Raw genomic sequence first — 112,569 nt, 5'->3', positions numbered from 1 at the left:
GAGCATCCGACGCGGCCCCGATCGCCGCTTCAGGCGTCCGCTTCAAGGGTGGCGATACGATCATTCAGGGCAATGTGACTGAAGATGTATGGCCTAAGGTTCGTGCCGAGATTGCGGCTTCGAACCAAGCGACACGACAAGACATAATGAGAAATTTTGGATCGTATCAGGCTAAATTCGTTCACCAGAGGCGCATTAAGTGATGGGATATTTCGATAAATTCTTCCATCGCGAAGAACGTACATTGCGCATAGAAGATTTCATGCCGATGATATCTTCGACGATAAGTGCTATATCGGTAGACGGATCATCTGCACTGAAGTCGCCAACGACGCTTGCATGTGTGCGGGCTATATCGGAAACAGCGGGTGGCTTGCCGCTTCATGTGTTCCGGAGGCAGGCGGATGGATCGCGAGATCGAGACTCGTCGCATCGGGCATCTGCGCTTCTCTCGCATCATGCCAATCCGTGGACAAGTTCTGCCGATCTTCGCGTTCGTCTAGTTCATGATGCTCTAATATATGGGCGTGGTATTGCTATTGCGACACGCGTAAACGGCGTCATTCGCGAGCTTCATCGTGTTGATCCGCGATCCGTACGTGTAGATATAGACAACATCGAACCGGTCTATCGCGTATCGCAGAAGTCCGGTGGCGAAATTTCGTATCACTATAGCGATGTCGTCGATGTTCTGACTCCCGGCAGCACGATCGACAAACCGCTAATCATCACGCGAGAGGCTGCGGAAGCGATTTCGCTCGACATAGCCATGTCGCGGTACCAAAGCAATCTCATGTCGCGAGGCGGTAGACCGGCGAGTATACTGACCTCCGAGTCAGAAAAACCGATGTCGCCCGTGCAGCTGGATAACGTGCTCAAGCTAATACAGGCGCAGTCGAGTGGCGACAATTCAGGTAAGACGATTGTAATACCTGATAGATTCAAGTTCTCTCAGCAGACCTTCAGCAGCGTAGACATGCAGTTCGTGGAGCTGATGTCTCAGGCAAAATCCGAGATCATGCGTGCATTCCGGGTACCGCCGACGTTGGTCGGTGACTACTCTCGTGCAGTTTGGCGAAATCTAGAAGAAAGCGCGCAGAACTGGCTTTCGTTTGGTCTGTTGCCATGGCTAGAGGCTCTAGAATTTGCTTTCTCTAGGGTGCTGATCGACGAGTCGGAGGCTGGCGAAGTCTTTCTTGAACACCAAGTCGCCGATCTAGTCAGACCTAATCTTGCCGCTCTGTATTCGTCGCTTAAGACCGCGACAGGGACAAGTTTCCTGACGCCTAACGAAGCGAGACGAGCAATAAACCTGCCGCCCGTCGAAGGTGGTGATGCACTAATATTGCAAGCTGGCCAGTCTTCTAGTATAGAATAACAGAACATGAACGGTGGGACCGATGGCGAAGACTGAAGCACAATTCATTTCCGCAGGCGTTAGCCTTGATTTCCCTCTCTCGGTTCTGATCGAGATTGAGAAAGAGACCGGCGAGAACGTCGGCGCCTTCATGTCGAAGCTCGATACCCTTGCGCCGGAAGCGATCCGCCTGGCCTTGGCGAAGGGTCTGCGGAACCCAGACGGCTCGGTTTGGTCGGGCGATTTGGATAAGGCCGATTTTAGCCTGCGGCAGGCGGCAGATGCGGCTCTCGATGCACTCTTCCGCCGGGTCTATGGGCGAAGCTTCTCTGAGATTGCCGCCGATGCGGAGACTAAAGCCGATGCCGCGTGAAACTCGCACCTTAAGCCCTACTGAAATCCGTCTCGATGGTGATGAAGGTCGCATAGAGGGCTATGCGGCGGTCTTCAACGTTGTCGTCCCCTCTTTTAACGAAACCGTCGCACCCGGTGCTTTTCGTCGCTCCCTTGCCGAGCATCGCGCCTCCGGAACCCGGCCGGTGATGCTCTACCACCACGGACAAGATGTCGTCGGCGTGTGGGAGTCGATTGAGGAGGACTCGCGCGGCTTGAAGGTCCGTGGCCGCATCATTCGCGAGACGGTGAAAGGAGCCGAGACCTTTGCGCTTCTCCGGGAAGGTGCCCTGTCTGGCCTCTCGATAGGCTTTAGCACCCGCAAAGCCGAGCGAAATCCGGCCGGCGTTCGTGTCCTGAGAGACGTAGACCTCGCCGAAATCTCCATTGTGCCGCTGCCGGCGAGCCCTTCCGCCCGCATCACTTCCGTTCGCAGCATTGCGGATGCTAGCACGTATATTGTCGCCCTGAAATCAGTAACTAATTCATTGAAAGGATTAACGAAATGAAGCCTTACACACCACTAGAGACACGGTCGGAAGAGACCGAAACCCCGGCCGATCTAGACCTCGGCGCCGCTGTCGCGGCCGTTGATGAGCTCCGCGCTGCCGCCACTGCCGCTAGGGAACAAAACCAGAACGACCTTCGGGCAATGCAGGCGAGACTCGACGCTATCGAAACTAGAGCTGCACGGCCGGGCGCTACTGAGACCCGTGATGGCACGGTCGAGCGCAGGGCGTTTGCGAGCTACCTGAGACTCGGCAACCAGACGCCGGCGGACGAAATTCGGGCGCTCACTGTCAGTAATGACCCGCAGGCCGGCTACCTCGCACCAGCCGAGATGAGCACGGAATTTATCCGCGAGCTGACTGAGTTTAGCCCTATCCGGACCTACGCCAGCGTTCGGACCACGGGCGCACCTTCGGTCAAGTACCCGACCCGCACGTCGATCACGAACGCGAGTTGGGAGGGGGAACTAGAGGAAGCGGACGAATCCAACATCACCTTCGGTCAGACCGAAGTCGTCATCCATAAGATTCAGACGTTCGTCGACATCTCGAATGAACTTCTCGCCGATAGCGGCGGCGCTGCGGAAGCTGAAGTGCGGCTTGCCCTTGCCGAAGACTTCGGCCGCAAGGAAGCTATCGCTTTCATTAGCGGCACTGGTTCGAAAATGCCTGAGGGCATCATGACGAACACCGCGATTGACCACGTCGTCAATGGTCATGCGACGAACTTGTCGGCCGATAAACTTATCGACACGCTCTATTCGCTACCCGCTGCCTACCGGAACGCGCCCGGTGCCGCATGGGCCATGAACGGTTCAACCCTAGCAGCCGTGCGCAAGCTTAAGGATGGCCAGAACAATTACCTCTGGTCGCCTGCCTATGTCGCTGGCCAACCGGAGACCATCCTCGGCAAGCCGGTGGTCGAAATGGTCGATTTGCCAGATATCGCGGACGGCTCCTATCCCATCATATTCGGCGACTGGTCGGCATATCGCATCGTGGATCGCCTTGCGCTCTCGATCCTCTCCGATCCCTACACGCAAGCACGTCGCGGAGTCACAAGAATTCATGCGACCCGTCGTGTCGGTGGTCGCGTTATCCAGCTGGCTCGCTTCGTCAAGCTGAAGACCGCAACCTCTTAAGGAGAGAATCAATGCGCGATCTAGCGTCCAACATAAGCGCGGTTCAGGTGGTCGCCCCGGCTGTCCTAACCGCTACCAACACATCCGCTGCCGTCGATCTTCTCGGATTCAACAGCGCTGCCGTCGTCATTAACACCGGCGCAATCGTCTCTGCGGGCAACTTCACCCCGAAATTGCAAGAGTCCGACACCACGACGGGCGGCGACTTCACCGACGTGGCGGCGGCTCATCTGGTGGGTACGTTCCCGTCAGCTCTTGCAGCGGCTTCGGTGTACCGGGTCGGATATGTCGGAACCAAGAGGTACATCCGCACGGTGCTCACGCTCAATTCCGGAACCTCGATCGCGGCCGGTGCCGTGGTGATCAAGGGCAATCCGGCTGATGCGCCGGTGACGTGATGGAATTCGCTGGGTGTGCTTCCCCGGCGAAACTGGTGGTCTCGATCCTCTGTATAGCCGGCGGGTCGGGAAGATGGATCAGGCGGCGGGTCTGATCCATCCGGGTGGTGCAGGGTTTTCCTCCTTTTCGATGCATCACCCGCCATCATTTTAGTACAGGTGCAACGATGCCGAGCAAACCTAGGTCGATCTGCCATTGTGGAAAGGTCGCCGTTCAAAGCGGACAGCATTGCCCTTGCGCGATTGCCCGCCAGCGAGAAGCTAGAGCGGCTTACGATGCCACAAGACCTAGCGCTTCGGCACGCGGATATAATGCGGAATGGCGTGCTCTACGTTCGAAATACCTAAAGGCAAACCCGCTTTGCTCGCACGAATACTGTAAAGAACAAGCGACCGAAGTTGATCACATAGTATCAATCAAGAATGATACAAGTCTTCGTTTGAATTGGAGCAACCTGCGCGCGTATTGCCGCCATCATCACTCACAAAGAACAAGTCGTGAACAAGGCTTTGCGAAGTCTAGACTTTAGAGGGGGGGCATGATGACTCTGGCTATATTTGAAAGAGACCGACGCGTTGTCAGTCGCGCGAGTTTCAATAAATTAGAGAATTTAAGATGAGAATGATTCGCAAAAACTCTCCGGCATCGTTTCCCGTCGGTCTGCCGACCGTATATGAGCATTTGCGGGTCAATCTTGGCGAGGACGACCAGCCTATCGACCATGCTCTAATCAACGCATATGTTGATGCGGCGACGGATTATCTTGATGGATATGGCGGCATTCTCTGCCGTTGCCTTATCACTCAATCGTGGGAACTGTTGCTTGATGGCTTCCCAGCCTTCATTAAACTACCGTTGCCCCCCGTTCAATCGATCGCATCGATTACCTACGATCACCCCTCAGGAGCATCTATAATACTTCCGGACAGCGAATATTTACTAATCGGTGCCGGTTCCGATCATGCGTTTATATCGCCGGCGAGAGGCAAGACCTGGCCATCAGCAGCGCCCGGACCGGATGCGGTTCGGGTCGAATTCGTGACTGGGTACGGGGATGATCCCGAAGACGTGCCAGCCGGAATCAGGCAGGCGGTTATCGAGATGGTCGCCGATCGCTATGCCTTCCGCGAGTCCGCTGCGATCGGTGCGGCGTTCTCGTCGATGCCCTCTGCATCTGCCGATGCGCTTGGACGTTTCGTTTTTTATGGAGCCATCGGGCAATGAGCAAATCATCCGTCACCGGAGCAGCCGGAATTCGCAAGGAATTTAAGCGCCTAGGTCGTTCGGATGTGCTGACCGCGCCGATTAATTCGGCTTCGCGCTTCGCTCTTGGGCCGGTGCTCTCTGCAGCTCGCCGGAATGCGCCCCTCGCGACAGGGCTGCTGAAGAAATCGCTGGTGATCAGACAGGACAAACGCGCCCGCAAGGATGCACCGCGTTGGCTAGTCGGAGCGACCGGCATCGCCCGGAGATACGCCCATCTCGCCGAGTTTGGCCGGGTTGGTGAGACCGGATCGCGCTTCCTGACCAAGGCGTTCGAGGAAGCCAAAGAGCAAGCCGTCGCCCGCTTCGGAGATCGCTTCTGGCAGGCGCTGGCGAAAAAGATGGTGAAGAAATGAAGGCTGGCACCCTCGATCGTCGCATCGTAATTCAGCGCCTCGTCACTGACTCCGTGACTGAATACAATGAACCCATAACCTCATGGCAAGAGATCGCCACCGTATGGGCTAGCTACACGCAAGACTCCGCGACGGAACGTGATGACGGACGGCAGCGTTACACGGAAGTGACTTCGACATTTCGCATTAGATGGCTAGGCGGAATCACAGAAAGAGATCGCATCATCTATGACGGACAGACCTTCGGCATTGCTTCTCTGAAGGAAATCGGGCGCCGCGAGGGTTTAGAAATCGTCGGCAGGAGAGAATAAAATGGGCGCTCCGGGTAAAAGACCTAAGCTGCTATCCATCGAAGGTGGCTTGAAAACCGTTCCTCCGGTGCCGATTACGCTGCCGCCGGACATGGAAGGCGAGTGGAACATTGCTGCCGCCGACCTTCAGGGTCGCGGATTGCTTTCATCGTCGATGCTTCCGATTCTCGAAACCTACTTCATATCGCTGTGGACGGTCCGGGAAGCCAAGAAATCTATTGCTGAGCACGGCGTGCTGATCAAGGCGGGCAACGGTGCCCTGAAGCCAAATCCGAGCCTAGCGCTCTTCCGGTCCGGCTCGGAAATCGTCGCTCGCCTGTCTGCCGAGCTTGGCTTGTCCGCTCTATCTCGATCACGGACCGGGATTCGGAACCAAGAGCTAGCGGCCGACTCTGCCGCCGATCCATTCGATGCCTTCGACCTCTGACGTTCGCCCCGCCTGGGTTTTTGACGAATCCCCTATCGCCGATCCTGATGGGCGCGGTCAACGTGCTGTCGATTTCCTAAGGCTCTTGCGGCACCCGAAAAGCCGGCTTCCTCGGCAGCAATTCCAGCTCGATCCACCATTCGAGCGTATCGTCCGGCGCATTTACGGCCCGACCGATGATCGAGGGCAGCGCCAAGTTCGGACGGTCTATCTTCAGGTAGGTAGAGGTTCGCGGAAAACCTCCCTCGCCGCTGGTCTTGCGCTTCTCCATACCTTCGGCCCGGAGCGCATTCCGCGCGGAGAGAACTTGATCGCGGCGTCGGATCGGAAGCAAGCCCGCATCGGGTTCGAGGAAGCGACGTCGATTGTCGAAACGACTCCGCAGCTCGCCGCTGCCGCTAGGGTGATCGATAGCCGAAACCGCTTCCTTCATCCGAAATCAGGTTCACGTTTCGAGGCGATATCGTGCGATGCCCCATCGCAGCACGGTCGGACCCCGTCTCTTGTGATCGTCGATGAATTGCACGCCCATCGAAAGGCAGACCTCTGGCAAGCGCTCCGGACGGGTGCGGCGAAGACGTCGGGTTCCCTCATTATAATTGCCACGACGGCAGGGCGCGGTAACGAGTCGCCAGACTATCCGCTTCTCGAATATGCGAAACAGGTTCAAGCCGGCGAGATCGAGGACGAGACGTTCTTGCCGATCATTTTCGAAGCGCCTGCGGATGCCGACTGGCAAGATGAAGCGCTTTGGCATCGCCTCTTGCCGGGTCTCGAATATGGCTACCCGGACCTTCCGTCCCTTCGGCAGCTCGCCAGAGAGGCGCGCGAGCGCCCATCGGATCGAGCGGCGTTCTGTCAATATTATCTGGGGATACGGCAGCAAAATTCGCTATCGCCGTTCATCGATATGGCGATTTTCGATGCCGGCAAGCGGGATATCGACATCGATCAGCTAGCGCATTTGCCGTGCTGGATAGGGCTAGATTCATCCTCGACAACCGACCTCACTGCCGTCGTCGCAGTGTTCGCCGATGGCGCCGACCTGTATGTGAAGACCTGGGCTTTCATCCCGGCCGATGCCGTCGCGAAGCGCTCCGATCGCGATAAAGTGCCGTACATCGACTGGTCGCGAGATGAATGGGTCATCGCGACCGATGGAAACGTGATCGATTACGCTGCAGTTGCAGCCCATATCGAAGACCTTTGCCAGCGCTTCGACGTCCAAGAAATCGTTGCAGATGCCGCCTATGCGATGCCGATATTGCAGCCGTTGATGGAAGCCGGCCGGCCGGTGCTCACCATGCGACAAGGATGGTTCACACAGTCTCCGGCTCTGTCGACGCTAGAGCGAGCGATCATCTCAGGTCGGCTTTATTGGGATTCCCCGGCGCTTCGTTGGTGCGTTGAGAACGTCGCGATCCACACGGACTCGGCCGGAAATCGGGTCATGCACAAAGGACGTTCGCGAGACCGCATCGACCTTGCGGTCGCTCTGTGGATGGCAGTTAGCCGAGCATCGCAAGGTGCGGCGGTGTCGGTTCTAGACGATGCAGACTTCGACCCGGCGCGGTTCGTGGTCACGATATGAATTGGAACGCACCAAATTCACGGAATCATCGCATCTACGTCCGGCGTAGATTCAGCTGCAAAGCTATAAACTATCTTTGATGAACCGTCTGAATTCTTAACGACAATAGACCATCTCTCAGATATAATGTAATGCTCCAGATAATTGAAATTGGTGCTTTCAAAATTATCGATGTCATAAAACCTAGGATGACTCTCTCCACTAAACACAAAGTAAATGCGGCCACTTTGGATAATCAAAGATCCAACACTAAAATCTTTGGTTTTATGAGACAAAACCTTTGGCTCAAAATCAACGCTTGCCCCGATCCACCTTATCCGCTTGTTGCTCGAAAAACTTCCTTCCGAAACCGCAACAAACTCTTTCAGACCAGACGCCGTTACCAATGGTATATATTCTTTATACGACGAGAAAGTGGATACATTTCTTACAACAATACAAAGTACATATACATCATTTACCTGTATAGAGACAATATCACCGAAAGATTCCTGACTATCAGTTATCATTTCGATCTTCGGAAAAATATTCATTGCTTTCTCATCTTCTTCTTTTATAAAAATAATTCCGATCATTTCATCAAAAATTAAATACTATCGCCGACGAATATACTTTCGTGACGGGACATTGCTTCTTTATACTTTGTTCTAATCGTCTTTTCATCCGCGTCATTCGCATCCATATCGACTTTAATCATATTGAGATCATGTCTAAGCTGCCTGTTTGATATCCACTTCTTCTCGAAACCGCCAAATCCACCGATAAATGTGAGCATAGCGGCTAAGGCGGAAAGTACCGCAATAAATGTCTTACTCGACATCCCTAAAATGTCGCCGGTTATGCCAGCGCCTGAAACCAGACTAGCGATAATCCCAACAATTCCGGCCGCGCCTAAGATTGTGTGATACGCAGTGCTCCACGCCTTTGCGCCTGTATTTGCTTTTGTAAAGCTTTCTTCTACCTTTGCTCGAATCTGTTCCATGACATTAATCCTAGCAGAGATTTAGACGTGAACAGCCGCAATCCAAATATTCGAACAGAATAATCATTAGACTTTATGCGACCGGCCCTACACCGACGATACCACCATTGCGCGAATTTGAAATAGGCTTGTGTGCGTTGGCCGCCGCAATTGGCGGGTCTGCGATAGCACTGCTTCGGATCACTAGCTTGCTGAACGTCAGGTGAAGATAGAAAAGATAATCCCGATGAACGAAATGGCCAGTGCGATCCATGAGATCAGTGGCGCCCTCCTAACTTCCTTCGCGCGCATGATTTCCTCGTATAGCTTCTTTCGCCCGACTTGATCTAGTCGAATTACGGAAGGTTCATTAGTATGCTCCCATCCTTCCGGTAGCTCATAATAGTTGAATGCTTCGGGAATGAATGGAATTCCAAGCCGTTCTGCAGTCCTAGTTAAAAGGAAGTTCTCAATATCGGCTATATCGCTCTTTAGAGGCTCAACAGCATATCTATATTCCGAAAATATTTCAAAACTATTTTTTTGCACACCGTCGTTCTGAAATTCCGGCTTACTAAAATTCCTTGTAAATTTGTTTAGGGATGCTTTTGCTATCGCTAAATCTAATCTCTTACTCAGATATTGAATCCTATCCCGTATGGCCTCTTCGACGATCAGCCGCAGCTTTCCGAACAACGTCATGGCAGCCCCCCGTTGCGCAAAGCACAGGCCGACAATTTAGGCTGCAGAAACGTTACCCACAACCGAGCACCGCATGTGTCACCTGTCACCCCTATGTGTCACGCCTAGTCTATTGATTTTATTGTAAGGTGACGCAGTGACACATGGTGACGCTAACTTTGAAGACTTTGCCAGAATGCTTCGCGGGTAGGTCGGATGGGAATATCTGGTGCAGCTGCCTCAAACTCTTTGAAAATGCCGTCACCATGCGTCACTGCGTCATTATCAATTCATTTCAACAGGTTAGGCGTGACGGATGAACTGTCACCATCCGTCACGCTCCTCGTATGCGTCACTCCCGATTACGCGACCCGAACGAAAAACCGTTCAGTGTTCGTCCGCTTCGCGAGCCATCCCGACCGGCGCAGGATAGCCGCAATCCGGCGCTGCTCGGCGATTCCGATCCGGCCGATGGGGAGGGACAGCGCCTCCTGCGCTACATCCTGCACCCTGACCCGACTCTTGCCCGCGATATATGCCCGGACATTGTCATCCCAGGCATCGCCTTCGAAGCGTTCCGACTGCTGCTCCACGACGTGCCGCGCTTCGAAGTCCGCAGAGGGCCACCAGTTGGCGCCCGTATTGAAAAGGTGCAGCGCCTCGGCGAAGAGCTGATCGCGGTCCCGCGCAAGAGCGTCGGTGTCGATCCGCCCAACCTTCACCGGCCAGAAGCGGCGAGCGCCGGTCGCGTCGCGGAGATACGTCGCTTCGTTCGTCGTGCCCACGAAGACGCAATGCCTCGGCTGGACGACCTCCTTCCGACCGTACGGAGGCCGGAAGCGCTCTTCGGTTCTCGTGATGAAAGCTTTCAGCGCCGCGCTTTCCGCTTTCGACATGGCGGACATCTCTGCGATTTCGAGCAACCAACGTCCCTTCAGGTGGATAGAGACGTCCTTCCCCGCCGATGCGATATCGGGCAGCGAGTCAGAAAAGTACGCGCCGCCAAGGATCGCGCAGGCGGTGGACTTCCGAGCACCCTGCGGACCCTCCAAGACGACACAGTAGTCGCTCTTGCACCCCGGCCGCATGACGCGCGCGACCATCGACAACAAGAAAAGAGCACCGACCTGACAATGGTAGACGGAATCCTCGGCGCCGAGGTACGTGGGCACCCAGCGGCTAAGCCGAGGAATCCCATCCCATTCCAGCGCCTGCAAATAGTCGCGGACAGGGTGAAATCCCCTCTCAGCAGCACGCGCTTCGATCGCCTGATGCACCGTGTCGAGCGCGACGCTCGGCAGGTGGTGGCGCTGGATATAGACCTGAATCCCGGTCGCATCGACGTCCCGGATCGGCCGGGCCTTCATAGAAGGTGCCCCGCGCTGGCCCGGGATCGCCCCGCGCAAGATCGCCTCGCCGGCCATCTCGTCGAAGCTAAACAGGTCCGACAAATGCGGATCGGTCCGAAGGATTTCGAGGACATTCGCGACGATCGAAAGCGGCTGACCGCGCTCGCCGACGATCAAACCACTAGGAGCGGCAGGGCGCCGGGCACTGGCCAGCCGGAGCACCTTCCCCCCTTCCGGGCGGTCAATCGCGCTTGCATTTTCCGGGTGATTCGCGGTAGAATCAACGGTGTAGATGTTCGAAATATCGCCGCTCCGGATTGCCGTCCGGGCGGCTTTTTCGTTGTCGGGCGGGCCATTGCCGCCGGGGTCGTAGGGCATAACTCAGTCCTCGCCGGCATTAGTGCCGGAAATCGTCGGTCGATGGCGCCTCCCTTTGTGGTTCGTGGTGTTCGTGGTGCTGGTTCTCAGGCGGCGTGGTGGTTATTCGAAGCGATGTCCATGCGCGGCAAACGTTCCAAGAATTCCTGAAGCTCGCTCCGCAAGATGAGGGTACGCGCACCCATCTTCCGCGCGACCAGATCGCCGCGCGCGATGGTGTAATAAAGAGTGCGGCGAGAGATACCGGTCTGCTTCACGACTTCGTCGATCGACAGGGCGATGGTTTCTTTGTTCATGCTCGGCTCCATTGGCTAACCCTGAATCGTCATAGTGCAATCGCGTGCCGGGGCGCAAGTCTCGTCGCCAGTTGTCCAAGAAGCAGCCGTAGTTTTCCACGGTCGGCCGGTGTGGATAACTGCCGCCGGTCTGTTGAAAACTTGCGCGATGTTTGCAGGTATTAATGCAAAAAAAGCCGCCCTTCGAAGGCGGCTTCAGGTCGGTCGGTTCGAGGCTGGTGGTCGCGGGCTAGTCGACCATGACCGAATCGGATGGCTAGCTTGAGCCGGCCGGATCGGCGGGTGGCGGCAGGCCGGCAAGCTCGCGGAGTCGGGCATCCCACAAAGTCATGATGGTACGTTTTTCAGATAAATAGTCGTGACGGATGTATACTGAAGAGGTTATTGAAGACCTAGTGGTTGATATATGATTAAGTACTAGACCTACATCGAAGTCATTCTTTCCAGCTATTGCCAGATGTGTTGCCATCGTCCGGCGAAGATCGTGCGGCGTGAAGGGTTGTATTCCGAAAGGTAGTCCGATCTTGTTTCCGTTATTGGTTTGAAGGCGCTTGAGAGCTTTGGACGGTGCGCCATGGTCGATCGCCTCGATCCCGCCCGGAGCTGGAAAGGCAAAGACGAGCGGTGCGCCCGTGCTGCGGTCCTTCCTGCCGTAATGGGTGGCCAAGTACGCGCGTTGCTCGCCGAGGATTTCGAGCGCGATCGAGGGCAGCGGCAGAGCGAATCCCCGCTTGTTTTTCGAGCGGTCGGCGGGAATGTGCCATACCCCGTCCGCGTCTATCTCATCGAACCGAAGCCCGCAAACCTCGCCAATTCGGGCGCCTGTGGCGAGCGTAAACCGCAGCAGCCGAACCATGCTGCCTCTAAGCGGCGCTTCGATCCCAGACCAGAATGCGGCGACTTCCTCAGCCGAAAGTGCCCTCTCCCTCACCTGCGATCGAGCCGGCGGCTTCAAACCGAAGGTAAGATCGTCGGTGATTTCTCCCCGCCCGCGTGCCCATCTGACCAGCGATCTGATGTTCCGGAACAAGGAATTAGCTTCGGCAAGCGCGCCGCGATCGACCATGAGATCAAGAGCGCGCGCGATGTCGGCCCTAGACAATGAGGCGGCGGCGACCCGCCCGGCGATCGAGGGAGCGGCGAGATTGACCCGGAGGCGCCTCGCTACCGCATCCTTTGAGCGCAGGTCGCGCATACCGCGCTCAATATATGACTCCACCAGCTCCGCAACGGTGATCCCGGCCGGAGGCGGCGGCGGCAATGGAGTCGCCCCGTCCGCAACCTGCCCCCTACCCTCCCGCGCCCGTGCCCGTGCGGTCGCCAGCGACATTTCGGGGAAATTACCGAGCTTGCGCCGCGCCCGTTTACCGGTCTGCGGATCGGTGAAGGTCAGAAAAAACGCCCGCGCGCCACCAGCCGAGGCGATGACGCTCAAGCCCTTCGTGTTCGCATCGAAAACCTCGATCTGCCGCTTATCGGGCGGCACCCGGAGGTTTGAAAGAGCCGCTGCGGTCAACGTCGTCGCCATGATTTTCGCCCTGTGACCAATCAACCTGTGACTGATGATAGCATAGGAATCCGCGCACATACACGGAATATGTGCGGAAATATGTGCGGAAATCCGGCGATGCCCCGTGTTCCGACGTTTCCGTTTATGGCTGCAATAATCGCGTGTCAGCTCTATAAATTGACGCGATTCCAAATGTTTATAAGGATGTCGGCGCGCCGAATTTCCGTCTATGACTGAAAGGATCGAGGGCTCTATAATCGACTGTTAATCGATCGGTCGTAGGTTCGAATCCTACCCGGGGAGCCATTCCTTCTTTTCGCGCTCGGAACCGCCTCCGGGCGCGTTTTCGTTTCTGGACCCGATGATTGTTTCCGCAGGCAGCCCAGAGGGTTGGCGGAACTGGTCCACCACCCCTCTCCCAGTCTGTCTCTCGCGCGATCCGGCAATTCAAGCCGGGCCATGCGCGGCCGTGATTGTGGCGGTCCGGCAGGTCGGCGAATTCGGCCGCCGGGGGCGCGGCTCGGCGCCTACTCCGCAGCCTCGCGCTGCGGCCCGGCGCCGCCCGCCGGAAACGCCGGCCGCGGTGACAGGGCGAGCGCCTCATCGGCGAGGGCCGTGGCGGCGGACCAGTCGTAGGTGCGGTTGACGTTGGCGTGGTTCACGTAGGAGGCGCCGGCGTAGAACATCTCGTACTGGACATGGCGCGAGGCGAACTCCGAGCCGAGCGCGTCCCAGGCGAGCTTCATCACGCCGATCCGGCCGAGCGCATCGGTCACGGACGAGACCTGCGTACCTTCGATATGCCGGCGGATCTCCGGATCGTCGAGGTCGCGGATCGACGACGGCAGCATGATGACACCGCCGCCGGCGAGGTCGCGGATGGCGTTGACGAAGCGCGGATAGAGCTCCTGGGTATAGGTCTGCGCGGCATAGAGCAGGTGCGGCGAGGGCACGAAGAACGGGCCGACGCGGCGCCCGGCCGCCTCCATGCCGGCCACCATGCCCTCGACGATGGAGGCCTCGCAGGCGAGCCGCGCCAGCACCGCCTCGACCTGTGGCATCCCGGCCGAGCCGTTGACCTCGGCGATGCGCCGGGCGAGGCCGAGCAGGAAGCGCAGCTTCACCATCAGGCGGATCTGCGACTGGTAGTTCTGGTAGACGTGCGTCGGCGTCTCGTGCCACTGCGCCCGCGCCGCCGCGACGTCGCCGCAGACGAAGACCCGCTCCCACGGCACCTTGACCTCGTCGAACACGACGACGGCATCGTTCTCGTCGAAGCGGCTCGACAGCGGATAGTCCCAGCCGCTGGTGACCCCCGTCTCGTAGGACCGGCGCGACAGCAGCACGACGCCCGGCGTCGCCACCGGCACGGCAAAGCTCAGCGCATAGGCGCCCTCGCCCGGCTTCAGCGGCTGGATGTTGCCGACGAAGACCTCGTCCGACATCACCGTGGCGGTGCCCAGCATCTTGGCGCCCGAGACGGTAATGCCGCTCGCGTCCTGGTCGACGATGTGCAGCACGACGTCGCGCGCCTGCGCCGACGGCGACTTCGACTTGTCGGCCTGCGGGTTCTGGATCACGTAAGTGACGAAGAGATCGCGGTCGCGGGCATAGGTGAAGTAGTCGCGGAACGCGGCGGCGCGGGCGGGGTCGTGGCGCGCCATCACCTCGGAACCCATCATCAGGCCGGAGAGCGCGGTCGCGAGATGGTCGGGCGAGCGGCCGAGCCAGCCGAAGTTCGACGCCGACCAGGCCTCGATCGCCCGGCGCCGCTGCACGAGATCGCCCGGCGAGGTCGGCAACTGCCAGGCGCGGTTGACCCGGTGGCCGGTCTCGGTCTCGAAGGTCATCAGTTCGAGGTTTTCGGGCGCCGCCTGCAGGTCGTAGAGCCGGGCGAAGGAGGCGACCGTGCCGCGGTAGGCCGGATCGGTGGTGACGTCGGCGACGCCGCGACCGTCGAGGACGACGCGGCGACCGTCGCGGAGCGCTTGGATGTAGGCGTTTCCGTCGCGGACAGGCATGGCGGGGCAATCCGGTGAGAGGTGAGCCCGAGTCTAGGGCGAATTGCGCTCCATGCAAGTGACTTCCAGGCCGAATCGCGCCGCAATGTCACCCCGTTCGTCATCCGCCGGCCGAACCGAGGGCACTTTCGCTCCCCATCCAGCAAGAGACTTGCGTGCAGCGCAACAGTCTCTAGGCTCTTCTCCGGATGCCGTTCGGAGGAGTGCGAGGGATGATCGATGACCGCGACTATGTCGGCTATGCCGGGGCACCGCCGGATGCGCAGTGGCCGGGCGGCGCGCGCATCGCGCTGAACATCAACCTCAACTTCGAGGGCGGTGGCGAGCGCTCGATCCTCGACGGCGACGGCGTTTCCGAAGGCGCGCTCAACGACATCGGCCAGCCGTCGCTGGAGGGGCTGCGCAGCCCGCTGGTGGAATCGGTGTTCGCCTATGGCTCGCGCGTCGGCGGCTGGCGCCTGCTCGAATTGTTCCGGCGCTTCGAGGTCAAGGTCTGCCTGCTGGCGGTCGCCCGCGCCGCCGAGCGCGCCCCGGCGCTGACCCGCGCCTTCGTCGCCGACGGCCACGAACTCGTCAGCCACCACTACCGCTGGCTCGACTACCAGACGGTGCCGGAGGACGTGGAGCGCGAGCACATCCGCCTCGCCTTCGAGACGCTGGAGCGCGTCGCCGGCGTCGCGCCGGTCGGCTGGATGACCGGCCGTCCCGGCGGCAACACGCGCCGCCTGCTCGCCGAAACCGGGCGGCTGCTCTACGACCGCGACAGCCTCGCCGACGAATTGCCGTTCTGGGTCGAGGCCGCCGGCCGGCCGCACCTCGTCGTCCCCTATTCCTTCGAGACCAACGACAACCGCTTCGACCAGAACCTCGGCTTCTCCACCGGCGACGACTTCGCCCGGTACATGATCGACTGCTTCGAGACGCTCTATGCCGAGGGCGCCGACCGGCCGAAGATGATGTCGCTCGCTGTGCACGACCGCCTGATCGGCCGTCCCGGGCGGATCACCGGCCTCGTGCGCTTCCTCGACCATGTCCGCAGCCGCGACCGGGTCTGGGTCGCCACCGGGCGCGAGATCGCGGAACACTGGATGCGCGTGCATCCGGCCTGACGGGAGACGGCGATGCGGATCTTCCTCACCGGCGCCGCCGGCTTCGTCGGGCGCCACCTCACGGCCCGGCTCGTCGCCGACGGCCACGACGTCGTCGCGACCGACCTCGCAGCGGACCGGGCCGCGGACCGGGGCGCGGGCGTCATCGCGCTGGACCTGCGCGACCGGGCGGCGGTGATCGCCAGCGTCGCCGCCGTGCGGCCGGATGTCGTCGTCCATGCCGGCGCGATCTCCGGCCCGATGCTCGCGCGCGACGACCCGGCGCTGATGTTCGACGTCAATGTCGCCGGCACGCTGGCGGTCGTCGAGGCGATGCGGCGGGCGGGGGCGCCACGGCTTGTGCATTTCTCCTCGAACGCCGTCTACCGCGACCGCGCCGATCGCCAGCCGGTCGATGAGGACGGGGCGATCGGCAAGGCGGAGCCCTATGGGGCGAGCAAGGTCGCGGCCGAACAGGTCGTCGCCGCCTACGCCGCCGCCGGCGGCCTCGACGCCTGGATGCTGCGGATCTCGTCGATCTACGGGCCGGGGCGCACCTCGCCCTACCTGATCGCAGGCTTGATCGCGGCGGGGCGCGCCGGCGGCGCCGTGACGCTCGCCGACGAGCGCGGCGCGATGCGCCAGTTCGTGGCGGTCGAGGACGTCGTCGACGCGGTCGCGGCCGCGGTCGCGACGCCCGCCGGCGGCTGCGTCGCCGTGAACATCACCGGCGGCGACTACCGTTCCGAGGCGGAGATCGGTGAAATCGTGCGGACGTTGCTGCCTGCCCTGCGGCTCGACGTCGTGTCCGGCGGCGGCGAGGCGGGCGATGGTGTCATCGGCCCGCTCGCCCTCGGCCGGGCGGCGCAGCGCCTGGGCTATCGGCCGAAGATCGGGCTCGAGGACGGCATCGCCCGGCTCGTCGCGGCCGGCTAAAGCCGCGTCAGACCGCGCCGCTCCAGTTCTCGCGCCGGAAATCCGACACCGCATAGGGCACCTCGCCGGCAAGGCCCGCCGCCACCACGCCGCCGCCGCGGATGTCGCCATAGGGCATCTCCGCCACCGCGTGACCGAGCGCGCGCAGCACCTCGGCCGACGGATGACCGGCCTCGACGAGCAGCTTGCCGTTCTCCGAGCGCCAGCGCGGACGCTCGATCGCCGCCGGCAGGTTGAGGCCGAGCAGCACGGTCGAGCAGAGGATCTGCAGCAGGGTCTGCACCTGGCCGTCGGCGCCGGGGGTCGACAGGGCCAGCGCGCCGCCCTCCTCCTCCATCAGCATTGGCGCGAGGGTGTGCACGGGCAGCTTGCCGGGCGCCACCTCGTTCGGCGCCTGCGTGAAGCCGCCGGCGCGGTTGTTGAGCACGAAGCCGCCTTCGGGGACGTAGATCGCCGAGCCGAAATTGTCGAACACCGAGAACAGCGACGAGATCACCGTGCCGTCGCTGTCGGCGACGGCGACGCCGGCGGTGTGGAGATAGCCGCGCGGCCCGCCGCGGCCCGACGCACGGTCGAGGTCGACGGGGAGTTCTTCGGCGAGCAGCGCCGTGCCTTCGCCGCAGCGGTCGCGGAAGCCGAAGGCGGCCTCGGTGAGTTCGACCGCGGCGTGGTCGACCTTCTCCGGCGGCAGGCTGCCGAGCTTGCCGAGCCCCTGCAGCGCCATCGCGAGCAGGATGCCCTGCGACATCGGCGGCTGCACGTAGACGGTGCGCCCGGCCCAGGTCACGGAAATCGGCGGCACCACCACGGTTTCGTGGGCGGCGAGGTCCGCCGCCGTCATCAGCCCGCCGCGGCGCGCCACGGCGCTAGCGATCGCGGCGCCGAGCGGCCCGCCGTAGAACCAGTCGGCGCCGCCTGCGGCGATGCCTTCCAGCGCCGCCGCGAGTTCGGGCTGGCGGACGAGGTCGTGCGGCCGGGCCGTCAGGAACACCGAGGCCTCCGCCCCGCCCCGCAGCAGCCGCTCGCGCTGCTGTTCGACCGTCGTGACGAGGCGCGGCCGCACGCGCATGCCCTCGCGCGCGATGCGGATCGCCGGCGCGAGGCTCTCGCCGAGCGGCAAGCGGCCGAAGCGCTGCGAAAGTTCGGCCCAGCCGCCGACGAGGCCGGGGACGTTGACCGACGTGCCGTCGTCGCGGATCGCCGCCGGCAGGCCGGCGCGCGGCGCAGCGCCCGCGGCATTGATGGCGGTGACCTCGCCCGGCCCCGAGCGGACGAGGAAGAAGCCGTCGCCGCCGATGCCACCCGATTCGGGCACCAGCACGCCGACCACCGCCTGCGCCGCGATCGCCGCGTCGGCGGCGTTGCCGCCCTTCTCGATCACCGCCTGCGCCGCCGCGGTCGCGAGCGGATGCGCCGCCGAGATCGCGGCACGGATGCCGAAGACGGCGGGCCGGGGCTTCGACGAAAAGGGATCTGGCAGCAGCATGGAACGGGGTCCTCGGGGATTGGTCGCAGGTTCGGTGGACGGCTTCAGGCGGCTGGCGCCGGTGCGAGGACGGCGAGCGCCGCGACGGTATAGATTTTCGCGCAGTCGATCACGTCGCGGGCATACACCCAGTCGTCGACGCCGGAGACGAGGTCGGCCTGCGGTCCGTAGCAGACGGCCGGGATGCCGCGCTGGCGCCAGCGGCTGGCGTCGCTCGCCGGCAGGCGCACGACCGGCACCGCCGGCGCGCCGCGCACCGCATGGTGGGCGGCAGCGACGGCCTCGACGATCGGGCTGTCCGCCGCGGTCCAATTCGGTTCCCAGCCCTTGATCGGCCGCCGCGCCAGCCCGCCGATGCGGGCGATCACCGCGTCGACGCGGGATTCGATGGTCGTGATGTCGAGGCCGGGCGGAATCCGGAAATCGATCTCGGCCGTCGCCCGCGTCGCCGACTGGCTGACGAAACGGCCGCCGGCGAGCGTGCCGGTGTTGACCGAGAGCCGCAGGCCGTCGCGCTCGGGATGCGCGGCCACCGCGGCGATCTCGTCCGGCGCCGTGGCATGGACGTCGTTCCAGCCGTCGAGCTCGACGATCGCGGCGGCGAGCCGGGTCGTCGCCGAGGAGCGCGGCCGCGCCAGCATGCCCTGCGCCGAGGGGGCGACCGCGTCGAGCGCCAGCCAGAGCACGCCCTTTTCGGCGAGACCGAGACCCATCGCCCCCGGCCCCTCGCCGCAGATCACCGCGTCGCCGATAAGGTCCGGCTCGGTGTCGAGCAGGAAGGCGGCGCCGTCGGGGCCGAACACCGTCTCGTCGGCGACGGCGGTGAAGGTGACGCGGCCGCACCAGTCGGCCCGCCGCTCCACGAGCAGTTCGAAGGCGAGCGTCATCGCCGCCACCGCGCCCTTCATGTTGCCGACGCCGAGGCCGAGGATGCGGCCGTCGCGCTGCGTCGCCTCATAGAGCGGCACCGACCAGTCGGAAGCCTCGCCGGGGTGGATGGTGTCGAGATGGACGTTGAGGACGAGATGCGGCCCCGGCCGGCCGCTGTCGGCGACGGCGATCAGGTTCGGCTTCTCGGTCACTCTCGCGACGATCCGGTGCGCGATCCCGGCTCGCGCCAGCCGGTCGGCGACGAGGGCTGCGACGGCGCGGGTGTCGCCCGGCGGGTTCGGGCTCGGAGCGGCAACGAGGCGGCCGAGAAAGGCGAGGAGATCGCCCGATCGGGCGTCAACCGCCGCCGAGATGGCGTCGGCGATCGTCATGCCCCTGCCCTCGGCCCACTTATCGCGGCATGTAACTTGCTCCGGATGCAAGGCGGTTGCGCGCACGCGCGCCGGCTCTGCTGCGGGAGGATGCGATGGCGGGTCTGCTGGACGGCAAGGTGGCGCTGGTGACGGGCGCGGCGCAGGGGATCGGGCTCGCGGTGGCGCGGGCCTATGTCGCGGAAGGCGCCGCCGTCGCGCTCGCCGACGTGCAGGCCGGGGCGGTGGAGAGCGCGGCGGCGGAGATCGGCGGCAAGGTGCTGCCGCTCGTGCTCGACGTCACCGACGCAGGCGCCACCGCCGCGGCGGTGGAAACGGTCGAAGCCTATCTCGGCCCGCTCGACATCGTCGTGCCGAACGCCGGCATCCTGCTCCTGAAACACGCCGTGGAGATGGAGGCCGCGGAGTTCCGCCGCGTGCTCGACGTCAATCTCACCGGCGCCTTCATCACCGCGCGCGCCGGCGCCCAGCGGATGCTGGCGCACGGCCGCGGCGGGCGCATCGTCTTCACCTCGTCGCTGTTCGGCCTGCGCGGCGGGCGCGAAAACGCCGCCTATTCGGCCTCGAAATTCGGCATGATCGGGGTGATGCAGAGCATGGCCGCCGAACTCGCCGGCGCCGGCATTCTCGTCAACGCCGTCTGCCCGGGCCAGATGGACACCGCGATGATCCGCCAGCTGTTCCGCGACCGCGCCGCCCTGCGCGGCGTTGCCGAGGCGGAGGTGCGCGGCGCGCTGGAAAGCCGGATTCCCGTCGGCCATCTCGGCCCGCTCGAGCATCTCGCCGGCACCTACGTCTACCTCGCGTCGGGCCTTGCGCGCTACGTCACCGGACAGTCGATCACCGTCGACGGCGGCTGGCAGATCGGCTGAGGCCGGCCGGCTCACGGCGCCACGGCCTCGGCCGGGCGCCCCACCACGCGGGCATAGGTCGCGGGGTCCGTCGCCCCCTCGCTGCCGATCACCAGCACCCGCGATGCCGCGTCGAGCCCGAGCCGTGCTCCGGCCTCGCCATCGAGCGCCGCGGCGACCAGCCCCGCGAACGCGGCGGCGCCAGATTCACCCGCGACGATCGGCGGGTCGCCGTCGATGCCGTCGGCGAGCAGGCGCATCGCATCCATCGCCGCCTCGTCGGGCAGCGCCACGACGTCGTCGAGCCCGCCCTCGAGAATCTCCCAGGCGACGGGCGACACCTCGCCGGCGGCAAGGCACGCCATGAAGGTGTCGGTCGAGCCTTCCAGCGCCACCAGCCGGCCGGCCTCGACGGTCTGAAACACGCAGTCGGCAAGATTGGGCTCGACGACGACCAGCCGCGGCCGGGCGGCGCCGAAGCGCTCCCAGAAATGCCCGGCGAGCGCCGCCGCCAGCCCGCCGACGCCGGCCTGCACGAAGACGTGGGTGGCCGGCTCGGCGCCCGTTACAGCCAGCACCTCCTCGGCGATCAGCGTATAGCCCTGCATCACCGTCATCGGCACGTCGCGGCCGCCTTCGCTCGACGTGTCGGCGACCAGCGTCCAGCCGCGCTCGGCCGAATCGCGCGCGACGGCACGGACGCTGTCGTCGTAGCCGCCGGCAACGCGGTGCATCTCGGCGCCGTAGGCGGCGATCGCGGCCTCGCGCTCGGCGCTGACGTTCTCGTGGATGTAGACGACCGAGCGGCAGCCGAACAGGCCGGCGCCCCAGGCGACGGAGCGGCCGTGGTTGCCGTCGGTGGCGGTCGCCACCGTGATGTCGGCGACGCGGTCGCGGTGCGCGCCGGCGATCAACTCGGCGGCGCTCGCCGTGACCCCGGTGTCCGCGAGCCGCCGCTGCAGGATGCGCAGCACGGCATAGGCGCCGCCGAGCGCCTTGAAGCTCTTGAGATCGAAGCGCCGGCCCTCGTCCTTGTAGAGCACCTGACCGACACCGAGCCGCGCCGCGGCGCCGGGCAGCGATAGCAGCGGCGTCGGCGCGTAGCCGGGCCAGGCGGCGATCTCGGCGGCGGCCTCGGCGCCGGCGGCGTGGTTCAGCACGGCGCGCTGGCGTGTCCCGTAGTCGCCGCGGACGGCGAGCGGGTTGGCGACGTGGCGGACGGGGTGGGCGTGCATCGCGGTCCTTCGCTGATCGCCGGGTGCAGGCCCGGTCGCGGGAGTGGTCTGGCGCGGATCGCGCCAGCGCGGCGGCGACTCCAGCATGGCCATCGCCAGTTCCTCGGCGCCGAATCCGTCGCGCGGCAGCGACTGCGCCTGCTGGCCATCGTAGCCGATCACGCGGCGCACGGCGGGGCTGAGATAATAGGCGCCGAAGACGAGCTCGCGCAGCGCCTCGAAGCCATCGGCGTCTCGCGCCGCATGGGCCTCGAGATCGGCGGCGCCGAAATCCTCGGGCAAGGCGTCGAGAGCCCGGTCAACCACGCCGGCGAGCGGCGGGCGGATCGCGATCACCCGCGCGAGCAGCACGCCGTCCGGATCGACGGCGGTGAAGGCGGGATGGATGCCCGCGGCGGGGACGAGCAGGTCGAGCAGCCGCTCGCGGCGCGGATCGCTCATGCGGCGCTCCGGACATCACGGCGGTCCGCGATCAGCTTCTCGGCGGCGCGCAGCGCGATCGCCGCCGTGGTGAGGGCCGGGTTGACCGAGGAGCCGGTCACAAAACTGCTGCCGTCGGCCACCATCAGGTTCGGCACGTCGTGCGCCATGTTCCAGCGGTCGACCACGGACGTCTCGCGGTCATCGCCCATGCGGGCGGTGCCGAGGACGTGCCAGCCGAGGTCGGGCACGAGCCCGGTCGCCTCGACGCGGGCGGCACCGGCCTCGCGGAAGGATTGGGTCGCCCGTTCGGTGTTGAAGGCGAGCATGCGCCGGCAGTCGTCCGAGACGCGGTAGACCAGCTTCGGCGCCGGCAGGCCGTCGGCGTCGGTCAGCACCTCGCTGAGTTCGACGCGGTTGATTTCCTCCGGCAGATCCTCGCAGGAGAGGCCCCAGATCGCGGCATGGCCGAGCCAGGTCTCGACGTGCTCGTGCACCGCGGCCCCAAAGCGCTTCCCGTCGCTCCAGGGGAACAGGGCGGCGGCAAGCGGGCCGCCGGACGGGGTGAGGTTCCACTTCGCGCCGCGCACAAAGCCGCGTGAAAGGTCGGTCTCGGCGAATTCCATCGAATAGAGGCTCTGGCCCCACTGCCCCTGCCAGCTCTGCATCGGCTCGTCGAAGAAGCCGACCACACGGCCGAACGGGTGCATCATCAGCCGCTTGCCGACGAGCCCGGAGCGGTTGGCGAGCCCGCCGGGATGGCGCCCGCTCGCCGAGAGCAGCAACAGCCGCGCGGTGCCGAGCGCGTTGGCGGCGAGGATCACCACGTCGGCGCGAATGCGGTGGCGGACGCCGTCGCGGATGTAGACCGCGCCGTCGGCCCGCCCCGCGGCGTCGAGGGTGATCTCGGCGACGCGGGCGCGGTCGATGAGGCGGGCCCCGCCGCGCTCGGCGCGCGGCCAGTGCGTCAGGTCGACCGAGGCCTTGGCGCCCTCGTTGCAGCCGAAGCCGCAGGTAGAGCGCTGCACGCAGGGGCGGCGGCCGTCGTAGGGCCGCGAGGCGATGGCGTTGGTGCCCGGCCACCAGTGCCAGCCGAGCCGGTGGTGCGCGGCGGCGACCTTCTCGCCCCAGCGGCCGATCGGCAGCGGCGGCATCGGCAGGTCCGGCGTCGGCGGATAGGCCGGATCGCCCGCGAGACCCGAGGCGCCGAAATCGCGGTCGATGCGGTCATAGAACGGCGCGAGGTCGAAATAGTCGAGCGGCCAGTCATCGGCGACGCCGTCGAGCGAACGGACGCGGAAGTCCGACGGCAGGAAGCGCATCCAGTGGCCGCCGTAAAGGATCGTCGAGCCGCCGACGCCGTGGAAGAGCTGCGGCTTCATCTCCGCTTCGCTGTCGTCGACCGGCGTGTCCTCGCGCCGCCCGCGCCGGTTGGGATGGGCGTGCCACGGCCCGAGCCCGGCGACCTCGACGTCGTCGAAGCGGCCGCGATAGTCCTCCTTCTCGTGGCGCAGCCCCTGCTCGAGGCAAGTGACGCCGATGCCGGCCTCGGTGAGCCGGCGGGCGACGACCGCGCCCGAGAGGCCGGCGCCGACGATCAGCACGTCCGTGTGTTCGCTCGCCATCGCCTTCACCCGGCCGGCCGCTCGGGATGCCAGAGCCGGACGGCCGCGGTCCGCTCGTAGGCTTTGCCGGCAGGCGCGGAGCAGAGCTCCATCTGCAGGCCCCAGGGGCTGAGGAAGTAGACCCACGATGCCCCGGCCGAGTTGCCCTCGGTGATCGCCATCGGTTCGCCGAGCACGCGGATGCCGTGCGCGCGGAGATGGGCGACCGCGGCGGCGATGTCGTCGACGTAGAGCGCGATGTGATGGCCACCCCAGTCGCTGTTGCGCGGCCGGGAGCGGTCCTGGTCCGGCGCGGCGTATTCGAAGAGTTCGAGGTTCAGCCCGTTGCCGCAGCGCAGGAAGGCGTAGCGGCAGCGCGCCTTCGCGTGGACGTCGAGGGCGGCGACCATGAAGGCCTCGTCCTCGGGTCGCCCGCCGATCGAACCCCCGTCGTAGATGAAGTCGGCGCCGATCACGTCGACGAAGAACGCCACGGCCGCCTCAAGGTCCGGCACGGTCAGCCCGACGTGGTCGAGGCCGGCGAGGCCCGGCAGGCCGCGGGGGGACGGGTGCGGCGGCATCACCTGTCAGCCCCCGCCCGCGGCGATCGCCGCCTTGACGAGGCGCACCACCTCGGCCGGCCGCTCGAGCTGCGGCATGTGACCGACCCCGGCGAGGCGGCTGACCGCGACTGCCTCCGGCAGGCCGTCCGCATTGGCCGGATCGACGATGCCGTCCTGGTCGCCCCAGATGACGGCAACGGGCAAGGCGAGCGCCGCCAGCGCCGGACGCAGGTCGATCGCCTGCCGGCCGCCGGGAAAATTCGCCGCGGCGATCGCCGACAGTGCTTCGGGTACGCCGTCCTGTCGCTTCATGCGCAAGACGCCGTCGATCATCCGCCGTTCGACGGCGTCGGGGTCGGCGAACAGCCGGCCGAGCACGTCCTTCAGCTCCTTGCGCCGGTCCGCCGCGAGGAAGCCGGCGATGTAGCCGTCGTCGATGCCGGGGCCGAGGCCGGCGGGCGCGACGAGCGACAGCGAGAGCACACGCTCCGGTGCCGTCGCCGCGGCGGCCAGCGCGATGGCGCCGCCGAGCGAGTGCCCGGCGAGATGGACCTTCGGGATGCCGAGCGCGACGAGAAGATTGAGAAGGACTTGCGCGAGGGTCGCGATGCTGCCGTCGCCGCAGACGGTGCCGGAGCGGCCGTGCCCCGGCAGGTCGAGCGTGATCACCGGCCGGTCGTCAGCCAGCGCCGGCTCGACGAGCAGCCAGTTGTCGCCGTCGCCGCCGAAGCCGTGCACCAGCACGACCGGCGCGGCGTCGGCGCCGCTCGCGGCCGGCGTGCGGCGGATCGCGATCGTCGCGGCACCGAGATCGACGAGGCTTTCGACGGGACCGCCGGCCGCCTCACCGTTTTCAGCCACCGGCGCCGCGGCATGGGCGGCGACGAAGGCGTCGATCTCCGCCTCCGGAACCTCCGGGTCCGCGATCACGCCGACCAGCGCGCCGACGGGCACGACGCCGCCGCGCTCGACGACGCGGCGGCGCAGCGTGCCGGCGGCTGCGGCGGTCTCGACATTGGTGATCTTGGTGGTTTCGACCTCGAGCAGATCCTGCCCCACGGCGACGGCGTCACCGGGCTCGGCGAGCCAGCCGGAGACGGCGCCCTCGGTCATGGTCATGCCGTAGCGCGGCATGCGGATCGCGGTGATGCGGGCGCTCATCGCGACCACCCGACGACGCCACGCACCGCCGCCTCGATGCGCTCGACGCTCGGGATATAGGCAGCCTCGAGTTCCGGCGCATAGGGCACCGGCGCGTGCGGCGGCGTCACCTTGCGGATCGGCGCCTTCAGGAGCCCGAACGCCTCCTCGGCGATGATGCCGGCGATGTCGGCGGCCATGCCGCAGCGCGGATAGGCCTCGTCGACGATCACCAGCCGGCCGGTCTCTTCCAGCGTCTCGATGATAGTGTCGATGTCGAGCGGCGAGGTGGTGCGGGGGTCGACCACCGTCGCCTCGATGCCGTCGCGGGCGAGCCTGGCGGCCGCCTCCATCGCCCGGCCGACCATGCGCCCGAAGGCGACGATGGTGACGTCGCCGCCGTCGCGCAGCACGGCGGCCTCGCCGAACGGCACGACATAGGCGCCGTCCGGCACGTCGCCGACATCGTCGTACATCGCCTTGTGCTCGAGGAAGATCACCGGATCGTCGTCGCGGATCGCCTCGATCAGCAGGCCCTTGGCGTCGTAGGGCGTCGACGGCACCACGACCTTGAGGCCGGGAATGTGGGTGAACAGCGGATAGAGAGCCTGGCTGTGCTGGCTCGCCGAACCGGTGCCGGCGCCGAAGGTGGCGCGCAGCACCATCGGCGTCACCGCCTTGCCGCCGAACATGTAGCGGAACTTGGCGGCCTGGTTGAAGATCTGGTCGAAGCAGACGCCCATGAAGTCGACGAACATGATCTCGACGACCGGGCGCATGCCGGCCATCGCCGCGCCGGCCGCAGCCCCGACGAAGGCGCTCTCGGTGATCGGCGTGTCGCGCACCCGCTCGGGGCCGAACTCGGCGAGCAGCCCCTTGGTGACGCCGAAGGCGCCGCCCCAGGCGTCCTGCTCGCCGGACGCGCCCTTGCCGCCGGCGACGTCCTCGCCCATCACGAAGATACGCGGGTCGCGCCGCATCTCGAGGCGCAGGCCCTCGTTGAGCGCCTGTCGGAAGGATTTCCTCGGCATCGGCTGCCTCCGGGCGCGGGTGTCAGGGATAGGAGACGTAGACGTCGGTGGCGACCGTCGCGGGGTCGGGCCGCGGCGCGGCGCGGGCGGCGACGACGGACCCGTCGACCAGCGCCGCCACTTCCGCATCGATGGCGTCGAGCTGATCCATTTCAAGAAGACCGGCCGGCAACACCTTGTCGCGAAACACTTTCAGGCAGTCACGGTCGGTGCGCATCGCCCGCTTCTCGTCGGGCGTGCGATAGGTGTCCGAGTCGCCGCTGAAATGGCCGAGGTAGCGCGGCACCATGATGTGCAGCAGAGTCGGCCCATCGCCCGCCCGCCCCCGCGCCACCGCCCGGCCCGCCGCCTCGTGCACGGCGAAGACGTCGGTGCCGTCGACCCGCTCGGCGGGGATGCCGTAGGCCGCGCCGCGCGCGACGATGTCGCCGGCGACCGCCCAGCTCGACGCCGTCGCCTCGGCAAAGCCGTTGTCCTCGATCGCGAAGATCACCGGCAGGTCCCAGACGCGGGCGAGGTTGAGCGACTCCGCCATCGTGCCCTGGTTGAAGCCGCCGTCGCCGGAATAGGCGACCGCGACGGCGCCGGAGCCGGTCATCCGCGCCGCGAGCGCCGCGCCGCAAGCGATCGGCGCCGCACCGCCGACGATGCCGTTCGCGCCGAGCATGCCCTTGTCGAGGTCGGCGATGTGCATCGAGCCGCCCTTGCCGTGGCAGATGCCGGTCGAGCGCGCGAAGATCTCGGCCATCATACCGTCGACGTCGCAGCCCTTGGCGATCGAGTGGCCGTGGCCGCGATGGGTGGAGGCGACGCGGTCCATGTCGCCGAGGTGCATCGAGATGCCCACCGCCGAGGCCTCCTGGCCGGCATAGAGGTGGGTCGAGCCCGGAATGTCGCCAGACGACATCTCGCGCTGCACGCGCTCCTCGAAGACACGGATCAACGCCATCGTGCGATAGGCCGTCAGCAGGTCTTCCCGGGCGAGCTGCATTGGGCGTTCCTTCGTCCGACCGAGGCGGTTCGGCTTGCGTCGAAGGAAAGCTAGCGAAGCCGACTTGCGCAGTAAAGAAGTGGCTTGCATGGATTTCGGGCAGGTTGCGCCGGCTTCTGCGCCAATTTCCGGCGCGGCTGGGCGAGATATGACGACCGCTCGCGCAGAGGTAGAGATGCTCTACGGAAGTCCCGGATTTCGGGCACCGCCTGATCATCCTGTGCCTGCACCAAAAGGCGGCAGCGGGCACTGAATCTGATCAATCGGCGACCCGTCCAGCCCGCGATCTTCCCGTTCGGACCACCCTTCATGCCCTCGGCCAAGATGGCACGCCGCTTGCAATTTGCTTACCATGCAAGCGACTTGAGCCGAAGGCACCCGGTTGTGCGAGGGTCGAGGCGCTGCCCGGACGCAAGAGCCGGACAAGGGCGAAGCAAGCCCGCACGACAAGACACCGCAAAGCGGACGAGGACCGACGACAGAGACCGACCCAGAACCCGCCGTCAGAGACCGCCAACAGAGGAGCGTGCCATGCCCGCCAACATGTGGACTTCCGCCGTCGCCTTCGCCATCGCCCTCGGCTTCTCCGGGGCAGCGATGGCCCAGACCCCGGCCTGCGAACCCGACAAGCTCGCCGAGAAGTATCCCGGCCTCGTCGGCAAGACGGTCAAGTTCGGCGCCGATCCGCAGACGCCGCCCTACACCATGCGCGACGGTACCGACTTCGACAAGGTCATCGGCGCCGACACCGACCTCGCCCGCGCGGTGTTCGAGTGCCACGGCATCCCGTACGAGATCTTCCTCGGCGGCTGGTCGGGTCTCCTGCCGGCGACGATCTCCGGCCAGATCGACGTGTTCTGGAACAATCTCTACTACACCGCCGAGCGCGCCAAGCAGGTCGACTACGTCCTCTACATGCAGGCCGGCACCGGCGCGCTGACCCAGGCCGGCAACCCGAAGTCGATCGACGACATCACCGCCATGTGCGGCGCGACCGCCGCCGCCGGCCTCGGCACCGTCGAGGAGGCGGCGCTCAAGGACCAGGACGGCAAGTGCACGGCCGACGGCAAGCCCGGCGTCACCGTGATGAGCTACCCGGACCTTGCCGCCGGCATTCGCCTCGTCCAGACCGGCCGTGCCGACATCCTGATGAGCGACCTCGCGCTCGTGCAGTCGCTCGCGATCGAAAACCCGGAAACCTACGCGGTCGCCTTCAAGATTCTGACCGGGTTCACGATCGGCGCCGGGGTCAAGAACGGCAACGATGAACTGCTGCAGGCGATCTACGACGGCCTCGTCGCGGTGCAGGCGGCCGGCAAGCAGGTCGAGATCTTCGAGACCTACAAGATCGACCCCGATCTGATCGTCGCCGCGGAAGTTCGCAAGGACTGACGCCCATCACGGCGGCGGGTTCCGAACGGTTTCCGCCGCCGACATGCCTGACGGCTCCGGCTCGCCGATCGGGCCGTCCCCGTTGCAGTTCAGGCCACAGACGGTCGGATGAGGCTCATGCAGACTTGGCTCCGCCGGATCGCCACCCTGTTCGGGATGGCCTTCATCGTCGCCCTCGTACTGACGGGCTGCGGCCCCGATGCGGGCCGGCAGACGACCTCGACGCTGGGCGACCTTGCCGCCGGCGGATCGATCACCAGCGGCGGTCCGCCGCCGTTCATCGTCGAGATGTGGGGCTACTTCCTGTCGCCCTTCCTCTGGCAGGGCGCGTGGATCGCGCTCAAGATCACGACCGTCGCGATGGCGATCGGGCTCCTGCTCGGGCTCGGCCTCGCCCTGATGCGGCTCTCCGGCTTCTGGATGGTCCGCTCGACGGCGTGGTTCTACATCTGGGTGATCCGCGGCACGCCGCAGCTGCTGCAGCTCGTCTTCCTGTTCGACGCCCTGCCCGAACTCGGCATCCGGCTCGACAGCATCACCACCGCGATCATCGGCTTCGCGCTCAACGAGGCGGCGTTCAGCGCCGAGATCATCCGCGGCGGCATCCTGTCGGTGAACCGCAACCAGTCGATCGCCGCCGACAGCCTCGGCATGGGCAAGTTCCTCACCCTCCGCCGCATCATCCTGCCCCAGGCGATGCGCGCGATCCTGCCCGGCGTGTTCAACGACACGATCGGCATGCTGAAGCTCACCTCGATCGCCTCGATCATCTTCGTCAACGAGCTCACCTTCCGCGCCCAGCAGATCGTCGGGCAGAATTTCCGCTTCTTCACCGTCTTCATCGCCGCCGGCCTGATCTACCTCGTCATGACGAGCGCGATCTCGCTGCTGCAGTCATGGCTCGAGCAGCGTTACGATCTCGAGGCGGACCGGACGAAGCGCAAGGACGCCGGGCCGCTCGCCCGCCTCACCGGCGGATTCCTGTTTTCGCCGGCCCGGCCGGCCGGCAGCTCGAACGAGGCCCCCGCGTCGGACGAGGCGCCCGCCGTCGCCGCCACGTCCGTGGCGCGCCAGCTCGACGAGACCTGGCTCGCCCGGATCGCCACCGCCGACGACATCGTCGCCCCCGTCGGCACCCCGTTCGTCGTCGCCCGCAACGTTCAGAAGAGCTACGGCGACCGCCAGGTGCTCGCCGGCATCGACCTCACGGTCAACCGCGGCGAATGCGTGGTGATCCTCGGCCCGTCGGGTTCGGGCAAGAGCACCTTCCTGCGCATGATCAACCACCTCGAGGGCCTCGACTGGGGCGAGATCCGCGTCGACGGCCAGACCGTCGGCTACGACTACGCCGGCGGTCGTCCGAAGGCGGTGGCGGGCCTCGCCGGGGCCAAGGCGCGCGCCCGCATCGGCATGGTGTTCCAGTCCTTCAACCTGTTCGGCCACCTGACGGCACTCGAGAACGTCGTCGAGGCACCGGTCCGGGTGCACGGCACGTCACCCGCCGATGCCGAGAAGCTGGGCCAGGAGCTGCTCGCCAGCGTCGGCCTCGGCAACCACACCGCCCATTTGCCGCACCGGCTGTCGGGCGGCCAGCAGCAGCGCGTCGCGATCGCTCGCGCGCTCGCCATCAAGCCGCGGCTGATGCTGTTCGACGAGCCGACCTCGGCCCTCGATCCCGAACTCGTCGGCGAGGTGCTGACCGTGATGCGCCGGCTGGCGGCGGCCGGCATGACGATGGTGGTGGTCACCCACGAAATCCGCTTCGCCCGCGACGTCGCCGACCGGGTCATCTTCATGGACGAAGGCAACATCGTCGAGCAGGGACCGCCCGAGCAGGTGATCGACGCGCCGCAGCACGAGCGCACGCGCCGCTTCCTGCGCATGGTCGGCCAGGTCGAGACGGGCGAGGAGAAGGCCTGAGGCGGCGACGACGGCGACGTCGCCGCCTGACCGCTGCGGTCCAGGCGGCCGTCAGAACGTCGGCGGCGTGTTGATCCAGAGCACGAGGGCCGATTCGGTGCCGGAGGCGCGGTAGCTGTGCGGGCGATCGGATTCGAAGAAGAAGGTCGAGCCCGCCGGAACGATGAACACTTCGCCCTCGACGGTGAGTTCGACCGCGCCGTCGATGACGTAGCCGACCTCCTCGCCAGCGTGGCGGAACGGGCCGCAGAGCGGGCCGCCGGCCGGCAGGGTGATCATCAGACCTTCGAGACGGCGATTCTCCTCGAACGGGATGATGCTGTCGGCGGTCGAGCCGTCGCCTTCGGCCTCGTCGCCTCGCAGCAGCCGCGGCCGGTCGTTCGGGCCGTAGACGGTGCAGATCTTCTCCTCGACCGGTTCGAGCAGGGTCGAGACGTTGATGCCGAGCGCCTGGCTCAACCGGTGCAGCGTGGTGAGCGACGGCGTGACGAGGCCGTTCTCGATTCGCGACAGCAGGCTCTCCGAGCAGCCGGCCTTCACCGCGAGATCTTTCAGCCGCAACCGCCGGATGCGCCGCTGCAGCCGCAGCCGCGGCCCGACGGCCGGCATGCCGCCGGCACCGGTGGTCGAGGTCGCCGCTGCCGGACGGGCAGAGGGAGCAGCAGGTGAAGCGTCGTTGGTCATCTGAAACTAACGATACGGTTCCGGCGCGGTCGTCAAGTCATCAGAGCACCGCGGCAATCACCGCGCTGAAGTGCCGGCTGGCGGACGCGCGCGGCTCAGGACGCGACGAAGGCGATCGCCTCGATCTCGACCAGCATCTCCGGTTCGGCGAGCGCCGCCTGGACGGTGGTGCGGGCCGGCGGATCGACGGGAAAGAACTCGGCGAACACCGCGTTCATCGCCGCGAAGGTGCGGATGTCGGCGAGGTAGACGTTGCATTTCAGCACGTCCCCCGGCGTTGCGCCCCCGAGCTCGAGGATCGAGCGGATGTTGGAGAGCACCTGCCGCGTCTGCGCCTCGACATCGCCGCGGCCGACGAGTTCGCCGCGCTCGTTCCAGGCGACCTGACCGGCGGTGTAGACGAAGCCGCCGGCCGCGGTGCCCGGCGAATAGGGGTAGGACGGACGCGGCTGGAAGGCGAGATTCGGCGGCACGAGGCAGGTCTTCGGCATGGCGGCGGCTCCCGTAGCTGACGCCGTCCATCCTGCAATCGACATGCCGCGCATCACTGCAAGTCACTTGCGTGCCATGCATTGAAATGGCCTCTCCCCGCGTATTGTCTGGCGCCGGCGCGCCTGCCTATTTCGGTGCCAACCGCCGAAAGATGAGGCGATCACGCCTCGGCTATTTGACCAATCGCGGCGATCTCCGTCGATCCCACCGCGGTCCCTCCTCTGGCCTGCAACTTGCTTGCATGGTGCGCAAGTCATGAACTGGGCGCGCCGGCCTTCCTGGCCGGCAGACGGAGGACCGAACGGATGCGGCTGTCGATCGACGTGGGCGGAACCTTCACGGATCTGGTGATGGACCGGGGCGGCGTACTCTCGATGTACAAGGCTGCGACGACCTACCCCGACCCTGTCGATGGCATTCTCGATGCCGTCGCCGTGGCCGCCGAACAGACCGGCGGCACCGTCGCCGGCCTGCTCGCCGAGACCGACCTGCTGTTCCACTCCACCACGCGCGCGATCAACGCCGTCGTCACCGGGCGCACGGCCCGCACGGCTCTACTCGTCTCCGCGGGGCACCCGGACATCCTCGTCATCCGCGAGGGTGGCCGGACCGATCCGTTCAACTACCAGATCCCCTACCCGCCCCCCTACATCCCGCGCTCGCTGACCTTCGAGGTGCCGGGCCGCATCTGGGCCGACGGCCGCGAGATGGCGCCGTTCGAAGAGGCCACGGTGCTCGAGATCATCACGGCGATGCGGGCGGCGGGCGTCGAAGCCGTCGCGGTGTCGCTGATCTGGTCGATCGTCAACCCGGCGCACGAGCTCGCGGTCGGCCGGCTGATCGAGGCGCACCTGCCGGGCGTGCCCTACACGCTGTCGCACCAGCTGAACCCGACGGTGCGCGAGTACCGCCGCACCTCGTCGGCGGCGATCGACGCCTCGCTGAAGCCGATCATGCAGGGCTACATGCACGCGCTGAAGACCCGCCTCGGCGAAGCCGGGCTGAAGGGGCGCATCTTCGCGGTGACCTCGCAGGGCGGCCTCGTCGACGTCGACGACCTCTCGGAGCGCCCGATTCTCGCGCTCAACTCCGGCCCCTCGATGGCCCCGGTCGCCGGGCGCTACTTCTCCGCCGAGGAAGGTTGGGACGCCGCGATCGTCACCGATGCCGGCGGCACCACCTACGACGTCAGCCTCGTAAAGGACGGCGTGATCCCGTGGACCCGCGACACCTGGCTCGGCACGATTTATCGCGGCCATCTCACCGGCTTCCCCTCGGTCGACGTCAAAAGCATCGGCGCCGGCGGCGGCTCGATCGCCCGGGTCGATGCCTCGGGCCTGCTGCACGTCGGCCCGGAGAGTGCCGGCTCGACGCCGGGCCCGGTGTGCTACGGCCGCGGCGGCACCCGGCCGACGGTGACCGACGCCGCCGTGGTGCTCGGCTACATCGATCCCGGCTTCTTCCTCGGCGGCCGCATGGGCCTCGCCCGCGATGCCGCCCGGGAGGTAGTGGAGCGCGACGTCGCGCTGCCGCTCGGCCTGTCGGTCGAGGATGCGGCGCTGGCGATCATCGATCTCGCCACCGAGCAGATGGTCAACGCCATCGAGGACATCACGGTCAAGCAGGGCATCGACCCGACCGGCACGGCGATCATCGGCGGCGGCGGCGCGGCGGGCATCAACACGGTGCTGATCGCCCGGCGCCTGCGGTGCTCCACGGTGATCGTGCCCGACGTCTGCGCCGCGCTCAGCGCCGCCGGCGCGATGATGTCCGAGCTGACGCGCGACTTCGCCGTCACCGCCATCATGCCGACCCGCCTGTTCGACCCCGCGCGGGCGCAGGCGATCGTTGCCGACCTGACGGCGAAGGCGGAAGCCTTCTTCGCGGCCGCCGGCGCGGACGCCTTCGACAAGCGTATCGATCTTGCCATCGAGGGCCGCTACCCGAGCCAGGTCTGGGAGATCGAGGTGCCGTTCACGCCCGCCGATCTCGGCGCGCCGGACGCGGTCGCCCGGCTCGTCGCCGCGTTCCACGCCCGCCACCAGGACCTGTTCTCGTTCCGCGACGACGGCGACGACGTCGAGATCATGGGCTGGCGCGCCGTCGCGCGCTGCCGCGTCGCCGAGGAGAGCCGCGCCCATCTCGCGCCGCAGCCGGGGGGCGGGCCGAAGGCGGTGCACCGCACGATGACCTTCCGCGAGACCGGCCCGGTCGAGGCGCCGGCCTTCCGCTGGGACGACCTCGACCCCGCAGAGCCGGTGGTCGGTCCCGCGGTGATCGAGTCGAGCTTCACCTCGGTGGTGATCAATCCCGGCGCGACGGCCCGCAAGAAGCCGTCCGGCCAGCTCGTCATTTCGCTTTGAAGTCCGGCCGCGAGGAGATCCAGCCCATGACCTCTGCCCCGTCCCCCGCCCCGACTGTCGCCCCGGCCCGCGCCCGGCCCGACGGCGTCCGGCTCGCCATCGTCCAGAAGCGCTTCGAAGGTGTCACGCGCAAGATGGCGAACACGCTGCTGCGCACCGCGCGCTCCGGCGTCATCAACACGGCGCGCGACTTCTCCTGCGCCCTCGTCACCGCCGACTGCGAGCTCCTGACCGCCGCCGACAGCTATCCGATCCACGTCATCGGCGGCGCCGACCTGATGGCGCGGGCGATGCTCGACATGCATCCGGACCTGAAGCCCGGCGACGCCTTCCTGCACAACTCGCCCTATCACGGCAACAGCCACGCCGCCGACCACACCATCCTCGTGCCGGTGTTCGACGACGACGGCCGCCACCGCTTCACCGTGCTCGCCAAGGCGCACCAGGCCGACTGCGGCAACTCGCTGCCGACGACCTACATGGGCGATGCGCGCGACGTCTACGAGGAAGGCGCGCTGATCTTCCCGGCGGTGAAGGTGCAGACCGGCTACAAGGACATCCAGGACATCATCAACATCTGCATGATGCGCATCCGCGTGCCGAACCAGTGGCGCGGCGACTATCTCGCGACGGTCGGCGCCGCCCGCATCGGCGAGCAGGAGATCATGCGGATGGGGCGCGAGCTCGGCTGGGACGCGCTGACCCGTCATGCGCAGGACTGGTTCGACCTCTCCGAACAGCAGATGATCGACTGCATCCGCACCATCCGCCCTGGCCGCGCGCGGGCGACCTCGGTGCATGATCCGCTGCCGCGCACGCCGCCCGAGGGCATCCCGGCCAACGCCGACGTGACGGTCGATCCCGAGGCGGCGATCATCACCGTCGACATGACCGACAACATCGACTGCCTGCCCGTCGGCGTGAACCTCTCGCACGCCTGCGCCCGCACCGCCGCCATCGTCGGCGTCTTCAACAGCCTGCCGACGCCGATGCAGCCGAACGCCGGCAGCCTCCGGCGCATCGTCGTGCACCTGCGCGAGGGCTGCGTCGTCGGCATCCCGTTCCACCCGACCTCGACCTCGGTCGCGACGACCAACCTCGGCGACCGCGTCACCAACGCGGTGCAGTGCGCGCTGGCCGCCATCGACCCCGCGATCGGCATGGCCGAAGGCGGTGCGGCGATCCCGCCGTCGGCCGGCGTCATCTCCGGCGTCGATCCGCGCAACGGCCACGCCTTCGTCAACGAGGTGATCCTCGCCGGCGCCGGCGGCGCCGGCACGCCGACCCAGGACGGCTGGCTGTCGCTGTTCTCGATGGGCAACGCCGGCATGCCGTTCTACGACAGCGTCGAGGTGGACGAGATGCTGCATCCGATGATGATCACGACGCGCCGCCTCGTCGCCGACAGCGAGGGCGCCGGCATGCACCGCGGCGCGCCGGGTCTGCTCACCGAGTACCGCCCGGTCGACTGCGACTTCGAGCTCGGATTCTGCAGCGACGGCACCGTCAATCCCGCCAAGGGCACCCGCGGCGGCCACGACGCCCAGCCGGCGCGGCAATGGCTCGCCGCCGACGACGGCACGATCACGCCGCTCCGGACCTCCGAGCAGATCCATGTCCGCCGCGACCAGACCGTCGTCTCCTACGCGACGGCAGGCGGCGGCTACGGCGACCCGGCAACGCGCGATCCCGAGCGCGTCGCCAGCGACGTGCGCGAGAAATGGATCACGGCCGGACGCGCCCGCGACGTCTACAAGGTCGCCCTCGCCCCGGACGGCACCGTCGATGCCGCCGAAACCGCGCGGATCCGCGCCGGCGCCTGAGCCGCCCCGGCCGCCCCGCCGGGGCGGCCTTCACTCCGTTGCACCACGAGGCAGCGATGCAGGACAGCGCCGCGACGACCGCGAATTCCGACAGCGCCCGCGACCGCGCGGCCCTGATCCATCCGATGACCGACCTGCAGCGGCATGACCGCGAGGGGCCGCTGCTCGTCACGCGCGGCGAGGGCGTGCACGTCTATGACGACGACGGCAACGCCTACATCGAGGGCGTCTCCGGGCTGTGGTCGGTGTCGCTCGGCTTCGGCCAGACCCGCCTCGCGGACGCGGCCTACCGGCAGATGCGCGAGCTGCCGAGCTATCACCTCTTCCGCCACAAGAGCCACCCGCCGGCGATCCGCCTCGCCGAGCGGCTGCTCGCCATCGCGCCGGTGCCGATGTCGAAGGTGTTCTTCGCCAACTCCGGCTCGGAGGCGAACGACACCGCCGTCAAGCTCGCCTGGTACTACAACAACGCCCTCGGCCGACCCGGGAAGAAGAAGATCATCGGCCGAATCGGCGGCTACCACGGCATCACCGTGGCGTCGGGCAGCATCACCGGGCTTGCCCGCAACCATGCCGATTTCGACCTGCCGCTGCCGAACTTCCTGCACACCGACTGCCCGAGCCACTGGAAGTACGGCCTGCCCGGCGAGAGCGAGGCGGCCTACGCCGTGCGACTCGCCGCGAACCTCGAGGCGCTGATCCTGCGCGAGGGCCCGGAGACCATCGCCGCCTTCTTCGCCGAGCCGGTGATCGGTTCGGGCGGCGTCATCGTGCCCCCCGCGGGCTACTTCGACCTGATCCAGCCGATCCTGCGGAAATACGACATTCTCTTCATCGCCGACGAGGTGATCTGCGGCTTCGGCCGGCTCGGCGCCATGTTCGGCGGCAGCCTCTACGGCCTCGCGCCGGACATGATCACGGTCGCCAAGGGCCTCTCGTCCGGCTACCTGCCGATCTCGGCACTGATGATGAGCGAGGCGATCTGGGAAGCCTGCTACGCGCAGTCGGGCAAGCTCGGCGTCTTCGGGCACGGCTTCACCTACTCCGGCCATCCGGTGGCGGCCGCCGTGGCGCTCGAGACGCTCGATCTCTACAAGGAGCTCGACGTGCTCGGCAACGTCGCCCGCCTCGCGCCGCTGCTGCAGCAGGGCATCCGCAGCCATGCGGAGCATCCGCTGGTCGGCGAGGCGCGCGGCGTCGGCTTCCTCGGCGGCTGGGAACTCGTCGCCGACAAGACGGCGAAGACACCCTTCGCCGAGCCCGGCCGCGTCGGCCTGATGGTCGAGCGCCACTGCCAGGCCCGCGGCGTCATCCTGCGCGCGCTCGGCGACATCCTCTCCACCGCCCCGCCGCTGATTGCCACGGCCCCCGACATCGAGCGGATCGTCGAGGTCGTGGGCGAGGCCCTCGACGCGACGCTGGACGACCTCGCGCGCGGGGTTCGGATCTAGCGCCCTCGACGATGACGGCGCCGGCCGGGCGTCAGCGCGGCTCGGTCCCAGCCGCCGGCCCGCTCTTCGCCTTGCGGTTCCCGCGGCAGGCGTCGGAGCAGTAGAGCACCTCGTCCCAGACCTTGCTCCACTTCTTCCGCCAGGTGAACGGGCGCTGGCAGACCGCGCAGGTCTTGGTCGGCAGGTCGGCCTTGGCGATGCGCTTCTGCTTCACAGCCGCCCCGCGCGCATCGCATCGAGATGGGCCGCCGCCTGCTCGCGCAGCGCCACCTGCTTCTCCGCTCCCATCCGGTCGAGGTTGGCATAGACGTAGGGCATGCGGGCGTTGCCGCTGAAGCGGTCGCGGTGGCGGGCCATGAAATCCCAGTAGAGCGCGTTGAACGGGCAGGCACCCTCCCCGACCGAAACCGCCGGATCATAGGCGCAGCCGGCGCAGAAGTTGCTCATCTTGTTGATATAGTTGCCGCTCGCCGCATAGGGCTTGGAACCGAGCAGCCCGCCGTCGGCGTAGAGCGCCATGCCGAGGGTGTTCGGCGCCTCGACCCATTCATAGGCATCGGCATAGACGGCGAGATACCATTCGTGCACCGCCTTCGGCGCGATCCCGGCAATCAGCGCGAAGTTGCCGGTGATCATCAGGCGCTGGATGTGGTGCGAATAGGCGTGGTCGAAGGTGTGCGCCAGCGCCTCGCGCAGGCAGGCCATCCGCGTCTCGCCGCTCCAGTAGAACCACGGCAGCGGCTCGGTCGCCTCGAGCGTGTTGCGTTCCAGATACTCCGGCATGAAGCGCCAGTAGACGCCGCGCACATACTCGCGCCAGCCGAGGATCTGCCGGATGAAGCCCTCGGCGGCGTTGAGCGGCGCCGCGCCGGCGCGGAACGCCGCCTCGGCCTTCTGGCAGACCTCCAGCGGGTAGAGCAGCCCGGCGTTGATGTAGGCGGCGAGCAGCGAGTGGCGCAGGAACGGCTCGCCGGCCACCATCGCGTCCTGATGGTCGCCGAAGCCCGGCAGGATCTGATCGATGAAATGATCGAGCTCGCGCAGCGCCTGCCGCCGCGTCACCGCGAAGTGGAACGGCTCCAGCCGGCCGTAGCCGTCCGGAAACCGCCGCCGCACCAGGTCGAGCACCTCGAGCGTGATTGCGTCCTTCCGGAAGCTCAGCCGCCGCGGCGACGAGAGCCCGGCCTTCGGCGGCTTGCGGTTGTCGGCGTCGAAGTTCCAGCGCCCGCCGGCGGGCTTGCCGCCCGGCTCCATCAGAATGTCGTGCCGGCGGCGCATCTCGCGGTAGAAATACTCCATCCGCAGCTCGCGCCGCCCCTCGACCCAGTCGCCGAATTCGGCATGGGCGCAGAGAAAACGGGTGTCGGGCAGGATGTCGAGCGGCACCGGCAGCGCCAGCCGCAGCGCCTCGAACCGCTCGCGCAGCCGCCATTCGCCGGGCTCGGTCACCATCACCCGGCTCGGCCGCAGTTCCTCTACCGCGCGCAGGATCTCGCCGTCGAGGCTCTGGCTGTTGGCCTCGTCGTCCAGCGTGACGTAGCGCACGTTGTGCCCGGCCTGCCGCAGCGCCTCGGCATAGTGGCGCATGGCGGAGAACAGAAAGGCGATCTTCTTGACGTGGTGGCGGACGTAGCTTGCCTCGGCCATCACCTCGGCGATCAGGATCACATCCGTGCCCTTCTCGGCCTCCGCGACGATGGCGAGCCGCGCCGAGAGCTGGTCGCCGAGGACGACGCGCAGCACCGTCATGCGGCCCGCCTCGGGGCAAGCATCGAGATCGCCCCATTTGCTTCCGCGGGGTAGCGGGCAACGGCCGCGGCGGCGCTCCACCGCGGACGCGAGCGGACCAGGCAGGGCTCGCTCCCCGGCGCGGCGGCCGTGTCGTTCAAAAATCGGCGCATGGTGACTCTGCTCTGCGTGCGGCTCGCGACGTCAACTGCGCCCGCGCCGAGCGAAGTCAAGGGACGACCCGCCCGGCCGACACGTCGCAAATCGACGACACCCGCTGCCTCAGGCCGCCTCGCGCGGATCGTGGCCGGTCGGCTTGCCGTAGAGGCCGATGTTGGCGTCGCCCCATTCCTTCAGCGTGCGCAGGATCGGCTCCATGCTGCGACCGAGTTCGGACAGCGAATACTCCACCTTCGGCGGCACCTGCGCGTAGACCTTGCGGGTGATCAGCCCGTTCTCCTCCATCTCGCGCAGTTGGTTGGTCAGCATCCGCGGCGTGCAGTTCTGCACGTGGCGGCGCAGCTCGTTGAAGCGCAGCGTGCCCGAGAGCAGATGCCACAGGATGATCGACTTCCACTTGCCGTCGATCAGCCCGATGGCGGCCTCGACCGAACAACCGGGGGTGCAGTCGAAGCGGGAATGCCGGGCCTTGGCCATGCGGACAGTATCCTTTTCGACACTATGTGCATTGCTTGTGCGTATTGTGATCCATCGAGCGTAGGCACAATTTCCGCCCATTGCAATCGACACGACGGAGCGACCATCATGAAGGCCATCGGCTACAGGCCCCCCGGCAGCATCGACCGGGCGGACGCGCTGGAAGACATCGACCTGCCGCGGCCGGTCGCCTCCGGCCACGACCTCCTCGTCGAGGTGGCGGCGATTTCGGTGAACCCCGTCGACACCAAGATCCGCCGCAGCGCCGCCCCGGCGGACGGCGAGTTCAAGGTGCTGGGCTGGGACGCCGTCGGCCGCGTCGCCGAGGTCGGGGACGCCGTCACCGGCTTTGCGGTCGGCGACGAGGTCTACTACGCCGGCTCGATCCTCCGGCCGGGCGCCAACGCCGAGTTCCATCTGGTGGACAGCCGCATCGTCGGCATCAAGCCGGCGACGCTGTCGAACGCCGAGGCCGCGGCGCTGCCACTGACCGCGATCACCGCCTGGGAAATGCTGTTCGACCGCCTCGACGTCCGCCGTCCGGTGCCGGGCGCGGCGAAAGCGGTCCTGATCATCGGCGGCGCCGGCGGCGTCGGCTCGATCGCCATCCAGCTGCTGCGGGCGCTCACCGACCTGACGGTGATCGCGACCGCCTCGCGTCCCGAAACGCAAGACTGGGTGAAATCGCTCGGCGCCCATCATGTCGTCGACCACGCGCGGCCGCTCGCCGAGCAGGTCGAGGCGCTCGGCGTCGGCGCGCCGGCCTTCGTGTTCTCGACCACCGAGACCCATCGGCATCTCGACGAGATCATCAAGCTGATCGCGCCGCAGGGCCGCTTCGGCCTGATCGACGACCCCGCGCAGCTCGACGTCAACGGCTTCAAGCGCAAGGCGGTGTCGATCCACTGGGAGCTGATGTTCACCCGCTCGATCTTCGGCACGCCGGACATGGGCGAGCAAGGCAAGCTGCTCACCGAAGTCGCCGCTCTGGTCGACGCCGGCCGCATCCGCACCACGCTGACCGAGACCCTGTCGCCGATCAGCGCCGCGACGCTGAAGACGGCCCACGCTCTGATCGAGACCGGCAAGGCCCGCGGCAAGATCGTGCTCGAAGGCTTCTGAGCACGGCGGCCGGCAGCGGGGCGATCAACCGCGCCCGCCCCGGGTGCCGTCCCGCAGCGCCGCGAGCCGCGCCATCAGATGCGCGCGCAGCGCGGGGTCGTCCGTCAGCCCGATCGCCGTCTCGAGCGCCGCGGCGGCCTCCGCCGGTCGGCCGGCGAGCGCGGCGACATGGCTGCGGGCGACCCACCACGGCTGATGCCGCGCCACCCGCTTGTCGCCGAGTGCGCCGAGCTCCGCCGCGGCGGCGTCGACCTCGCCGGCGTCGGCCATCACCACGGCGCGGCCGATGCGGGCCCCGATGCTGTCGGTGTGGCGGACGAGGAGATCGTAGAGCGTGCGCAGGGCGGCGAGGTTGAGCCGGCCGGTGAGCGGGCGCTGCACGTGCACCGACTGGATCGCCGCCTCGCACTGGAACCGCCCGAAGCGCCCCGCCCGCGCCGCCGCGCCGAGCAGCCCCTCCGCCTCGATGATCATGCTCCGGTCCCAGAGACGGGCGTCCTGCCGGTCGAGCGGCACGAAGCCGCCGTCCCCGTCGCGCCGGGCCGCCCGCCGCGCCGTGCAGTAGAGCATCAGTGCAAGCAGGCCCTGCGGCTCGGGCTCGCCCGGCATCAGGGCTGCGATGAGGCGGGCGAGGAAGATCGCTTCGCCGGTCAGCGCATCGGGGGCGGCGGGATGATCCCAGCCGTCCCAGCCCTGGCCGAACACCGCATAGATCGCGTCGAGCACCGCGTCGAGCCGGGCCGGCATCTCCTCCGGCTCCGGCAGCGCAAAGCGCAGGCCGGCATCGCGAATGCGCAGCTTCGCCCGCACCAGCCGCTGCGACATCGCGGCGGGTTCGGTGAGGAAGGCGCGTGCGATGCGGCCCGCGTCGAGGCCGAGCACGGTCTGCAGGATCAGCGGCGTGCGCGCCGCGGGGTCGATGGCGGGATGGGCACAGACGAACATCAGCCGCAGCCGGTCGTCCGGCAGCGCGGCGCCCGGATCCGCGAAGCCGAGCCGCCGTTCGATCTCGGGCGCGGCCGCGCGCTGGACGCGGCCGGCCCGCGCCGCGTTCTTCATCCGGTTGCGCGCCGCCGTCACCAGCCAGGCGTCCGGGTTGTCCGGCACGCCGCGGCGCGGCCAGACCGTGAGGGCGGCCAGCAGCGCCTCCGACAGGGCGTCCTCGGCCGCGGCGATGTCGCGGTCGCGCAGCGCGAGGATGGCGACGAGCTTGCCGTAGCTGGCCCGGGCCGCCTGTTCGGCGATCCGGGCCGCCTCGCCCGCAGCGGGCGCGGTCACGCCGGCGGCGCGGACATCGGCAGAACCGGGCGCACCTCGACGCAGGCCGACGTCGCCGACGGCGCCTGCGCCGCCCAGTCCAGCGCCGCGTCGAGGTCGGGCACCTCGATCACGAAGTAGCCGCCGAGCTGCTCCTTGGCGTCGGCGAACGGGCCGTCCTCGACCCGGCGCACGCCGTCGCGGACCCGCACCGTGGTCGCCGTGTGCGGCGGCTGCAGCGCGTCGCCCTTCACGATGACGCCGGCCGCCGTCATCGCCTGGATGAAGGCGTTCCAGCCACCCCAGTAGTCGGCGGCCTCGGCCGGGTCGGTGCGACGGGAAAACTCCGAGAGGGGCTCGGTGAACATCAACATGAACTGCATCGTCCGGTCTCCTTGAGTTACGTGGATACGAATGGCGCGGGGCGCGCGGATCAGGCCCGCGCGGCGGGATGGCGGCTCGCGGCGAAAAGACCGCCGGCGATGGCGACGACGAGGCTGAGGATGACCACCTGCCCCACCCCGAGCGCCGCGAAGACGCCGTGCACCGCGTCGCCGACCCAGAGCACCGCATAGGCCCCGAGCGAGGCGCCGAGCACCTCGCGCGCCGGCCGCGCCCGGACGAGCAGCAGCGCGCTGCCGACGAGGCCGCCCGCGACGCCGAGGGCGAAGGCGAGTGTCATCCAGAGCGGCTGGCCGGTCATCACCGCCGCCTGGTCCGGCGTCAGCCCCATTGCCACGAGACTGGCCGGGGTCGCCGTGATGGCGCGGACGAACTGCACGGCGCCGAAGAGATTCCACGCGATGCCGCCGAGGGCGACGAGGGTGAGCCAGGGCGGCGTTCGGGCGCGGGATGAAGCGAGGGAAAGATCGGACACGGCGTGCCTCCTGCGGACTTGCGAAGGCGCCGGAATGGCGACTTCTGCCGGGATGACACGCGAGGCAGCGGAGTTTCGACAGGCCGGCGAACTTTTTGGCGCACCGGATGAGCGGGGAGTGCCGGGCGAGCGCGCGCCGATCACGCGGCCATGTTGCCGTCCCGGCCTGCGGGTGGTCCGATGCGAACCAACGGCGCCGCCGGGTGTTCCCCGTCGGGGCGGCGCCCCACCGGCGATGAGGAGGACCAGCGTGATGGCGGATTATGACCTCTACTATTGGCCCGTGCCGTTCCGGGGCCAGTTCGTCCGCGCCATCCTCGCCCATGCCGGCAAGAGCTGGACCGAGCACGACGCCGCCGAGATCGGCAAGCTGATGCGGCGCGCGCCCGGCGACCAGCCGATCGCCTTCATGGGGCCGCCGGTGCTCATCGAGACCCGCTCGGGGCGGGCGCTGTCGCAGATGCCGGCGATCGCGACCTGGCTCGGCGACAACCTCGGCCTCACCGGCCCCGACCCCTTCGAACGTGCCCTCGTGGCGAAGGTCGCCGGCGACGCCAACGACGTCATCGACGAGCTCACGCTGGACGGCGGCCGGCAGATGTGGACCCCGAAGCGCTGGCGCGCCTTCGTTCCCCGTCTCGAGGATTGGGCGCGCATCTTCGAGGCGACGGCCATCCGCCACGGCGTCGAAGCCGACGCCGGCTATTTCCTCGGCACGCCGGAGCCCGGCGTCGCCGACATCGTCACCGCCACGCTCTGGTCGACGATGGGTGACCGCTTTCCGCCGATCCAGGAGATCGTCGACGCCGCCGCCCCCCGCACCGCCGCCCTGACCCGCCGGATGCAGGCGACCCCGGCGCTCGACGCGCTGAAGGCGCGGTCGTACGAGCGCTACGGCGATGCCTATTGCGGCGGCGAGATCGAGAAATCGCTACGCAAGGTGCTCGGCGCCGCGTGAAGCCTGCCGTCCGTCACTGCAGCCGGCCCGACCCGCCGCTCACCCGCCGAGATGCCGCGTGTAGAACGGCACGAGTTGATCGATCGCACGATCGAGGTACTCGGCGACATGGTACATGTCGTAGTGCCCGGCGCCCTCGATGACGAAGAAGTCCTTCTCGGCCGACGGCGCGCGCTGGTACAGCGTTTCCCCGTCCTCGTACTGGCCGGTCGCGCCGCGCGTGCCGGCGACGATCACCTGCAGCGGCAGGGTCAACAGCTCCGGGACGAGAGCGAAGGCATCGTAGCTGAGCAGTTGGCCGAAGCTCTTGAACAGCAGGCGGTTGGTCGAGTTGGGGTGCCGATACGGCGGCTCCCGGTAGAAGCGGATCGCAGACAGCAGTTCCGGGTCGACGATGCCGGCCGCTTCGGCCTCCGCGACGCTGTCGGGGATCCACGGATTCTGCCGCTCGGCGCCGCCGCGCGCTTCGGCGGCACGCTGCCGGCCGACGGCCTCCAGCGTGTCGCGCACGCCCTCCCGTCCGAAAATCCGGCGCAGCGCGGCGCCGATGTTGCCGCCGACCACCGTGCCGAGCGCCTTGAAGCGGCGGTCGCTCAGCGCGGCCTCCACCGCATAGCCGCCGCCGGCACAGACGCCGAGCAGGCCGAGACGCTCCGCGTCGACGAAGGGCAGCGTCGTCAGGCAGTCGGCGGCGCATCGAATGTCCTCGACGCGCGCCGCCGGACTCTCGAGGTTGCGCGGCGTACTGCCGCTTTCGCCCTGGAACGACGGGTCGAAGGTCAGCGCCAGGAAGCCACGCGCGGCGAGGCGCGACGCGTAGTTGGCGCCGATCTGCTCCTTGACGCTGCTGCCGGGCGTACCGACGACGATCGCGGGGAACGATCCGGCCTCGTCGAAATCGTTCGGCACATGAAGAACGGCGGCGATGTCATTGGCACCGTTCTGGAATGTGAAGGGATGACCGGTTGCTGTCATCGTGCCTTTCTCCTTTTTCGCCGCCGATCTCACGCCGCCGCAGCCGGGAAGATGGCGCCTGTCATCGCCTCGGAGCGTTCCCAGAGCCGCGCGGCGACCGCCCGGTCCTCGGCCGCGGGCGGTATTTTCGAGGCTGCCGGCCATCCGCGTGTCTCGCCCAGGCGGTCGGGCCCGTAGTAGCCGCCGGCCTTTGCCTCCGGCGACGTCGCGGCGAAGAGGATCGGCAAGGCGCCCTGCGCCGTCGGCTGGAACAGGAACGGCAAAGTCGTGCGCAGGATCCGGTTGATGTCCCACCGGCCGGCCGAGTTGAGCAGAAGGTCGGTGCGCGACACGCCCGGGTGCGCGGCGATGCTGGTGATGCCCCAGCCGCCGGCGGCACTGCGCCGCTGCAGTTCGAAGGCGAACATCAGGCACGCGAGCTTCGACTGGCAGTAGACCGGCATCGGCCGGTAGCTCTTCTCGGCGTTGAGGTCGTCGAAGTCGATCTTGCCGCTGCGCGCGGCGACGCTGCTGAGCGCGACCACCCGCGCCCGGTCGCCGCGGCGGAGCAGCGGCAGCAGTCGCGCGGTCAGCGCGAAATGGCCGAGATGATTGGTGCCGAGTTGCAACTCGAACCCGTCCTCGGTCACCCGCCGCGTCGGCGGCACCATGACGCCGGCATTGTTGACGAGAAGGTCGAGCCGCTCATGTGCCGTCCCGATCCGTTCCGCGAATTCGGCGATCGAGGCGAGGTTGGCGAGATCGAGGCGCTCGAAGACGATCTTCGCGCCGGGAACGGCGGCCTGCACTCGTTCGACGGCCTCCGCACCCTTCGCGGGCGATCGGCCGGCGAGGATCACCGAGCCGCCGGCGCGGGCAAGGGCCAGCGCGGTTTCGTAGCCGATCCCCCCGGTCCCGGTGACGACGGCGAGCCGCCCGTCTTGCGGGGGAATGTCGCTGGTTGTCCACTTCGTCATGTTGAAATCCAATGAGGCTGAAGAAGAGCGTCGCCCTCAGGCGACGCGGTGCCGCGGGGTGCGGCGGCTGATGCGATAGACCGACGCCGGCGGCAGGTTGCGGACCGTGCCGCCGGTCCGGCTCGCTTTCAGCCCGAGCCGGTCGAGGATCGGCCGGGGCACCGGGCAGCGCGCGCCGTAGGTGAACTGGTAGAACGCGCCATCCGGCCGGAGGCAGTCGAAGGCGTTGTGCAGGATCGCGAAGACCGTGCGCGGCCGCATCGAGAGCAGACCGAGCCCGCTGATCACCGCCCCGGCTTTGACGTCCGGAAAGAGCTCGCGCGCGGAAATCCGCGCGGCATCGGCATGGAGGACGCGCGCTGCGGGATACCGCGCCTGCAGCAGCGCCGCGAACGCCTGTCCGAATTCGATCAGCGTCAAGTCCGCCGGATCTAGGCCGGCGTCGATCAGGGCGCGCGTGAAGACGCCGGTGCCGGGGCCGAGCTCGAGCACCGGTGCATGCTGCACCGTGATCTCACGCGTGATCAGCCGGGCGAGCGCGGCGCCCGACGGCGCGATCGCGGCGACGCGCAGCGGGTCGGACGCCCAGGACAGCACGAACCGAAGATGATCTGGCAACCGCGGTTCGCAGCGGTCGGGGCAATCGGGCTTGGTCAACATGAAACGTTCCCTCTACGCCGCGCGCGGCGGCAGGACCGACCGGGTTCGGCGCTCGCCGATGGTTTCGGTGACGGCGAGCGGCAGCGAGCGCAGCCGCCGCCCCGTGGCCGAATGGATCGCGTTGGCGATCGCGGCCGCGACCGGGACGACCCCCGGCTCGCCGACGCCGCCGGGTGAAAACGCGCTTTCGACGATGGCGACCTCGACCGCAGGCGCATTGGCGAGGCGCTGCATCGGGAAATCGTGGAAGTTCGATTGCTCGACCGCACCGTCCGCGATCGTGATCGCGCTCATCAGGGTGGTGGTGACGCCGAAGGCGATGCCGCCCTCGATCTGGGCGACCACCGCGTCGGGATTGACCACCGTGCCGGCGTCGATCGCGCAGAACACGCGGTCGACGGTGATCTCGCCGTCGGCGGCCACCGTCACCTCGGCGACCTGGGCCACCACGCTGAGATAGCACTCCTCGATCGCGATCCCGCGGCCGCGGCCCGGCGCCATTTCCGTGCCCCAGCCGGCCATCGCCGCCACGCGGTCGAGCACGGCGAGGTGACGCGGGCGGTCCTGCAAGAGGCCGCGGCGATAGGCGAGCGGATCCTTCTCGACGGCCAGCGCACATTCGTCGATGAAGCTCTCGGCAAAGAAGGTGTTGAACGAGAACCCGTTCGACCGCCAGAGCCCGATCGGCATGTGCCCCGGGACATGCTGGCTGCGCACGCGCCGGCTGGGAATGGCGTAATATGGCTTGTCGAGCCCTTCCACCGACAGGGCGTCACCGTCCGGTCCCGGATTGAACGGGAGATTGCGGCCTGCGACGGATTCGATGACGGACTGCGCCGCGACGCGGGCGTCGTAGGCGACGGGCAGGCCGGTCGGTCCGAGCGCCGCGCGCATCCGTGCGGCCGCATGACTGCGGTAGAGGCCGCGGCCGATGTCCTCCTCGCGCGACCAGATCACCTTGACGGGCCGCCCGCGGTGGCGACTGGCGAGAAACGCCGCCTGCGCGGTCACGTCGAGATCGCTGCGCCGGCCGAAGGCGCCGCCGTTCATCGTGATCTTGCTGGTGACCGAGGTCGGCTCGACGCCCGCCCAGTTGCAGCCGCGGAAGACGCCGGTACGGACCCCGATCGGCCCCTGCGACGGCACCCAGGCCTCCGCCGAACCGTCGGCGCGCACGATCACCGTCGCGTTCATCGGCTCCATGCAGGCGTGGGTGACGAACGGCACCTCGTAGGTCGCCTCGATCACGCCCGCCGGACCGGTCCCGAGCAGGGTCTCGACATCGCCCTCGTCGAGGTTCTGGTATGGGGCGTCGCTGACGAGCGCCGCCTGCAGCCGGGCGGACATCTCGTCGCTGTCGGCGCCGTCCGCCGCGGTGGAGGTCCATGCGATCTCGAGGCGGGCGGCCGCCTGTTCGGCCCGCCACCAGGATGCGGCGACGACCGCGACCTGGCGCCCGTCGATGATGGCGACATCGACGACGCCCGCTTCCGCACGCACGGCCGCCCCGTTGTCGACGCGCAGGACGCGGGCGCCGAACACCGGGGCATGCCGGACTGCGGCGTGCAGCATGTCGGGCAGCACGACGTCGAGGCCGAACACCGGCGCGCCGCGCACCTTGGCGGGCACGTCGACGCGCGGCTGCGACCGGCCGATCAGCCGCCACTCGGCCTCGGGCTTCAACACGGGATCGCGCGGCGGCGGCAGAACGGCGGCCTCGCGGGCGAGTTCGCCATAGGAGAGGCTGCGGCCGGTCGCCGCGTGGCGGACGAAGCCGCCCGCCGTGTCGAGTTCGGCCACCGGGACGCCGAGCCGCGCGGCAGCGGCGGCGATCAGCATCGAGCGGGCGGACGCCCCGGCGACGCGCATCGGATGCCACAGCGCGATGGTGGAGGACGACGCCCCCGTCGCGATGAAGCCGAGCAGGCCGAGCACGCGCTGGCCGGCCCAGACCACCGGCCCGCTCGCTTCCTCGGGGCGCACCCGCAGGACGTTGTACCAGGTCGAGTAGGCCGGCAGCGGCTCGGTCGGAAAGACCACGCTGATCCGGTCGTCGAAGGGGATATCGAGTTCCTCGGCGACCAGCATCGCGAGACCGGTGTGGATGCCCTGCCCCATCTCCGCGCGCGGAACGTTGACGACCACCCGGCCGTCGTCGTGGACCACCACGAAGGCGTTGAGCCCGGCGCGGTCGCCATCGACGAAGGTGTCGAGGCCGTCGACATCGACGGTCGCGAGATAGCCGACGCCGGCGATTCCGGCGACGAGGGCGGTGCCGCCGAGTGCGGCACCGGTGACGAGGAAGCCGCGACGGGAAAGCAGGCGGGCCATGACGGTCTCCTCAACCTTGCGCGGACAGGGCGCCGGCGGCGCGATGGATCGCCCGGCGGATGCGGGGATAGGTGCCGCAGCGGCAGATGTTGCTGATCGCGCCGTCGATCTCGGCGTCGGTCGGGCGCGGCACCTGCGCCAGCAGCGCGGTCGCCGCGATCATGAAGCCCGGCTGGCAGAAGCCGCATTGCGGCACCTGCTCGTCGATCCAGGCCTGCTGCACGGCCGACAGCGTGCCGTCGGGCGCCTCGAGCCCCTCGACCGTCACGACGCTGGCGCCAGCGACGTCCGACGCGAACGTCATGCAGGACGGCACCGAAACCCCGTTGACCAGCACGCGGCAGGCGCCGCACTCGGCGATGCCGCAGCCGTACTTCGGCCCGAGGACGCCGAGGTCCTCGCGCAGGATCCAGAGCAGCGGCTTGTCGTCCTGCCCCTCGATCTCGACCGGACGGCCGTTGACGGTGAATGAAGTCACGCAGGTGCTCCTCTGCTTGCCGTGACGAAACAGCGCGTGGCTCGGCCGCGCCACCCGCCGGCGGCATCGGCCCACCACTGATTGTCTCCCGCGTGGTGCCGGTTTTCCGGTTCCACCTTGGTATACTATACCGTAGAGTATACGTCGAAAGGGTGTCAATCGGGGGAAGGCTGTCGCATACAGAAACGTGATCGAGGGGGAGCCGATGAAGGGATACGAAGACCAGCCGCTGCCGAAGCGGATCCTGCAGGCGGCGTTCGTGACGTTCGTCGAGCGGGGCTACGACAAGGCGTCCATGGACGAGGTCGCGGCGGTCGCGGGCACCACGAAGCGCACGGTCTACGCCCACTTCGACAATAAGGAGACCCTGTTCCGCGCGGCGATCGGCAACGCCGTCGAACGCTTCCTGTCCGAGCTGCCGGACCTCGACCCGGCCGGCGACCCGGAGGCCGAGCTGGCGAAGTTCGCCTCCCTGTTCAGCGATCTCTGCACCTGGCGGCGCGCGGTCCTTCTGCAACGGGTCGTGATCGGCGAGGCCGAGCGCTATGCCGACCTCGGCGAAATGCTCCACCGCGAGGTGATCGGCGGCGCCGAACGGCGCATCGCCCGCTTCTTGACGGCCCGATTCGCGATCCGGCCGCCGCCGGACGGCGGCAGCGCCGAGGAGCGCGCCCTTGCGCTGGCCCGCCTCTTCCTCAACATGGCGACCGGCCCCCAACGTACCGCGACGCTGATGGAGGCGCGAAAGCCGCCGCAGGATCATCCGTTCTGGGGCGGCACGAGGGGCGGCGACACCCCCTGGGTGAGCTTCGCGGTGCGCTTCTTCCTCGACGGCCTCGCCGCCTCGGCGGCGCCGAGGCCCGCTCCGGACCCGGCAGCGGAGCGTGAGCCTTCGCCCACGCCCTGAACCGTCCGCCGCCGCATGGGCGGAGCCGTCCCGCGCCCGCCGCCGAACCATCAGGCGGCCCGCGCCGGAAAGTACCCCGCCTCCCGGATGTCGGTGATCAGGTCCGGCCCGGCGGGGGACCAGCCGAGTGCGGCCCGGGTGCGGTCGCTGGACGTCGGCTGGTCGAGCGACGCGAAGCCGAAGAACCAGCCGAAATGCGCGCGCGCCGCGTCCACGGGGAGCGACACGCAAGGCACGTCGAGGCCGGCCGCGATCGCCTCGGCGATCACCCGGAACGGCACGTTCGACTCGGCCACCGCGTGCCAGGTGTCGACGCCGGCGCCGCGCTCGGCCGCCAGCCGGAAGGCGCGCGCCGCGTCGCTCACATGCACCGCCGGCCAGGCGTTGCCGCCGTCGCCGATATAGACCGACCGGCCCGTCCGCCGCGCGATGTCGATCAGCATCGGCACGAAGCCGTGGTCGCCCCGGCCGTGCACCGACGGCGGCAGCCGCATGACGCTCACCGGAATGCCGCGCGCCGACAGCGCCTCGGCCGCCGCCTCGGTCGCCCGGGGATAGGCGTCGGACGGCGGGAAGCCCCGATCGGTCTCGGCGGCGATCCGGTCCGCCGTGTCGAGGAAGGCGACGCCCGCCGTCACGATCAGCGGCTTGGCGGTGCCCGCGATCGCTTCCCCGAGGGTCTCGATCGCCGCCCGGTCAATGGCGCAGCAGTCCGCAAAGCGCGCGAAGTCGTGGATGAAACCGGTGTGGATGACCGCGTCCGCGCGTGCCGCGCCCGCGCGCAGCGTGTCGGGCGTCTCGAGGTCGCCGCGCAGCACCGCGGCCCCCGCTTGCTCGAGCGCCGCCGCGCTGCGGTCGGACCGGGCGAGGCCGAGCACCTGATGCCCCTCCGCGAGCAGGTCCCGGGTGACGGCGGTGCCGACAAAGCCGGTGGCGCCGGTGACGAAAACCTTCATGGCTGTTCTCCTTCTTGCCAGGACAGCCACTCTCGCGCATTCTTTATGCCGTTAAAGACGTGACTTTATCATGGTATAATGTCTGACAGGCTGGATGCGATGCAGGACGAGAACCGGCTCGGCGTATTCCTGAAAGACCGACGCCAGCGCCTCGACGCCGCCGCGCTCGGCTTCGGCGGCCGTCGGCGGACCCCGGGCCTGCGGCGCGAGGAAGTCGCCCAGCGCGCCCACATCAGCACCACCTGGTACACCTGGCTCGAACAGGGCCGCGGCGGGGCGCCGTCGCCGCGCGTGCTCGACAGCCTCGCCCGGGCGCTGATGATGACCGAAGCCGAACGCGAGCACCTGTTCCTCGTCGGCATCGGCCATGCCCCGAAGGCCCAGGCCGCCGCGCACGCGGGGATCTCCGGCCGGCTGCAGCGGTTCCTCGACGCGATGCCGATGATCCCGGCCACGGTCGCGACCGCGACCTGGGACATCATCGGCTGGAACCGCGCCGCGCAGCTGGCGCTCACCGACTACACCGCCTTGCCGCCGGAGAGCCGCAACATCCTGCGGCGGATGTTCCTCGATCCCGCGACCCGCGCAATGCAGCGCGACTGGGAGGCCGTGGCGCGGTTCCTGGTCGCGACCTTCCGCGCCGAGACCGCCCGCATCGGCGAGAACGCCCGCGCCGCGGACCTCGTCGCCGAACTTGTTGCAGCAAGCGCCGAGTTCCGGCGGATGTGGCAGGATAACGACGTCCAGACCACCGGCGAAGGCGCCAAGACCATCCGGCACCCGCGCGTCGGCGAGATCACCTTCGAGTTCTCGTCCTTTGCGATCGACGGCCGCCCGGACCTCCGGCTGATGATCTACAACCCCGCTGCCGCCGCCGACGCCGCGAAGATGCACCGGCTGTGCGAGCCGGAGCCGGCAGCACGCTCCTGAGGCGAGCCGGAACAGGACGCGTTTGCAGCGCCAGACTCTCGCAGCGGCCCGCCCCCGCCGGCCTGCCGAATTCGGCTTAACCGAGGCTCCGCTTCGCCGCCGCGCGAACCGCCGCGGTCAGGCTCCGCAGCGAGGCTACGGGGAGCCGGGCAACGGTCCAGTAGAGGTCGACGTCGAGACGGCGCCCCGGCGCGAGGTCGACGAGGCGCCCCGCGGCGATGTGGCGTTCGGCGAGCACCAGCGGCTGCATGCCCCAGGCGAGCCCGGCGAGCGCGAGATCGAGGAACGCCTGCGTCGACGGCACCCAGTGGATCGGCCCGGCCGGCTCCAGCCCGAAGCTGTCCGCCGCCCAGCGCGCCTGCAACCGGTCGCGCCGGTCGAACCGCAGTTGCGGGGCAAGGCCGAGCGCGGCGGCGTCGACGCCGTCCGGAAAGTACCGGGCGACGAACGCCGGGCTGACGCAGGCGGCATAGCGCAGCGCGCCGAGCGGATGCGTCCGGCAGCCCTGCACCGGGCCAGGGCTGGCGGTAACGGCGGCGAGCACCTCCCCCGCCCGCAGCCGGTCGGCGGTATGCGCCTCGTCGTCGAGCGTGAGGTCGAGGGAGACGGCCGCGTCGCGGCCGAACGCGGCCGCCGCGGCGGGAAACCAGGTCGCGAGGCTGTCGGCATTGACGGCGATCTTGATCGTCAGGGCGCCGTCGCCGCGCGGCACGCGGCTCCCGAGCACCGGCGCGAGCTCGGCCTCCATCAGCCGGACCTTGTCGAAGTGCGCGACGAGCGACCGGCCGAGCGCCGTCGGCCGGCACGGCTGGCCGCGCACGATCAGGATCGCGCCCAGCCGCTCCTCGAGGCCGCGGATCCGCTGCGAGATCGCCGACGGCGTGATGCCGAGCGCGCCCGCCGCGCGCTCGAAGCTGCCCTCTGTCACCACGGCGGCGACGGCGGCGAGCGCGGGATAGTCGATCATCGATGAAGCACGCCTTCACAAGGACAAGAAAAACGAGTTTCCCTTAATCCTCCGGCTGCGCCAAGAGCACGCTCATGACGCAGCTTCTCACCGCCTTCCTCACCGGCTTCGGCCTTTCCGCGGCGCTCATCATGGCGATCGGCGCGCAAAATCTCTTCGTGCTGCGCCAGGGGCTGCGGCGCGAGCATGTCGGTCCCATCGTGCTGTTCTGCGGCTCGGCCGACGCACTGCTGATCCTGATCGGGGTCGGTGGGGTCGGAGCCCTGATCGGCGCGGCTCCGGGACTGACGCTGCTGCTGTCGCTCGGCGGGGCGGCGTTCCTCGGCTGGTACGGCGTCGCCGCCCTGCGCCGCCTCGCGGCACCGGCGACCGGCGTGACCGTCACCGCGGCGGGCGGCGTCACCCTGCGGCGGGCGCTCGCCGCCACGGCGGCCTTCACCTTCCTCAACCCGCACGTCTACCTCGACACCGTGCTGCTGATGGGCACGGCCGGATCGGCCCAGCCGGCCGACGTCCGCCCCGCGTTCGTGCTCGGCGCGACCCTGGCGAGCTTCGCCTGGTTCGCCGGGCTCGGCTACGGCGCGCGCCTGCTGCAGCCGCTGTTCCGCCGCCCGCTCGCCTGGCGCCTGCTCGACCTCGCCATCGGCATGATCATGCTGACGCTGGCGGCGTCGCTGGTCGCGTCGGTCGTCGGCCGGGATGGATGAGGCATCCATCTCGGCAAGACGGCGACTCCCGGGTCAGGGCCGCTGCCCGTCGTCTCCTTCTCAGGCGCTGCGCGCCGCGAACAGGTGGCACTTCGCCGGGTCGAAGGTGAAGCCGATCGGCGCGCCCATCTCGAGGATGGCGTCCTGCGACAGCGCCGCGATCAGCGACTTGCCGTCCTTCAGCGCCACGTCGACGATGGTCTCGGTGCCGAGCCGCTCGGCGAGCCCGACCGTGCCGTGCAGCGCGCTCGCCGCCTCGTCGGCGGCGGGCACCAGATACTGCGGCCGGATGCCGAGCAGCGCCCGCCCGCCGGCGACATAGTCGCCGCTCGCCCGGCTCACCGTCACCGGGTCGAGCGCGCCGTTGCGCACCGTCACGGCGTCACCGTTCGCTTCCACCACCTCGACGTCGAGGAAGTTCATCGACGGGCTGCCGAGGAAGCCGGCGACGAAGGCGTTGACCGGGTGATGGTAGAGCTCCATCGGCGCGCCGATCTGCTGCACCTCGCCGCCCTTCAGCACCACGATCTTGTCAGCGAGCGTCATCGCCTCGACCTGGTCGTGGGTGACGTAGATCATCGTCGTGCCGAGCTGCTTGTGCAGCTTGGAGATCTCCATGCGCATGTCCATGCGCAGCGCCGCGTCGAGGTTGGAGAGCGGCTCGTCGAACAGGAACACCTCCGGCTTGCGCACGATGGCGCGGCCGATGGCGACGCGCTGGCGCTGGCCGCCCGAGAGCTGGCTCGGGCGCCGGTCGAGCAGCGGCTCCATCTGCAGGATGCGCGCGGCCTCCGCCACCTTGGCGTCCTTCTCGGCCTTGGAGGCCCCCGCGATCGTCAGCCCGAAGGCGACGTTCTCGCGCACCGTCATGTGCGGGAAGATCGCGTAGCTCTGGAACACCATCGCGACCTTGCGATCCTTCGGCGGCAGGTCGTTCACCACCCGGTCGCCGATCGACAGCGTGCCGGAGGTGATGTCCTCGAGCCCCGCGACCATGCGCAGGAGCGTGGACTTGCCGCAGCCGGATGGGCCGACGAAGACGGCGAACTCGCCGTCCTCGATCTCGATGTCGACGCCCCGGATGACGTCGGTCGACCCGTAGGACTTGCGGACATCCTTCAGCGAGATGCGTGCCATTTCCTCACTCCGCCAGCGCTTTGGGGCCGGAACCGACGTGCAGCAACCCGTCCCCGTCGGGGATCACCGGGTCCGGGTCGGTGACGTAGCCGCCGAACACGTCCTTGCCGCCATCGGCAAAGCCGAGAATCTTGAGGCCCTCGGAAGTCTCGACAATGCGCGCGGCGTAGCGCCGGCAGGGCTCGGCCCCGTCGAGGAACGGGCCGGGCGCGATGCGCCAGGGGCCGCGGTGGTGGTCGGAGATCAGGTAGTGCGAGCCGGTCACCGGCGGCTGCGGGCTCGACTGCCGGTAGTGCTCGGACCAATGGATGCTCGCGGTGCAGAACAGGCAGTACCAGTGCCCGCCGAAGCGGAACACCTGCGGCACCTCGAGCTGCCCGAAGCCGCCGTGGAAGACGGGCGGACGCAGGGTCCAGGTTTCGAGGTCCGGCGAGGTGGCAAAGCCCACCGCCCCGCCGGCATTCGGCTCCGAAACGTCCGGGACGCGGGCGGTGAAATACATCAGCCAGCCGTCGCCGTCCGGATCGCGCATCACCCACGGGTCGCGCATCGCCCGGTCGTGCCAGCGGCCGACGTGGTCGACCTCGTAGAGCGCCGCGTTCGGGCCGACGAGATCGAGGCAGAGGCCGTCGCCGACGCGCTGCCAGCTGTGCAGGTCGGCGGAGGTCGCGTGGCCGATACGCTGGTAGAGCCCATCCTCGGCCCGGGTGGTGCCGGTATAGAACAGGTGCCAGAGACCGGCGTCGTCCTTCACCACGGAGCCGGTCCACGTCGTGAAGTCGTCCCAGGCTGGCCCCGCCGACGGCGTCAGCATGGTGCCGAGATGGGTCCAGTCGACGAGATCGTCGCTGACCGCGTGGCCCTGGCTGACGTTGAAGTGGCGCAGATCGGGATCGCCGAGGCTCTTGTCGGCCTGCAGGAAGAAGCCGTGCCAGCGTTCGCCGTCGTGGGCGTACCAGCTGTCCCAGATCCACTTCTTTTCGAGAGAAAGAACCATTGACCAGAAGTCCCTGTGTTAGCCCTTGACGCCCGTCGAGGCGATCGACGCGATGAAGGCGCGTTGCAGGACGAGATAGAAGCCGAGGACGGGCACGGTGATCAGGCTGAGGTAGGCCATGATCTCGCCCCAGGCGCGGTTGAGCTGGAAGAAATACTGGAGACCGACCATCACCGGCCGATAGCTCTCGTCCTGCACCACCATCAGCGGCCAGAGATACTGGTTGTACATGATGAGGAACTTGAGGATCGCCGCGGTCGCGAGGATCGGGCCGGAGAGCGGCATCACCACTCGGCGGTAGATCTGCCACCAGGTGGCGCCCTCGACCCGGGCCGCCTCGATCAGCTCGCCTGGCAGGTCCTTGAAGTACTGGACGAAGAGGAAGATCGTCAGCCCGTCCGCGACCAGCGGCACGATCTGCACCCGGTAGCTGTTGAGCCAGCCCCAGGTCAGCCCGTCGAGCCCGAGCCACGGCAGCTTCGACATCAGCAGCAGCAGCGGGATGGCGATCGTCTCGAACGGCACGATCAGCGTGGCGAGGATGATGCCGAGCACCAGTTCACGCCCGGTCCAGTTGATGAAGACGAACGCGAACCCCGCCAGCGAGCAGACGAGCAGCGACAGCAGCACCGTCGCCCCGGTCACCAGCACCGAGTTGAAGATGAACAGGCCGACCGGCGCGCGCTGGAAGGCGGCGACGTAGTTGTCGAGGCTGATGTCGCCAACGGGCAGGAAGGCGCGCAGGCTCTTCGTATCGAGCAGCAGCTGCTGGTCCGGTTTCAGGCTGGAGACCACCATGAACACCAGCGGAAAGATGAAGATGACCGCGATCAGCCCCAGCACCGCATAGCGCACGGCGAGCCGCAGCCCGTGGTTTTCGCCCGAAATCATGGCCATCACCTCTTCTCCCGGGTAAGCCAGCGCTGGGTGAGCGAGATGGCGAGGACGATGACAAAAAGGATCACGGAGATGGCCGAGCCGCCCGAGATGTCCTGCTTGCCGTAGCCGCGCTGCACCGCCTGGAACACGATGGTCTGGGTGCTGTCGAGCGGGCCGCCCCGCGTGGTGACGTCGATCTGCGCGAACAGCGCGAAGGCCTGCATGGTGATGACGATCAGCACCAGCACCGCGGTGTTGCGCAGCCCCGGCCAGGTGACATGGCGGAAGGTCTGCCACTTCGAGGCGCCTTCCAGCGCCGCCGCCTCGTAGAGCGTCGGGCTGATCGTCTGCAGCCCGGAGAGCCAGATCACCATGTGGAAGCCGACCGCCTGCCAGATCGACATGGCGATGATCGCGCCGAGCGCCGTCGACGGATTGCCGAGCCAGTCGACCGGCGGGATGAAGCCGAACGACAGGAAGCCGAGCAGGTTGTTGAGCAGGCCGGAATTGCCGTCGTAGATGAAGCGCCAGAGCAGCGAGACGACGACGATCGAGACCACCACCGGCATGAAGTAGATCGCCCGGAACACGTTGATGCCCCGGAGCTTCTGGTTGATCAGCAGCGCGAGGCCAAGCGCCAGCCCGCCCTGCACCGGCGCGACCACCAGCACGAAGATGAACGTGTTCACGATGGCCGTCATGAACACGACGTCGCGCGCCAGCACGAAGGTGCGGTTGTCGCCCCAGTCGAAGCTGAACCACTCGCGCATGCCGCGCAGGCCCGGATAGTCCGGGTTGTTGCGCGTATAGCCGCGCAGCGCCGGGTACTGGACCTCGCCGTTCTCGACCACCGGCGCGCCGGCGGCATCCGTCTCCGGCGCCAGCGTCAGCGTCGCGACGCCGAGCAGCTGGCGATAGTTGTCGAGGCCGATGAACTCGGCCGGGTTGGGCGAGATCAGGCGCTGGTTGGTGAAGCTGAACACGATCGCCAGCGCGAAGGGCACGATGATGAAGAGCCCGATCAGCGCCGCCGCCGGCCCGGCCATCAGCCAGCCGGCGCGGTTCGAATGCTGGAATCTCGAGGCCAAGGCCGCAGTCCTTTCGCTTCGGCCGCCGCGCGTGCCTAAGGGCCGCGGGGCATGCGCTTCGCCACGATCCGGCATCGCCGACGCCGGGAGGGAGACATGGGTTCTGGCGGCCCGGAGGCCAGTCGTCGGCGGAAAGGGGCGACGCGAGAGGAATTGCCGCCGCGGTGACGACCACGGACCGTCCGGCGCGACACCGAACCCGCAACGCTCACCGCGCCCGAGAACCGCTGCGGCCGAAACAGCGGCCGCAGCGATATGCCGGGGAACTCCCCTCGCCTGCCCGTCGCCGGGTCGGTATCCGCGTCAGTGGCCGTAGCCGCCGTTCTTCTCGATATCGGCCTCGATCTCGTCGACGGCCGCATCCAGCGTGTCTTCGACGGCCGCGCCCTTGGCGATGTCGTTGACCGCCTTCTCGAACACCTTCGACTGCACGATGTAGCCGGGGCTGACCGGGCGCAGCACGCCCTGGCGCTCCGACAGCTCGTAGAACACCGCGAGCTTGCCGCCCGGCTGGTAGGCCTCGGTCAGCGCCGCCGCGGTGGTGGTGGCGGGGATCAGGCCGGTGCCGTTGGCGAACTCCGCGAGGTACTTGTCCTGGATCGCGAACTCGATGAACGCCGAGGCGCCGTCGGGGTGCTGCGAGCGCGCCGAGATGCCGAACTGCCAGCTCGCCGCGCCGATCTTCGGGCCGCTGCCGAAATCGGGGGCCGGCAGGAAGACCACGTCGTCGTAGGTTTCCAGCATCTTGGGCGCCGCCCAGTTGCCGTTCCAGCTGAAGGCGTAGTCGCCGCTGTTGAAGCCGGCATCGCGGGCCGCGGGGTCCTGGGTCGACTGGGCATAGCCCTCGGTGAACAGGCTCTGCCACCAGGTGCCGAAGGCGACCGCCCCGTCGCCGTTGAGCACGCCTTCCGCCGTCTGGTAGGTCTCGCGGTCGACGAGGTCGCCGCCGAACGACTGCAGGAAGGGCGAGAAGGCGTAGGGGTACCACTCGCCGTCCCAGGCCATGCCGAGGTCGATCGCGTACTTGAACTTGCCGCTGTCCTTGGCCGCCTGCAGCGCGGCGGTGAACTCGTCCTGCGTCCAGGGCTGGTCCAGCGTCGGCTCACGCAGGCCGAGTTCCTCGAGGTAGGACTTGCGGGTGACGAGGGCGACCGCCGCATCCCACAGGCCGATGGAATAGAGCTTGCCGTCCCAGACGCCCTTGGTGCCCGGCAGGAAGTTGGCGATCTTCGCCTCGTCGATCTGCAGCGGCTGCATGTACCCCGCCCAGGCCCAGTTCGGCATGATCGGGCCGTCGACGTCGAGAATGTCGGGCAGGTTGCCGGCGAGCGCCGCGGCGACGACGGAGTCGTTGTAGGCCGACTGCGGGAAGCTCTGCAGCTCGACCTTCCAGTCGGTCTGGCTGGCGTTGAAGTCGGCGATGACCTGGTCGAGGATCTTCTCCTCGTTCTCGTTGGCGCCCGCGCCGCCGGCGCCGTGGTACCACATGGTGAGGGTGGTTGCGGCGGAGGCCGGGGCGAGCCAGCACGTGAGCGACAGGGCCGTGGCGGCCAGCAGCTTGACGGTCTTCATCTTCTTCATTCCTCCCTGATTTTTTTCAGATGCACCACATTGCGGGTCGGCAGAGCCATGACCGAGCCGCGCCAATGAACGGGACCGGAGATGATCACCGGTTCACGGATCGGTTCGCCCTCCCCGCCGATCAGCCCGATGAGCAGCTGCGCGGCGCGCACGCCCATGGCGAAATACGGCAGGTCCACGGTGGTGAGGGGCGGATAGAGCGTCTCGGCGATGCTGCGATAATTGTCGTAGCCGGCGACGGAGATCTCGGTCGGCACCTTCAGCCCGCGCGAGCGCAGGATGCCGTAGACCCGCATCGCCATGGTGTCGTTGCCGCAGCAGAACACCGTGGGGGGATCGGGCAGCGTCAGCATCCGGTCGATGGTCGACCACATCAGTTGCAGTTCGTCGTCGCCGCCGCCGAGGTCGCAGCTCTCGACGAGGGTCTGGTCGAACGGGATCGCGGCGGCCGCCAGCGCGGCGCGGTAGCCCTCGATCCGCAGCGGCGTCGCCACGATGTTGCTGCGCAGGGTGAGATAGGCGATGCGCCGGTGTCCGGCGGCGACCAGCCGGTCGACGAGGTCGCGCTGGCCGCGGCGGTCGTCGGGAATGACGGCCGGCGTGCCGGCGTCGTCGAAGCAGTTGACCAGCACCGTCGGCGCCTTGCCGGCGACCTGCGGCAGGTGCACCCGGCGGTGGCGATCGGCGACGTAGAGCAGCCCCTCCGCCCGGTGCTCAAGGAAGGTCCGCAAAAGATCGGGCACCCGGCCCGGGTCGCCGCCGGTATCGGCGATCATCAGGGTCAGCCCGGATTCGGAGATGATGCGCTGGATGCCCTGCACGATCTGCAGGTCGGGCAGGCCGGTCAGGCCCGAAGCGTCCGGCATGCCCGAGATCGCCCCCGTCACCAGCCCGATCAGGCCGGAGCGGTTGGAGCGCATCATCCGGGCGGCGCTGGACGGCAGGTAGCCGAGCTCCTGCATGGCGCGCTCGACGGCTTCGCGCGTCTTCTCGCCGACGGGACCGTCGCCGTTCAGCACCCGGCTGACCGTCTTCGGCGATACGCCCGCGAGCTTCGCCACGTTGTAGATGGTGGCCACGTCAGTTTCCCCCGTCAGACGCCCGGACTTCAATGGTCCGGTTGCACCCTGCCCCGATCCCGCCGCCACCGCCCGGAGAGCAGAAGCTCGCCTCGTGGACTGGCGGGTGACATCGGTATCATGACACCGATGTCATAAGACATTTGCCCGCCCCGGTCAATCGCCTCCGGCACGGATCCAGAGGGACGATTGCGCGGTCGGATTCAGCGGCCGGCGGTGCGGGGCACCAGCCGCGTCACTGCGAGGGCGGCGACGAGCGCGGCGCTCGCCAGCGGCAGCCAGGCCTGCCCGTCCCCCATCGTCAGCAGCGTCAGGCCGCTGAGCAGGCACCACAGCAGCGGAATCGGCAGCAGCACCGCGAGCCAGCGGCCGCGGGCAACCAGCAGCAGCCCGGCGGTGACGATCGCGGTCGGATCTGGCGCCAGGCCGAACACCTCGGCGCTGGCGAGCGGGCGGCCGGAGACGAGCGGCAGCGCCGGATAGAGCAGCAGTCCGGCGACGGCGAGCGCCAGCCCCGCGCCGCCGACCGCGTCCGCCCGCCTGAAGACCGTGCCGCCGGAGACGAGCCCGGCGAGCAGCAGCAGCCCGGCCTCGAGGAAGAAGGCCGGCACGGCATAGGCGACGGCCCAGTTGATCGGAGCATAGCGCTGCAACAGGAACGACCACGCGGTGAAGGCCCAGACGGCCGCCATGACGAGGCCGAAGACGAGCCCCGGCCACAGCGCGGCGCGGCGCGACGGCCTGAGGATCGCGAGGACAACCGCCAGCCCCGCCGCCGTGGTCGCCAGTTGCAGTGGCCAGAGCGCCGTATTCTGCGCCGCGAACAGCCGCCAGTAGGTGCGCGGCGAAAACAGCAGGAAGTCGTCCAGCCGATAGGTCCACCACTCGGACATCAAAGCGCGCCGATATGGGCGGCGATGCGTTCGCGCAGCGCGGCATCAGGCAGAACGCCGCCGGCCGCCGCGAGGTTCTCACGCACATGGTCGACCCGGGTCGTGGCGGGGATCGCGACGGTGACGGCGGGATGGGCGAGGATGAACTTCAGGATCACCTGCGCCCAGCTCGTGGCACCGAGCTCGCCGGCCCAGCCGGGCAGCGGCGCGCCGTCGAGCCGCCGGGTCAGCGCGCCCTGCCGGAACGGCCGGTTGACGATCACCGCGATACCGCGCTCGGCAGCGAGCGGCAGCAGCCGCCGTTCGGCTTCGCGGTCGAGCGGGTTGTAGCTCAGTTGCACGAAGTCGAGCGGCTGGCGGCGCATGACCTCCTCGAAGAGATCGTGCCGGCGCCCCTCCGAGGTGGTGATGCCGACATAGCGCAGTTGCCCCTGCGCCTTCATCTCCAGCAGCGTGGCGAGATGCGCCTCCCAGCCGAGCAGGTTGTGCACCTGGACGAGGTCGAAGCGCTCGACGCCCCAGCGGCGCCGCGTCTGCTCGATCTGCGCCGGGCCGTCGGCGGCGGACGAGGTCCAGACCTTCTCCGCCGAGAACAACGCGTCCGGCCGGCCGAGCCGTTCGAGGCCCTGGCCGACCACGGCCTGCGAGGAGCCGTACATCGGCGAGCTGTCGATCATCCGCCCGCCGGCGGCGAAGAACGCCGCCATCACGTCGGCGCACTCGGCCCGCAGTTCCGGGTCGTCGCCGACGTTGAAGGTGATCCACGTGCCGAGGCCCACCGCGGGGATCGGCTCGCCCGAGGACGGGATCGTGCGGGTGAGCGGGGTCGCGGTCTGGGCGAGACCCCGCGCGGGCGGCAGCGCCGCCATCGCGGCAGCGAAGGCGGCGGTTCCCATCAGTCTCCGGCGTGTGATCATCACCTTCTCTCCTTCCCGCGAATGGCTGACCCAAGGGGCGAACGGCCCGCGTCCACCATGGCGTTCCATCACAGCTGCGTGCGGCGCGCGATCGACGCTGCGAACGGGCCCGGAAGATCTCGACCGGTCCGCCGGCAAGCCCTTACAATCCGGTCCGGACACGCCCCGAGGAAGAGAGACGCATGACCCATCCCGCGATCGCCGCCGGCCACACCGCCGTCATCACCGGGGCCGCCTCCGGCCTCGGGCTCGCAGCCGCCCGCGCTCTGGCGGCGCACGGCATGGCGGTCGCCATGATCGACCTGCCAGGGCCACGGCTGGAGGCCGCCGCGGCGAGCCTCCCCGGCGCAGTCGCCATCCCGCTCGATGTTTCCGACGCGCCGGGCGTCGCCGCCGCTGCCGCCACCGTGGCGGCCGGGATGCCGCCGGTGACGTTCCTCTTCAACAACGCGGGCCTGAGCCTGCCCTCGTCGGCCCTCGCAGACCGCGCGGCCTGGGACCGCACCCTGGGCGTGAACTTCGGCGGCATTCTCGGCGTGGCGCAGGCCTTCGTGCCCGCCATGCTGGCCCATGGCCTGCCCGGCGCGGTCATCAACACCGGGTCGAAGCAGGGCATCACCCTGCCGCCCGGCAATCCCGCCTACAATGTATCGAAGGCGGCGGTGAAGGCCTACTCCGAGCTGCTGGCCCACGAACTGCGCAGCCTGCCCGGATCGCGCGTCACCGCGCACCTGATGATCCCCGGCTGGGTGCACACCGCCATGACCGCCGCGGAAGGCACGGCAAAGCCCGCGGGCGCCTGGACGCCCGACGAGGCGGTGGCCTTCATGCTCGCTCGTCTCGCCGCCGGCGACTTCTACATCCTGTGCCCGGACAACGACGTCACCCGCCCGCTGGACGAACGGCGCATCGCGTGGATGGCGGGCGACCTGATCGAAAACCGCCCTGCCCTGTCGCGCTGGCACGCGGACTGGGCCGAGGCGTTCAAGCGCAGCATCGCCGACCTGTAACCGTTGGGCCTCAGGGCTCACCGCGCTCGAAGCCGGCGCGGTAGGCGCCCGGCGACAGGCCCATCACCCGGCGGAAGGCGCGCGAGAAATAGGACGGGTCCTCGAAGCCGAGCCCATAGCCGATCGCCGCCACCGAGCCCCGCGTATAGACCAGCATCCGGCAGGCTTCGCGCATCACGGCCGCCTCGATCAGCTCGCCGGCCGGACGGCCGGTCGCCGCCCGGCAGATGCGGCTGAGGTGCCGTTCCGAGACGCCGATGGTGCGGGCGAAGTCCGCCAGTTTCCATCGGTCGCGCAGATGCTGGCCGAGCAGCGCCTGGAACTGCCGCAGCCGGGGATCCGTGGCCGCCCCGGCGGCGCCCGGGGCCCGGCCGAGGTGTCGCAGCACGCGGCAGGCGACATCGGTCGCCAGTGCCCTGAGCATCATCGCCCGCGCCGGTTCCGTCCGGCGGTGCTCGGCCGCGATCCGCTCGAACAGGCGGACGAGATCGGCGTCAACCGGCAGCAGGCCGGCCCGCCCGAGCGCCGTCTCGCGCAGCACGGTCGGCTCCAGCAGGTCCGGCAGGCTCGGCAGCGGGACCGTCAGGACCCACCCCTCGGTGCCGGCGGAAAAGGCGAAACCGTGCACCACGCCGTGCGGCACGCTGAGCAGGACCGGCGGCGAGACCGCCGGCACGGCCCCGTCGATCGTTAGCTCGACCGCCCCCGCGCGGATCAGGAAGAACTGGTGCAGGTGCGGATGCCGGTGCGGGGCGATGCGCCAGTCGAGCCCGGCCGCGCGATCGGTGATCGTCTCGATGTGCAGCACATCCGGAAAGGCCCGGCTCTCGCCGTAGAGGTTCCAGGCCGGAATGGCATGCGGGTCGTCCCGCAGCGGGGGCGCGATCGAGGGCATGTCCGGAAAGTGCCAGAAGTTACGCGCTGCGTCCATTCATGCGCCGCCCGTGCATGCCTAGCCTTGCGGGGCTCGCCGCGTCGCGCGGGCCGAGAAGGGACTTCGGATGCAGACCGACGTGGCGATCATCGGCGGCGGGCCGGCCGGGCTGTTGCTGTCGCAATTGCTGATGCGTGCCGGCATCGCAACCGTGGTGCTGGAGCGCCGGTCCCGGGCGCATGTGCTGTCGCGCATCCGGGCGGGCGTGCTGGAATGGGGCACGGTGCAGTTGCTCGAGACGGCCGGCATCGGCGACCGCATGCACCGCGAGGGCCTGCCGCACGAGGGCTGTTACCTCGCCGCCGACGACCGGATGATCCATATCGATTTCATGGCGGCCTGCGGCAGGCAGGTGATGGTCTACGGCCAGACCGAGGTCACCCGGGATCTCTACGACGCGCAGGACCGGCTCGGCGCCACGATCCTGCACGACGTCGAGGAGGTCGCCCTGCACGATCTCGAAGGTGACGCGCCGCACGTCAGCTTCCGGCACGCGGGCGCGGATCACCGGCTCGACTGCCGCTTCATCGCCGGCTGCGACGGGTTCCACGGCGTCAGCCGCCCCAGCCTGCCGGCCGCCGTGCGGCGGGAGTTCGAGAAGACGTTTCCGTTCGGTTGGCTCGGCGTGCTGTCCGAGACGCCGCCGGCCGACAGCGAACTGATCTATGCCAACCACGCGCGCGGCTTCGCGCTCGCCTCGATGCGGAGCCGCGCGCTTTCGCGATACTACATCCAGGTCCCGCTCACCGACCGGGCCGAGGACTGGTCCGACGCCGCGTTCTGGGACGAACTGCGCCGCCGCCTGCCGGAGCGCGTGGCGGCGGGGCTCGTCACCGGTCCGTCGATCGAGAAGAGCATCGCGCCGCTGCGCAGCTTCGTCAGCGAGCCGATGCAGTGGGGCCGCCTGTATCTCTGCGGCGACGCGGCCCACATCGTGCCGCCGACGGGCGCCAAGGGTCTCAACCTCGCCGCCTCCGACGTGTTCTACCTGTCGCGGGCCCTCACCGCGCACTACCACGACGGCCGCGACGACCTGCTGGCCCGCTACGGCGAGGACGCCCTCGCCCGCGTCTGGCGAGCCATGCGCTTCTCGTGGTCGATGACGATGCTGCTGCACCGTTTTCCCGATCAGGGCGCCTTCGACCGGCGGATGCAGATGGTCGAGCTCGAGACGCTGATCGGCTCGGCCGATGCCCGCCGCACGATGGCCGAAAACTACACCGGCCTCCCCTACTGACCACCGGCCGGCCCGGCGCGGCGGGCGGCAGCGGGGGTCAGGGATGGGCGGTGGCGCGTCGCGAACTGAGGAAAAGACCTCACCGCAGCCGGCTCGGTCGTCACCCGTTCCATTCGGCTGATGGCGAAGAAAATGGGCCTGCGGGCAAATCTTCCCCACGTCCGAACAACAGCCGTCCCGGCAGGCGCTGGCGGACAGCGTCGTCATGGACGAGGTGAGGAACCGCGACCGTCTTCCTGAGCGCGCTTCGGCGGCCCGTCTTTACGCGTTCCTTACGCGATCCGGCCCCCTCTCGAATGGAGCCTTTACGCGCGCTCACGGCAGTGTCCGGCACGGCAACCAACGGAGCCTTGTCATGCTGGACCTTTTCTACCTTGCCCTCGGCCTCGCCGTTTTCGTGGCCTTCGCGTTCGCGACACGTTTCGCCGAGCGGCTGTGAGGGGGGCGCCATGTTCGATCTGATCCTGGGGCTCGCCGTGGCAGCGGGCCTGTTCGTCTATCTTGGTGCAGCCCTGCTGCGGCCGGACCGGTTCTGAGGAAACAGCGCCATGTCCCTCATCGCCTATTCCCTCTACTTCGCCGCGCTCGTCAGCCTCGCCTGGCTCCTCGCGATATGGATGACCCGTGTCTTTTCCGGCGCCCTCCCCGCAGCACTGCTTCGGACAGAGGCCACTCTTCTCCGGCTGTGTGGTGCCGCGCCCGACCGGGGCATAGGGTGGGGCGCCTATGCGCTGGCAGTTCTCGTCTTCAACGCAACCTGTTTCGTCGTGCTTTACGTGCTCTTGCGGGCGCAGGGCACGCTGCCGCTGAACCCCGACGGCATCGGCGGCATGGCGCCCGACCTGGCGTTCAACACCGCCGTCAGCTTTGTCACCAACACCAACTGGCAGGCCTATTCGGGCGAGGCGCAGTTGAGCTACCTGAGCCAGATGGCCGGCCTGACAATGCAGAACTTCGTCAGCGCGGGCACCGGGATGGCGGTGGCGGTGGCCGTTGTCCGGGGCTTCGTCGCGCCCCGGGAAGCAACGCTCGGCAACTTCTGGGTGGACCTGACCCGGTCGGTCCTGTGGATCCTTCTGCCCCTGTCCGTCGTGCTGGCGCTGTTCCTCGCCTGGCAGGGCGTGCCACAGACGCTCCAGGGCGCGGTGATGGCGACGGGTCTCGAGGGGCAGGACCAGATCATCGCCCGCGGCCCTGCTGCCGCGCAGATCGCGATCAAGCAGTTGGGCACCAACGGCGGAGGGTTCTTCGGGGTCAACTCGGCCCATCCGTTCGAGAACCCGACGATTGCCTCGAACATGGCGCAGAGCCTGTCGATCCTGCTGATCCCGGTCGCATTCTGCTTCCTGTTCGGCCGAATGGCGGGGGACCGCAGGCAAGGCTGGGCGATCTTCGCCGCGATGGCGGTCATGTTCGTGGCCGGGCTGGCGGTGGTCCATGTCTACGAGATCGCCGGAAACCCGGCACTCGGCGTCGGTGCCAACATGGAAGGCAAGGAGCAGCGCTTCGGCGCGATGCTCTCGGCGCTCTGGGCAGCCTCCACGACCGCCGCGTCGAACGGGTCGGTGAACGCGATGCACGACTCGTTCATGCCGCTCTCCGGCCTCGTGATGCTGGTCTTCATGCAGATCGGCGAGGTGATCTTCGGCGGCGTCGGCGCGGGGCTGTACGGCATGCTGCTCTATGTCGTCCTCGCCGTGTTCCTGGCCGGGCTGATGGTGGGACGCACGCCCGAATACCTCGGCCGCAAGATCGAGGGCCGCGAGGTGACCCTGGCAGTGCTGGCCTTCCTGTCGATGCCGCTCGGCATTCTCGTCGGCGGGGCGCTGGCCGCCACGGTGCCGCAGGCGCTGGCGGCGGTCCAGGAGCCGGGGCCGCACGGGATGAGCGAGATCCTCTACGCCTATTCGTCGGCCACCGGAAACAACGGCAGTGCCTTCGGCGGCTATGGCGCGGCGCTGACCTGGCACACCACGGCGCTCGGCATCATCATGCTGCTGGGCCGCTATGCGATCATCATTCCAATGCTCGCGATCGCCGGATCCATGATCCGCAAGCCGCAGGCCCCCGTCACATCGGGCACCTTCCCGACCCACGGACCGCTGTTCGTGACGCTCCTGATCCTCACCGTGCTGATCCTCGGCGCGCTGACCTTCTTCCCCGTCCTCGCCCTTGGCCCCATCGCGGAAGAGACCGCGCGGCTGGCCGGGCAGAGCTTCTGAGGCAATCCCATGTCGAAACCTGCCAAGACGGCCGATCTGTCCGGCCTCTATCCCGCCGCGATCCGCGAGAGTTTTACGAAGCTCGATCCCCGCAGCCTGTGGCGTAATCCGGTGATGTTCGTCACGGCCGTCGTCGCGGCGATGACCACGGTCCTCGGCCTGCGCGACCTTGTGACCGGCGTCGCGGGCGCGGGAACCAGCCTGCATATCGCGGCCTGGCTTTGGCTCTGCGTCCTCTTCGCCAATTTCGCCGAGGCTCTCGCCGAAGGGCGCGGCAAGGCGCGGGCCGACACGCTGCGCGCGACAAAATCGGAAACCCGCGTGCGGGTGCTGGCGGCACCCGACGACGACCCGGCCACGGCGACCGAAACGACCTCCACCGCCCTGCGCGCGGGCCAGTTCGTCCACGTCTCGGCCGGCGAGATCATCCCCGCCGACGGCGAGGCAATGCGCGGCGTGGCGTCCGTCAACGAGAGCGCCATCACCGGCGAAAGCGCGCCCGTGATCCGGGAGGCCGGGGGCGACCGGTCGTCGGTCACCGGGGGCACGACCGTCGCCTCAGACTGGCTGGTCATCCGCGTCACGGCGGAACCGGGCAAGAGCTTCCTCGACCGGATGATCGCGCTGGTCGAGGGGGCGGAACGACAGAAGACCCCGAACGAGATCGCGTTGAACATCCTTCTGGTCGGGCTGACGCTGATCTTCCTCTTCGTCGTCGTCACGCTGCCCGCCTTCGCGAGCTACTCGGCCACCACCATTCCGGTGATCGTGCTGGGTGCCCTGTTCGTGACGCTGATCCCGACCACGATCGGCGGACTGCTGTCCGCCATCGGCATCGCGGGAATGGACCGGCTGGTGAAGGCCAACGTGATCGCCAAATCGGGCCGTGCGGTCGAGGCGGCGGGGGATGTGGACACGCTGCTGCTCGACAAGACCGGCACGATCACCTTCGGCAACCGGATGGCCGATGCGCTGATCCCCGCGCCCGGGGTGGACCCGCGGCGGCTGGCCGAGGCGGCCGCGCTGGCCTCGCTGGCCGATGAAACGCCCGAGGGCAAGTCGATCGTCGACAAGGCGCGCGAGGGGCTGGGCCAGGTTCCGGCAATGCCCGAGGGTGCCGAGGCGGTGGCCTTTACCGCCCAGACCCGGCTGTCGGGGCTGGATCTCGCCGATGGTCGCAGCTTCCGCAAGGGCGCGACGGATGCCGTGATCCGCCTGACCGGACAGACCCCGCCGCAGGCATTGGCGGCGCAGGTCGATGCCATCGCCCGGTCGGGGGGCACGCCTCTTCTGGTGGCCGAAGGGACGGAAATCCTCGGCGCCGTCCACCTCAAGGACATCGTCAAGCCCGGCGTGCGCGAACGCTTTGCCGAGTTGCGTGCCATGGGCATTCGCACGGTGATGATCACGGGCGACAACCCCCTGACCGCCGCCGCCATCGCGGCCGAGGCAGGGGTCGATGACTTCCTGGCCGAAGCCACGCCCGAAATGAAGCTGGACCTGATCCGCCGCGAACAGGCGGGCGGGCGGCTGGTGGCCATGTGCGGCGACGGCTCGAACGACGCGCCCGCCCTGGCGCAGGCCGATGTCGGCGTGGCGATGAACGCGGGCACCCCGGCCGCGAAGGAAGCCGCGAACCTGATCGACCTCGACAGCGATCCAACGAAGCTGATCGAGGTGGTGCTGGTGGGCAAGCAACTCCTGATCTCGCGCGGCGCACTGACCACGTTCAGCATCGCCAACGATGTGGCGAAATACTTCGCGATCCTGCCCGCGATCTTCATCGCGGCCTATCCGGGCCTCGGCGCGCTGAACATCATGGGACTGGCCTCGCCCACGTCGGCCATCCTGGCGGCAGTGATCTTCAACGCGTTGATCCTCGTGGCGCTGGTGCCGCTGGCGCTGCGCGGCGTGCGGTACCGCCCGGCCAGCGCGGCCGCGCTGCTGCGGCGCAACCTTCTGGTCTACGGTCTCGGCGGGTTGATCGTGCCCTTCGTCGGGATCAAGGCCATCGACGCCACCCTCGTCGTCCTGAACCTTGCCTGAGAGAGAGAGACATGCTCCGCCATCTTCGCCCCGCCGTCGCGCTGACCGTTTTCTTCACCCTGCTGACGGGACTTGCCTATCCTCTGGTGATGACCGGAGCTGCGCAGGCCATGTTCCCGACCGCCGCCAATGGCAGTCTGATCGACAGGGATGGGACGATCATAGGCTCCGAACTGATCGCACAGCCCTTCGCGGGCGAGGCCTGGCTGCACCCGCGCCCGTCGGCCAGCGGCTGGAACGCCGCCGGAACGGGGGCGTCGAACCTCGGGCCGACGTCGGCCGCGCTGATCGCCACGGTCGCCGAACGCCGCACGGCCTGGGAAGCGGCGAATGGGACCGCGGCGCCGATCGACGCCATCACCGCTTCCGGCTCCGGTCTCGACCCGCATATCAGCCCGGAAACCGCGCTGGCGCAGGCCGGCCGGATCGCCGCCGTGCGCGGGGCGGAGGCGGGCGCGGTGCGGGGCGTGATCGCGGCCGGCATCGAAGGGCCGTTCCTCGGCCTCTACGGCGAGCCCCGCGTGAATGTGCTTCTCACCAACATCGCGCTTGACGCCGCCTTCCCGTTCCCACCCGCTGAAGGCGAAGGACAAGCCACCGAATGACGCCCGATGCCGATATCCGCCCTTCTCCTGAAGCACTCCTCTCGCGGGCGGCGCGTGAGGGGCGGGGTCGGCTGAAGGTCTTTCTCGGTGCGGCGCCGGGTGTCGGCAAGACCTGGGCAATGCTGGACGACGCACACCGCAAACGCGCGGAAGGCGTCGATGTGGTGGCGGCGCTGATCGAGACCCATGGGCGGGCCGAAACGCAGGCCAAACTGGCGGACTTGCCGCAGCTGGCGCGGATGCCGGTGATCCACAAGGGCCGCGCCCTCACCGAGATGGACCTCGATGCCCTGCTGGCGCGCAAACCCGCACTCGCGCTGATCGACGAGCTGGCCCACACCAACGCGGACGGCAGCCGCCACGAGAAGCGGTGGCAGGACGTCGAGGAGGTGCTGGCCGCCGGGATCGACGTGTATACCACGCTGAACATCCAGCACATCGAGACGCTGAACGAGCCGGTGGCGCGGATCACCGGCGTCCGCGTGCGGGAAACCGTGCCGGATGGCGCGCTGGAGATGGCCGACGAGATTGAACTGATCGACCTGCCGCCGGATGAACTGGTCGACCGGCTGAAGCAAGGCAAAGTCTATCCGGCGGACCAGGCCGCCCGCGCGCTCGGATCGTTCTTCGTCAAGGGCAACCTGACCGCGCTGCGCGAGCTCGCAATGCGCGCAGCCGCCGATCGGGTCGATGCGCAACTGCGCGAGCACATGGCCGCCAATGCCATCACCGGCCCCTGGCCGACGCAAGAACGCATCCTCGTCTGCGTCAACGAAAGCCCCGCCGCGCGCGAGGCGATCCGGGTGGCGAAGCGGAGCGCCGACCGGGCACGAGCGGAGTGGATCGCGTTGAATGTCGCACAGGCGCGGACGGAGGCGCTGCCGGAGGCCGACAAGGACCGGCTCGCGGGCAGCCTGCGGCTCGCCGAGCGGCTGGGCGGGGAACTGGCGACGCTCGAGGTCGAGCATGGGATGGCCGAGGCGATCCTGACCTATGCCCGCGACCGCAATGTGCGCCGCATCGTGATCGGCCGCCCGCGGCCCCACCCGTTCTGGGCAAAGTGGACGTCGGAGCATGTCGCGACCGATGTCTTGCGGAAGGCCGGTCCGTTCGAGGTCACAGTCGCCTCTGAACCGGACGAGAAACCGACGGCAAGCCGCTTCCGCCTGCCGCGTCTGGGGTCAGAACCGCGCGCCTGGGGTGAAGCGATGCTGGCCGTCGCCATCGCCTCGGCCTGTTCATGGGGCGCCGAGCAATTGTTCCCGGTCGCCAGCCTGAGCGTGATCTACATGACGGCCGTCATCGTGGTGGCGAGCCGCCGCGGTCTGGGCCCTGCTCTCGCGGCTGCCGTTCTGGGCTTCATGGCCTACAACTTCCTCTTCACCCACCCGCGCTACACCTTCCACGTCTCGCGGCAGGGCGAACTGCTGACCTTGGGGCTGTTCCTCGCGGCATCGCTGGTCACCGGCAACCTTGCGGCGCGCTTGCGAGCCCGGGTGGACGCCCAGTCCGCGATCGCCGACCGCACCAACAAGCTTTACGACTTCAGCCGCCGGGTCGCCGCCGCCGCCACCGCCGATGACGTGGTCTGGGCCTCGGTCAGCCATGTAGCGACGACGATGCGCTGCGAGTCGGTGCTCTTGATGCCACGCGGGGCGGAGTTGCGGGTGGTCGGCGGGTTTCCGCCCGAGGATCGGCTGGACGTGCGCGATCAGTCTGCCGCACAGTTCGCTTGGGAAAAGGGCGAGGCGGCGGGCCGGGGGTCCGACACGTTGCCGGCGGCGCGGTGGTTCTTCCTGCCGCTGGTGGCGGGCGACCGGCGGCTGGGTGTCCTCGGCATCGCCTATGCCGACAACCGCCAACTGCTGCGCACTGACCGCCGCCTGCTCGACGCGCTGATCGACCAGATCGCCCTGGCGCTGGAACGGCTGCGCCTGACCGAGGACCTGGCCGCCACCCAGCTGGCGACCGAGACCGAACGGCTGCGCACGGCCCTGTTCAACAGCGTCAGCCATGACCTGCGCACGCCGCTGGTGACGATCATCGGCGCCGCTGGCCATCTCGCCGATGCCGACCTGCCCCGGGATACGCGCCGCGATCTGGCCGAGAACATCCGCGAGGAAGGCGAGCGGCTGGACCGTTATGTCCAGAACCTGCTTGATATGACCCGTCTCGGCCACGGCGCGCTGAAGCCCCGCCTTGCGCCGCAGGATGTGGCCGAGATCGTCGGCGGTGCCCGGTCACGGATGAAGGGCGTCTTGCGCGGGCACGACCTGCGGGTGGACCTTGCGCCGAACCTGCCGCTGATCCTCGCCGACGGGGTGCTGCTGGAACAGGTGCTGGTCAACATCCTCGACAACGCCGCCAAGTATGCGCCAGAGGGAACCGCGATCGACGTCGCCGCCCGGTTGCAGGGGATCCGCGTCGAGATTTCTGTTACAGACCGTGGCCCCGGCATCCCCCGCGACGATCAGGCCCGTGTGTTCGACATGTTCTATCGCGTGGCCGGGGGCGACCGTCAGAGGGCAGGCACCGGCCTCGGCCTTGCCATCTGCAAGGGGCTGGTCGAGGCGATGGGCGGCTCGATCAGGGCCGAGACCGGCTGGCCCGATGGCACCGGCACGCGGATCCTGATGGCGCTCCCCCTCCACAAGCCCGAGGTCGCTGCGTGAGTGTCACTGCCCGTATCCTCGTCGTCGACGACGAAGCACCGATCCGCCGACTTCTGCGCGTGGCGCTCGAGGCCGAAGGCTATGGTGTGATCGAAGCCGGCACGGCACGAGAGGGTCTCGCGATGGCGGCCCGCGAAGCGCCGGCCCTCGTCGTGCTCGATCTCGGCCTGCCGGATGCCGACGGCCTGACCGTGCTGCGCGACTTGCGGGGCTGGAGTCCAGTCCCGGTCCTCATCCTGTCGGTGCGCGCCGACGAAGGCGACAAGGTCGAGGCGCTGGACGCGGGCGCTCAGGACTATGTGGTCAAGCCGTTCGGGGTCAAGGAGTTCCTTGCCCGGGTCCGGGGCCTGCTCCGGGATCGCGCGGGCGAGGCCGTACCGTCGATTCTGACCATCGGCTCTTTGCGGATCGACGCGGCCGATCATTCCGCCACCCTGGACGGGGTGCCTCTTCACCTCACGCGGCGGGAGTTCGACCTGCTGTGGATGCTGGCCAGCCACAGGGGGCGGCTGGTCACCCAGGAGATGATCCTGCGCGCCATCTGGGGCCCCGCCCATGCCGAGGACAGCCAATACCTAAGGGTCTACATCCGTCAGCTGCGACAGAAGCTTGCCGATGATGCGACCAATCCGCGATTCATCGCGACGGAGCCCGGCATCGGCTACCGGTTCCTGGATACCCCGGCGAGCTGATCGCGCGCGTGGCTTGGAAACCCTCGTTCAGAAAGACACTCGGCGTGGCCCAAGCGACCGCTGTTGCCGCGGCACCCTACAGTCGGAAGACCTTCGCGAAGGAAGCCGGCGGAGGGAACGAGACGGCGGGCGAGCCTTCTCTGGTTTGCGGCCAAAGCGCCAGCGAGGTCGCCGATGTGGCACTTGGCGTGATCCGAGGGTCGTTTGGCGCGATCCGAGTTTGAGACGACGCGCGGGTTCCATAACTCCATCCCATCGGCGATGGGACCAGTTCTTCACCGAGACATGCGGAGGCAGAAGGCAGGCAAGATCGCCAACGCTCGCGCGGCGACAGATCGGACCGCTCCTGCCGGCTACCCTGCCCCGGGCTTCACAACGCGGTGTTTCTGGAGCTTGCGTCGATGAAGGTGATGTACCGGCGCGGGACCGCTTTGCGCCTCGTTGAACGGTCCAACCGGGCGGCGCGAGGCCGCCCGGTCGGATGCGTCAGGCGTCCTTGAACACCTCGTCGCGCGACCGGCGGATCGTCGGCAGCACGGCGATCAGCAGGGCGACGGCGCCGATCGCCAGCAGGAACGCCGACAGCGGCGAGGTCACGAAGGTGAGCATGCTGCCGTCCGAGATGATCAGCGCCTGCCGCAGCTTTTCCTCGAGCAACCGGCCGAGCACGAAGCCGAGCGCCAGCGGCGCCGCCTCGAAGCGCAGCTTCCAGAGCGCGAACCCGACGAGACCCAGCAGGCCGGCCAGCATCACCTGCGCGGGCTCGTTCGAGATCGAGAACAGCCCGATGCAGCAGAACGCGACGATGGAGGGAAACAGCAGCCTGTAGGGCACCTGCAGCAGCTTCACCCACAGCCCGATCATCGGCAGGTTGATGATCACCAGCATCAGGTTGCCGATCCACATGCTGGCGATCAGGCCCCAGAACAGATCCGGATTGCGCTCGATCACCTGCGGTCCCGGCACGATGCCCTGGATCATCATCGCCCCGACCATCAGCGCCATGACGGCGTTCGGCGGCAGGCCGAGGGTCAGCAACGGGATGAAGGAGGTCTGGGCGCCGGCGTTGTTGGCCGATTCCGGGCCGGCCACCGCCTGCGGCACGCCGGTTCCGAAGTCCTGCGGGCGCTTCGAGATCCGCTTTTCCATCGCATAGCTGGCGAAGGGGCCGAGGATCGCGCCGTTGCCCGGCAGCACGCCGAGGATCGAGCCGATGCCGGTGCCGCGCAAGATCGCACCCACGTTCTCGCGCAACTCGCGCATCGTCGGCAGAAGCCGGCCGATCGAGGTGCGCACGACGTCGCGCTTTTCGGGATCGGCGAGGTTCTTGAAGATCTCGGCAAAGCCGAAGATGCCCATCGCCAGCACGACGAACTCGATCCCGTCGCTCAGCATGTGCAGTCCGAAGGTCATGCGCTCGCGCCCGGTCTCCATGTCGGCGCCGACGCAGGACAGCAGAACGCCGGCGAGGATCATCGCCACCGCCTTGACCAGCGAGCCGTGCGCCAGCACGACGGCGAACACGAGGCCCATCACCATCAGCGAGAAATACTCGGCCGGCCCGAACAGCAGCCCGAGCCGGGTCATCGGCACGCCGATGGCGGCGATGACGATGGTGGCGATGGTGCCGGCGATGAAGGAGCCGATCGCCGCCAGACCCAGCGCCAGCCCGGCCTGACCCTTCTTCGCCATCTCGTGCCCGTCGAGGGCCGTCACCACGGCCGTCGCCTCGCCGGGAATATTGACCAGGATGGCGGTGGTCGAGCCGCCGTACTGCGCACCGTAGTAGATGCCGGCGAGCATGATCAGCGCGCCGGTCGGGTCCAGCGCCAGCGTCACCGGCAGCAGGATGGAGATCGTCGCCACCGGACCGACGCCCGGTAGAACGCCCACCAGCGTGCCGATCAGGCAGCCGATGAAGCAGAAGAAGACGTTGTTCAACGTCAGCGCGACCGACAGGCCGAGCCCGAGGTTCTGGAACATATCGATCATGTCAGTATCCAATCGCCCAGGGCGCCACGGGCATCGACAATCCGAGCGCGTAGCGGAACAACGCGATGCAGATGGCCGACAGCACGACAGAGAAGATCGCCAGTTCGCCGACGCGGACATCCTTGGCGGCGAGACCCGAGCAGAAGATCGCGAGCGGCGTCGCCACCGCCATCCCCAGCACCGGCACCTTGAAGGCGCCGAAGTCGAAGCCGCGGATCGTGACGGCGAACAGGAAGATCCCGAGCAGCACCGGCAGCATGTCGCGGATCGGCCAGCGACCGGTCGTCTCCTGCGGCTCGTTCCAGGTCACGACGATCTGGATGATCCCCATCAGCGTCACCAGGACCGACAGGGACCGGGGCAAGAGCCCCGATCCGACGCCGCCCTGGGTGAAGAACGGCAGTTCCGAGCTCGCGTAATAGGCGAACAGTCCAAAAGCCACGAGGCAAACGCCAGCCAGCCGTTCGAGGCCGATGATGGGTTTGGGTGGCAGCCTCGGGGGCGTTGCATCGTGGCTCATGGGGCTCACTCCACCTTGATGCCGGCGGATTCGACCACCTCGCCCCAGCGCGCGCGCTCGGAGGCCATGAAGTCGGCGAAAGCCTGCCCGCTGAGCGTCGAGGGCACGCCGCCGTCATTGCGCAGCTTGGCGACGAACTCCGGATCCGACAGCGTCTCGGCCGTCGCGGCGGTCAACCTGGCGCGCACGTCCTCCGGCAGGCCCTTCGGGCCGAGCACGCCGTACCAGGCGGAGGCGCTGTAGCCTGGAACGCCGGCCTCCGCGACCGTCGGAACGTCGGGCAGTTCGGGGAACCGCTCGGTCCCGGTCACGGCCAGGGCGGTCAGCGTACCGTCGCCGACGAGTCCGATCACCGAGGGGATCGTGGTGACCATGAAGTCGATATGGCCGCCGACCAGATCGTTCACCGCCGGGCCCGCCCCCTTGTAGGGCACATGCTTCAGCGCGATGTCGGCGGTCTGGCCGAGCAGCAGCGTCGCGACATGGCTCGCCGATGCATTGCCCGCCGACCCGTAGATCAGCTCGCCTTCCTTCGCCTTGGCAAGGAACTCCTCCATCGTCTTGACCGCGAGCCGGGGCCCGACCACCACGACTAGCGAGGCATCGGCGATCATGGCGATCGGGTCCAGCGCCTCGGCCGGGTCGTTCTTCAGGTTGAAGATGTGCGGGTTGACCACCATCGGGCCTTGGTTGCCGACCAGCAGCGTGTAGCCATCCGGATCGGCGCTGGCGACGACATCGGTGCCGATGTTGGCCGCGGCACCGGGGCGGTTCTCGACGATGACGCGGCCGCCGAGCGCGGTTTCCAGCCGCGCCGCGAAGACGCGGGCAATCGCATCCGTGCCGCCGCCGGCCGCATAGGACACGACCAGCGTGACCGGCTTCGACGGGTAGTCCTGCGCCGCGGCAGGCAGTGCCACCGCGCTCATCATGGCAAGGCCGGCAAGCAGGGCGCTGCGGCGGGTGATGTTTTTCAGCATGATTTGATCTCCTCCCTTGTAGTCAGCAACTCATCGTCGGACCCGGTTTCCCACCGGGGCCGAAGATCCTCAGTTCCGCTGCCGCACCAGAGCTGCTCCCTCGAACAGCCGCCGACAGGTGCGCATGACGAAAACGGCTGGTGCTCCTCCGGCACCTATCTCCACCCGGACGACCATGGTGCCGTTGGGGTGCTCCCAGGTCAGGTCACCCTGACGGAATTCCGGCAAGGCCGATCCGACGATGCTGTCCGGCAGCGTTGCCGCCAGCGCCAGCGTGACCGCGCCGGTGGTCGCGAGCGACGAGTGGCAGGTGTGCGGCGTGAAGTAGCGCACGGACAGGTCTCCCGAACCCGTGGGCTGGCCGACCAGAACCGGTTTCGGCAGCACCGAGTCGGCGACGTCGCCGAAGCCCATCCGCAGCCCGGCGATCCGGCGCACGGCCTCGAGTCGCGCCATGAAGTGCGGGTCCGCATCGAGGACCGACGCCGGTTCGCGGCCCGTCAGGCCGAAGGTCTCGGCCCGCGCGATGACCATTGGCGTCGCCCCGTCGATCAGCGTGACCGGCACGCCGTCGATGACCTCCTGCGGCGATCCGGTGGGCAAAAGGCGCCCGGTCTTGGCGCCCATAGCCTCGCGAAACGCGAGGTAGACCGGGGCCGCGGTTCCCGGCACGCCGTCGATCGCCGCCGCGCCCTGGAAGCGCAGGTCCCCGTCCGGCGTTCCGACACGCGCCTCGATGATGGTGCCGGTGTTGACGTTGTGCACACGGACGGTGGTCTCGCCGGGCACGGCCTGCACGAGGCCCGAGGCGATCGCAAAGGGAGCGACGGCCGAAAGCATGTTGCCGCAGTTGGGCGCGGTATCGACCGAGCGTTCGGCGACCTTGACCTGCGCAAAGAGGTAATCGACGTCGGCACCGACGCGCGATGCGGGTCCGACGATGGCGACTTTCGACGACAGCGGGTTGCCGCCGCCGATGCCGTCGATCTGCAGGGGATGGCCCGAGCCCATGATTTCGATCAACATCGCATCGCGGGTGGCGGGGTCGGCGGGCAGGTCGCGGGAGAGGAAGAACGGCCCCTTCGACGTTCCGCCCCGCATCAGCACGCAAGGAATGCGGATCAGGTCGTCCATCGGCGGTCGGCTCCTTCCAGGGCGTGTTGGAAGAATGGAATGCCGGATCGTCATTCTGTTGTGAAATGCGAAGATTGGCGTCATTTATGCACGATGCGGAATAATTTCGAGTTCCTCGACCTCAAGGCCTTTCTTGCCGTGCTGGAGCATTCCTCCTTCAACGAGGCGGCGCGGCGGCTGAACCTGTCGCAGCCGGCGCTGTCGCGGCGGATCAAGGGTCTGGAAGAGGCCGTCGGCGCTCAGTTGATCGAGCGGACGACGCGCCATGTCGCGCCGACGCACGTCGGTCGCGAGTTGCTGCCGCTCGTGCGCCGGCTGGTCGACGAGTTCGAGGAATCGATCCTCTCGATCTCGGATCTCGGCGGGCGACACCGGGCGCAGGTGACGCTGGCCTCGGTGCCGACGGCGGCCTTCTACTTCCTGCCGCGTGTGATCGAAGCTTTCAATGCCCGCTATCCCGGTATCCGCTTCCGCATCCTGGACCTCTCCGCCAACGAGGGCCTGGAAGCCGTCGCGAATGGCGAGGTGGAGTTCGGGATCAACATCACGGGTGCGGCGCGCGACGACCTGAGCTTCACCGCGCTCGTCGACGATCCCTTCGTGCTGGCCTGCCGCCGCGACCATCCGTTTGCGAAAGCGGGATCGCTGACCTGGCGCGACCTCGAAGGCCATCCCATGATCGGGGTCTCCAAGACATCCGGCAATCGCGCGGTGCTCGATCAGGCGCTGGCCCGGGCCAACCTGCATCTCAACTGGTTCTATGAAGTCAATCACCTGTCGACGTCATTGGGGCTGGTCGAGGCGGGTCTCGGCGTGTCGGTGGTCCCGAAGCTCGCGACGCCGCAGGTCGAGCACCCGCTGATCGCGACCGTGACGCTGGTCGACCCGATCGTCAGCCGTTCGATCGGCCTCGTCGAACGCCGGGGCCGCCGCCTTTCACCCGCGGCCGTCCGCTTTCGGGACATGCTCGTGCACGAGTGGGGCGGCTCGTCGCCGCGCAGCTGATCTATTGAAGATACGTGGCGGTGGGGCGACCTCGACGTCGATCATCTCGTCCACCCGAGGGCGCCAAAACGCTGCCCGCAATCACCCGCCGCCGGCTTAAGATCGTTGCAGAGCATCGGAGCCGGTTGCGGCTTGACGATCATCTGCGCGGCCTAGGTGTCTCATCAATTGAAGAAATCGAGCTGGGCGCGCTTCGTTTCCAATTGCGTGGGTATTTGACAAGACCTGAGGCCGAAAGGCTAGACTTGTTGGTGCGTGCGCGCAATGCACTTGCGCATCGCCAACCTGTAAGGCCCGAAGACGCCCTCTATCTCCTCCGCACATAGGCTCCGTTGCCTCAGGACATTCCGTTTGGTCCAGTCAAATTCCGGTGCCTCCTTGTATTTTAGAAGGCTGCCTCGACGTAGACCCCGGCGCAATCGTAGGCGACGGCAGCGGCCGTCGCACCGGTGTTCAGGAACAGCCGCGGCGACGGGAATTTCGTGGCCGCTGGCAGGTCGACGGCGATCTCTTGCTTGAGGAGCGCGCCGGAAACTTCGTCGACGACGCGTACCAGGACGGAACTACCGTTAGGTGGCGCGGCGATGGAACAGGGTCATCGCGCCGACTGCAGCGATAGCGAAGCTCGCCCCCATGGCCATAAGCGTCGGCGAGCTGGTCCATCGTTCGCGACGAGCAGCCAGCGGGTGTGGGTCCAGCTCGGCAAGCTGACGCCGATGCAGTTCACCACTGGGGCCAGTTTCAGGGTCGTAGTTGGCACGGTCATTGGCCAGCACAGACGAAAGAAGCTCAGGCCGGTTTAGATCACGCGTTGATGCGGGGCGCGGTCGGCGGTGAGCCAGTGATGAGGCCTACGACATCAAGCCGCCCCCTCCCCCGGCGACACCCACGTCTAGATCCGGCCACAGTCGCGTCCTGCGTCACCGGCCCCTTAAGCGGGCCATACTGGACCGCGAACACCCCGTCGAACACCGCGTCCGCCGTGCCGCGGGTGACCACCGCGCGGACGTAGCGCACGGCCGGACGGAAGATGTCGAGCACCTGCAGCTTGTTGTCGTCGGCTGCGGCGATGGGGATTGCGGTGCCGGCGAGGTCGGCGGCGTCGGAGAGGTTCTCGTCAAGGCGCTGGCCCGGGCGTTCCGGTGGAAGCGGGCGCTGGAGACCGGGCAGTTCGCGACGATCAACGATCTCGCAGAACACGAAGGGATTGCGCCGTCCTACCTGACCCGCGTTCTGCGGCTGACGCTGCTCGGGCCGGACAACGTCGGGGCGATCCTAGACGGGAGACAAGGCGCCCCAGGTGACGATGGCTCGGCTGCCAGATCCGAACCCGCTGGAGTGCGAACATCAACGGTTGAACTTGAGGCTCATAACCTGAACTTCACAGGTTCCAACGCTGCTACCGCAACCAAAATACAAGAATTAATGCAGCAGGATATGCAAAAGCCTCGCCAGCGGGGCTTTTGCTTGTATCCGCACCGTGTCCGCTTTCAAGGCCATTCTGAAGCACACCTAGTCAGGTTTGGCAAAGTCTAGCATCTTCTGATGCATTCGAATCGAGAAAAGGTCGGGTCCATGCCGGACTCGATTCTCATGCTCCCTGAGGTGGCGGTGTTGCTGAAAGTCGCCGAGACGGCTGTCTATACGAAGGCGCAGCACGGCCAGCATCCTGCGATAAAGGTGCGTGGGCAGTGGCGTTTCAAACGATCCGATCTCGAGCAGTGGATTAAAGATCAAAAGGCGGCGGTTGAAGGCGAAGCCTCGAAAGGTGACGCGCATGACTGAGCAATTCTTCGAAAAGCCGATCCTCAACGCGCCCTATGCCTTTCCGGCGCGGCACTGGGAGCTCGATGCCGATGGCCAGCCCACCAACCGGATCATCGAGACGCGGCGCCGGTCGGACCTGATCACGCCCGTTCCGAAGCCGAAGAAGCGGCGGCAAAACCAGAAGCAGGGCTCGCTCCCCCTCGGCGGCGACGACGACCTGTCGACCGAGGAGCAGGAATACAATCCGACGCCGATCATCAACGAGATCCGGACCTATGTCGAGACCTGGCGCAACCTGCCGAACCCGGACCAATGGCTGGTCACCCCGGAAACCGCCCGCCTGCTGCAGCACTGGCGACACCACGAGTTCAACGGCATCAAGCCGTTCTTCTGCCAGATCGAGGCCGTCGAGACCGCGATCTGGCTCGTCGAGGTCGCGCCGAAGCTCGGCGCGAGAGCGGCGAAATTCTGGGCCCATATCAAGGGAGCCAACGCGCAGGCGAACCCCGAGCTGCTGCGCCTCGCCCTGAAGCTCGCCACCGGCGCCGGCAAGACCACCGTCATGGCGATGCTGATCGCCTGGCAGACGGTGAACGCCGTCCGGCACCCGAACAGCCGGCAGTACTCCCGCGGCTTTCTCATCGTCGCGCCAGGCATCACCATCCGCGACCGCCTGCGTGTCCTGCTGCCCAACGATACCGAGAGCTACTACCGGCATCGCGAGATCGTGCCGCCGGACATGCTGGCCGACATCGACCGAGCCAAGATCGTCATCACCAACTATCACGCCTTCAAGCTGCGCGAGCGCATGGAGGTCGCCAAGGGTACCCGCACGGCGATCGAGGGATGGCGCGGCGAGAAGCTGCAGACACTCGAAACCGAAGGCCAGATGCTCCAGCGCGTGATGCCCGACCTGATGGGCATGAAGTCGATCGTCGTGCTGAACGACGAGGCGCATCATTGCTACCGCGAGCGCGTCAGCGACACCGAGGACGACCTGAAGGGCGAGGAAAAGGAGGAGGCGAAGGAGAACAACGAGGCGGCCCGGATGTGGATTTCCGGCCTCGAAGCGGTCAAGCGCAAGCTCGGCATCGCGCTCGTCTACGACCTGTCCGCGACGCCGTTCTTCCTGCGTGGGTCGGGCTATATCGAGGGCACGCTGTTTCCCTGGACCATGAGCGACTTCTCGCTGATGGACGCCATCGAATGCGGCATCGTCAAGCTGCCGCGCGTGCCCGTCGCCGACAACGTACCGGGCGGCGATACGCCGAAATTCCGCAATCTCTGGGACCATATCGGCAAGAAGCTGCCGAAGAAGGGGCGCGGCGCCTCCGGCCGCTCGCTCGACCCGCTCAGCCTGCCCGCCGAACTGCTGACCGCGCTCGAGGCCCTTTACGGCCACTATGCGAAGACGTTCGCGCTGTGGGCGGCCGAGGGCATCGGTGTGCCGCCGGTCTTCATCGTCGTGTGCAACAACACCTCGACGTCCGAGCTCATCTACAAATACGTCTCCGGCTTCCATCGCGACAACAACGACGGATCGACCACGCTCGAGAACGGCCGCCTGCCGCTGTTCCAGAACTACGACGACTTCGGCAACCGCATCGCTCGGCCGAACACCATCCTGATCGACAGCGCGCAGCTCGAATCCGGCGAGGCGCTGGACAAGGATTTTCGCGAGATCGCCGCCGACGAGATCGAGCGCTTCCGCCGCGAGATGGTCGAGCGCACCGGCAATGCCCAGGCGGGCGACGACATCGATGAGGCGACGCTGCTGCGCGAGGTGATGAACACCGTCGGCAAGACGGGCAAGCTCGGCGAGCAGATCCGCTGCGTCGTCTCGGTGTCGATGCTGACCGAAGGCTGGGACGCCAACACCGTCACTCATATCCTCGGCGTGCGCGCTTTCGGCACCCAGCTGCTCTGCGAGCAGGTGGTCGGCCGCGGCCTGCGCCGCCAGTCCTACGAGCTCAACGACCAGGGCCTGTTCAACGTCGAATATGCCGACGTGCTCGGCATTCCGTTCGACTTTGCCGCCAAACCGGTGGTCTCGCCGCCGGCCAAGCCGCGCGAGACGGTGCGGGTCCACGCCGTGAAGCCGGATCGCGACGGCCTCGAGATCGTCTTTCCGCGCGTCGAGGGCTACCGGGTCGAACTGCCCGACGAGCGGCTGGAGGCGAGCTTCGGCCCCGACCACGTGCTCGAACTGACGCCGCAGCTGGTCGGGCCCTCGGTGACAAAGAACCAGGGCATCATCGGCGAGGGCGTCGACCTCACGATCGCCCACCTCGACGACATGCGCGCGTCGACGATCCTGTTCCACCTCACCCGGCACCTGCTCTACGCCAAATACCGCGACCCCGGCGAGGAGCCGAAGCTGCATCTGTTCGGCCAGCTGAAGCGCATCACGCGCCAGTGGCTGGAGGGCGGCTATCTGCGCTGCACGGGCGGCACCTATCCGGCGCAGCTGGTCTACAAGGAAATCGCCGACATGGCGGCCGAGCGGATCAAGGCGGCGATCACGCTCAGCCTGGTCGGCGAGAACCCAGTCAAGGCGATCCTCGACGCCTATAATCCGACCGGCTCTACGGCCTTCGTCAACTTCACGACTTCGAAGGAAACCCGCTGGGAGACCGGCGGCCCGCCGCCGAAGTGTCACGTCAACTGGGTCGTCTGCGACAGCGACTGGGAGGCGGAATTCTGCCGCGTCGCCGAAGCCCATCCCCGCGTGCGCGCCTATGTCAAGAACCAGGGCCTCGGCCTCGAGGTGCCGTATCTGACCGGCTCGACCGCCCACAGATATCTCCCCGATTTCATCGTCCGGATCGACGACGGCCGGCCGGAACCGCTCAACCTCATTGTCGAGATCAAAGGCTTTCGCGGCGAGGACGCCAAGGAGAAGGCGAACACCATGCGCGCCTACTGGGTGCCCGGCGTGAACAACCTCGGCAAGTTCGGCCGCTGGGCCTTCGCCGAGTTCACCGCCGTCTATGAAATCGAGGCGGAGTTCAACAAACTAATACTTAAATTTTCAGCAGACTCAACTGGGATGAATTTTGAATCAAGGCGCGTTAGATCTGAATATTCAATAAAAACACACTTTGGAGATCAACAGAATCTAACTCGATTCAATAAAGCCTTATGGAAAAAACTTGAATCGTCAGTTCAAAATTCAATTAATCTTTCTTCAATTCGTGCCGCAACAAATGAGGTAAATTGCGAAATTTCGGATGCTCTGGCTGTGGTTGCGCTTCTCTCCAGCCGATCGGTTGGACTGCTGAGAATGGTGATGCACGCGAATAACTCCGAACAGGAGAATATCTCTGAGGCTGAATTGGTTCGCAAATTAAGCGACTGGCTTAAAGATGGAGTTATGTCCGATGCGGATTGGCGCACTTGGGCCTCGAACATTGAAGTGAGCTGGACCTTGGCAGCATCTACTGAGGTGACGTCATGACCGACACCGAAAATAGCTTATTTGCCCTGTTCCTGCTGGCAAAAAGCAAGGCCCCATCGTATTTCGAATTGTTGTCGGCTAAAAATGAGATTGAATTCGACAAAGCGTTTGATGCCATTTTAGAAGACGCCGTCATCAAAATAGAGCAAAATGGAAAGAACTACGCTAACTTGAACGAGAATGGGCTTACTGGGGTGCTTGCTGCTGCACTATCGATCCCAGGACTAACCGTTACCCAAGAAACAAATTCAAATGGACATGTTGATCTTGTTATCGAAGCAGATCACTGTAGCCCGAAACGCCGAAAACTTGGAGAGGCCAAAATTTACAATGGACCAGCATACCATGTATCTGGACTCGACCAATTACTAAACAGGTACACAACAGGGCGCGAGGGGCGTGGCCTTGTTATCACATATGTAAAGAAAAAAAATATCTCTGTCTTAATGGACGAAATACGAAATTACATGGATACAAATTTGCCTTGCAATCAAAAGGGAGCTTCTACAAACCATACTCTGAAATGGTCGTTTCTATCCATTCATACTCACTCATGCGGAGAAGATCTCCAAATCAGTCATATCGGTTGCAATCTGTTCTTCGGACAAGATCTCAGCAGTAGGGACGGAGAACAGTGATGACCAAGAAGCCCATCGCCGTCGAGAGCCTGCGCCATGATGCCGCCACGCGGAAGAATATTCCGACGGCGGAGTATGAGAGCGTGATGAGCGAGGCGGAGAAGACGCCGGTGCAGCTCGCTTATCCGCGGCGCAACCCCGATCTCGATCCGCAGCTGGTCTGGCGCGGCAAGGATGTCGCGGACTGGTCGGACCTGATCGTCGCCGCCCCGCCGCTCTACATCCAGGAGAAGGTGCACCCGAAGGTCATCATCGACGACCTGAAGCGGGAGGCGAGGCGCCGGGCGATGGCCGACGCCCCGCCGGCCCCCGATCTCTTCGCCGATTTCAACGGCCTGCCCGACCGCGAGGCGGCGACCGAATTCTACGCCCACGACCAGCACTGGTCGAACCGGATGATCTCGGGCGACAGCCTGTCGGTGATGGCAAGCCTCGCCGAGCGCGAGGGCCTGCGCGGCAAGGTGCAGTGCATCTATTTCGACCCGCCCTACGGCATCAAGTTCAACTCGAACTTCCAGTGGTCGACGACCTCGCGCGACGTCAAGGACGGCGCCAGGGACCAGATCACCCGCGAGCCGGAACAGGTGCGCGCCTTCCGCGACACCTGGCGCGACGGCATCCACTCCTACCTCACCTACCTGCGCGACCGGCTGACCGTGGCCCGCGACCTGCTGCACGAGAGCGGCAGCATCTTTGTGCAGATCGGGGACGAGAACGTCCATCGCGTGCGGGCGGTGATGGATGAGGTGTTTGGGGAATCGAACTACATTTCCAGCATCATTATCCAGAAGGTGACTGGCGTTTCGACCAATTATCTGACTGATCAGAATGACGTAATTTTATTTTATGCGAAGAACTCCGACAAAACGAAATTCCGCAGGATGTTTGTTCAGAAAATGGACGTCGAAAGCGCAAGCGGTAGATATTCGCGTGCCATTGACTCGGCCGGACAAACGCGGGTGCTTACCGCTGCGGAAAAGGACGACCCGACCGTTCTATCGACTGATTTGCAGGCATATCGCGGTGACAACCTCGTTAGCTCAGAGTTCCGACCGGACACGACGGTTGACTTCACCTTTCAGGGAAACCGAATTCATCCGGGTAGTTCAAACCATTGGAAAACAAGCCTCACCGGACTGGCGCGCGCTTCAAAGGCAACTCGAATTGAAGGAACGCGAGGCGCAAAGCTACAATATATTCGGCAACTTGCCGATTTTGCAGTAATCGAAAAGGGCAATGTTTGGACAGACATCAGTGGTGCTGTTCAAAGCCGATCTGATCCGAAAATATATGTGGTTCAAACATCTTCTGCCGCCGTTGCCCGCTGCATCCTGATGGCCACCGACCCCGGTGACCTCGTGCTCGACCCCACCTGCGGCTCGGGAACGACGGCCACCGTCGCCGAGCAATGGGGGCGGCGCTGGATCACCATCGACACCAGCCGTGTCGCCATTGCGCTCGCCCGCTCGCGGCTGATGGGCGCGCGCTATCCCTATTACCTGCTCGCCGACAGCCCGGAGGGGCAGCGGAAAGAGGGCGAGGTGACGCGGTCGGCGCCGAAGATGGCGCCGACGCGCGGCGACGTTCGTCACGGCTTCGTCTACGAGCGCGTGCCGCACATCACGCTGAAATCGATCGCCAACAACGCCGAGATCGACGTGATCTGGGAGAGGCGCCAGCCGGCCGTGGACGACGCGCGCGCCGCGCTCAACGCCGCGCTGAAGGGCCATCCCGTCTCCTTCAAGGTGGAGACCGGCGGGCGCGCCGGGGCGACGATCGACTTTGCCGCGACCGGCGAGGTGACGCTGCCCTCCGGCGAGGCCGCCCCGGCGGACGGCTTCATGGAATGGGAAATTCCGCGCGAGGCGCCTGAGGTGGCCGGCAAGGGCGGCTGGCCGCCGGCGGCCCGGGAGGCGCTCGCCCGCTTCTGGGACGCGCGCATCGCCCGGCAGAAGGAGATCGACGCCTCGATCGCCGCCCGCGCCGAGTTCGAATATCTCTACGACAAGCCCTATGCCGACAATTCCCGCGTCCGCGTCGCCGGTCCCTTCACGGTCGAAAGCCTGTCGCCGCACCGCACCCTCGCCGTCGACCAAAACGACGAGCTGATCGACCTGCTGGAGGCCGCCGAGGGACGGCGCAAGACCGCCGAGCGCGGCGATGCCGTCACCGATTTCGCCCACATGATCCTGGAAAACCTGAAGGCCGCCGGCCTGCAGCAGGCGCACAAGGCCGACCGGATCAGCTTCACCAGCCTGACCGGCTGGCCCGGCCGCTTCATCTGCGCCGAGGGGTTGTTTCTTGAAGGCGAGCCGGGCGGCAGCGCCGCCGGTCCGGACGCGGCGGGCGCCGGCGCCAGTCCGAAGGTGAAGCGCGCCGGCATCTTCATCGGCCCGGAATTCGGCACCGTCTCGCGCCCCGACCTCGTCGCCGCCGCGCGCGAGGCCGGCGACGCCGGTTTCGACGTGCTGGTCGCCTGCGCCTTCAGCTACGACGCCCATTCCGCCGAATTCGACCGCCTCGGCCGCGTCACCGTGCTCAAAGCCCGCATGAACCCCGACCTGCACATGGGCGCCGACCTGAAAGCCACCGGCGCCGGCAACCTCTTCGTCATCTTCGGCGAGCCGGACATCCGCTTTGTCGTTGGGGGGACTGCCAAATGTCTGATGGAGATCGAGAATAGAAAAGCCCGAATTCAAACCATCAACTACGAATTGACTGGGCATTCGAAACTCAAAGACGACGAAACGAAAGCTGTCGTAACTCGCCTGCAGCTGGAAAAGGCGAAGGGTGAGCGCTTTATCGCAGCTGCGGAGGCTCTTCCAGATGACCAAGTGCTCGTCGAGATCTGGGGTGTCGACGTGTTCAAGCCGCAGACCGGCGAGGTGATTTCCGAGGGCACCGACGGCATCGCGCTGTGGATGCTCGACACCGACTACAACGAGGAAAGCTTCTTCGTCCGCCACGCCTACTTCCTCGGCGCCAACGACCCCTACAAGGCGCTGAAGACGACGCTGAAGGCCGAGATCGACCAGGAAGCCTGGGACACCCTCCACTCCGACACCTCCCGCCCATTTGCAAAACCTGCGAGCGGCCGGATCGCGGTGAAGGTGATCAACCACTTGGGGGATGAGGTTATGAAGGTGTTTACGGTGGAGTGAAGCGAGCGAGGAAACAATGGACAGCGCCGCATCGATAAACTGGGCTGAGATCATCAAGGCGTCCTCGTCGCCACTAGGACTTGCTGCGCTCACGATTCTCGCGCTAGCAATCGTGGCTCTGACGTTCTTTCGCGGTGAACGCGACTGGCGCGTACGAATGGTTGCTTTTGTTTTGTTGTTGGTGGGGTTTGGAGGTTTCGCCGCAGCAATTAACCTAGAGGCGGCGGAAGAAAAAGAGAAACGAGCGCGCGAGGAGGTTGCCGTCGTGCCCCCACCAGTTCCGGACCTCTGTGAGGGAATCGACATTACAATGACGCCGCACAACGCAATAGGACATGCTTGGTGGTGTGGAACAGGCGGCGCAACCCGCACCCCGGCTCAACAGGCAGTAAGAGATCGAACTCCTAGCTGCATTGCCTACGCGCAGCGGCCTTTCGCCAACTTGTCCCAGAATCAACTTTGGGCCGAAGCGAGATCATTAGCAAAACAAGGAAGGGACGATGAAGCCATAGAACTCATCGACGCTTGTCAATGTCACAATCCAACCTCACAAGCGCTGATTCAGGAAGGACGACTGAAAGTAATTTGCTATCTGAAGAAAAACTAATTCGCAGAATGATATGGAATGTCGATGGAGACGCTCGGGGCCAACGCCTGATGGATGTCTGAAGCTAATGTTTACATGGTGTCTTTTTAGGGTAAGAGCTCGATATGAGATTTGTAACCGACGCTGCCGACATCCCCTACTTCATCCCTCCGATGAAAAATGCGAGATCGCATCACGTCATATCGAGGGGCCAGTCCCCGAATTTCTATCGCCTCGAAGATCTTCATGATAGCGGGACGGGGCATACGCCTTGGGTGGCGGCATTCGAGAGGATGTTTGTCGGACTTTTTCTCGCCCTCGATGCGCCCGTGCCCTATGCGTTCCGCACACCGGATGGCAGGGTTCGGTCGCTCGACGCAGGCTGCATGAAGTGGCTCAGCAACCGCTCCCCGGCCGAGATCGAGTTTACGCTTGATGCAGAGGGCTTCATCGACACGGTCGTCCCATCGGCGAACCTGCTCGCTCGGTATGAGCAGGATAGACTTGTGCTCCGGGACCGCATCATCAAGGCAACGCCGGGCGACGACTGATGGACTTCCGCATCGCCGACACCTTCACCGACAGTCTCGCGCGCCTGACCGCGCAGGAGCAGAAGGCCGCGAAGACCACGGCCTTCGACCTGCAGATGAACCCGTCGGCGCCCGGCCTGTCGTTCCACAAGCTCGACCGGGCGCGGGATCAGAACTTCTGGTCGGTGCGGGTCAATGCCGATATCCGGCTGATCGTGCACCGCACCGGGCAGAGCCTGCTGCTCGCCTATGTCGACCACCACGACGACGCCTATGGCTGGGCCGAGCGGCGCCGGATCGAGCGCCACCCGACCACCGGCGCGATGCAGCTCGTCGAGGTGCGCGAGCGCGTCGAGGAGATCGCGGTGGTCCGGCCGAGGGACGCCGCGGCACCGGCGGTGCCTGCCGCACAGCCAGGCAGGAACCTGTTCGCAAACCTGCGCAAGTACGAGCTGATGGCCTTCGGCGTGCCCGAAGACTGGGTCGACGACGTGCGCACGGCGACCGAGGACACGCTGTTCGACATCATCGCCCACCTGCCGCAGGAGGCGCAGGAGGCGCTGCTCAAGCTCGCCGTCGGCGAGACGCCGGAGCCGCTGCCGCCACTCGCCGTCGAGGCCGACCCCTTCGCCCATCCCGACGCGCAGCGCCGCTTCCGCGTGCTGACCAACGTCGAGGAACTGCGGCAGGCGCTCGACTACCCATGGGACAAGTGGGCGGTCTTCCTGCATCCGGCGCAGGGCTCGCTGGTGACGCGCGATCTGGCCGGCCCGGCCCGTGTTTCCGGCTCGGCCGGCACCGGCAAGACCATCGTCGCCCTGCACCGCGCCGTCCACCTCGCCCGCACGGCCCCCACCACCCGCGTGCTGCTGACGACTTTCTCGCCGCCGCTCGCCAACTCGCTGCAGGTGAAGCTCGCCAGCCTCGTCGCCGCCGAGCCGGAGATCGCCGCGCGCATCACCGTCAAGGCGATCACCGCCGTCGGTCGGGACCTCTACGCCGAGCAGTTCGGCCCGCCGGAGATCGCGGGCGCCGAGCTGATCCGCGCACTGATCGCGGACGCGGCGGCGAGGGTGGAGGGGCAGCGGTTTTCGGCGCATTTCCTGTTCGGGGAGTGGACCGACATCGTCGATGCCTGGCAGCTGCACGCCTGGGAAGCCTACCGCGACGTCGCGCGGCTCGGCCGCAAGACCCGGATCGGCGGCAAGCAGCGCGAACTGCTCTGGGCGATCTTCAGCCACGTCCGCGATGGCCTCGCAGCGCGCGGTACCGTGACCGTTGCCGACGTGTTCGGCCGCCTCACCGAACGGCTGGCGGCGAGCGGGGAGCGGCCTTATGACCATGCCGTCGTCGACGAGTGCCAGGATCTCGGCGTCGCCGAGGCGCGCTTCCTCGCCGCGCTCGGAGGCGGTCGGCCCGACGGGCTGTTTTTCACCGGTGATCTCGGCCAGCGCATCTTCCAGCAGCCGTTCTCATGGAAGGCGCTCGGGCTCGACGTGCGCGGCCGCTCCTTCACCCTGCGGATCAACTACCGCACCTCGCACCAGATCCGCCTGCACGCCGATCGCCTGCTGCCGTCCACCGTTTCCGACGTCGATGGCAATGCCGAAGGGCGGCGCGGAACGGTTTCGATGTTCGACGGCCCGTCGCCACTAGTGACGGTGTGCAAGGATATCAGCAAGGAAGCCGAAGCCGTCGGAACATGGATAGCGCAGCGACTGGGCGAGGGATGCCAGCCACACGAGATCGGCGTCTTTGTGCGCTCCGACGCCGAACTCAGCCGGGCATGGGCCGCAATGAAAATCGCCGGCGCACGGTCCATTCAACTCAGCGACAAAGTTGAGAGCGAAGACGGCTCCGTCGCCATCAGCACGATGCACTTCGCCAAGGGCTTGGAATTCCGATCCGTCGTCGTCATGGCTTGCGACGATGAAGTCATTCCACTTCAAGAACGGATTGAGAGCGTTGGGGACGATGCCGACCTTGAGGAAGTCTACGATACCGAGCGGCACCTACTTTACGTCGCCTGCACGCGCGCTCGTGACCATTTGCTGATAACCGGCGTTGATCCGGTCTCAGAATTTCTGGTCGACTTTCTGAAAGGCGATCAGGGCCGAGCCGCACAAGCCCGCGCCTGATCGCGCCGCCGGGCGTAGTCCAGCATGCATCGCCTGTTCGAGCGCCGCGCCCGGGTCGCAGGCTTTGGACTTCGTCGGCAAGGCGCGCCAGGAGGGCTCGGTCGATCTCGGGCAGACGACAACGGGTCCAGAAGGTGCCGTCGCGCAGGCGTTCAGAGAGCGTCGCGATCCCGAGAAGCATCGCCCGCTTGCAGCATGCCGCCCTCGAGCTTTTGAGCCAAACTCGATAATCGAACAAAGATAGCTGGAGCTCAATCTATGATCTGTCAGGTGACTCTAGCATCGAAGTGTTCAAGCTTTGCGTTCGACATATTCTAACGATTTCAAGGCGTTGATGGACGGCTTGCCATTTTTGCGCAGGCATATGGTCCGGAGAACATTGGCCCACAGAGAGCGTCTTTGGGTGTCTCGGCGTTAAAGCACGTACTCAGTCCCATCCGCACGACCCCCGAAAACAGCGGAAAAATCCGGCCACAGCCGGATTGGGAGGCATCGTTCACAACGGTAAGTGGCGGAGGGAGTGGGATTCGAACCCACGGTGGGCTTGCACCCACGGCGGTTTTCAAGACCGCTGCCTTAAACCACTCGGCCATCCCTCCCGCGTCGTCGGGTGATACAGGCGGGGCCGGGGGGATTCAAGGGTATGGCGGGGTGGCAGTGCCGGGGAGTGCGCGAGGCCGGGGCGGTGGATCCGTGGGCGATGCGCCGACGTCGGTCCTGTCGGAGGCGGGGCTTCTTTTGTGCTGCCGGGCGGGTGGCGCTGCTGGGCGAGGGGCGATACGGACTCGGTGAGCGAGTGATCGTCGTTGCGGATCGTCGTTGCGCTTGGCATCCGTCTGGCTCGGCAATCGGCCGCAGCGCCTTGCCTCGCCTCACCTCGCCTCAGCGCCAGCTTCTAGGCACTGGCCTCGCCTCGGCGCCAGCCCTCAGGGACGGCTATGCGTAAGTGTCAGTCTGCCCATGTACCTGCCCTCGCCTCGGCGCCGCCCCCCTCAGGGGCGGCTATGCGTAGGTTTCAGTCCGCTTAGGCACCTGCCCTCGCCTTGGCGCCAGCCCCCTCAGGGGCGGCTATGCGTAAGGGTCAGTCTGCCGAAGGCACCTGCCCTCGCCTCGGCGCCGGCTCCCTCTGGGCCGGTCATGCCTCAGTCAGTCCGCCTCGATGCCGATCAGTCTCACCTCGAGCGACGCTGGGCGTTCTCACCTCGAGCGACGCTGAGCGTTGCCGGAGGCGCTGCCTTGCGGGGGATGGCCGCCGGCGGAGGTGCCGTCCATTTCGGCGAGCAGCTTCTGCATGCCCTCGGGCAACGGCTCGTGGCACAAGTCGTGGACGGACGTCCGATAACGGTCGCCGATCGCGTGCATGATCATTTCGTCAAGACGCTTCTTTTCCTCCTTCATAACCAGACCTCGTCATTCCATTTTCAAGATCGCCGGCCACGTTCTTCGCCTCCCGACTGACGAACCGTACCGCGTCTTCACCATCATACTGACCTGAACTTACAACCCGATGCCTCAACGTTCGTTCCCCGCCGCGCCGGATCCGGACAATTGTCTGCATCATGGTTAATCGTTGGTGAGCACGCCGCCCCGCGCGACAAGGCCGCGCTCCGGCCGGGCGCCAACGGGATTTCCTTTCGCATTGCAGCAAGTTAACATGCCCGCCTTGGAGGGGTGCTTCGTCCATCGGGCGGACCGGCGAAAGAGGCCTTGCGTTTGAAGACGATCGGCTATGTCCTTTCGGAATTCCCGGTGCTGTCCGAAACCTTCGTCGGCAACGAAATGCGCGCGATGGAGCGGCGTGGTCACCGGGTGGTTCCGATCGTGCTCAAGCGGCCGGCCGCCCCCGGCCAGGCGGCCGACGCACGCTTTGCAGCCGCCGCGACCTACCTCGACGACGTCGGGGTCGGCGCGGTGCTGTGGGGGCTGCTGTCGATCGGCGCCGCCCGCCGCACCCGGGCCTTCGCGGCCTCGAGCTTCCTGTTCGCCCAGACGTCGGCGCCGTGGTACCGGCTGCTGATCGACGCGCTGAAGGTCGCCGCCGTCGCCGAGCGCAACGGCTGCAGCCACCTGCACGCCCATTTCGCCGACCTCGCCGCCGCCTGCGCCATCACCGCCGGCCGCTGGATCGGCGCCGGCGTCTCCTTCGTGGTGCACGGGCGCGAACTCTATCGCGGCACCCCGCCGGAAGACCTCCCGCTGAAGCTGGAAGCCGCCGACTTCGTCGTCTCGGTCAGCGAAGATCTCACCAGCGATCTCACCGAGATCACGCCGCTGCCGCTGATCGCCACCATCCCCTACGCCACCGACCCCGCCTACTTCCGGGTCCGCGACGACGAGGAGGACAACGGCCGCATGCTGTTCATCGGCCGCCTCAACGTCCAGAAGGGCCTCGACGACCTGATCTACGCCCTCGAGGCGCTCGGTCCCGACTGCCCGCGCCTCGACATCATCGGCGACGGCCCGCTGCGGCCTTACCTGCAGACCATCGCCGAGGCGAAGCTGCCCGGGCGGGTGCGCTTCCTCGGCGCGCGGCCGACGGAATGGATCGCCACCTACGGACCGGCCTATCGCGGCCTCGTCGGCCCCTACAAGGTCGCGCCCGACGGCAGCCGCGACACCGGCCCGATCGTTGTCAAGGAAGCCATGGCGATGGGCCTGCCGGTGGTCGCCTCGCGGCTGATGGGCATCAAGGAAACCGTCACCCCCGACGCCGGCTTCCTCGTCGAGCCCGGCAACGTCGGTGAGCTCGCCGCGGCGATCGCCCGGCTCGACGCGCTGCCCACGCGCCAGCGCCGCGAGATGGGCGCCGCCGGGCGCCGCCGGGTCATGGAGCACTTCACCCTCGACATCCAGGCCGAAGCGCTGTCGCATCTCATTGAAAAGGCCTGACGGCCCGCTCCGGCGACGCCGAGCAATGCGCCAGACGCAATGCTCGCGCCAAAGTCATGCGAGATCAGACAATTTCGTCCGCCGTCGAGGCCATTTTTGCGAAAACTCGTCTGATCTTTCTGCAGTGCGGCGAACGTGCTCTGGACTTGCCACAAAGCCGGGGGCTAGCTTCGATCCAACGAATTTTCCGGCGGCGACGGCACGGGGGCTTGCAGCGGCCTCGCCGACACGGACAGCGTCAGGAGTGGACATGAACATCAGCGTCGAACCGGTGACGGCACCGCGCGTCGCAACGACCGAAAGCATTCGCCTGGGCCTCGTCGAGAAGCTCGCCTATGCCGTCGGCAAGGACCCTGAGCACGCGACGCTGCAGGACTGGTCGGTGGCGCTCGGCCTGCTGGTGCGCGACCACGTCGTCGACCACTGGTTCGCCGCGACCCGGGCCGGATATTCGAAGCACGGCAAGCGCGTCTACTACCTGTCGATGGAATTCCTGATCGGCCGCCTGCTCAACGACGCCATCGCCAACCTGCAGATCGAGGCGCCGATCATCGAGGCGCTCGGCGAACTCGGCCTCGAGCTCAAAGACCTGCTCGGCCAGGAGAGCGACGCGGCGCTCGGCAACGGCGGCCTCGGCCGGCTCGCCGCCTGCTTCCTCGATTCCATGTCGCGCCTCGCGATCCCGGCCTATGGCTACGGCATCCGCTACGAGCACGGCCTGTTCCGCCAGCGCTTCCACGACGGCTGGCAGATCGAGGAGGCCGAGGACTGGCTGGTGTCCGGCCACGTCTGGGAGTTCGAGCGGCCCGAGGTCAAGTACACGATCAAGTTCGGCGGCCACATCTCGTTCGACGGCCAGGGCCAGACCCATTGGCACGCCGAGCAGACCGTGCTCGCGGTCGCCTACGACACGCCGATCACCGGCTGGAAGGGCGCGCACGTCAACACGCTGCGGCTCTGGTCCTCGAAGCCGACCGAGATCCTCGATCTCCGCCGCTTCAACAGCGGCGACTATCTCAACGCCGCCGAGAAGCTGATCCGCGCCGAGACGATCTCGCGCGTGCTCTATCCCGACGACACCACCGCCGAGGGCAAGGAACTCCGCCTGAAGCAGGAGTTCTTCTTCACCTCCGCCTCGCTGCAGGACCTGCTGCGCCGCTTCCTCACCGAGTTCTCGGACCTGAAGCTGCTGCCCGACCACGTCTCGATCCAGATGAACGACACCCACCCGGCGATCGCGGTGGCGGAACTGATGCGCCTGCTCGCCGACGAGCACCGGCTGCCGTTCATCGAGGCGTTCGAGATCACGCGGAAGTGCCTCTCCTATACCAACCACACCCTGCTGCCCGAGGCGCTGGAGCGCTGGCACGTCGGCCTGTTCCGCAAGGTGCTGCCGCGGCACATGCAGATCATCGAGTGGATCGACTACCACCACCTCGCCGAGGTGCAGGGCAAGGGCCTGCCGGTGTCGCTCGACGCGATCCGCATCATCGACCACGGCGCCGAGATCCGCATGGGCAACCTCGCCTTCATCGGCTCGAAGCGGGTCAACGGCGTCTCGGCGCTGCACACCGAACTGATGAAGCAAACGGTGTTCTCCGAGTTCCACAAGATCTACCCGGACCGCATCGTCAATCAGACCAACGGCATCACGCCGCGGCGCTGGCTCTATGAATGCAATCCGCCGCTGCGCAATCTGCTGATCGAGGCGATCGGCACCGAGTGGATCGGCAACCTCGAGAAGATCGACGCCGCCACCGCCTTCGCCACCGACGCGTCGTTCAAGGAGAAGTTCGCGGCGGCCAAGCGCCAGAACAAGCTGCGGCTCGCCGCCGAGATCAAGGCGCGGCTCGGCATCACGGTCGATCCGTCCGCCCTGTTCGACGTGCAGATCAAGCGCATCCATGAATACAAGCGCCAGCTGATGAACATCCTCGAGACGATCGCGCTCTACCACGCGATCCGTCGCACGCCCGGCGCCGAGTGGACGCCGCGCGTGAAGATCTTCGGCGGCAAGGCGGCGCCCGGCTATCACATCGCCAAGCGCATCATCAAGCTCGCCAACGACGTCGCCAAGGTGATCAACAACGACCCGATCGTCGGCGACCGGCTGAAGGTGGCGTTCCTGCCGAACTACAACGTGTCGCTGGCCGAGATCATCATCCCGGCGGCGGACCTCTCCGAGCAGATCTCGACCGCCGGCATGGAGGCGTCCGGCACCGGCAACATGAAGCTCGCCCTCAACGGCGCGCTGACCATCGGCACGCTGGATGGCGCCAACGTCGAGATCGGCGAGCGGGTCGGCCCGGACAATATCTACATCTTCGGCCTCACTGCCGCCGATGTCGCCGACATCCGCATCCACGGCTACGACCCGCGCCCGACCATCGAGGGCGATCCGGTGCTCGCCGAGGTGATGCGCTCGCTGGTCTCGGGCGAGTTCTCGTCCGACGACAACGGCCGCTACCACGGCATCTCCGACGTGCTCTACAGCGGCGACTACTTCCTCGTCACCGCCGACTTCCAGGCCTATTTCCAGCGCCAGCGCGACGCCGACCGCGACTTCCGCGATAGCTCGCGCTGGACCGAGCGGGCGATCCTCAACACCACCAAGGTGGGCTGGTTCTCGTCCGACCGCACGATCCGCGGCTATGCCAAGGACGTCTGGAACGTGCCGGTCGCCTGATGACGCGACGGCGGCCGGGGCGCCCTGCCCCGCCCGCCGTTCACGCCGCCGGGGCCCTCGTCAGTGATAGCTGATCAGGATCGCCCCGGCCGCGACGACGACGCAGGCGAGGATGCGGCGGAGCGAGATCCCCTCGCCGAGGAACAGCCAGCCGATCAGCGCCGCGAAGACGACGCTGGTCTCGCGCAGCGCGCTGACCGGGCCGACCGGGCCGAGCGCATAGGCGAACACCACCGCGCCATAGGCGAGCAGCGACAGCACCCCGCCGAAGATCGCCGTCCACGTCGCCCGGGAGCTGAAGTCGATGGCAAAGCCGCGACGCATCGCGACATAGGTCGCCGTCAGCAGCACGCCATAGAGCACGAAAAGCCAGGCGACATAGGCGTTGGGATCCGGCGTCAGCCGCACGCCGATCGCATCCGAGGTGCTGTAGCCGGCGATGAACAGGCCGGTGAGCAGCGCGTAGAGGATCGAGGCGGTCGACGCGCGCGTCTTGCCGAGCGCGAGGCTCATGATGCCGGCGGCGACCAGCGCCACGCCGAGCAGCGGCACGGCCTCGAGCCGCTCGCCCGCGAAGACGAAGCTGCCGGCCGTCACCATCAGCGGCACCGAGCCGCGCGCGATCGGATAGACCTGCCCGAGTTCGCCGTGCCGGTAGGCGGCGACGAGGAACACGCTGTAGCCGACCTGCAGTAGCGCCGACAGCGCGATGAACGGCCACGCCGCCGGGTCCGGCGCCGGCAGCAGCAGCGCAAACGGCAGCGCCGAGAGCCCCATCGCCTGGCTCATCACCGTGATGGTCCAGAGCCGGTCGGCCCCTGTGCGCAGGAAGGCGTTCCAGGTCGCGTGAAGCACGGCCGCGAACAGCGCGAGGCCGATGACGGCGGGGGTCACGGCCGGGCGCTCGCGGCGCCGACCAGCAACGCCGCAACCGCGGCCGCCCCGCGGATCGCCGCCTCGCCCTGCCCCGCCTGCGCTAGTACGGTCGCCCCTTCGATCAGCATGAGCAGCTGCCGTGCGGTGGCTTCAGCCCGGTCGTCCGGCATGATTTCTCCGAGAATGCGCTGCATTGCGCGCTGATGGTCGAGCTTTTGCGCGGTCGCCGCGACGAAGACCGGATGCCCGGGGTCACCGAACTCGGCAAGGGCACGGGCGAACAGGCAGCCATGAAAATCAGGCCGGCGGAACCAGCCGGCATGCCAGTCGAAGATCGCCGCGATCTTCGCGGACGGATCGCCCGGCGCGGCGATGATCGCGTCCAGCCGGGCAGCAAACCGCGCCGCTCGGACGCCGAGCACCGCAACGATCAGAGCCTCCTTCGACGGGAAATGCCGGTACATCGTCATCTTCGCCACCCCGGCCTCGGCGATGATCCGGTCGACGCCCGTCGCATGGAAACCGTCGCGCGTAAACAGCGCGTAGGCGGTGTCGACGACCTGGTCGCGTTTCGTCGGCATCGGAGCGGATGGGAGCCAGATAAAGATGAGACCGTTCTGTCTCATCGTTTCCAGATTCTGCGCCCCAGGTCAATCCTTTTGGCGACAAGGGTTGTTGACCAACGGCCCCCGGTGCGGCGGTCCATGCGGGATACCCGGGCGGTCAGCGCGCAGACATCGCCTCCCACAACGAGGCTCCAGCGACATTCATGGCTTCATTCGATAAGTTCGAGCAGATTGTGTGGATTATCACGCTACGACGTCAGCGATAGGGTGTCTTCGAGAGCGGCCGGGAGCAGCGCGGGCCGCGACCCCGGGGTGGCGTGCCGTCGATAGCGCCAAGAAACGCCTCGCGACCTCGCCCGAACCTGACCTCAGCGCTGCGCAGAGGCCCCGGCCATGACGATGACCTTCCCGGCACCGGACCGCCGCACCCTGCTCGTCGCGGCCCTCGCCGCGATCTTCCTGTCACGCGTCGCAGTTGCTGCCGAGGGCCGGCGCCCGTCCAGTCAGGAGCCTACCGACATGCGCATCCGGATGATGTTCGCCGGCCGCACGATGACGGCCACGCTCTACGACAATCCGTCGGCTCGCGACTTCCATTCGATGCTGCCGCTGGATCTCACCATCGACGACTACAGCACCAACGAGAAGATCGCCTACCTGCCGCGCAAGCTCACCGAAGACGGCAGCGGCCCCTTCGGCAACGAGCGCTCCTACGACATCTGCTACTTCAAGCCGTGGGGAAATCTCGCCCTGTTTCATGCTGACTACACGCATGCCGGCCTGATCCGCCTCGGCCGGTTCGACGAGGGCTTCGAGGCCCTGCACGTCCGCGGCGCGTTCCCGCTGCGCATCGAGGCAATCTCCTGACCGCTCGCATCTCGGCCTCGGACGGTGTCCGCGCCGCGCTGGCCGCCGGCCGTCGTGCCCCTGCTCATCTCACGAACGGAGTTTCCCATGGACAACCAGACCATCCCGACCAGTGACCCCGGCCTAGACCGGCGCGATCTCCTCAAGCTCACGGGTGTCAGCCTCGCGGCCGTCGGCGTCGCCTCGCTCGTCGCCACGCCAGCCGCGGCGCAGTACAGCGCCGCCTGGGACAAGACGTTTCCAAAGAGCGATCTCGTCGATCACCGCAAGGTGTCGTTTGCCAACCGCCTCGGTATCATCCTCGTCGCCGACCTCTATGTGCCGAAGGGCAACGACCCCGCAGGCCGACACCCGGCCCTCGTGGTCGGTCACCCCTTCGGCAGCGTGAAGGAGCAGACGGCCGGCATCTACGCGCAGACGATGGCCGAGCGCGGCTTCATCACCCTCGCGCACGACGCCTCGTTCAACGGCGAAAGCGGCGGCCAACCGCATTTCATCGCGTCGCCCGACGTCTTCGTCGAGGATTTCAGCGCGGCCGTCGATTTCCTCGGCCTCGACCCGCGCGTCGATCGCAGCCGCATCGGCGTCATCGGCGTCTGCGCCAGCGGCGGCTTCGCGCTCGCGGCCGCGCAGATCGATCCGCGCATGCGCGCCGTCGCCACCGTCAGCATGTACGACATGGGCGGCGCGAAGTGGGCTTGGGGCGGCGAGCCGATGTCCGCCGAGAAGCGCCAGGCGGCGCTCACCGCGATGGCCGAGCAGCGGTGGGAGGAGTTCGCCGGCGGCGAGACCCGATACGGCGCCCTGCCAATGACGCTCACCGACGAGACCGACGCAATCACGCGCGAATTCTTCGACTACTACCGCACGCCGCGCGGCGCCCATCCCCGCTCGACCTCGGCGATCTCGGTGACGAGTGATCCGTCGTTCTTTCACTTCCGCCCGTTCGATCACCTCGAGGCGATCTCGCCGCGGCCCGTCTTGCTTGTCGCCGGCGAAAACGCGCACTCGCTGTTCTTCAGCGAGCAGGCCTTCGCCAAGGCCGCGGAGCCGCGCGAGTTGCATCTCGTGCCGGGCGCCGGCCATGTCGATCTCTACGACAGGGTGGACCTGATCCCCTGGGACAAGCTGCAGTCCTTCTTCGACCAGCACCTCGCCTGATCGGCAGCACTGGCAGATCGAAGCGGTGTCGCTTCCCGCCCGACCGCTTCCACGCGGACGAACGTCGGGCGGGGGCGGCGTCAGGCCTCGCCTTGGCGAAGCGCGTCGACGATCACCCTGAAGGCCGGCAGGCTCTGCCGCCGGCTCGGATAGTAGATGAAGTAGCCCGGGAACTTCGGACACCAGTCGCCCAGAACCTGAACGAGGTCGCCCGCCGCGATGTGCTGCGCCACCAGATCCTCCGGCACGAATGCGATGCCGTAGCCCCGCAAGGCGGGATCGATCATCGCGTAGGAGGTGTTGACGGTGAGCTGCCCATCCACCCGGACCCTGAGTTCCTGCCCATCCTTCTCGAATTCCCACGCATAGAGCCCGCCGCTGCGCGCCTGGCGCATGTTCATGCAGTCGTGGCCGACGAGCTCCTGCGGATGGGCCGGCGCCGCCCGCCGCGCGAAATAGGCCGGTGCGGCGACGGCGACCATTCGCCAGTCCGGCCCGATCCGCACCGCGATCATGTCCTTCTCGACGCTCTCCCCCAGTCGCACCCCGGCATCGAAGCCGTCCTCGACGATGTTGCGCAGGCCCCCGTCGAGACTGAGCTCCAGCCTGATGTCGGGATAGGCCGAGAGCACCGGCCGAAGCTTGGGCCAGACCACGCTGGCGCAGGCATGATCGGAAAGGGTGAGCCGGATCGTGCCGGCGGGCTTGTCGCGGAACTCCATCAGCGCCGCGATCTCGGCGTCGATCTCCGCCACTCGCGGGCCCAGCGACAGTCGCAGTCGCTCACCGGCCTCGGTCGTTGCGACGCTCCGGGTCGTGCGGTTGAGCAGGCGAATGCCCATCCGCGCTTCCAGCTGCTTGATCGTGTGGCTGAGCGTCGACTGCGTGATCCCGAGCTTGGCGGCAGCGCGCGTAAAACTCCGTTCCTCCGCCACGGCGAGGAACCACAAGAGGTCGTTGAAGTCCTGCCTTGCCATTGCCGCCCCCCCGCATCGACTGGCAGCGTTCATGCGGACTGCCTATCAATGCGTGGAAATATATCGACATGGATCATGGGTGTCGCCTGCCGACGCGCCATCCCGGCGCTGTCGATTGCCGGCCGGCGTCGCAGATCGGCGCGAGCCGGAGACCGGTCCCTCGCCGATCCGGAGCCGCCGGGCAAAGTGTGCAAGACGGGCATACCGGATACCCCGTGGAACAAGCGCTGTGCCAGATATGTTATCCTCCAGACGCCGCGCATTCTTGCGCCACGTCGACACTTGCCGATTGAGGAAAACTACATACACCCATGCATCCGATATTCTACGGATGCGAGGCTGTTTTCCTCACCTGCTGATTTTGACTGAACTCAGGTGAAATATCATGATGCTTCCCAAGGGCACGATCGTTGCCGTCGCCGACGGTGAGAAGTTCAACCTCTTTCGCAATGTCGGCGACGAGGCCGGCGTGAAGCTCGTCGACGTCAAGCACGAGAGCGTCGTCTCGGACCCCGGCACCAGCACCGGCCGGCAGTCGAGCGCCGCCAATCCCGATCACGGCCAGGCCGAGGAAGACCAGTTCTCCGCCGGCATCGTCCAGCACCTCAATCAGGACGCGCTGGCCGGCAAGATCGAGCACCTCGTCATCGTGGCCGCGCCGCGGGCGCTCGGCGAGATGCGCCAGCACTACCACAAGGCCCTCTCCGCCGTGCTCCTCGGCGAGCTCGCCAAGGACCTAACCGGCCATCCGGTGGCCGACATCGAAAAGGCTCTGGCGGCGGCCTGATCGGGCGCGCTTGAGGGAGATGGCGGCGGCCGTGCCCTGCCCTGTCGGGCATTCCTTTTCAGGACTGTCCGATGGGGCCGCCGACGCCGATGCACCGCGCTCCGGTTCGGCAAGCAGCGGGGCCGGCGCCCCGGCCTCGTCCTTCGAGACGGGCCTGACGGCCCTCCTCAGGATGAGGCCCCTGGCGGGTTTTTCGTTTCAGGGCAAGCGGTTATCCTTTTCCCTCATCGTGAGGAAGTCGCGCAGCGGCTGTCTCGAAGGGCGAGGGAAAAGCCGAGGCGCCGGCGTGGCGCGATGCGTTTTCCGTCCCCCCGGCAGACCGCCGGGCTGACGGCCGTGTTGGCGGAAAACCTGCGCTCGTCCTACGATGCGGCCGAGGAGCGGATCGGCGCGCCGAGCGACGGCAATCGATCACCGCGCCCTGCCCGTCGTTCGCCAGAGGGACAGGTTCAGCGTGAAAACTGGTCGGTACATCATTGAAGGTGCGCTGATTGCACTCAGCTTTCTTGCTGTCACATATTTTGTTCTTCTTGTGCATGCCGTCTACCGGACCGGATATTCCTTCAGCGAGATGGATTGGAACTCCGACGGCACGACGTCGATATCCGAATTCTTCGGAAGCACCGACGTCGGATCTCACATCGTCGTCAAGGACGGAAAACACTGCAAAAAATACTACGCCATGAAGGACGGTCACATTATAAAAGAAGTGTGTGATTAACTTTTTGCAGAAACCCTTTTTTTGCATGTCTCAGCTTTATTGCGAAAAGGCAGAAACAGTCATCTCAGGCGGCATCAGAACCCGTCACTCGGTCCCGTTGAACCATGGCGTTCCGACGATGAACTGCTCTGCATGGTCTGGCGACGTAAAGGGGCCGACCAGCCTGCCGCCGTGTCGGTCGCGGAAGACATCTCCCTCGACCCATTCGCTTTCGAGCAGGTATGTCTCTCCGTTGGAGAATTCGCGGAGCTCGACCGCCCGCCGGCCGTCCCGGCTGTAGAGGGTGCCGGCGACGCGGAACATGGTTCCGTCGAGGGACCTGCCGGTCGTTCGCCCGAACAGTCGCTTCCACCACGTCATGACTGGACCTCCGGGATCGGCCTGTCCGCCCGTCACCGAACCGACCGATGCTGCGGCGGGACCCCCGCCCCAGCATCGGGCATGGCCGCGCGCCCATCGGCCTCGCCGGCGCCTCGCCGATCACGATAGGCATTTCCACTCAACGAATCCTTGATCCCGCCGCGAGGAACCCTATTCGCATCCGGGAGGTTGCTTGACGTGTCTGCCGGCATCCGCCGTGCAGCTTCGTCTCGCTCGCTCATGACGACCGCCTGCGACACCGGAAGGTGTTGCCCGCCGCGGTTGTGCCGCGGAAGGATCACGCCGATTTTCCATCTCATGTTCACCGTGCCGAGCCTCGTCGTGATCGGCCGCGTGCTGTGGCCGCTGCACCTGCCGCTGCTGGCGAAGATCGCGGTCGCCATCCTGCTGCTCGTCGCCTCGCAGTTCCACCTCTGGAGCCGGCTGTCGTCGGGATCGGTGTTCGCGCCGGAGTTTCCGCGCAGCGTCGTCATCCTGTTCAACTGGGCCTTCGGCACCATCCTGCTGCTCGCCGCGCTGCAAGTGCTGCTCGATGCCGGCACGCTGGTGGCGATGCTGGTCCGCCGCGGCGGCGTCGCGGTGCCGGATGCGGCCCGCTACGCCATCGTGGGGCTCGCGGCGGTGCTCGGCGCCGTCGGCGTGCAGCAGGCGCTGCGGCCGCCGCCGGAGAAGAGGCTCGAGATCGCCATCCCCGGCCTGCCGCCGGCGTTCGACGGCTACACCCTGCTGCAACTCACCGACCTGCACATCAGCCGGCTGTTTCCGGCCGACTGGACAAGGTCCATCGTCGACCGGTCGAATGCGCTCGGCGCCGACCTGATCGTGGTCACCGGCGACTTCATCGACGGATCCTTGTCGGCCCGCCGCGCCGACGTCGAGCCCTTGCGCGATCTCAGTGCCCCGGACGGCGTCTTGTTCGTGCCCGGCAACCACGAATATTTCTTCGAGTACGAGGCCTGGATCCGGCACTTCGGCGGCATGAATATGCGCGGCCTCGCCAACGAGCACACCGTGCTGCAGCGCGAGGGCGGCCGGCTGGTGGTCGCCGGCGTCACCGACCTTTCGGCGTACCGCACCGGCGATCAGGAGCCGGACCTCGCCGCCGCGCTGGACGGCGCCCCGGCCGGCGTGCCGGTCGTCCTGCTCGACCACCAGCCCGGCAACGCCCGCAACGCTGCGGCGCAGGGCGTCGCGCTGCAGCTCTCCGGCCACACCCACGGCGGCATGATCCTCGGCCTCGACCGCGTGGTGGCGCGGGCGAACGGAGGCTTCGTGTCGGGGCTCTACGCGGTCGGCGGCATGACGCTCTACGTCAACAACGGCACCGCCCTCTGGCCGGGCTTTGCCCTGCGCCTCGGCCGGCCGTCGGAGCTCACCCTGATCACCCTGCGCCGGCCGGGCTGACGGCGGTGGTCGCCTCCACTAGCGCCACCGCCGCGCATGCTCGACGAGGGCCCGCAGCTTCGGGGCGAGGTTGCGGCGGTTGGGGAAATAGAGGAAGAAGCCGGCGAACGGCGGGCAGTAGTCCTCGAGCAGCGGCACCAGCTCGCCCCTCTCGACATAGGGCCGGAAGGTCTCCTGCAGGCCGAAGGTGATGCCGCCGCCGGCAACGGCCGTGCGGATCATCAGCCACATGTCGTTGGTGGTGATCTGCGGATCGACCGCGACGTCGTAGTCTCGCCCGTCCTCACCGAACTCCCAGCGATAGGGCGCCGTGTGCGGCGCCGGGCGCCAGCCGATGCAGCGGTGCCGCGCGAGCTCGGACGGGTGCGCCGGCGCGCCGAAGCGCGCGACGTAGGACGGTGCCGCATAGGCCGCGTGACGCTGGTCGCCGGAGACCGGCACCGCGATCATGTCCTGGTCGATCACCTCCCCGAGCCGCACCCCGGCGTCATAGCCCTCCGCGACGATGTCGAACTCCTCGTCGGTGACGGTCACGTCGATCGTGACCGCCGGGTTGGCGTCGGCAAAGCCCGCGAGCAGCGGCCCCGAGATGAACCGCTCCGCGATCGAGGACACGGCCAGCCGCAGCAGGCCGCTCGGCGCGAGATCGCGGTCGGCGGTGGCCTCCAGCGCCAGCCCGACCTCCGAGATCGCCGGCGCCACACGCTGATAGAGCTGCTCGCCCGCCTCCGTCAGGCTGACACTGCGCGTCGTGCGCTGCACCAGCGCGACGCCGAGCCGGTCCTCGAGCCGCCGGATCGCCAGGCTCACCGCCGGGCGCGTCACGCCGAGCCGCTCCGCCGCGCCACGAAAGCTGCGCGCCTCGGCGACGGCGAGGAAGACGGAAAGGCCGGTGAGATCGACTGCCATTGGTAATCCGAGCTTACCAGCGTGGTCAGCACTGGGCAAATTGTCCGCCAGTTACCCTGTCCCTACCTTCGTTGCAGTGAAAACAGCGAAGGACAGCCAAGATGAAACTCGACGACTACAGGCTTCTCGGCCGCTCGGGCCTGCGTGTTTCGCCGCTCAGCCTCGGCACCATGACGTTCGGCTCCGACTGGGGCTGGGGTGCCGACAGCACCGAAGCACGCCGTATCTTCGATCTCTACGTCGACCGCGGCGGCAATTTCACCGACTCCGCGGTGAACTACACCAACGGCGCCGCCGAACGCTTTCTCGGCGAGTTCATCTCCGACAAGCGCGAGAAGCTGGTCATCGCGACGAAGTTCACCATGGCGCGCGATCCCGGCAACCCGAATTCCGGCGGCAATCACCGGCTCAACATCGTGCGCTCCGTCGAGCAGAGCCTGCGCCAGCTCGCCACCGACCGCCTCGACCTCCTGTACCTGCACGCCTTCGACATGACGACCCGGCCGGACGAGGTGATGCGCGCGCTCGACGATCTCGTCCGCGCCGGCAAGATCCTCTATCCCGGCATCTGCAACACGCCGGCCTGGCGGGTCGCCGAGATGCAGACACTGGCAGATCTCCGTGGCCTGTCGCCCTTCGTCGCGCTGCAGATCGAGTACAGCCTCGTCGAGCGCACCACCGAGCACGAGCTGATGCCGATGGCGGAGGCCCTCGGGCTCGGCGTGCTGCCGTGGTCGCCGCTCGGTGGCGGCGTGCTCGCCGGCAAGTATTCAAGGGCGGATGTCGTGGACTCCCGCGAGGCGGCCGTCTCGCCGAGCCGCAAGGGCGTCATCGCCGCCTCCGGCCATCTCAACGCGCGATCGATCGAGATCGCCGAGGAAGTGCGCGCCGTCGCCGGGGAGATCGGAGCGACGCCGAGCCAGGTGGCGCTCGCCTGGACGCTGCTTCACCCGGCCGTTGTCTCGCCGATCATCGGCGCCCGCACCACCGCGCAGGCGGAGGAAAACCTCGGCGCGCTCGACGTCGAGCTCAGCCCGGCGCAGCGCGCGCGCCTCGACGCGGTGAGCGCCCCCGATCCGATTTTCCCGGCCCGTTTCGTCGACCGGCCGCTGGTGCAGCAGCTGATCTTCGGCGGAACGACCGTGGCCCGCCGCGCCTGATGGCACGGCGACGGCCATCCCGAAAGGTCGGCGGACTCGATGCCGACCTCGCCCTGTCCCGAACCCAGGAAGGACACGACACCATGCGCCTTGCCACGACGACCCACCGCCTCGCCGCCGCCGGCCGCGCCATGCTGCTGGCATCTGTTTTCGCCGCTGGCCTCGGTCCGGCTCATGCCGGCACCCCCGCGCCGGACCCTCGCGTCGAGAACCGGAACCTGATCATGGAGACGCAGAACACGGCCACCGTTCGAGCCGCGTTCGAGGCCTGGCAGGCCGGAGGCAACGTCTTCGCCGACCTGCTCGCGCCCGACGTGGTGTGGACGATCCACGGCTCCGGCCCGGTCGCCGGCACCTACCGCGGCCTCGACGACTTTGTCAGCCGCGCCTCCGCGCCGCTGGTCACCCGTCTTTCGACCCCGATCGTGCCGGAGGTGCACGACATCTTCGCCGACGGCGACACCGTCATCGTCCGCTTCGACGGCGCCGCCACGACGACCTCGGGCGCGCCCTATCGCAACCAGTTCGTCTGGATCTTCCGGATGGACGATGGCGTCGTCGTCGAGGCCGAGGCCTTTCTCGACCTCGCCGCCTATCAGCAGGTCGTTGAGAACAACGAGCCGCGGACGGACTGACCGGGCCTCCCGGGCGCGGGGCCGTGGGTCGCTTCCCGGCTGGCGAGGCGACCGACCCGGCCCCGTGCCCGGCCCCGTGCCCGGCGCTGAGCACTGAAATCAGCCTCAAATCGCAAGGAGCCGATCATGCGGCATGCCTTCGCGGTCCTGATGACCGCCACTCTTCTTTCCCAACCCGCCCACGCCCAGGAGCCCGAAGTGCAGACGAGCCACCCCTATGCCGGCATGTGGGTCACCGACGACAACCGCGTCCGCCACGAACTTCTGCCGAACGGCCGCTACGTCGAGGCGCGCGGCACGCGCGAGGCCGCCTATGAGGGGCGCTACGAGGTCACCGGAACCCATATCGAATACTGGGACGACACTGGCTTCACCGCCGACGGCGACTTCGTCGACGACGACACCCTGCACCACGGCGGCATGATCCTGCGCCGCCGTCCGGCGCCTGCAGGTCCCTGACCTGGCGGCTGGGCCCGCGGTCAACGGCGGTCAGACTTCGTGACCGCGGGGTGACGCCTCGGCTTTTCCCTCGCCCTTCGAGACAGCCGCTGCGCGGCTTCCTCAGGATGAGGAAAAAGGGCAAGTACTTGGGAAACTGGAGAAAATCGCGGAGGCCTCATCCTGAGGAGGCCCAAAGGGCCGTCTCGAAGGGCGAGGCCGGGCGCGCCGGCGGTTGCCGCTCTTGGACCGGACAGCTAGTCCCCACCTCGCGGTGGCCGTCTCGCCGAGATCAGCCAAAGGCCGCAGCGCCCCGGCAATCAGCCCATCGCTTCCACGGCCAGATCCGGCGCGGTCGCCCGACCGGACGGCCAGGTCGAGAGCGCCTGTTCGGCGACGGCGCGCAGCGTGTCGCGATCGAAGCCGGCTTTCGCCTGCACCGCCATGCCGTGCAGCACGGCCATCACGAAGGCGGCGAGCACCGCGGGCTTCACCGTCTCCGGCAGATCACCCTCGGCCTGTGCACGTTCGAAGCGCTGCCGGATCTGCGCTTCGCCGTCGGCGCGCGCCTCGACCAGCGCGAGGCGCACCGGCTCCGACTCGTCCGAGCCCGCCAGCGCGCCGTTGATGCCGAGACAGCCGGTGTGCTCGGGATAGCGCGTGTTGAGGTCGATCGCACGATCGAAGAGATGCGCCGCGACCGCGCGCGAGGTCGGCAGCGCCAGCGCCTCGGGCAGATAGTCGAGATAACGCTCGTAGTAGCGCACCAGCGCCCGGCGGAAGAGCGCCTCCTTGTTGCCGAACGCCGAATAGAGCGCCGGCCGCTCGACACCCGCCGCCTCCGTCAGGTCGGCGTAGGACGCCCCCTCGTAGCCCTTGCGCCAGAACACGCATAGCGCCGCGTCGAGCACCTTCTCCACGTCGAATTCACGATGGCGACCCATCCGTCCGGCCCATTCCTCGTCAGATCCGCATTTTCATAACGACCATTATTAAACCGCTTGACAGGCGCTGTCCACATTTCATACCTAGCGTTATCGTAATGATCGTTACGTTAACGGCGCGCCTCCCCCGGCACCGGCGGCGGGGACGCCACAGGCTGCAAGGAAAAACTCATGTCGAACACATTGCAGGGCCAGGTCGCCCTCGTCACCGGCGGCTCGCGCGGGCTCGGCGCGGCCATCGCCGAAGCGCTGGCCGATCAGGGCGCCGACGTCGCGATCAGCTACGTCGCGTCGGCCGACAAGGCGGAGGCCGTCGTGGCAAAGCTGAAGGCGAAGGGCGTGCGGGCGGTGGCAATCCGCAACGATCAGGCGGACACGGCGGCGGCGAGCTCCCTCGTCGACGCGGTCATCGGCCACTTCGGCCGGCTCGACATCCTCATCAACAATGCCGCGATCGCCGTTCAGGGCCGCAAAGTGGACGATCCGCAACACGACACCGTCGGCCTCGACCAGCAGTGGCAGATCAACGTGTCGGGGGCGGTCGCCACGACGCGGGCAGCGGCCAAAGTGTTGCCGGATGGCAGCCGGATCATCTTCATCGGCTCCGGGCTCGGCAGCCGGGTCCCGTTCGCCGGCGTCGCCGACTATGCGGCGACGAAATTCGCGATCGCCGGCTATGCGAAGGGCATCGCCCGCGATCTTGGGGGCCGCAACATCACCGTCAATGTCGTCCAGCCCGGCATCATGCCGACCGACATGGCGGCCGCGGTGCGCGACAACCTGCCCCCCGCGATCATGGACCTGCACGCCATCCGCCGCATCGCGACGCTCGAGGAGGTCGCGGCCCTCGTCGTCTTCCTCGCGGGGCCGAACGCCGGCTACATCACCGGCAGTGCCATCGACGTCGCCGGCGGCTTCCAGATCTGAACGCGGCTCCTCGCGCAGCGCTTCCCCGCAGTTTGCGGCCAACGCACAGCGGCCGCCCCCGTTTCCGGGGGCGGCCGATCGTCGGGCTCACGCGCTTGCGAGCGATGTAACTGCTCGATCTGCCGCGTCGGCTCAAATCGCGACCTTGGCGTGGTCGCCGAACTTCGGCTTGGCGCCCGTCACGGCCGCCGCCAGCATCTTGACGCTGGAGACGATCACGCCGGGGCTATCCCAGATTTCCGCATCGTCCGGGGTGAACGTGATCAGACGGATGCGCGGATCATCTTCCGAATCCCACCACGCCTTGGTGTCCGGCGTGAAGATCTCCTTGATCTTCGCGCGGTCGTTGGACACCGCGGCGCGGCCGGTCATCGTGACGAACTTATAGGAACTCGCGTTGGCAAAGGCGAGGGTCGCCTGCGGGTGCTCGGCGAGCTCGTCGACCTTGTAGCTGTCGACGTCGGTCAGGAAGTACACCGCGCCATTGTCGCGCTCGACCGAGGCATCCATCGGCCGCGAATGCAGCACCTTGCCGTTCCAGGTGTTGAACATCGCGATCTTGATGTCCTTGGCGAGTTCCCAGGCCCGGTCGACCAGTTCCTCGGGGGTCTTGCTCGTCTGTTCTTCGCGCGCCATCGGAAATGTCCTCGTTGTGGATGTGACGAGGAAACGGTGGCGCCGGCGGAAAGGTTCCGCGACGTCGTTCGGCGACGCGCTTTGCTGCGGCGTCCGGCGGGGCGCGGCGGCGGCCGCAAGGTGGTGCCGCGCTTTTGACACGGCGTGCCCGGATGGCTGCTCCCCAGCCACCCTCCGTCGCTTGGTATCTCGGCTCTCACGTCGCCTCAGGAACGCGGGCGATCACCTTGATCTCGAAGTCGAAACCCGCCAGCCAGTTGACGCCGATCGCGGTCCAGTTCGGATAGGGCGCCTGCGGGAACACTTCGTCCTTGATCGCCATGAACGGCTCGAACTGCCGCTCCGGGTCGGTGTGGAAGCTGGTGACGTCGACGATGTCGTCGATCGTGCAGCCGGCCGCCGCGAGTGTCGCCTTCAGATTGGCGAAGGCCTGCCGGACCTGGGTCTGGTACTCGGGCTCCGGGCTCCCGTCGGCCCGGCTGCCGACCTGGCCGGAGACAAACACGAGGTCGCCGGACCGGATGGCGGCGGAATAGCGGTGCGCCTCGTAGAGCGCAGTCCGGTCGGGGGGAAAAACGGCTTCTCGATGGGTCATGTCTCGATCCTCAGCGGCGCGCCCCGCCCCTTCACAGGCGGCGGCAACTCATATACGTTACGTATGCAAGATGGCTCGCATACGCCTCGTATGTCAACAGGGCCGGTCGTTGTTTCAAGGCTCGGGGATCGGGATGGCCGTCAGAACGCGCGCCGCGATGATGGAAGACACGCGCGCCAAGCTGATTGCGGCCGGCCGCAAGGCCTTCATGGAAAAGGGCTTTGCCGAGGCCTCGATGGACGACCTCACCGCCGCCGTCGGCCTGACGCGCGGCGCGCTCTATCACAACTTCGGCGACAAGAAGGGCCTGCTCGCGGCCGTAGTCGCCGAGCTCGACGGCGAGATGGCGGCGAAGGCACGGCAGGCCGCGGCAGCCGCCGCAAACACCTGGGACGCATTGGAAGCCGAAGGTGCGGCCTACATCGAGCTCGCGCTCGACCCGGAGGTGCAGCGCATCGTGCTGCTCGACGGCCCCGCCTTCCTCGGCGATCCCTCGCAGTGGCCGAGCCAGAGCGCCTGCCTCGAGGAAACCCGTCAGGCCTTGTCGGCCCTCGCCGCGCAGGATCGCCTGCGGCCGGTCGACATCGAGGTGGCGGCACGCCTGCTCAACGGCGCAGCGCTCAACGCGGCGCTCTGGGTTGCGGCCAGCGCCGACCCGCAAGCCGCGCTGCCCCGTGCGATCGAGGCGTTCAAGGCGATGGCGCGGGGGTTGCTGCGCGACTAGTCGTACCGCCGGGCAGACCTCACCGCGTCTCGGGCGGCGCAGCTCGCCAAAAATGCCGGTGCGTTGCCGGCCATCCGCCGGCCGCGGCCGCGACAGCGCGGGCGAATCGGCACACCACTGGGTGCGCAGCGGCCTTCGTCGGGAGCGATCATGACGCCGGAACAGGTCTTCGCCATGACGGGTCCGCCGACGTTGCTCGGCTGGGCGATCTTGATCCTCGGCCCGCGCCGTTTCCGGTGGCTGAACA

The 112,569-nt window shown here is 67.2% G+C and carries 105 protein-coding genes, 1 tRNA gene and 1 pseudogene (2 of these 107 running past the window's edge); 53 read left to right on the top strand and 54 right to left on the bottom strand.

Translation table 11 applies throughout. The annotated features are described in order from the left end of the window. From I5731_RS14975 to I5731_RS14920, 12 genes are all read left to right on the top strand, one after another. Positions 1-203, top strand: partial view of a M15 family metallopeptidase gene (locus tag I5731_RS14975; protein ID WP_197312197.1) — the final stretch only. 2,524 nt of this gene lie to the left of the window's left edge; 203 of the gene's 2,727 nt are visible here — the last part of the coding sequence; its start codon lies beyond the left edge, outside the window; it ends in the stop codon at positions 201-203. Continuing rightward, positions 203-1,378 (top strand): phage portal protein, encoded by a 1,176-nt coding sequence (locus I5731_RS14970; RefSeq protein WP_197312196.1) that lies wholly within the window; start codon positions 203-205, stop codon positions 1,376-1,378. The genes I5731_RS14975 and I5731_RS14970 overlap by 1 nt, the downstream gene beginning before the upstream one ends. A 22-nt stretch (positions 1,379-1,400) precedes the next feature. Then, a complete protein-coding gene (locus I5731_RS14965) occupies positions 1,401-1,730 on the top strand; it encodes a hypothetical protein (protein WP_197312195.1) in 330 nt (109 codons plus the stop codon). Further along, positions 1,720-2,259 (top strand): HK97 family phage prohead protease, encoded by a 540-nt coding sequence (locus tag I5731_RS14960; RefSeq protein WP_197312194.1) that lies wholly within the window; start codon positions 1,720-1,722, stop codon positions 2,257-2,259. The genes I5731_RS14965 and I5731_RS14960 overlap by 11 nt, the downstream gene beginning before the upstream one ends. Beyond that, positions 2,256-3,401, top strand: a complete 1,146-nt coding sequence (locus I5731_RS14955) for a phage major capsid protein (protein ID WP_197312193.1) — start codon at positions 2,256-2,258, stop codon at positions 3,399-3,401. Before I5731_RS14960 ends, I5731_RS14955 begins: the two co-directional genes overlap by 4 nt. An 11-nt stretch (positions 3,402-3,412) precedes the next feature. Then, the gene (locus tag I5731_RS14950; RefSeq protein WP_197312192.1) at positions 3,413-3,799 is read left to right on the top strand and encodes a hypothetical protein; all 387 of its coding nucleotides are present in this window, start codon (positions 3,413-3,415) and stop codon (positions 3,797-3,799) included. A gap of 167 nt (positions 3,800-3,966) precedes the next feature. Continuing rightward, the gene (locus I5731_RS20085; RefSeq protein WP_197312191.1) at positions 3,967-4,329 is read left to right on the top strand and encodes an HNH endonuclease; all 363 of its coding nucleotides are present in this window, start codon (positions 3,967-3,969) and stop codon (positions 4,327-4,329) included. An 86-nt stretch (positions 4,330-4,415) separates the two neighbouring features. Then, positions 4,416-5,024: a head-tail connector protein gene (locus I5731_RS14940; protein WP_197312190.1), complete on the top strand. Its 609-nt coding sequence runs from the start codon at positions 4,416-4,418 to the stop codon at positions 5,022-5,024. Continuing rightward, complete coding sequence (locus tag I5731_RS14935) at positions 5,021-5,419, top strand: HK97-gp10 family putative phage morphogenesis protein (protein ID WP_197312189.1); 399 nt, start codon at positions 5,021-5,023, stop codon at positions 5,417-5,419. The genes I5731_RS14940 and I5731_RS14935 overlap by 4 nt, the downstream gene beginning before the upstream one ends. Beyond that, the gene (locus I5731_RS14930) at positions 5,416-5,730 is read left to right on the top strand and encodes a phage head closure protein (RefSeq protein WP_197312188.1); all 315 of its coding nucleotides are present in this window, start codon (positions 5,416-5,418) and stop codon (positions 5,728-5,730) included. Before I5731_RS14935 ends, I5731_RS14930 begins: the two co-directional genes overlap by 4 nt. 1 nt (position 5,731) lies before the next feature. Further along, the gene (locus I5731_RS14925; protein ID WP_197312187.1) at positions 5,732-6,157 is read left to right on the top strand and encodes a P27 family phage terminase small subunit; all 426 of its coding nucleotides are present in this window, start codon (positions 5,732-5,734) and stop codon (positions 6,155-6,157) included. Further along, on the top strand, positions 6,141-7,748 hold the full coding sequence (locus I5731_RS14920; RefSeq protein ID WP_197312186.1) for a terminase large subunit: 1,608 nt from the start codon (positions 6,141-6,143) through the stop codon (positions 7,746-7,748). Before I5731_RS14925 ends, I5731_RS14920 begins: the two co-directional genes overlap by 17 nt. 17 nt (positions 7,749-7,765) lie before the next feature. On the opposite strand, the gene I5731_RS14915 is transcribed toward I5731_RS14920, so the two are convergent. The 7 genes from I5731_RS14915 to I5731_RS14885 all read right to left on the bottom strand — a co-directional run bounded on the left by I5731_RS14915 (position 7,766) and on the right by I5731_RS14885 (position 14,944). Continuing rightward, positions 7,766-8,323 (bottom strand): hypothetical protein, encoded by a 558-nt coding sequence (locus I5731_RS14915; RefSeq protein ID WP_197312185.1) that lies wholly within the window; start codon positions 8,321-8,323, stop codon positions 7,766-7,768. Between the two features lie 11 nt (positions 8,324-8,334). Next, entirely contained in the window at positions 8,335-8,730 is a 396-nt protein-coding gene (locus I5731_RS14910; RefSeq protein ID WP_197312184.1) for a hypothetical protein, read from the bottom strand. 198 nt (positions 8,731-8,928) lie between these two features. Then, positions 8,929-9,411 (bottom strand): hypothetical protein, encoded by a 483-nt coding sequence (locus I5731_RS14905; RefSeq protein ID WP_197312183.1) that lies wholly within the window; start codon positions 9,409-9,411, stop codon positions 8,929-8,931. Positions 9,412-9,752: 341 nt separating this feature from the next. Further along, positions 9,753-11,117 carry a virulence-associated E family protein gene (locus I5731_RS14900; RefSeq protein WP_197312182.1) on the bottom strand — a complete coding sequence of 455 codons (1,365 nt, stop codon included), beginning with the start codon at positions 11,115-11,117 and terminating at the stop codon, positions 9,753-9,755. An 86-nt stretch (positions 11,118-11,203) separates the two neighbouring features. Further along, positions 11,204-11,413, bottom strand: a complete 210-nt coding sequence (locus I5731_RS14895; protein ID WP_197312181.1) for a helix-turn-helix domain-containing protein — start codon at positions 11,411-11,413, stop codon at positions 11,204-11,206. Between the two features lie 256 nt (positions 11,414-11,669). Next, positions 11,670-12,941: a tyrosine-type recombinase/integrase gene (locus tag I5731_RS14890; protein WP_197312180.1), complete on the bottom strand. Its 1,272-nt coding sequence runs from the start codon at positions 12,939-12,941 to the stop codon at positions 11,670-11,672. A gap of 509 nt (positions 12,942-13,450) precedes the next feature. Then, on the bottom strand, positions 13,451-14,944 hold the full coding sequence (locus I5731_RS14885; RefSeq protein WP_197312179.1) for a 4-hydroxyphenylacetate 3-hydroxylase family protein: 1,494 nt from the start codon (positions 14,942-14,944) through the stop codon (positions 13,451-13,453). A gap of 212 nt (positions 14,945-15,156) precedes the next feature. On the opposite strand from I5731_RS14885, the gene I5731_RS14880 reads away from it, so the two are divergent. Continuing rightward, a complete protein-coding gene (locus I5731_RS14880; protein WP_210336320.1) occupies positions 15,157-16,053 on the top strand; it encodes a polysaccharide deacetylase family protein in 897 nt (298 codons plus the stop codon). 12 nt (positions 16,054-16,065) lie between these two features. Then, positions 16,066-16,968: an NAD-dependent epimerase/dehydratase family protein gene (locus I5731_RS14875; protein ID WP_197312178.1), complete on the top strand. Its 903-nt coding sequence runs from the start codon at positions 16,066-16,068 to the stop codon at positions 16,966-16,968. A gap of 7 nt (positions 16,969-16,975) precedes the next feature. Here the strand turns inward: I5731_RS14875 and I5731_RS14870 are convergent, their stop codons facing one another. Further along, on the bottom strand, positions 16,976-18,454 hold the full coding sequence (locus tag I5731_RS14870; RefSeq protein ID WP_197312177.1) for a gamma-glutamyltransferase: 1,479 nt from the start codon (positions 18,452-18,454) through the stop codon (positions 16,976-16,978). 44 nt (positions 18,455-18,498) lie between these two features. After that, positions 18,499-19,716, bottom strand: coding sequence for a M20/M25/M40 family metallo-hydrolase (locus I5731_RS14865; protein ID WP_197312176.1), 1,218 nt, complete (start codon positions 19,714-19,716; stop codon positions 18,499-18,501). A gap of 95 nt (positions 19,717-19,811) precedes the next feature. On the opposite strand from I5731_RS14865, the gene I5731_RS14860 reads away from it, so the two are divergent. Beyond that, positions 19,812-20,588 (top strand): SDR family NAD(P)-dependent oxidoreductase, encoded by a 777-nt coding sequence (locus tag I5731_RS14860; protein ID WP_197312175.1) that lies wholly within the window; start codon positions 19,812-19,814, stop codon positions 20,586-20,588. An 11-nt stretch (positions 20,589-20,599) separates the two neighbouring features. Here I5731_RS14860 and I5731_RS14855 read toward each other — a convergent pair whose 3' ends face one another. The 6 genes from I5731_RS14855 to I5731_RS14830 are packed head-to-tail and all read right to left on the bottom strand — an operon-like array spanning position 20,600 to position 27,551. After that, entirely contained in the window at positions 20,600-22,243 is a 1,644-nt protein-coding gene (locus tag I5731_RS14855; protein ID WP_235981816.1) for a diaminopropionate ammonia-lyase, read from the bottom strand. Next, positions 22,240-23,847 carry a GMC family oxidoreductase gene (locus I5731_RS14850; RefSeq protein ID WP_197312174.1) on the bottom strand — a complete coding sequence of 536 codons (1,608 nt, stop codon included), beginning with the start codon at positions 23,845-23,847 and terminating at the stop codon, positions 22,240-22,242. Before I5731_RS14850 ends, I5731_RS14855 begins: the two co-directional genes overlap by 4 nt. Positions 23,848-23,852: 5 nt before the next feature. Next, complete coding sequence (locus I5731_RS14845) at positions 23,853-24,407, bottom strand: VOC family protein (protein ID WP_197312228.1); 555 nt, start codon at positions 24,405-24,407, stop codon at positions 23,853-23,855. A 6-nt stretch (positions 24,408-24,413) separates the two neighbouring features. Next, positions 24,414-25,550, bottom strand: a complete 1,137-nt coding sequence (locus tag I5731_RS14840) for an acetoin dehydrogenase dihydrolipoyllysine-residue acetyltransferase subunit (RefSeq protein WP_197312173.1) — start codon at positions 25,548-25,550, stop codon at positions 24,414-24,416. Beyond that, a complete protein-coding gene (locus tag I5731_RS14835; protein ID WP_197312172.1) occupies positions 25,547-26,560 on the bottom strand; it encodes an alpha-ketoacid dehydrogenase subunit beta in 1,014 nt (337 codons plus the stop codon). The genes I5731_RS14840 and I5731_RS14835 overlap by 4 nt, the downstream gene beginning before the upstream one ends. 22 nt (positions 26,561-26,582) lie before the next feature. Continuing rightward, the gene (locus I5731_RS14830; protein WP_197312171.1) at positions 26,583-27,551 is read right to left on the bottom strand and encodes a thiamine pyrophosphate-dependent dehydrogenase E1 component subunit alpha; all 969 of its coding nucleotides are present in this window, start codon (positions 27,549-27,551) and stop codon (positions 26,583-26,585) included. Between the two features lie 531 nt (positions 27,552-28,082). On the opposite strand from I5731_RS14830, the gene I5731_RS14825 reads away from it, so the two are divergent. Together I5731_RS14825 and I5731_RS20045 are read left to right on the top strand one after the other, a co-directional pair. Continuing rightward, a complete protein-coding gene (locus I5731_RS14825) occupies positions 28,083-28,943 on the top strand; it encodes a transporter substrate-binding domain-containing protein (RefSeq protein ID WP_235981815.1) in 861 nt (286 codons plus the stop codon). A gap of 117 nt (positions 28,944-29,060) precedes the next feature. After that, positions 29,061-30,863: an amino acid ABC transporter permease/ATP-binding protein gene (locus I5731_RS20045; protein WP_328838905.1), complete on the top strand. Its 1,803-nt coding sequence runs from the start codon at positions 29,061-29,063 to the stop codon at positions 30,861-30,863. 51 nt (positions 30,864-30,914) lie between these two features. Here I5731_RS20045 and I5731_RS14815 read toward each other — a convergent pair whose 3' ends face one another. Further along, positions 30,915-31,547, bottom strand: coding sequence for a helix-turn-helix domain-containing protein (locus tag I5731_RS14815; protein ID WP_197312170.1), 633 nt, complete (start codon positions 31,545-31,547; stop codon positions 30,915-30,917). A gap of 95 nt (positions 31,548-31,642) precedes the next feature. Then, the gene (locus I5731_RS14810; protein WP_197312169.1) at positions 31,643-32,038 is read right to left on the bottom strand and encodes a RidA family protein; all 396 of its coding nucleotides are present in this window, start codon (positions 32,036-32,038) and stop codon (positions 31,643-31,645) included. 306 nt (positions 32,039-32,344) lie between these two features. On the opposite strand from I5731_RS14810, the gene I5731_RS14805 reads away from it, so the two are divergent. The 3 genes from I5731_RS14805 to I5731_RS14795 are packed head-to-tail and all read left to right on the top strand — an operon-like array spanning position 32,345 to position 37,676. Beyond that, positions 32,345-34,402 (top strand): hydantoinase/oxoprolinase family protein, encoded by a 2,058-nt coding sequence (locus I5731_RS14805; RefSeq protein ID WP_197312168.1) that lies wholly within the window; start codon positions 32,345-32,347, stop codon positions 34,400-34,402. A 26-nt stretch (positions 34,403-34,428) separates the two neighbouring features. Then, positions 34,429-36,225, top strand: coding sequence for a hydantoinase B/oxoprolinase family protein (locus tag I5731_RS14800; RefSeq protein WP_197312167.1), 1,797 nt, complete (start codon positions 34,429-34,431; stop codon positions 36,223-36,225). A gap of 56 nt (positions 36,226-36,281) precedes the next feature. Further along, positions 36,282-37,676 (top strand): aminotransferase, encoded by a 1,395-nt coding sequence (locus I5731_RS14795; RefSeq protein WP_197312166.1) that lies wholly within the window; start codon positions 36,282-36,284, stop codon positions 37,674-37,676. Positions 37,677-37,707: 31 nt separating this feature from the next. Here I5731_RS14795 and I5731_RS14790 read toward each other — a convergent pair whose 3' ends face one another. The 3 genes from I5731_RS14790 to I5731_RS14780 all read right to left on the bottom strand — a co-directional run bounded on the left by I5731_RS14790 (position 37,708) and on the right by I5731_RS14780 (position 40,061). Beyond that, a complete protein-coding gene (locus I5731_RS14790; protein WP_197312165.1) occupies positions 37,708-37,890 on the bottom strand; it encodes a DUF2256 domain-containing protein in 183 nt (60 codons plus the stop codon). Next, positions 37,887-39,425, bottom strand: coding sequence for a cryptochrome/photolyase family protein (locus I5731_RS14785; protein WP_197312164.1), 1,539 nt, complete (start codon positions 39,423-39,425; stop codon positions 37,887-37,889). The genes I5731_RS14790 and I5731_RS14785 overlap by 4 nt, the downstream gene beginning before the upstream one ends. A 261-nt stretch (positions 39,426-39,686) precedes the next feature. Continuing rightward, on the bottom strand, positions 39,687-40,061 hold the full coding sequence (locus tag I5731_RS14780; protein WP_197312163.1) for a winged helix-turn-helix transcriptional regulator: 375 nt from the start codon (positions 40,059-40,061) through the stop codon (positions 39,687-39,689). A gap of 108 nt (positions 40,062-40,169) precedes the next feature. Here I5731_RS14780 and I5731_RS14775 point away from each other — a divergent pair, with 108 nt between their 5' ends. Continuing rightward, positions 40,170-41,183, top strand: coding sequence for a zinc-binding alcohol dehydrogenase family protein (locus I5731_RS14775; protein WP_197312162.1), 1,014 nt, complete (start codon positions 40,170-40,172; stop codon positions 41,181-41,183). 24 nt (positions 41,184-41,207) lie between these two features. Here the strand turns inward: I5731_RS14775 and I5731_RS14770 are convergent, their stop codons facing one another. The 3 genes from I5731_RS14770 to I5731_RS14760 are packed head-to-tail and all read right to left on the bottom strand — an operon-like array spanning position 41,208 to position 43,317. Next, a complete protein-coding gene (locus tag I5731_RS14770) occupies positions 41,208-42,461 on the bottom strand; it encodes an RNA polymerase sigma factor (protein WP_197312161.1) in 1,254 nt (417 codons plus the stop codon). Next, the gene (locus tag I5731_RS14765; protein ID WP_197312160.1) at positions 42,458-42,823 is read right to left on the bottom strand and encodes a YciI family protein; all 366 of its coding nucleotides are present in this window, start codon (positions 42,821-42,823) and stop codon (positions 42,458-42,460) included. The genes I5731_RS14770 and I5731_RS14765 overlap by 4 nt, the downstream gene beginning before the upstream one ends. A 50-nt stretch (positions 42,824-42,873) precedes the next feature. Beyond that, complete coding sequence (locus I5731_RS14760) at positions 42,874-43,317, bottom strand: hypothetical protein (protein WP_197312159.1); 444 nt, start codon at positions 43,315-43,317, stop codon at positions 42,874-42,876. Between the two features lie 253 nt (positions 43,318-43,570). On the opposite strand from I5731_RS14760, the gene I5731_RS14755 reads away from it, so the two are divergent. After that, on the top strand, positions 43,571-44,275 hold the full coding sequence (locus tag I5731_RS14755; RefSeq protein WP_197312158.1) for a glutathione S-transferase: 705 nt from the start codon (positions 43,571-43,573) through the stop codon (positions 44,273-44,275). 39 nt (positions 44,276-44,314) lie between these two features. Here I5731_RS14755 and I5731_RS14750 read toward each other — a convergent pair whose 3' ends face one another. From I5731_RS14750 to I5731_RS14730, 5 genes are read right to left on the bottom strand one after another with little or no spacing between them, the layout of a single operon-like run. Next, complete coding sequence (locus tag I5731_RS14750; protein ID WP_268926578.1) at positions 44,315-45,394, bottom strand: alpha/beta hydrolase; 1,080 nt, start codon at positions 45,392-45,394, stop codon at positions 44,315-44,317. After that, on the bottom strand, positions 45,280-46,206 hold the full coding sequence (locus I5731_RS14745; RefSeq protein WP_197312156.1) for an SDR family oxidoreductase: 927 nt from the start codon (positions 46,204-46,206) through the stop codon (positions 45,280-45,282). Before I5731_RS14745 ends, I5731_RS14750 begins: the two co-directional genes overlap by 115 nt. Before the next feature lie 36 nt (positions 46,207-46,242). Continuing rightward, positions 46,243-46,866 carry a class I SAM-dependent methyltransferase gene (locus I5731_RS14740; RefSeq protein ID WP_197312155.1) on the bottom strand — a complete coding sequence of 208 codons (624 nt, stop codon included), beginning with the start codon at positions 46,864-46,866 and terminating at the stop codon, positions 46,243-46,245. Positions 46,867-46,878: 12 nt separating this feature from the next. Next, positions 46,879-49,197 (bottom strand): xanthine dehydrogenase family protein molybdopterin-binding subunit, encoded by a 2,319-nt coding sequence (locus I5731_RS14735; RefSeq protein WP_197312154.1) that lies wholly within the window; start codon positions 49,195-49,197, stop codon positions 46,879-46,881. Positions 49,198-49,207: 10 nt separating this feature from the next. Then, on the bottom strand, positions 49,208-49,675 hold the full coding sequence (locus tag I5731_RS14730) for a (2Fe-2S)-binding protein (RefSeq protein WP_197312153.1): 468 nt from the start codon (positions 49,673-49,675) through the stop codon (positions 49,208-49,210). 205 nt (positions 49,676-49,880) lie between these two features. On the opposite strand from I5731_RS14730, the gene I5731_RS14725 reads away from it, so the two are divergent. Then, complete coding sequence (locus I5731_RS14725; RefSeq protein WP_197312152.1) at positions 49,881-50,582, top strand: TetR/AcrR family transcriptional regulator; 702 nt, start codon at positions 49,881-49,883, stop codon at positions 50,580-50,582. Between the two features lie 50 nt (positions 50,583-50,632). Here the strand turns inward: I5731_RS14725 and I5731_RS14720 are convergent, their stop codons facing one another. Continuing rightward, complete coding sequence (locus tag I5731_RS14720; protein WP_197312151.1) at positions 50,633-51,538, bottom strand: SDR family oxidoreductase; 906 nt, start codon at positions 51,536-51,538, stop codon at positions 50,633-50,635. Positions 51,539-51,637: 99 nt separating this feature from the next. Here I5731_RS14720 and I5731_RS14715 point away from each other — a divergent pair, with 99 nt between their 5' ends. Further along, positions 51,638-52,468 (top strand): helix-turn-helix transcriptional regulator, encoded by an 831-nt coding sequence (locus I5731_RS14715; RefSeq protein ID WP_235981814.1) that lies wholly within the window; start codon positions 51,638-51,640, stop codon positions 52,466-52,468. 76 nt (positions 52,469-52,544) lie between these two features. Here I5731_RS14715 and I5731_RS14710 read toward each other — a convergent pair whose 3' ends face one another. Further along, positions 52,545-53,435 (bottom strand): LysR family transcriptional regulator ArgP, encoded by an 891-nt coding sequence (locus I5731_RS14710; protein WP_197312149.1) that lies wholly within the window; start codon positions 53,433-53,435, stop codon positions 52,545-52,547. Between the two features lie 74 nt (positions 53,436-53,509). Here I5731_RS14710 and I5731_RS14705 point away from each other — a divergent pair, with 74 nt between their 5' ends. After that, positions 53,510-54,142, top strand: a complete 633-nt coding sequence (locus I5731_RS14705; protein WP_197312148.1) for a LysE/ArgO family amino acid transporter — start codon at positions 53,510-53,512, stop codon at positions 54,140-54,142. 60 nt (positions 54,143-54,202) lie between these two features. On the opposite strand, the gene I5731_RS14700 is transcribed toward I5731_RS14705, so the two are convergent. The 8 genes from I5731_RS14700 to I5731_RS14665 all read right to left on the bottom strand — a co-directional run bounded on the left by I5731_RS14700 (position 54,203) and on the right by I5731_RS14665 (position 62,716). Continuing rightward, positions 54,203-55,279: an ABC transporter ATP-binding protein gene (locus tag I5731_RS14700; RefSeq protein WP_197312147.1), complete on the bottom strand. Its 1,077-nt coding sequence runs from the start codon at positions 55,277-55,279 to the stop codon at positions 54,203-54,205. Positions 55,280-55,283: 4 nt separating this feature from the next. Next, the gene (locus tag I5731_RS14695) at positions 55,284-56,276 is read right to left on the bottom strand and encodes a glycoside hydrolase family protein (RefSeq protein ID WP_197312146.1); all 993 of its coding nucleotides are present in this window, start codon (positions 56,274-56,276) and stop codon (positions 55,284-55,286) included. 18 nt (positions 56,277-56,294) lie between these two features. Then, positions 56,295-57,173, bottom strand: a complete 879-nt coding sequence (locus tag I5731_RS14690; RefSeq protein WP_197312145.1) for a carbohydrate ABC transporter permease — start codon at positions 57,171-57,173, stop codon at positions 56,295-56,297. Then, positions 57,173-58,243 carry a carbohydrate ABC transporter permease gene (locus I5731_RS14685; RefSeq protein WP_235981813.1) on the bottom strand — a complete coding sequence of 357 codons (1,071 nt, stop codon included), beginning with the start codon at positions 58,241-58,243 and terminating at the stop codon, positions 57,173-57,175. The genes I5731_RS14690 and I5731_RS14685 overlap by 1 nt, the downstream gene beginning before the upstream one ends. Positions 58,244-58,546: 303 nt before the next feature. Beyond that, positions 58,547-59,815, bottom strand: a complete 1,269-nt coding sequence (locus I5731_RS14680) for a sugar ABC transporter substrate-binding protein (RefSeq protein ID WP_197312143.1) — start codon at positions 59,813-59,815, stop codon at positions 58,547-58,549. Between the two features lie 5 nt (positions 59,816-59,820). Continuing rightward, positions 59,821-60,903 (bottom strand): LacI family DNA-binding transcriptional regulator, encoded by a 1,083-nt coding sequence (locus tag I5731_RS14675; protein ID WP_197312142.1) that lies wholly within the window; start codon positions 60,901-60,903, stop codon positions 59,821-59,823. Positions 60,904-61,106: 203 nt separating this feature from the next. Continuing rightward, the gene (locus tag I5731_RS14670; RefSeq protein ID WP_197312141.1) at positions 61,107-61,796 is read right to left on the bottom strand and encodes a DUF6064 family protein; all 690 of its coding nucleotides are present in this window, start codon (positions 61,794-61,796) and stop codon (positions 61,107-61,109) included. Further along, complete coding sequence (locus I5731_RS14665) at positions 61,796-62,716, bottom strand: aldo/keto reductase (protein ID WP_407941844.1); 921 nt, start codon at positions 62,714-62,716, stop codon at positions 61,796-61,798. Before I5731_RS14665 ends, I5731_RS14670 begins: the two co-directional genes overlap by 1 nt. 179 nt (positions 62,717-62,895) lie before the next feature. Here I5731_RS14665 and I5731_RS14660 point away from each other — a divergent pair, with 179 nt between their 5' ends. Beyond that, a complete protein-coding gene (locus I5731_RS14660) occupies positions 62,896-63,723 on the top strand; it encodes an SDR family NAD(P)-dependent oxidoreductase (RefSeq protein WP_197312140.1) in 828 nt (275 codons plus the stop codon). A 10-nt stretch (positions 63,724-63,733) separates the two neighbouring features. Here I5731_RS14660 and I5731_RS14655 read toward each other — a convergent pair whose 3' ends face one another. Then, positions 63,734-64,654: a helix-turn-helix domain-containing protein gene (locus tag I5731_RS14655; protein ID WP_197312139.1), complete on the bottom strand. Its 921-nt coding sequence runs from the start codon at positions 64,652-64,654 to the stop codon at positions 63,734-63,736. Between the two features lie 70 nt (positions 64,655-64,724). Between I5731_RS14655 and pobA the strand changes: the two genes are divergently transcribed. The 7 genes from pobA to I5731_RS14620 all read left to right on the top strand — a co-directional run bounded on the left by pobA (position 64,725) and on the right by I5731_RS14620 (position 74,131). Then, entirely contained in the window at positions 64,725-65,894 is a 1,170-nt protein-coding gene (gene pobA / locus I5731_RS14650) for a 4-hydroxybenzoate 3-monooxygenase (protein ID WP_197312138.1), read from the top strand. Between the two features lie 296 nt (positions 65,895-66,190). After that, positions 66,191-66,430, top strand: a complete 240-nt coding sequence (gene kdpF / locus I5731_RS20040) for a K(+)-transporting ATPase subunit F (RefSeq protein WP_328838893.1) — start codon at positions 66,191-66,193, stop codon at positions 66,428-66,430. Positions 66,431-66,442: 12 nt separating this feature from the next. Continuing rightward, entirely contained in the window at positions 66,443-68,116 is a 1,674-nt protein-coding gene (kdpA, locus tag I5731_RS14640) for a potassium-transporting ATPase subunit KdpA (protein ID WP_197312137.1), read from the top strand. A 9-nt stretch (positions 68,117-68,125) separates the two neighbouring features. Next, entirely contained in the window at positions 68,126-70,162 is a 2,037-nt protein-coding gene (kdpB, locus tag I5731_RS14635; RefSeq protein WP_197312136.1) for a potassium-transporting ATPase subunit KdpB, read from the top strand. Between the two features lie 11 nt (positions 70,163-70,173). Further along, positions 70,174-70,767: a potassium-transporting ATPase subunit KdpC gene (gene kdpC, locus I5731_RS14630; protein ID WP_197312135.1), complete on the top strand. Its 594-nt coding sequence runs from the start codon at positions 70,174-70,176 to the stop codon at positions 70,765-70,767. Continuing rightward, entirely contained in the window at positions 70,764-73,439 is a 2,676-nt protein-coding gene (locus tag I5731_RS14625; protein ID WP_197312134.1) for a sensor histidine kinase, read from the top strand. Before kdpC ends, I5731_RS14625 begins: the two co-directional genes overlap by 4 nt. Then, a complete protein-coding gene (locus I5731_RS14620) occupies positions 73,436-74,131 on the top strand; it encodes a response regulator (RefSeq protein WP_197312133.1) in 696 nt (231 codons plus the stop codon). The genes I5731_RS14625 and I5731_RS14620 overlap by 4 nt, the downstream gene beginning before the upstream one ends. 486 nt (positions 74,132-74,617) lie before the next feature. Here the strand turns inward: I5731_RS14620 and I5731_RS14615 are convergent, their stop codons facing one another. The 4 genes from I5731_RS14615 to I5731_RS14600 all read right to left on the bottom strand — a co-directional run bounded on the left by I5731_RS14615 (position 74,618) and on the right by I5731_RS14600 (position 78,757). Further along, complete coding sequence (locus I5731_RS14615) at positions 74,618-76,123, bottom strand: tripartite tricarboxylate transporter permease (RefSeq protein ID WP_197312132.1); 1,506 nt, start codon at positions 76,121-76,123, stop codon at positions 74,618-74,620. A gap of 1 nt (position 76,124) precedes the next feature. Then, entirely contained in the window at positions 76,125-76,643 is a 519-nt protein-coding gene (locus I5731_RS14610) for a tripartite tricarboxylate transporter TctB family protein (RefSeq protein ID WP_197312131.1), read from the bottom strand. A 5-nt stretch (positions 76,644-76,648) separates the two neighbouring features. Next, positions 76,649-77,623: a Bug family tripartite tricarboxylate transporter substrate binding protein gene (locus I5731_RS14605; RefSeq protein WP_197312130.1), complete on the bottom strand. Its 975-nt coding sequence runs from the start codon at positions 77,621-77,623 to the stop codon at positions 76,649-76,651. Between the two features lie 69 nt (positions 77,624-77,692). Continuing rightward, on the bottom strand, positions 77,693-78,757 hold the full coding sequence (locus I5731_RS14600) for a 4-oxalomesaconate tautomerase (RefSeq protein WP_197312129.1): 1,065 nt from the start codon (positions 78,755-78,757) through the stop codon (positions 77,693-77,695). A 93-nt stretch (positions 78,758-78,850) separates the two neighbouring features. Here I5731_RS14600 and I5731_RS14595 point away from each other — a divergent pair, with 93 nt between their 5' ends. After that, positions 78,851-79,762, top strand: a complete 912-nt coding sequence (locus tag I5731_RS14595; RefSeq protein ID WP_197312223.1) for a LysR family transcriptional regulator — start codon at positions 78,851-78,853, stop codon at positions 79,760-79,762. 804 nt (positions 79,763-80,566) lie between these two features. Here the strand turns inward: I5731_RS14595 and I5731_RS14590 are convergent. Then, positions 80,567-80,962 (bottom strand): hypothetical protein, encoded by a 396-nt coding sequence (locus tag I5731_RS14590; RefSeq protein WP_197312128.1) that lies wholly within the window; start codon positions 80,960-80,962, stop codon positions 80,567-80,569. Positions 80,963-81,337: 375 nt separating this feature from the next. On the opposite strand from I5731_RS14590, the gene I5731_RS14585 reads away from it, so the two are divergent. From I5731_RS14585 to I5731_RS14550, 7 genes and pseudogenes are all read left to right on the top strand, one after another. Beyond that, complete coding sequence (locus I5731_RS14585) at positions 81,338-81,547, top strand: helix-turn-helix domain-containing protein (protein ID WP_197312127.1); 210 nt, start codon at positions 81,338-81,340, stop codon at positions 81,545-81,547. Continuing rightward, positions 81,540-84,563: pseudogene (locus tag I5731_RS14580) on the top strand (BPTD_3080 family restriction endonuclease); the annotation flags it as partial. The gene I5731_RS14585 and the pseudogene I5731_RS14580, both read left to right, overlap by 8 nt. A 419-nt stretch (positions 84,564-84,982) precedes the next feature. Beyond that, positions 84,983-85,624 (top strand): hypothetical protein, encoded by a 642-nt coding sequence (locus I5731_RS14575; RefSeq protein WP_197312125.1) that lies wholly within the window; start codon positions 84,983-84,985, stop codon positions 85,622-85,624. Beyond that, a complete protein-coding gene (locus I5731_RS19835; RefSeq protein ID WP_235981810.1) occupies positions 85,624-88,785 on the top strand; it encodes a site-specific DNA-methyltransferase in 3,162 nt (1,053 codons plus the stop codon). The genes I5731_RS14575 and I5731_RS19835 overlap by 1 nt, the downstream gene beginning before the upstream one ends. 16 nt (positions 88,786-88,801) lie before the next feature. Then, on the top strand, positions 88,802-89,392 hold the full coding sequence (locus I5731_RS14560; RefSeq protein WP_197312124.1) for a hypothetical protein: 591 nt from the start codon (positions 88,802-88,804) through the stop codon (positions 89,390-89,392). Positions 89,393-89,496: 104 nt separating this feature from the next. Continuing rightward, positions 89,497-89,922, top strand: coding sequence for a hypothetical protein (locus tag I5731_RS14555; RefSeq protein WP_197312123.1), 426 nt, complete (start codon positions 89,497-89,499; stop codon positions 89,920-89,922). Between the two features lie 95 nt (positions 89,923-90,017). After that, on the top strand, positions 90,018-92,039 hold the full coding sequence (locus I5731_RS14550) for a 3'-5' exonuclease (protein ID WP_235981808.1): 2,022 nt from the start codon (positions 90,018-90,020) through the stop codon (positions 92,037-92,039). A 509-nt stretch (positions 92,040-92,548) separates the two neighbouring features. On the opposite strand, the gene I5731_RS14545 is transcribed toward I5731_RS14550, so the two are convergent. Both I5731_RS14545 and I5731_RS14540 read right to left on the bottom strand, forming a co-directional pair. Further along, a tRNA-Ser gene (locus tag I5731_RS14545) sits at positions 92,549-92,638 on the bottom strand. Positions 92,639-93,236: 598 nt separating this feature from the next. Further along, positions 93,237-93,437 (bottom strand): hypothetical protein, encoded by a 201-nt coding sequence (locus I5731_RS14540; RefSeq protein WP_197312121.1) that lies wholly within the window; start codon positions 93,435-93,437, stop codon positions 93,237-93,239. A gap of 309 nt (positions 93,438-93,746) precedes the next feature. On the opposite strand from I5731_RS14540, the gene I5731_RS14530 reads away from it, so the two are divergent. Then, positions 93,747-94,928 carry a glycosyltransferase gene (locus tag I5731_RS14530; protein ID WP_197312119.1) on the top strand — a complete coding sequence of 394 codons (1,182 nt, stop codon included), beginning with the start codon at positions 93,747-93,749 and terminating at the stop codon, positions 94,926-94,928. A 250-nt stretch (positions 94,929-95,178) separates the two neighbouring features. Further along, the gene (locus I5731_RS14525; protein WP_197312118.1) at positions 95,179-97,614 is read left to right on the top strand and encodes a glycogen/starch/alpha-glucan phosphorylase; all 2,436 of its coding nucleotides are present in this window, start codon (positions 95,179-95,181) and stop codon (positions 97,612-97,614) included. A 60-nt stretch (positions 97,615-97,674) separates the two neighbouring features. Here the strand turns inward: I5731_RS14525 and I5731_RS14520 are convergent, their stop codons facing one another. Further along, positions 97,675-98,508 carry an EamA family transporter gene (locus I5731_RS14520; RefSeq protein WP_197312117.1) on the bottom strand — a complete coding sequence of 278 codons (834 nt, stop codon included), beginning with the start codon at positions 98,506-98,508 and terminating at the stop codon, positions 97,675-97,677. Continuing rightward, entirely contained in the window at positions 98,505-99,116 is a 612-nt protein-coding gene (locus I5731_RS14515; protein ID WP_197312116.1) for a TetR/AcrR family transcriptional regulator, read from the bottom strand. The genes I5731_RS14520 and I5731_RS14515 overlap by 4 nt, the downstream gene beginning before the upstream one ends. A 333-nt stretch (positions 99,117-99,449) precedes the next feature. Between I5731_RS14515 and I5731_RS14510 the strand changes: the two genes are divergently transcribed. After that, positions 99,450-99,923, top strand: a complete 474-nt coding sequence (locus tag I5731_RS14510; RefSeq protein WP_197312115.1) for a cyclophilin-like fold protein — start codon at positions 99,450-99,452, stop codon at positions 99,921-99,923. An 87-nt stretch (positions 99,924-100,010) separates the two neighbouring features. Continuing rightward, entirely contained in the window at positions 100,011-101,084 is a 1,074-nt protein-coding gene (locus tag I5731_RS14505; protein ID WP_197312114.1) for an alpha/beta hydrolase, read from the top strand. A gap of 80 nt (positions 101,085-101,164) precedes the next feature. Here the strand turns inward: I5731_RS14505 and I5731_RS14500 are convergent, their stop codons facing one another. Beyond that, on the bottom strand, positions 101,165-102,061 hold the full coding sequence (locus I5731_RS14500; RefSeq protein ID WP_197312222.1) for a LysR family transcriptional regulator: 897 nt from the start codon (positions 102,059-102,061) through the stop codon (positions 101,165-101,167). Positions 102,062-102,446: 385 nt separating this feature from the next. On the opposite strand from I5731_RS14500, the gene I5731_RS14495 reads away from it, so the two are divergent. After that, the gene (locus tag I5731_RS14495) at positions 102,447-102,848 is read left to right on the top strand and encodes a host attachment family protein (protein WP_197312113.1); all 402 of its coding nucleotides are present in this window, start codon (positions 102,447-102,449) and stop codon (positions 102,846-102,848) included. Positions 102,849-103,653: 805 nt separating this feature from the next. Here the strand turns inward: I5731_RS14495 and I5731_RS14490 are convergent. Beyond that, positions 103,654-103,929, bottom strand: coding sequence for a hypothetical protein (locus I5731_RS14490; RefSeq protein ID WP_197312112.1), 276 nt, complete (start codon positions 103,927-103,929; stop codon positions 103,654-103,656). A gap of 306 nt (positions 103,930-104,235) precedes the next feature. Between I5731_RS14490 and I5731_RS14485 the strand changes: the two genes are divergently transcribed. Then, the gene (locus tag I5731_RS14485; RefSeq protein WP_197312221.1) at positions 104,236-105,354 is read left to right on the top strand and encodes a metallophosphoesterase; all 1,119 of its coding nucleotides are present in this window, start codon (positions 104,236-104,238) and stop codon (positions 105,352-105,354) included. A gap of 18 nt (positions 105,355-105,372) precedes the next feature. Here the strand turns inward: I5731_RS14485 and I5731_RS14480 are convergent, their stop codons facing one another. Further along, the gene (locus I5731_RS14480) at positions 105,373-106,263 is read right to left on the bottom strand and encodes a LysR family transcriptional regulator (protein WP_197312111.1); all 891 of its coding nucleotides are present in this window, start codon (positions 106,261-106,263) and stop codon (positions 105,373-105,375) included. A gap of 101 nt (positions 106,264-106,364) precedes the next feature. Here I5731_RS14480 and I5731_RS14475 point away from each other — a divergent pair, with 101 nt between their 5' ends. The 3 genes from I5731_RS14475 (at position 106,365) to I5731_RS14465 (ending at position 108,517) form a co-directional block, all read left to right on the top strand. Next, entirely contained in the window at positions 106,365-107,423 is a 1,059-nt protein-coding gene (locus tag I5731_RS14475) for an aldo/keto reductase (RefSeq protein ID WP_197312110.1), read from the top strand. An 83-nt stretch (positions 107,424-107,506) separates the two neighbouring features. Beyond that, on the top strand, positions 107,507-108,058 hold the full coding sequence (locus I5731_RS14470; protein WP_197312109.1) for a nuclear transport factor 2 family protein: 552 nt from the start codon (positions 107,507-107,509) through the stop codon (positions 108,056-108,058). Positions 108,059-108,184: 126 nt separating this feature from the next. Beyond that, on the top strand, positions 108,185-108,517 hold the full coding sequence (locus I5731_RS14465; protein WP_197312108.1) for an Atu4866 domain-containing protein: 333 nt from the start codon (positions 108,185-108,187) through the stop codon (positions 108,515-108,517). 299 nt (positions 108,518-108,816) lie between these two features. Here the strand turns inward: I5731_RS14465 and I5731_RS14460 are convergent, their stop codons facing one another. Next, entirely contained in the window at positions 108,817-109,440 is a 624-nt protein-coding gene (locus I5731_RS14460; protein WP_197312107.1) for a TetR/AcrR family transcriptional regulator, read from the bottom strand. Between the two features lie 171 nt (positions 109,441-109,611). On the opposite strand from I5731_RS14460, the gene I5731_RS14455 reads away from it, so the two are divergent. Beyond that, positions 109,612-110,367: an SDR family NAD(P)-dependent oxidoreductase gene (locus tag I5731_RS14455; RefSeq protein WP_197312106.1), complete on the top strand. Its 756-nt coding sequence runs from the start codon at positions 109,612-109,614 to the stop codon at positions 110,365-110,367. Between the two features lie 132 nt (positions 110,368-110,499). On the opposite strand, the gene I5731_RS14450 is transcribed toward I5731_RS14455, so the two are convergent. Both I5731_RS14450 and I5731_RS14445 read right to left on the bottom strand, forming a co-directional pair. Further along, positions 110,500-111,003 carry a pyridoxamine 5'-phosphate oxidase family protein gene (locus I5731_RS14450; RefSeq protein ID WP_197312105.1) on the bottom strand — a complete coding sequence of 168 codons (504 nt, stop codon included), beginning with the start codon at positions 111,001-111,003 and terminating at the stop codon, positions 110,500-110,502. A 196-nt stretch (positions 111,004-111,199) separates the two neighbouring features. Beyond that, a complete protein-coding gene (locus tag I5731_RS14445) occupies positions 111,200-111,598 on the bottom strand; it encodes a RidA family protein (protein ID WP_197312104.1) in 399 nt (132 codons plus the stop codon). A 133-nt stretch (positions 111,599-111,731) separates the two neighbouring features. Here I5731_RS14445 and I5731_RS14440 point away from each other — a divergent pair, with 133 nt between their 5' ends. Then, the gene (locus I5731_RS14440; RefSeq protein WP_235981803.1) at positions 111,732-112,322 is read left to right on the top strand and encodes a TetR/AcrR family transcriptional regulator; all 591 of its coding nucleotides are present in this window, start codon (positions 111,732-111,734) and stop codon (positions 112,320-112,322) included. 150 nt (positions 112,323-112,472) lie between these two features. Beyond that, positions 112,473-112,569 carry the start of an ABA4-like family protein gene (locus I5731_RS14435; RefSeq protein ID WP_197312103.1) on the top strand. Its footprint extends 359 nt past the window's final position, so the window shows 97 of its 456 coding nt (coding positions 1-97); the start codon lies at positions 112,473-112,475; its stop codon lies off the right edge, out of view.

Source organism: Methylobrevis albus (assembly GCF_015904235.1).
GTDB lineage: Bacteria > Pseudomonadota > Alphaproteobacteria > Rhizobiales > Pleomorphomonadaceae > Methylobrevis_A > Methylobrevis_A albus.
Note: the sequence above shows the minus strand (reverse complement) of the source record. Positions and strands in the feature narration are given on the sequence as shown.

Excerpts from the sequence above, each read along its gene's own strand:
- I5731_RS14970 (WP_197312196.1), top strand. The coding sequence starts at position 203 with ATGGGATATTTCGATAAATTCTTCCATCGCGAAGAACGTACATTGCGC.
- I5731_RS14965 (WP_197312195.1), top strand. The coding sequence starts at position 1,401 with ATGGCGAAGACTGAAGCACAATTCATTTCCGCAGGCGTTAGCCTTGAT.
- I5731_RS14960 (WP_197312194.1), top strand. The coding sequence starts at position 1,720 with ATGCCGCGTGAAACTCGCACCTTAAGCCCTACTGAAATCCGTCTCGAT.
- I5731_RS14955 (WP_197312193.1), top strand. The coding sequence starts at position 2,256 with ATGAAGCCTTACACACCACTAGAGACACGGTCGGAAGAGACCGAAACC.
- I5731_RS14950 (WP_197312192.1), top strand. The coding sequence starts at position 3,413 with ATGCGCGATCTAGCGTCCAACATAAGCGCGGTTCAGGTGGTCGCCCCG.
- I5731_RS20085 (WP_197312191.1), top strand. The coding sequence starts at position 3,967 with ATGCCGAGCAAACCTAGGTCGATCTGCCATTGTGGAAAGGTCGCCGTT.
- I5731_RS14940 (WP_197312190.1), top strand. The coding sequence starts at position 4,416 with ATGAGAATGATTCGCAAAAACTCTCCGGCATCGTTTCCCGTCGGTCTG.
- I5731_RS14935 (WP_197312189.1), top strand. The coding sequence starts at position 5,021 with ATGAGCAAATCATCCGTCACCGGAGCAGCCGGAATTCGCAAGGAATTT.
- I5731_RS14930 (WP_197312188.1), top strand. The coding sequence starts at position 5,416 with ATGAAGGCTGGCACCCTCGATCGTCGCATCGTAATTCAGCGCCTCGTC.
- I5731_RS14925 (WP_197312187.1), top strand. The coding sequence starts at position 5,732 with ATGGGCGCTCCGGGTAAAAGACCTAAGCTGCTATCCATCGAAGGTGGC.
- I5731_RS14920 (WP_197312186.1), top strand. The coding sequence starts at position 6,141 with ATGCCTTCGACCTCTGACGTTCGCCCCGCCTGGGTTTTTGACGAATCC.
- I5731_RS14915 (WP_197312185.1), bottom strand. The coding sequence starts at position 8,323 with ATGATCGGAATTATTTTTATAAAAGAAGAAGATGAGAAAGCAATGAAT.
- I5731_RS14910 (WP_197312184.1), bottom strand. The coding sequence starts at position 8,730 with ATGGAACAGATTCGAGCAAAGGTAGAAGAAAGCTTTACAAAAGCAAAT.
- I5731_RS14905 (WP_197312183.1), bottom strand. The coding sequence starts at position 9,411 with ATGACGTTGTTCGGAAAGCTGCGGCTGATCGTCGAAGAGGCCATACGG.
- I5731_RS14900 (WP_197312182.1), bottom strand. The coding sequence starts at position 11,117 with ATGCCCTACGACCCCGGCGGCAATGGCCCGCCCGACAACGAAAAAGCC.
- I5731_RS14895 (WP_197312181.1), bottom strand. The coding sequence starts at position 11,413 with ATGAACAAAGAAACCATCGCCCTGTCGATCGACGAAGTCGTGAAGCAG.
- I5731_RS14890 (WP_197312180.1), bottom strand. The coding sequence starts at position 12,941 with ATGGCGACGACGTTGACCGCAGCGGCTCTTTCAAACCTCCGGGTGCCG.
- I5731_RS14885 (WP_197312179.1), bottom strand. The coding sequence starts at position 14,944 with ATGCCTGTCCGCGACGGAAACGCCTACATCCAAGCGCTCCGCGACGGT.
- I5731_RS14880 (WP_210336320.1), top strand. The coding sequence starts at position 15,157 with ATGATCGATGACCGCGACTATGTCGGCTATGCCGGGGCACCGCCGGAT.
- I5731_RS14875 (WP_197312178.1), top strand. The coding sequence starts at position 16,066 with ATGCGGATCTTCCTCACCGGCGCCGCCGGCTTCGTCGGGCGCCACCTC.
- I5731_RS14870 (WP_197312177.1), bottom strand. The coding sequence starts at position 18,454 with ATGCTGCTGCCAGATCCCTTTTCGTCGAAGCCCCGGCCCGCCGTCTTC.
- I5731_RS14865 (WP_197312176.1), bottom strand. The coding sequence starts at position 19,716 with ATGACGATCGCCGACGCCATCTCGGCGGCGGTTGACGCCCGATCGGGC.
- I5731_RS14860 (WP_197312175.1), top strand. The coding sequence starts at position 19,812 with ATGGCGGGTCTGCTGGACGGCAAGGTGGCGCTGGTGACGGGCGCGGCG.
- I5731_RS14855 (WP_235981816.1), bottom strand. The coding sequence starts at position 22,243 with ATGAGCGATCCGCGCCGCGAGCGGCTGCTCGACCTGCTCGTCCCCGCC.
- I5731_RS14850 (WP_197312174.1), bottom strand. The coding sequence starts at position 23,847 with ATGGCGAGCGAACACACGGACGTGCTGATCGTCGGCGCCGGCCTCTCG.
- I5731_RS14845 (WP_197312228.1), bottom strand. The coding sequence starts at position 24,407 with ATGCCGCCGCACCCGTCCCCCCGCGGCCTGCCGGGCCTCGCCGGCCTC.
- I5731_RS14840 (WP_197312173.1), bottom strand. The coding sequence starts at position 25,550 with ATGAGCGCCCGCATCACCGCGATCCGCATGCCGCGCTACGGCATGACC.
- I5731_RS14835 (WP_197312172.1), bottom strand. The coding sequence starts at position 26,560 with ATGCCGAGGAAATCCTTCCGACAGGCGCTCAACGAGGGCCTGCGCCTC.
- I5731_RS14830 (WP_197312171.1), bottom strand. The coding sequence starts at position 27,551 with ATGCAGCTCGCCCGGGAAGACCTGCTGACGGCCTATCGCACGATGGCG.
- I5731_RS14825 (WP_235981815.1), top strand. The coding sequence starts at position 28,083 with ATGCCCGCCAACATGTGGACTTCCGCCGTCGCCTTCGCCATCGCCCTC.
- I5731_RS20045 (WP_328838905.1), top strand. The coding sequence starts at position 29,061 with ATGCAGACTTGGCTCCGCCGGATCGCCACCCTGTTCGGGATGGCCTTC.
- I5731_RS14815 (WP_197312170.1), bottom strand. The coding sequence starts at position 31,547 with ATGACCAACGACGCTTCACCTGCTGCTCCCTCTGCCCGTCCGGCAGCG.
- I5731_RS14810 (WP_197312169.1), bottom strand. The coding sequence starts at position 32,038 with ATGCCGAAGACCTGCCTCGTGCCGCCGAATCTCGCCTTCCAGCCGCGT.
- I5731_RS14805 (WP_197312168.1), top strand. The coding sequence starts at position 32,345 with ATGCGGCTGTCGATCGACGTGGGCGGAACCTTCACGGATCTGGTGATG.
- I5731_RS14800 (WP_197312167.1), top strand. The coding sequence starts at position 34,429 with ATGACCTCTGCCCCGTCCCCCGCCCCGACTGTCGCCCCGGCCCGCGCC.
- I5731_RS14795 (WP_197312166.1), top strand. The coding sequence starts at position 36,282 with ATGCAGGACAGCGCCGCGACGACCGCGAATTCCGACAGCGCCCGCGAC.
- I5731_RS14785 (WP_197312164.1), bottom strand. The coding sequence starts at position 39,425 with ATGACGGTGCTGCGCGTCGTCCTCGGCGACCAGCTCTCGGCGCGGCTC.
- I5731_RS14780 (WP_197312163.1), bottom strand. The coding sequence starts at position 40,061 with ATGGCCAAGGCCCGGCATTCCCGCTTCGACTGCACCCCCGGTTGTTCG.
- I5731_RS14775 (WP_197312162.1), top strand. The coding sequence starts at position 40,170 with ATGAAGGCCATCGGCTACAGGCCCCCCGGCAGCATCGACCGGGCGGAC.
- I5731_RS14765 (WP_197312160.1), bottom strand. The coding sequence starts at position 42,823 with ATGCAGTTCATGTTGATGTTCACCGAGCCCCTCTCGGAGTTTTCCCGT.
- I5731_RS14755 (WP_197312158.1), top strand. The coding sequence starts at position 43,571 with ATGGCGGATTATGACCTCTACTATTGGCCCGTGCCGTTCCGGGGCCAG.
- I5731_RS14750 (WP_268926578.1), bottom strand. The coding sequence starts at position 45,394 with ATGGCCGGCAGCCTCGAAAATACCGCCCGCGGCCGAGGACCGGGCGGT.
- I5731_RS14745 (WP_197312156.1), bottom strand. The coding sequence starts at position 46,206 with ATGACGAAGTGGACAACCAGCGACATTCCCCCGCAAGACGGGCGGCTC.
- I5731_RS14740 (WP_197312155.1), bottom strand. The coding sequence starts at position 46,866 with ATGTTGACCAAGCCCGATTGCCCCGACCGCTGCGAACCGCGGTTGCCA.
- I5731_RS14735 (WP_197312154.1), bottom strand. The coding sequence starts at position 49,197 with ATGGCCCGCCTGCTTTCCCGTCGCGGCTTCCTCGTCACCGGTGCCGCA.
- I5731_RS14725 (WP_197312152.1), top strand. The coding sequence starts at position 49,881 with ATGAAGGGATACGAAGACCAGCCGCTGCCGAAGCGGATCCTGCAGGCG.
- I5731_RS14720 (WP_197312151.1), bottom strand. The coding sequence starts at position 51,538 with ATGAAGGTTTTCGTCACCGGCGCCACCGGCTTTGTCGGCACCGCCGTC.
- I5731_RS14715 (WP_235981814.1), top strand. The coding sequence starts at position 51,638 with ATGCAGGACGAGAACCGGCTCGGCGTATTCCTGAAAGACCGACGCCAG.
- I5731_RS14710 (WP_197312149.1), bottom strand. The coding sequence starts at position 53,435 with ATGATCGACTATCCCGCGCTCGCCGCCGTCGCCGCCGTGGTGACAGAG.
- I5731_RS14705 (WP_197312148.1), top strand. The coding sequence starts at position 53,510 with ATGACGCAGCTTCTCACCGCCTTCCTCACCGGCTTCGGCCTTTCCGCG.
- I5731_RS14700 (WP_197312147.1), bottom strand. The coding sequence starts at position 55,279 with ATGGCACGCATCTCGCTGAAGGATGTCCGCAAGTCCTACGGGTCGACC.
- I5731_RS14695 (WP_197312146.1), bottom strand. The coding sequence starts at position 56,276 with ATGGTTCTTTCTCTCGAAAAGAAGTGGATCTGGGACAGCTGGTACGCC.
- I5731_RS14690 (WP_197312145.1), bottom strand. The coding sequence starts at position 57,173 with ATGGCCATGATTTCGGGCGAAAACCACGGGCTGCGGCTCGCCGTGCGC.
- I5731_RS14680 (WP_197312143.1), bottom strand. The coding sequence starts at position 59,815 with ATGAAGACCGTCAAGCTGCTGGCCGCCACGGCCCTGTCGCTCACGTGC.
- I5731_RS14670 (WP_197312141.1), bottom strand. The coding sequence starts at position 61,796 with ATGTCCGAGTGGTGGACCTATCGGCTGGACGACTTCCTGCTGTTTTCG.
- I5731_RS14660 (WP_197312140.1), top strand. The coding sequence starts at position 62,896 with ATGACCCATCCCGCGATCGCCGCCGGCCACACCGCCGTCATCACCGGG.
- I5731_RS14655 (WP_197312139.1), bottom strand. The coding sequence starts at position 64,654 with ATGGACGCAGCGCGTAACTTCTGGCACTTTCCGGACATGCCCTCGATC.
- pobA (WP_197312138.1), top strand. The coding sequence starts at position 64,725 with ATGCAGACCGACGTGGCGATCATCGGCGGCGGGCCGGCCGGGCTGTTG.
- kdpF (WP_328838893.1), top strand. The coding sequence starts at position 66,191 with ATGGAGCCTTTACGCGCGCTCACGGCAGTGTCCGGCACGGCAACCAAC.
- kdpA (WP_197312137.1), top strand. The coding sequence starts at position 66,443 with ATGTCCCTCATCGCCTATTCCCTCTACTTCGCCGCGCTCGTCAGCCTC.
- kdpB (WP_197312136.1), top strand. The coding sequence starts at position 68,126 with ATGTCGAAACCTGCCAAGACGGCCGATCTGTCCGGCCTCTATCCCGCC.
- kdpC (WP_197312135.1), top strand. The coding sequence starts at position 70,174 with ATGCTCCGCCATCTTCGCCCCGCCGTCGCGCTGACCGTTTTCTTCACC.
- I5731_RS14625 (WP_197312134.1), top strand. The coding sequence starts at position 70,764 with ATGACGCCCGATGCCGATATCCGCCCTTCTCCTGAAGCACTCCTCTCG.
- I5731_RS14615 (WP_197312132.1), bottom strand. The coding sequence starts at position 76,123 with ATGATCGATATGTTCCAGAACCTCGGGCTCGGCCTGTCGGTCGCGCTG.
- I5731_RS14610 (WP_197312131.1), bottom strand. The coding sequence starts at position 76,643 with ATGAGCCACGATGCAACGCCCCCGAGGCTGCCACCCAAACCCATCATC.
- I5731_RS14605 (WP_197312130.1), bottom strand. The coding sequence starts at position 77,623 with ATGCTGAAAAACATCACCCGCCGCAGCGCCCTGCTTGCCGGCCTTGCC.
- I5731_RS14600 (WP_197312129.1), bottom strand. The coding sequence starts at position 78,757 with ATGGACGACCTGATCCGCATTCCTTGCGTGCTGATGCGGGGCGGAACG.
- I5731_RS14595 (WP_197312223.1), top strand. The coding sequence starts at position 78,851 with ATGCGGAATAATTTCGAGTTCCTCGACCTCAAGGCCTTTCTTGCCGTG.
- I5731_RS14585 (WP_197312127.1), top strand. The coding sequence starts at position 81,338 with ATGCCGGACTCGATTCTCATGCTCCCTGAGGTGGCGGTGTTGCTGAAA.
- I5731_RS14575 (WP_197312125.1), top strand. The coding sequence starts at position 84,983 with ATGACCGACACCGAAAATAGCTTATTTGCCCTGTTCCTGCTGGCAAAA.
- I5731_RS19835 (WP_235981810.1), top strand. The coding sequence starts at position 85,624 with ATGACCAAGAAGCCCATCGCCGTCGAGAGCCTGCGCCATGATGCCGCC.
- I5731_RS14560 (WP_197312124.1), top strand. The coding sequence starts at position 88,802 with ATGGACAGCGCCGCATCGATAAACTGGGCTGAGATCATCAAGGCGTCC.
- I5731_RS14555 (WP_197312123.1), top strand. The coding sequence starts at position 89,497 with ATGAGATTTGTAACCGACGCTGCCGACATCCCCTACTTCATCCCTCCG.
- I5731_RS14550 (WP_235981808.1), top strand. The coding sequence starts at position 90,018 with ATGAACCCGTCGGCGCCCGGCCTGTCGTTCCACAAGCTCGACCGGGCG.
- I5731_RS14540 (WP_197312121.1), bottom strand. The coding sequence starts at position 93,437 with ATGAAGGAGGAAAAGAAGCGTCTTGACGAAATGATCATGCACGCGATC.
- I5731_RS14525 (WP_197312118.1), top strand. The coding sequence starts at position 95,179 with ATGAACATCAGCGTCGAACCGGTGACGGCACCGCGCGTCGCAACGACC.
- I5731_RS14515 (WP_197312116.1), bottom strand. The coding sequence starts at position 99,116 with ATGAGACAGAACGGTCTCATCTTTATCTGGCTCCCATCCGCTCCGATG.
- I5731_RS14510 (WP_197312115.1), top strand. The coding sequence starts at position 99,450 with ATGACGATGACCTTCCCGGCACCGGACCGCCGCACCCTGCTCGTCGCG.
- I5731_RS14505 (WP_197312114.1), top strand. The coding sequence starts at position 100,011 with ATGGACAACCAGACCATCCCGACCAGTGACCCCGGCCTAGACCGGCGC.
- I5731_RS14500 (WP_197312222.1), bottom strand. The coding sequence starts at position 102,061 with ATGGCAAGGCAGGACTTCAACGACCTCTTGTGGTTCCTCGCCGTGGCG.
- I5731_RS14495 (WP_197312113.1), top strand. The coding sequence starts at position 102,447 with ATGATGCTTCCCAAGGGCACGATCGTTGCCGTCGCCGACGGTGAGAAG.
- I5731_RS14490 (WP_197312112.1), bottom strand. The coding sequence starts at position 103,929 with ATGACGTGGTGGAAGCGACTGTTCGGGCGAACGACCGGCAGGTCCCTC.
- I5731_RS14480 (WP_197312111.1), bottom strand. The coding sequence starts at position 106,263 with ATGGCAGTCGATCTCACCGGCCTTTCCGTCTTCCTCGCCGTCGCCGAG.
- I5731_RS14475 (WP_197312110.1), top strand. The coding sequence starts at position 106,365 with ATGAAACTCGACGACTACAGGCTTCTCGGCCGCTCGGGCCTGCGTGTT.
- I5731_RS14470 (WP_197312109.1), top strand. The coding sequence starts at position 107,507 with ATGCGCCTTGCCACGACGACCCACCGCCTCGCCGCCGCCGGCCGCGCC.
- I5731_RS14465 (WP_197312108.1), top strand. The coding sequence starts at position 108,185 with ATGCGGCATGCCTTCGCGGTCCTGATGACCGCCACTCTTCTTTCCCAA.
- I5731_RS14460 (WP_197312107.1), bottom strand. The coding sequence starts at position 109,440 with ATGGGTCGCCATCGTGAATTCGACGTGGAGAAGGTGCTCGACGCGGCG.
- I5731_RS14455 (WP_197312106.1), top strand. The coding sequence starts at position 109,612 with ATGTCGAACACATTGCAGGGCCAGGTCGCCCTCGTCACCGGCGGCTCG.
- I5731_RS14450 (WP_197312105.1), bottom strand. The coding sequence starts at position 111,003 with ATGGCGCGCGAAGAACAGACGAGCAAGACCCCCGAGGAACTGGTCGAC.
- I5731_RS14445 (WP_197312104.1), bottom strand. The coding sequence starts at position 111,598 with ATGACCCATCGAGAAGCCGTTTTTCCCCCCGACCGGACTGCGCTCTAC.
- I5731_RS14440 (WP_235981803.1), top strand. The coding sequence starts at position 111,732 with ATGGCCGTCAGAACGCGCGCCGCGATGATGGAAGACACGCGCGCCAAG.